At 71.3% G+C, this 112,049-nt stretch carries 102 protein-coding genes, 4 tRNA genes, 1 pseudogene and 1 riboswitch (1 of these 108 running past the window's edge); of the genes and pseudogenes, 48 read left to right on the top strand and 59 right to left on the bottom strand.

Annotated elements, in window-relative coordinates:
* The first annotated feature begins 12 nt into the window (after positions 1–12).
* Entirely contained in the window at positions 13–918 is a 906-nt protein-coding gene (locus ACFPZJ_RS03070) for a carbohydrate ABC transporter permease (protein ID WP_381016749.1), read from the top strand.
* A gap of 117 nt (positions 919–1,035) precedes the next feature.
* A complete protein-coding gene (locus ACFPZJ_RS03075) occupies positions 1,036–2,472 on the top strand; it encodes a GH1 family beta-glucosidase (RefSeq protein WP_381016752.1) in 1,437 nt (478 codons plus the stop codon).
* Positions 2,473–2,670: 198 nt separating this feature from the next.
* Here ACFPZJ_RS03075 and ACFPZJ_RS03080 read toward each other — a convergent pair whose 3' ends face one another.
* From ACFPZJ_RS03080 to ACFPZJ_RS03115, 8 genes are all read right to left on the bottom strand, one after another.
* Positions 2,671–4,686 carry a beta-galactosidase gene (locus ACFPZJ_RS03080; protein ID WP_381016755.1) on the bottom strand — a complete coding sequence of 672 codons (2,016 nt, stop codon included), beginning with the start codon at positions 4,684–4,686 and terminating at the stop codon, positions 2,671–2,673.
* The gene (locus tag ACFPZJ_RS03085; RefSeq protein ID WP_381017304.1) at positions 4,683–6,008 is read right to left on the bottom strand and encodes a glycoside hydrolase family 36 protein; all 1,326 of its coding nucleotides are present in this window, start codon (positions 6,006–6,008) and stop codon (positions 4,683–4,685) included. Before ACFPZJ_RS03085 ends, ACFPZJ_RS03080 begins: the two co-directional genes overlap by 4 nt.
* 25 nt (positions 6,009–6,033) lie before the next feature.
* Entirely contained in the window at positions 6,034–6,927 is an 894-nt protein-coding gene (locus ACFPZJ_RS03090) for a carbohydrate ABC transporter permease (protein WP_381016758.1), read from the bottom strand.
* On the bottom strand, positions 6,924–7,901 hold the full coding sequence (locus tag ACFPZJ_RS03095) for a carbohydrate ABC transporter permease (RefSeq protein ID WP_381016761.1): 978 nt from the start codon (positions 7,899–7,901) through the stop codon (positions 6,924–6,926). Before ACFPZJ_RS03095 ends, ACFPZJ_RS03090 begins: the two co-directional genes overlap by 4 nt.
* Positions 7,898–9,211, bottom strand: a complete 1,314-nt coding sequence (locus ACFPZJ_RS03100; protein ID WP_381016764.1) for an ABC transporter substrate-binding protein — start codon at positions 9,209–9,211, stop codon at positions 7,898–7,900. The genes ACFPZJ_RS03095 and ACFPZJ_RS03100 overlap by 4 nt, the downstream gene beginning before the upstream one ends.
* A gap of 199 nt (positions 9,212–9,410) precedes the next feature.
* A complete protein-coding gene (locus ACFPZJ_RS03105) occupies positions 9,411–10,871 on the bottom strand; it encodes a glycoside hydrolase family 18 protein (RefSeq protein WP_381016767.1) in 1,461 nt (486 codons plus the stop codon).
* A 116-nt stretch (positions 10,872–10,987) separates the two neighbouring features.
* The gene (locus ACFPZJ_RS03110; RefSeq protein ID WP_381016770.1) at positions 10,988–12,388 is read right to left on the bottom strand and encodes a sensor histidine kinase; all 1,401 of its coding nucleotides are present in this window, start codon (positions 12,386–12,388) and stop codon (positions 10,988–10,990) included.
* Positions 12,385–13,092 (bottom strand): response regulator transcription factor, encoded by a 708-nt coding sequence (locus tag ACFPZJ_RS03115; RefSeq protein ID WP_381016773.1) that lies wholly within the window; start codon positions 13,090–13,092, stop codon positions 12,385–12,387. Before ACFPZJ_RS03115 ends, ACFPZJ_RS03110 begins: the two co-directional genes overlap by 4 nt.
* 98 nt (positions 13,093–13,190) lie before the next feature.
* Here ACFPZJ_RS03115 and ACFPZJ_RS03120 point away from each other — a divergent pair, with 98 nt between their 5' ends.
* Entirely contained in the window at positions 13,191–13,718 is a 528-nt protein-coding gene (locus ACFPZJ_RS03120; RefSeq protein ID WP_381016776.1) for a hypothetical protein, read from the top strand.
* 52 nt (positions 13,719–13,770) lie between these two features.
* Here the strand turns inward: ACFPZJ_RS03120 and ACFPZJ_RS03125 are convergent, their stop codons facing one another.
* On the bottom strand, positions 13,771–14,640 hold the full coding sequence (locus ACFPZJ_RS03125; RefSeq protein WP_381016779.1) for a spermidine synthase: 870 nt from the start codon (positions 14,638–14,640) through the stop codon (positions 13,771–13,773).
* Positions 14,641–14,932: 292 nt separating this feature from the next.
* Entirely contained in the window at positions 14,933–15,373 is a 441-nt protein-coding gene (locus ACFPZJ_RS03130; protein ID WP_381017307.1) for a hypothetical protein, read from the bottom strand.
* Between the two features lie 282 nt (positions 15,374–15,655).
* Between ACFPZJ_RS03130 and ACFPZJ_RS03135 the strand changes: the two genes are divergently transcribed.
* The gene (locus ACFPZJ_RS03135; protein WP_381016781.1) at positions 15,656–17,131 is read left to right on the top strand and encodes a hypothetical protein; all 1,476 of its coding nucleotides are present in this window, start codon (positions 15,656–15,658) and stop codon (positions 17,129–17,131) included.
* Positions 17,132–17,399: 268 nt separating this feature from the next.
* Here ACFPZJ_RS03135 and ACFPZJ_RS03140 read toward each other — a convergent pair whose 3' ends face one another.
* Positions 17,400–17,993: a histidine phosphatase family protein gene (locus tag ACFPZJ_RS03140; protein ID WP_381016784.1), complete on the bottom strand. Its 594-nt coding sequence runs from the start codon at positions 17,991–17,993 to the stop codon at positions 17,400–17,402.
* 187 nt (positions 17,994–18,180) lie between these two features.
* Between ACFPZJ_RS03140 and ACFPZJ_RS03145 the strand changes: the two genes are divergently transcribed.
* The 8 genes from ACFPZJ_RS03145 to ACFPZJ_RS03180 all read left to right on the top strand — a co-directional run bounded on the left by ACFPZJ_RS03145 (position 18,181) and on the right by ACFPZJ_RS03180 (position 24,640).
* Complete coding sequence (locus ACFPZJ_RS03145) at positions 18,181–19,152, top strand: phosphatase PAP2 family protein (RefSeq protein ID WP_381016786.1); 972 nt, start codon at positions 18,181–18,183, stop codon at positions 19,150–19,152.
* Complete coding sequence (locus ACFPZJ_RS03150) at positions 19,103–20,227, top strand: hypothetical protein (RefSeq protein WP_381016789.1); 1,125 nt, start codon at positions 19,103–19,105, stop codon at positions 20,225–20,227. Before ACFPZJ_RS03145 ends, ACFPZJ_RS03150 begins: the two co-directional genes overlap by 50 nt.
* Entirely contained in the window at positions 20,218–21,810 is a 1,593-nt protein-coding gene (locus ACFPZJ_RS03155) for a hypothetical protein (protein ID WP_381016792.1), read from the top strand. Before ACFPZJ_RS03150 ends, ACFPZJ_RS03155 begins: the two co-directional genes overlap by 10 nt.
* Positions 21,807–23,195 carry an AAA domain-containing protein gene (locus ACFPZJ_RS03160; protein WP_381016795.1) on the top strand — a complete coding sequence of 463 codons (1,389 nt, stop codon included), beginning with the start codon at positions 21,807–21,809 and terminating at the stop codon, positions 23,193–23,195. The genes ACFPZJ_RS03155 and ACFPZJ_RS03160 overlap by 4 nt, the downstream gene beginning before the upstream one ends.
* Positions 23,192–23,344 carry a hypothetical protein gene (locus tag ACFPZJ_RS03165; RefSeq protein WP_381016798.1) on the top strand — a complete coding sequence of 51 codons (153 nt, stop codon included), beginning with the start codon at positions 23,192–23,194 and terminating at the stop codon, positions 23,342–23,344. The genes ACFPZJ_RS03160 and ACFPZJ_RS03165 overlap by 4 nt, the downstream gene beginning before the upstream one ends.
* 151 nt (positions 23,345–23,495) lie before the next feature.
* Positions 23,496–23,861, top strand: a complete 366-nt coding sequence (locus ACFPZJ_RS03170; RefSeq protein WP_381016801.1) for a hypothetical protein — start codon at positions 23,496–23,498, stop codon at positions 23,859–23,861.
* Between the two features lie 115 nt (positions 23,862–23,976).
* A complete protein-coding gene (locus ACFPZJ_RS03175) occupies positions 23,977–24,576 on the top strand; it encodes a bifunctional DNA primase/polymerase (RefSeq protein ID WP_381016804.1) in 600 nt (199 codons plus the stop codon).
* Positions 24,567–24,640 (top strand) — tRNA-Lys (locus tag ACFPZJ_RS03180). Before ACFPZJ_RS03175 ends, ACFPZJ_RS03180 begins: the two co-directional genes overlap by 10 nt.
* 126 nt (positions 24,641–24,766) lie before the next feature.
* Here ACFPZJ_RS03180 and ACFPZJ_RS03185 read toward each other — a convergent pair.
* Positions 24,767–25,981: a M6 family metalloprotease domain-containing protein gene (locus tag ACFPZJ_RS03185; RefSeq protein WP_381017309.1), complete on the bottom strand. Its 1,215-nt coding sequence runs from the start codon at positions 25,979–25,981 to the stop codon at positions 24,767–24,769.
* A 384-nt stretch (positions 25,982–26,365) separates the two neighbouring features.
* Between ACFPZJ_RS03185 and ACFPZJ_RS03190 the strand changes: the two genes are divergently transcribed.
* Entirely contained in the window at positions 26,366–28,216 is a 1,851-nt protein-coding gene (locus tag ACFPZJ_RS03190; protein WP_381016807.1) for a putative bifunctional diguanylate cyclase/phosphodiesterase, read from the top strand.
* A 1-nt stretch (position 28,217) separates the two neighbouring features.
* Here ACFPZJ_RS03190 and ACFPZJ_RS03195 read toward each other — a convergent pair whose 3' ends face one another.
* The 3 genes from ACFPZJ_RS03195 to ACFPZJ_RS03205 form a co-directional block, all read right to left on the bottom strand.
* Positions 28,218–29,321 carry an LLM class flavin-dependent oxidoreductase gene (locus ACFPZJ_RS03195; protein WP_381016810.1) on the bottom strand — a complete coding sequence of 368 codons (1,104 nt, stop codon included), beginning with the start codon at positions 29,319–29,321 and terminating at the stop codon, positions 28,218–28,220.
* A gap of 473 nt (positions 29,322–29,794) precedes the next feature.
* Complete coding sequence (locus ACFPZJ_RS03200; RefSeq protein ID WP_381016813.1) at positions 29,795–30,526, bottom strand: maleate cis-trans isomerase family protein; 732 nt, start codon at positions 30,524–30,526, stop codon at positions 29,795–29,797.
* On the bottom strand, positions 30,523–31,347 hold the full coding sequence (locus tag ACFPZJ_RS03205) for a maleate cis-trans isomerase family protein (RefSeq protein WP_381016815.1): 825 nt from the start codon (positions 31,345–31,347) through the stop codon (positions 30,523–30,525). The genes ACFPZJ_RS03200 and ACFPZJ_RS03205 overlap by 4 nt, the downstream gene beginning before the upstream one ends.
* A 172-nt stretch (positions 31,348–31,519) precedes the next feature.
* Here ACFPZJ_RS03205 and ACFPZJ_RS03210 point away from each other — a divergent pair, with 172 nt between their 5' ends.
* The gene (locus ACFPZJ_RS03210; RefSeq protein WP_381016818.1) at positions 31,520–32,467 is read left to right on the top strand and encodes a D-2-hydroxyacid dehydrogenase; all 948 of its coding nucleotides are present in this window, start codon (positions 31,520–31,522) and stop codon (positions 32,465–32,467) included.
* Positions 32,468–32,484: 17 nt separating this feature from the next.
* A complete protein-coding gene (locus ACFPZJ_RS03215; protein WP_381016821.1) occupies positions 32,485–33,888 on the top strand; it encodes an amidase in 1,404 nt (467 codons plus the stop codon).
* Here the strand turns inward: ACFPZJ_RS03215 and ACFPZJ_RS03220 are convergent.
* Positions 33,869–34,363 carry a DUF3830 family protein gene (locus ACFPZJ_RS03220; RefSeq protein WP_381016824.1) on the bottom strand — a complete coding sequence of 165 codons (495 nt, stop codon included), beginning with the start codon at positions 34,361–34,363 and terminating at the stop codon, positions 33,869–33,871. The two genes, ACFPZJ_RS03215 and ACFPZJ_RS03220, sit on opposite strands and share 20 nt — an antisense overlap.
* A gap of 56 nt (positions 34,364–34,419) precedes the next feature.
* Between ACFPZJ_RS03220 and ehuB the strand changes: the two genes are divergently transcribed.
* From ehuB to ACFPZJ_RS03250, 6 genes are all read left to right on the top strand, one after another.
* Positions 34,420–35,325 (top strand): ectoine/hydroxyectoine ABC transporter substrate-binding protein EhuB, encoded by a 906-nt coding sequence (ehuB, locus tag ACFPZJ_RS03225; RefSeq protein ID WP_381016826.1) that lies wholly within the window; start codon positions 34,420–34,422, stop codon positions 35,323–35,325.
* Positions 35,322–36,023, top strand: a complete 702-nt coding sequence (gene ehuC, locus ACFPZJ_RS03230; protein WP_381016828.1) for an ectoine/hydroxyectoine ABC transporter permease subunit EhuC — start codon at positions 35,322–35,324, stop codon at positions 36,021–36,023. The genes ehuB and ehuC overlap by 4 nt, the downstream gene beginning before the upstream one ends.
* Positions 36,020–36,670: an ectoine/hydroxyectoine ABC transporter permease subunit EhuD gene (ehuD, locus tag ACFPZJ_RS03235; protein ID WP_381016830.1), complete on the top strand. Its 651-nt coding sequence runs from the start codon at positions 36,020–36,022 to the stop codon at positions 36,668–36,670. Before ehuC ends, ehuD begins: the two co-directional genes overlap by 4 nt.
* Positions 36,660–37,445: an ectoine/hydroxyectoine ABC transporter ATP-binding protein EhuA gene (gene ehuA, locus ACFPZJ_RS03240; protein WP_381016832.1), complete on the top strand. Its 786-nt coding sequence runs from the start codon at positions 36,660–36,662 to the stop codon at positions 37,443–37,445. Before ehuD ends, ehuA begins: the two co-directional genes overlap by 11 nt.
* 200 nt (positions 37,446–37,645) lie before the next feature.
* The gene (locus ACFPZJ_RS03245; RefSeq protein WP_381016835.1) at positions 37,646–38,404 is read left to right on the top strand and encodes an IclR family transcriptional regulator; all 759 of its coding nucleotides are present in this window, start codon (positions 37,646–37,648) and stop codon (positions 38,402–38,404) included.
* 89 nt (positions 38,405–38,493) lie between these two features.
* Positions 38,494–38,567 (top strand) — tRNA-Lys (locus ACFPZJ_RS03250).
* 60 nt (positions 38,568–38,627) lie between these two features.
* Here the strand turns inward: ACFPZJ_RS03250 and ACFPZJ_RS03255 are convergent.
* The 4 genes from ACFPZJ_RS03255 to ACFPZJ_RS03270 form a co-directional block, all read right to left on the bottom strand.
* On the bottom strand, positions 38,628–39,092 hold the full coding sequence (locus ACFPZJ_RS03255; RefSeq protein ID WP_381016838.1) for a hypothetical protein: 465 nt from the start codon (positions 39,090–39,092) through the stop codon (positions 38,628–38,630).
* Between the two features lie 109 nt (positions 39,093–39,201).
* The gene (locus ACFPZJ_RS03260) at positions 39,202–39,807 is read right to left on the bottom strand and encodes a lytic polysaccharide monooxygenase auxiliary activity family 9 protein (RefSeq protein WP_381016840.1); all 606 of its coding nucleotides are present in this window, start codon (positions 39,805–39,807) and stop codon (positions 39,202–39,204) included.
* A gap of 102 nt (positions 39,808–39,909) precedes the next feature.
* The gene (locus tag ACFPZJ_RS03265; RefSeq protein WP_381016843.1) at positions 39,910–41,031 is read right to left on the bottom strand and encodes an SPFH domain-containing protein; all 1,122 of its coding nucleotides are present in this window, start codon (positions 41,029–41,031) and stop codon (positions 39,910–39,912) included.
* Between the two features lie 73 nt (positions 41,032–41,104).
* Complete coding sequence (locus ACFPZJ_RS03270) at positions 41,105–42,406, bottom strand: peptidoglycan-binding protein (protein ID WP_381016845.1); 1,302 nt, start codon at positions 42,404–42,406, stop codon at positions 41,105–41,107.
* Between the two features lie 185 nt (positions 42,407–42,591).
* On the opposite strand from ACFPZJ_RS03270, the gene ACFPZJ_RS03275 reads away from it, so the two are divergent.
* The 4 genes and pseudogenes from ACFPZJ_RS03275 to glxA all read left to right on the top strand — a co-directional run bounded on the left by ACFPZJ_RS03275 (position 42,592) and on the right by glxA (position 47,672).
* Positions 42,592–42,665, top strand: a tRNA-Lys gene (locus tag ACFPZJ_RS03275).
* A gap of 124 nt (positions 42,666–42,789) precedes the next feature.
* A pseudogene (locus tag ACFPZJ_RS03280) lies at positions 42,790–43,399 on the top strand (FadR/GntR family transcriptional regulator).
* A gap of 317 nt (positions 43,400–43,716) precedes the next feature.
* Positions 43,717–45,735, top strand: coding sequence for a glycosyltransferase family 2 protein (locus tag ACFPZJ_RS03285; protein ID WP_381016847.1), 2,019 nt, complete (start codon positions 43,717–43,719; stop codon positions 45,733–45,735).
* On the top strand, positions 45,732–47,672 hold the full coding sequence (glxA, locus tag ACFPZJ_RS03290; protein WP_381016850.1) for a radical copper oxidase GlxA: 1,941 nt from the start codon (positions 45,732–45,734) through the stop codon (positions 47,670–47,672). Before ACFPZJ_RS03285 ends, glxA begins: the two co-directional genes overlap by 4 nt.
* A gap of 122 nt (positions 47,673–47,794) precedes the next feature.
* Here the strand turns inward: glxA and ACFPZJ_RS03295 are convergent, their stop codons facing one another.
* From ACFPZJ_RS03295 to ACFPZJ_RS03320, 6 genes are all read right to left on the bottom strand, one after another.
* The gene (locus ACFPZJ_RS03295; protein ID WP_381016853.1) at positions 47,795–48,841 is read right to left on the bottom strand and encodes a glycoside hydrolase family 6 protein; all 1,047 of its coding nucleotides are present in this window, start codon (positions 48,839–48,841) and stop codon (positions 47,795–47,797) included.
* A gap of 129 nt (positions 48,842–48,970) precedes the next feature.
* Positions 48,971–49,639, bottom strand: coding sequence for a class F sortase (locus ACFPZJ_RS03300; RefSeq protein WP_381016856.1), 669 nt, complete (start codon positions 49,637–49,639; stop codon positions 48,971–48,973).
* 3 nt (positions 49,640–49,642) lie between these two features.
* Positions 49,643–50,164 (bottom strand): hypothetical protein, encoded by a 522-nt coding sequence (locus ACFPZJ_RS03305; RefSeq protein WP_381016858.1) that lies wholly within the window; start codon positions 50,162–50,164, stop codon positions 49,643–49,645.
* A gap of 120 nt (positions 50,165–50,284) precedes the next feature.
* Complete coding sequence (locus ACFPZJ_RS03310; RefSeq protein ID WP_381016861.1) at positions 50,285–51,064, bottom strand: HAD-IIA family hydrolase; 780 nt, start codon at positions 51,062–51,064, stop codon at positions 50,285–50,287.
* A 104-nt stretch (positions 51,065–51,168) separates the two neighbouring features.
* Positions 51,169–51,930, bottom strand: coding sequence for an LPXTG cell wall anchor domain-containing protein (locus ACFPZJ_RS03315; protein WP_381016863.1), 762 nt, complete (start codon positions 51,928–51,930; stop codon positions 51,169–51,171).
* A 475-nt stretch (positions 51,931–52,405) separates the two neighbouring features.
* Positions 52,406–53,539 carry an ROK family transcriptional regulator gene (locus ACFPZJ_RS03320; protein WP_381017311.1) on the bottom strand — a complete coding sequence of 378 codons (1,134 nt, stop codon included), beginning with the start codon at positions 53,537–53,539 and terminating at the stop codon, positions 52,406–52,408.
* Positions 53,540–53,633: 94 nt separating this feature from the next.
* Here ACFPZJ_RS03320 and ACFPZJ_RS03325 point away from each other — a divergent pair, with 94 nt between their 5' ends.
* The 3 genes from ACFPZJ_RS03325 (at position 53,634) to ACFPZJ_RS03335 (ending at position 56,167) form a co-directional block, all read left to right on the top strand.
* Positions 53,634–54,707 (top strand): Gfo/Idh/MocA family protein, encoded by a 1,074-nt coding sequence (locus ACFPZJ_RS03325; protein ID WP_381016866.1) that lies wholly within the window; start codon positions 53,634–53,636, stop codon positions 54,705–54,707.
* Entirely contained in the window at positions 54,704–55,213 is a 510-nt protein-coding gene (locus tag ACFPZJ_RS03330) for a heme-degrading domain-containing protein (protein ID WP_381016868.1), read from the top strand. The genes ACFPZJ_RS03325 and ACFPZJ_RS03330 overlap by 4 nt, the downstream gene beginning before the upstream one ends.
* Before the next feature lie 87 nt (positions 55,214–55,300).
* Complete coding sequence (locus tag ACFPZJ_RS03335; protein ID WP_381016870.1) at positions 55,301–56,167, top strand: LLM class F420-dependent oxidoreductase; 867 nt, start codon at positions 55,301–55,303, stop codon at positions 56,165–56,167.
* Between the two features lie 89 nt (positions 56,168–56,256).
* Here ACFPZJ_RS03335 and ACFPZJ_RS03340 read toward each other — a convergent pair whose 3' ends face one another.
* The 3 genes from ACFPZJ_RS03340 to ACFPZJ_RS03350 all read right to left on the bottom strand — a co-directional run bounded on the left by ACFPZJ_RS03340 (position 56,257) and on the right by ACFPZJ_RS03350 (position 58,407).
* Complete coding sequence (locus ACFPZJ_RS03340; RefSeq protein WP_381016873.1) at positions 56,257–57,114, bottom strand: fumarylacetoacetate hydrolase family protein; 858 nt, start codon at positions 57,112–57,114, stop codon at positions 56,257–56,259.
* 156 nt (positions 57,115–57,270) lie between these two features.
* A complete protein-coding gene (locus ACFPZJ_RS03345; RefSeq protein WP_381016875.1) occupies positions 57,271–57,984 on the bottom strand; it encodes a YidC/Oxa1 family membrane protein insertase in 714 nt (237 codons plus the stop codon).
* A gap of 111 nt (positions 57,985–58,095) precedes the next feature.
* The gene (locus ACFPZJ_RS03350) at positions 58,096–58,407 is read right to left on the bottom strand and encodes a DUF6412 domain-containing protein (RefSeq protein ID WP_381016878.1); all 312 of its coding nucleotides are present in this window, start codon (positions 58,405–58,407) and stop codon (positions 58,096–58,098) included.
* 249 nt (positions 58,408–58,656) lie between these two features.
* Between ACFPZJ_RS03350 and ACFPZJ_RS03355 the strand changes: the two genes are divergently transcribed.
* The 6 genes from ACFPZJ_RS03355 (at position 58,657) to ACFPZJ_RS03380 (ending at position 64,921) form a co-directional block, all read left to right on the top strand.
* Complete coding sequence (locus ACFPZJ_RS03355) at positions 58,657–60,132, top strand: glycoside hydrolase (protein WP_381016881.1); 1,476 nt, start codon at positions 58,657–58,659, stop codon at positions 60,130–60,132.
* Positions 60,133–60,187: 55 nt separating this feature from the next.
* A complete protein-coding gene (locus ACFPZJ_RS03360; protein WP_381016884.1) occupies positions 60,188–61,204 on the top strand; it encodes an SEC-C metal-binding domain-containing protein in 1,017 nt (338 codons plus the stop codon).
* 61 nt (positions 61,205–61,265) lie between these two features.
* Positions 61,266–61,466, top strand: coding sequence for a DUF5988 family protein (locus tag ACFPZJ_RS03365; RefSeq protein ID WP_381016887.1), 201 nt, complete (start codon positions 61,266–61,268; stop codon positions 61,464–61,466).
* 718 nt (positions 61,467–62,184) lie between these two features.
* On the top strand, positions 62,185–62,586 hold the full coding sequence (locus ACFPZJ_RS03370; RefSeq protein WP_381017314.1) for a very short patch repair endonuclease: 402 nt from the start codon (positions 62,185–62,187) through the stop codon (positions 62,584–62,586).
* Positions 62,583–63,578, top strand: coding sequence for a DNA cytosine methyltransferase (locus ACFPZJ_RS03375; protein ID WP_381016890.1), 996 nt, complete (start codon positions 62,583–62,585; stop codon positions 63,576–63,578). The genes ACFPZJ_RS03370 and ACFPZJ_RS03375 overlap by 4 nt, the downstream gene beginning before the upstream one ends.
* Before the next feature lie 11 nt (positions 63,579–63,589).
* Positions 63,590–64,921: a DNA cytosine methyltransferase gene (locus ACFPZJ_RS03380; RefSeq protein WP_381016892.1), complete on the top strand. Its 1,332-nt coding sequence runs from the start codon at positions 63,590–63,592 to the stop codon at positions 64,919–64,921.
* Positions 64,922–64,938: 17 nt separating this feature from the next.
* On the opposite strand, the gene ACFPZJ_RS03385 is transcribed toward ACFPZJ_RS03380, so the two are convergent.
* From ACFPZJ_RS03385 to ACFPZJ_RS03395, 3 genes are read right to left on the bottom strand one after another with little or no spacing between them, the layout of a single operon-like run.
* Positions 64,939–65,817: a DUF6339 family protein gene (locus ACFPZJ_RS03385; RefSeq protein ID WP_381016894.1), complete on the bottom strand. Its 879-nt coding sequence runs from the start codon at positions 65,815–65,817 to the stop codon at positions 64,939–64,941.
* Positions 65,814–66,809: a hypothetical protein gene (locus ACFPZJ_RS03390; RefSeq protein ID WP_381016896.1), complete on the bottom strand. Its 996-nt coding sequence runs from the start codon at positions 66,807–66,809 to the stop codon at positions 65,814–65,816. Before ACFPZJ_RS03390 ends, ACFPZJ_RS03385 begins: the two co-directional genes overlap by 4 nt.
* A 3-nt stretch (positions 66,810–66,812) precedes the next feature.
* A complete protein-coding gene (locus tag ACFPZJ_RS03395) occupies positions 66,813–68,963 on the bottom strand; it encodes a helix-turn-helix domain-containing protein (RefSeq protein WP_381016899.1) in 2,151 nt (716 codons plus the stop codon).
* 527 nt (positions 68,964–69,490) lie between these two features.
* Here ACFPZJ_RS03395 and ACFPZJ_RS03400 point away from each other — a divergent pair.
* From ACFPZJ_RS03400 to drmB, 5 genes are all read left to right on the top strand, one after another.
* Entirely contained in the window at positions 69,491–69,679 is a 189-nt protein-coding gene (locus tag ACFPZJ_RS03400; RefSeq protein WP_381016902.1) for a hypothetical protein, read from the top strand.
* A 192-nt stretch (positions 69,680–69,871) separates the two neighbouring features.
* Positions 69,872–74,635 (top strand): DEAD/DEAH box helicase, encoded by a 4,764-nt coding sequence (locus ACFPZJ_RS03405; protein WP_381016905.1) that lies wholly within the window; start codon positions 69,872–69,874, stop codon positions 74,633–74,635.
* Positions 74,632–76,536, top strand: coding sequence for a UvrD-helicase domain-containing protein (locus ACFPZJ_RS03410; protein ID WP_381016908.1), 1,905 nt, complete (start codon positions 74,632–74,634; stop codon positions 76,534–76,536). Before ACFPZJ_RS03405 ends, ACFPZJ_RS03410 begins: the two co-directional genes overlap by 4 nt.
* On the top strand, positions 76,533–79,769 hold the full coding sequence (locus ACFPZJ_RS03415) for a helicase-related protein (protein WP_381016911.1): 3,237 nt from the start codon (positions 76,533–76,535) through the stop codon (positions 79,767–79,769). Before ACFPZJ_RS03410 ends, ACFPZJ_RS03415 begins: the two co-directional genes overlap by 4 nt.
* A complete protein-coding gene (gene drmB, locus ACFPZJ_RS03420; RefSeq protein ID WP_381016914.1) occupies positions 79,766–81,631 on the top strand; it encodes a DrmB family protein in 1,866 nt (621 codons plus the stop codon). The genes ACFPZJ_RS03415 and drmB overlap by 4 nt, the downstream gene beginning before the upstream one ends.
* A 384-nt stretch (positions 81,632–82,015) precedes the next feature.
* Here the strand turns inward: drmB and ACFPZJ_RS03425 are convergent, their stop codons facing one another.
* From ACFPZJ_RS03425 to ACFPZJ_RS03460, 8 genes are all read right to left on the bottom strand, one after another.
* The gene (locus ACFPZJ_RS03425; protein ID WP_381016916.1) at positions 82,016–82,390 is read right to left on the bottom strand and encodes a hypothetical protein; all 375 of its coding nucleotides are present in this window, start codon (positions 82,388–82,390) and stop codon (positions 82,016–82,018) included.
* A gap of 59 nt (positions 82,391–82,449) precedes the next feature.
* Positions 82,450–83,055, bottom strand: a complete 606-nt coding sequence (locus tag ACFPZJ_RS03430; RefSeq protein ID WP_381016918.1) for a hypothetical protein — start codon at positions 83,053–83,055, stop codon at positions 82,450–82,452.
* A 211-nt stretch (positions 83,056–83,266) separates the two neighbouring features.
* A complete protein-coding gene (locus ACFPZJ_RS03435) occupies positions 83,267–83,998 on the bottom strand; it encodes a cation efflux transmembrane domain-containing protein (RefSeq protein ID WP_381016921.1) in 732 nt (243 codons plus the stop codon).
* Positions 83,998–84,333, bottom strand: a complete 336-nt coding sequence (locus ACFPZJ_RS03440; protein ID WP_381016924.1) for an ArsR/SmtB family transcription factor — start codon at positions 84,331–84,333, stop codon at positions 83,998–84,000. The genes ACFPZJ_RS03435 and ACFPZJ_RS03440 overlap by 1 nt, the downstream gene beginning before the upstream one ends.
* A 133-nt stretch (positions 84,334–84,466) precedes the next feature.
* On the bottom strand, positions 84,467–84,841 hold the full coding sequence (locus ACFPZJ_RS03445; protein WP_381016927.1) for a VOC family protein: 375 nt from the start codon (positions 84,839–84,841) through the stop codon (positions 84,467–84,469).
* A complete protein-coding gene (locus ACFPZJ_RS03450; protein ID WP_381016930.1) occupies positions 84,838–85,692 on the bottom strand; it encodes an alpha/beta fold hydrolase in 855 nt (284 codons plus the stop codon). The genes ACFPZJ_RS03445 and ACFPZJ_RS03450 overlap by 4 nt, the downstream gene beginning before the upstream one ends.
* A 490-nt stretch (positions 85,693–86,182) precedes the next feature.
* Positions 86,183–86,758 (bottom strand): DUF2267 domain-containing protein, encoded by a 576-nt coding sequence (locus ACFPZJ_RS03455; protein ID WP_381016933.1) that lies wholly within the window; start codon positions 86,756–86,758, stop codon positions 86,183–86,185.
* 180 nt (positions 86,759–86,938) lie between these two features.
* On the bottom strand, positions 86,939–87,358 hold the full coding sequence (locus ACFPZJ_RS03460) for an Hsp20/alpha crystallin family protein (RefSeq protein WP_381016935.1): 420 nt from the start codon (positions 87,356–87,358) through the stop codon (positions 86,939–86,941).
* Positions 87,359–87,561: 203 nt separating this feature from the next.
* Between ACFPZJ_RS03460 and ACFPZJ_RS03465 the strand changes: the two genes are divergently transcribed.
* On the top strand, positions 87,562–87,864 hold the full coding sequence (locus ACFPZJ_RS03465) for a hypothetical protein (RefSeq protein ID WP_381016936.1): 303 nt from the start codon (positions 87,562–87,564) through the stop codon (positions 87,862–87,864).
* 295 nt (positions 87,865–88,159) lie between these two features.
* On the opposite strand, the gene ACFPZJ_RS03470 is transcribed toward ACFPZJ_RS03465, so the two are convergent.
* Entirely contained in the window at positions 88,160–88,525 is a 366-nt protein-coding gene (locus ACFPZJ_RS03470; RefSeq protein WP_381017316.1) for a VOC family protein, read from the bottom strand.
* 140 nt (positions 88,526–88,665) lie between these two features.
* On the opposite strand from ACFPZJ_RS03470, the gene ACFPZJ_RS03475 reads away from it, so the two are divergent.
* Positions 88,666–90,105 carry an alginate lyase family protein gene (locus tag ACFPZJ_RS03475; RefSeq protein ID WP_381017319.1) on the top strand — a complete coding sequence of 480 codons (1,440 nt, stop codon included), beginning with the start codon at positions 88,666–88,668 and terminating at the stop codon, positions 90,103–90,105.
* A 180-nt stretch (positions 90,106–90,285) separates the two neighbouring features.
* Here ACFPZJ_RS03475 and ACFPZJ_RS03480 read toward each other — a convergent pair whose 3' ends face one another.
* The gene (locus ACFPZJ_RS03480; RefSeq protein WP_381016938.1) at positions 90,286–91,800 is read right to left on the bottom strand and encodes an MFS transporter; all 1,515 of its coding nucleotides are present in this window, start codon (positions 91,798–91,800) and stop codon (positions 90,286–90,288) included.
* A 53-nt stretch (positions 91,801–91,853) separates the two neighbouring features.
* Positions 91,854–93,200, bottom strand: a complete 1,347-nt coding sequence (locus tag ACFPZJ_RS03485) for a DUF445 domain-containing protein (protein ID WP_381016941.1) — start codon at positions 93,198–93,200, stop codon at positions 91,854–91,856.
* A gap of 195 nt (positions 93,201–93,395) precedes the next feature.
* Between ACFPZJ_RS03485 and ACFPZJ_RS03490 the strand changes: the two genes are divergently transcribed.
* Positions 93,396–94,730: an SGNH/GDSL hydrolase family protein gene (locus ACFPZJ_RS03490; RefSeq protein WP_381016943.1), complete on the top strand. Its 1,335-nt coding sequence runs from the start codon at positions 93,396–93,398 to the stop codon at positions 94,728–94,730.
* A gap of 21 nt (positions 94,731–94,751) precedes the next feature.
* Here the strand turns inward: ACFPZJ_RS03490 and ACFPZJ_RS03495 are convergent, their stop codons facing one another.
* The 4 genes from ACFPZJ_RS03495 to ACFPZJ_RS03510 all read right to left on the bottom strand — a co-directional run bounded on the left by ACFPZJ_RS03495 (position 94,752) and on the right by ACFPZJ_RS03510 (position 98,428).
* Positions 94,752–95,546, bottom strand: coding sequence for a DUF1707 SHOCT-like domain-containing protein (locus ACFPZJ_RS03495; RefSeq protein WP_381016945.1), 795 nt, complete (start codon positions 95,544–95,546; stop codon positions 94,752–94,754).
* 33 nt (positions 95,547–95,579) lie between these two features.
* Positions 95,580–96,590: an ABC transporter ATP-binding protein gene (locus ACFPZJ_RS03500; protein ID WP_381016947.1), complete on the bottom strand. Its 1,011-nt coding sequence runs from the start codon at positions 96,588–96,590 to the stop codon at positions 95,580–95,582.
* A 13-nt stretch (positions 96,591–96,603) separates the two neighbouring features.
* Complete coding sequence (locus tag ACFPZJ_RS03505; protein ID WP_381016949.1) at positions 96,604–97,407, bottom strand: ABC transporter permease; 804 nt, start codon at positions 97,405–97,407, stop codon at positions 96,604–96,606.
* 214 nt (positions 97,408–97,621) lie between these two features.
* A complete protein-coding gene (locus ACFPZJ_RS03510) occupies positions 97,622–98,428 on the bottom strand; it encodes an ABC transporter permease (RefSeq protein ID WP_381016951.1) in 807 nt (268 codons plus the stop codon).
* A 213-nt stretch (positions 98,429–98,641) separates the two neighbouring features.
* Between ACFPZJ_RS03510 and ACFPZJ_RS03515 the strand changes: the two genes are divergently transcribed.
* Positions 98,642–101,050 carry a transglycosylase domain-containing protein gene (locus ACFPZJ_RS03515; RefSeq protein WP_381016954.1) on the top strand — a complete coding sequence of 803 codons (2,409 nt, stop codon included), beginning with the start codon at positions 98,642–98,644 and terminating at the stop codon, positions 101,048–101,050.
* Between the two features lie 31 nt (positions 101,051–101,081).
* Here the strand turns inward: ACFPZJ_RS03515 and ACFPZJ_RS03520 are convergent, their stop codons facing one another.
* The 3 genes from ACFPZJ_RS03520 to ACFPZJ_RS03530 all read right to left on the bottom strand — a co-directional run bounded on the left by ACFPZJ_RS03520 (position 101,082) and on the right by ACFPZJ_RS03530 (position 102,279).
* On the bottom strand, positions 101,082–101,402 hold the full coding sequence (locus ACFPZJ_RS03520; protein ID WP_381016957.1) for a DMT family transporter: 321 nt from the start codon (positions 101,400–101,402) through the stop codon (positions 101,082–101,084).
* Positions 101,403–101,433: 31 nt separating this feature from the next.
* A riboswitch (guanidine-III (ykkC-III) riboswitch) is annotated at positions 101,434–101,503 on the bottom strand.
* Positions 101,504–101,551: 48 nt separating this feature from the next.
* On the bottom strand, positions 101,552–101,854 hold the full coding sequence (locus tag ACFPZJ_RS03525) for a GroES family chaperonin (RefSeq protein WP_381017322.1): 303 nt from the start codon (positions 101,852–101,854) through the stop codon (positions 101,552–101,554).
* Between the two features lie 95 nt (positions 101,855–101,949).
* Positions 101,950–102,279, bottom strand: coding sequence for a DUF3618 domain-containing protein (locus ACFPZJ_RS03530; protein WP_381016960.1), 330 nt, complete (start codon positions 102,277–102,279; stop codon positions 101,950–101,952).
* A gap of 139 nt (positions 102,280–102,418) precedes the next feature.
* Between ACFPZJ_RS03530 and bcp the strand changes: the two genes are divergently transcribed.
* Complete coding sequence (gene bcp / locus ACFPZJ_RS03535; RefSeq protein WP_381016962.1) at positions 102,419–102,886, top strand: thioredoxin-dependent thiol peroxidase; 468 nt, start codon at positions 102,419–102,421, stop codon at positions 102,884–102,886.
* A 39-nt stretch (positions 102,887–102,925) separates the two neighbouring features.
* Positions 102,926–103,012 (top strand) — tRNA-Leu (locus ACFPZJ_RS03540).
* A gap of 12 nt (positions 103,013–103,024) precedes the next feature.
* On the opposite strand, the gene rdgB is transcribed toward ACFPZJ_RS03540, so the two are convergent.
* The 4 genes from rdgB to ACFPZJ_RS03560 all read right to left on the bottom strand — a co-directional run bounded on the left by rdgB (position 103,025) and on the right by ACFPZJ_RS03560 (position 105,288).
* On the bottom strand, positions 103,025–103,627 hold the full coding sequence (rdgB, locus tag ACFPZJ_RS03545) for an RdgB/HAM1 family non-canonical purine NTP pyrophosphatase (protein WP_381016964.1): 603 nt from the start codon (positions 103,625–103,627) through the stop codon (positions 103,025–103,027).
* 34 nt (positions 103,628–103,661) lie between these two features.
* Entirely contained in the window at positions 103,662–104,060 is a 399-nt protein-coding gene (locus tag ACFPZJ_RS03550) for a hypothetical protein (RefSeq protein ID WP_381016966.1), read from the bottom strand.
* Positions 104,061–104,221: 161 nt separating this feature from the next.
* On the bottom strand, positions 104,222–104,959 hold the full coding sequence (gene rph / locus ACFPZJ_RS03555) for a ribonuclease PH (protein WP_381016969.1): 738 nt from the start codon (positions 104,957–104,959) through the stop codon (positions 104,222–104,224).
* 95 nt (positions 104,960–105,054) lie between these two features.
* Positions 105,055–105,288 carry a PTS sugar transporter subunit IIB gene (locus tag ACFPZJ_RS03560; protein WP_365825347.1) on the bottom strand — a complete coding sequence of 78 codons (234 nt, stop codon included), beginning with the start codon at positions 105,286–105,288 and terminating at the stop codon, positions 105,055–105,057.
* A 160-nt stretch (positions 105,289–105,448) separates the two neighbouring features.
* Between ACFPZJ_RS03560 and ACFPZJ_RS03565 the strand changes: the two genes are divergently transcribed.
* Positions 105,449–106,735, top strand: coding sequence for a PTS transporter subunit EIIC (locus ACFPZJ_RS03565; protein WP_381016971.1), 1,287 nt, complete (start codon positions 105,449–105,451; stop codon positions 106,733–106,735).
* A 340-nt stretch (positions 106,736–107,075) separates the two neighbouring features.
* On the top strand, positions 107,076–108,341 hold the full coding sequence (locus ACFPZJ_RS03570; RefSeq protein WP_381016973.1) for a PTS transporter subunit EIIC: 1,266 nt from the start codon (positions 107,076–107,078) through the stop codon (positions 108,339–108,341).
* Positions 108,342–108,413: 72 nt separating this feature from the next.
* Here the strand turns inward: ACFPZJ_RS03570 and ACFPZJ_RS03575 are convergent, their stop codons facing one another.
* Positions 108,414–109,166, bottom strand: a complete 753-nt coding sequence (locus ACFPZJ_RS03575; RefSeq protein ID WP_381016976.1) for an MBL fold metallo-hydrolase — start codon at positions 109,164–109,166, stop codon at positions 108,414–108,416.
* A gap of 214 nt (positions 109,167–109,380) precedes the next feature.
* Between ACFPZJ_RS03575 and ACFPZJ_RS03580 the strand changes: the two genes are divergently transcribed.
* Positions 109,381–109,833, top strand: coding sequence for a type II toxin-antitoxin system PemK/MazF family toxin (locus tag ACFPZJ_RS03580; RefSeq protein WP_381016979.1), 453 nt, complete (start codon positions 109,381–109,383; stop codon positions 109,831–109,833).
* A gap of 546 nt (positions 109,834–110,379) precedes the next feature.
* Here ACFPZJ_RS03580 and ACFPZJ_RS03585 read toward each other — a convergent pair.
* The 4 genes from ACFPZJ_RS03585 to ACFPZJ_RS03600 all read right to left on the bottom strand — a co-directional run.
* On the bottom strand, positions 110,380–111,330 hold the full coding sequence (locus tag ACFPZJ_RS03585) for a PLP-dependent cysteine synthase family protein (protein ID WP_381016982.1): 951 nt from the start codon (positions 111,328–111,330) through the stop codon (positions 110,380–110,382).
* A gap of 17 nt (positions 111,331–111,347) precedes the next feature.
* Positions 111,348–111,626 carry a MoaD/ThiS family protein gene (locus tag ACFPZJ_RS03590; RefSeq protein WP_381016984.1) on the bottom strand — a complete coding sequence of 93 codons (279 nt, stop codon included), beginning with the start codon at positions 111,624–111,626 and terminating at the stop codon, positions 111,348–111,350.
* A 130-nt stretch (positions 111,627–111,756) separates the two neighbouring features.
* A complete protein-coding gene (locus tag ACFPZJ_RS03595; RefSeq protein ID WP_312025360.1) occupies positions 111,757–111,852 on the bottom strand; it encodes a putative leader peptide in 96 nt (31 codons plus the stop codon).
* Between the two features lie 109 nt (positions 111,853–111,961).
* Positions 111,962–112,049, bottom strand: the 3' end of a protein-coding gene (locus tag ACFPZJ_RS03600; RefSeq protein ID WP_381016987.1) for a M67 family metallopeptidase. It continues 335 nt past the right edge of the window; 88 of the gene's 423 nt are visible here — the last part of the coding sequence; its start codon lies off the right edge, out of view; its stop codon occupies positions 111,962–111,964.

Consider the following 112,049-nt stretch of genomic DNA (forward strand, 5'->3'; position numbering starts at 1 on the left):
GGAGTACCGGCCGTGACGACGACTGTGACGCCGCCCGACACGACGCCCGCCAAGGAGCAGACGCGCTCGCGTCTGCCCAAGTCCGCCCGGGCGGGCGGGACACTGCACGCCGGCCCGATCGCGTACGTGATCCTGGCCCTGTTCACCATCGGCTCGCTGTTCCCGCTGGTGTGGACGGCGATCGCCGCCTCCCGGGACAACCAGCGGCTGGCGGAGACCCCGCCGCCGTTTTGGTTCGGCTCCAACCTCTTCAAGAACCTCGAGATCGCCTGGCGGGACGCCAACCTCGGTGAGGCGTTCCTGAACACCACGATCGTGGCGGGGGTGTCGGCGGCGACCATCGTGTTCCTGTCGACGATCGCCGGGTTCGCCTTCGCCAAGCTGCGGTTCAAGGGCCGCAACGCCATGATGCTGATCGTGATCGGCACGATGATGGTGCCGCCGCAGCTCAGCGTCATCCCGCTGTACATGATGGTCGCCAAACTGGACTGGACCGACCAGCTCCAGGCGGTGATCTTCCCGTCGCTGGTCAGCGCGTTCGGTGTGTTCTTCATGCGGCAGTACCTGATCCAGGCGCTGCCGGACGAGATCATCGAGGCGGCCCGGGTGGACGGCGCGAGCAGCTGGCGCGTGATCTGGCACGTGGTGTTCCCGGCCGCGCGGCCCGCCATGGCCGTGCTGGGCATGCTGATGTTCGTGCAGGCCTGGAACGACTTCCTGTGGCCGTTCCTGGTGCTGACCCAGACCGGCAACCCGACCGTGCAGGTCGCGATCGCGGGCCTGGGCCGCGGCTACACCCCCGACCAGTCGCTGATCATGGCGGGTGCCTTCCTGGGTACGGTGCCGTTGCTGCTGGTCTTCGCGATCTTCGGCAAGCAGATCGTGGGTGGCATCATGCAGGGCGCGGTCAAGGGCTGACACCCGGCGCGTCCCGTACGTCTTCGGGGGCCGGGTCACCGCCGCCTCGGCCCCTTGTCCTCCGTTTCCCTCCCCCTTCATCCGTCGGTCTCCACGACCACCAATGGGAGCGCTTCCATGCCTGACTCCGAGAAGCCGGTGACCCCGGTGACCTTTCCTTCCGCCTTCCTCTGGGGCGCCGCGACCTCCGCGTACCAGATCGAGGGGGCGGTGCGGGAGGACGGGCGCACCCCGTCGATCTGGGACACCTTCAGCCATACCCCGGGCAAGACGGTCGACGGCGACCACGGTGACATCGCTGTCGACCACTACCACCGCTACCGCGAGGACGTGGCGCTGATGGCGGAGCTGGGCCTGGACGCCTACCGCTTCTCCATCTCCTGGCCCCGGGTGCAGCCGACCGGCCGCGGCCCGGCCGTCCAGCGCGGACTGGACTTCTACCGCCGCCTGGTGGACGAGCTGCTGGCGCACGGCATCAAGCCGGCCATCACCCTGTACCACTGGGACCTGCCGCAGGAGCTGGAGGACGCGGGCGGCTGGCCGGAGCGCGACACGGCGTACCACTTCGCCGAGTACGCGCAGATCGTCGGCGAGGCGCTCGGCGACCGCGTCGAGCAGTGGATGACGCTCAACGAGCCGTGGTGCAGCGCCTTCCTGGGCTACGCCTCCGGTGTGCACGCGCCCGGCCGCACGGACCCGGCGGCCTCGCTGCGTGCCGCGCACCACCTCAATCTGGGGCACGGCCTGGCCGCGTCGGCCCTGCGGTCGGTGATGCCGGCCCGCAACTCGGTCGCCCTCGCCCTCAACTCCGCGGTGGTGCGGCCCCTCACGCAGAGTCCCGAGGACCTGGCCGCGGCCCGGAAGATCGACGACCTGGCCAACGGCGTCTTTCACGGCCCGATCCTGCACGGCGCCTACCCGCAGTCGCTGTTCGAGACGACGAAGTCGGTCACGGACTGGTCGTTCGTCGTGGACGGCGACCTGGCGCAGATCAACCAGCCGCTGGACGCGCTGGGCCTCAACTACTACACGCCCACGCTGGTGTCGGCGGCGGACCCGGCCGCGAAGGGGCCGCGGGCGGACGGGCACGGGGCGAGCGAGCACTCGCCGTGGCCGGGCGTGGACGACGTCGCCTTCCACCAGAGCCCCGGTGAGCGCACCGAGATGGGCTGGACGGTCGACCCGTCGGGCCTGCACGAGCTGATCATGCGCTACACCGAGGAGGCCCCGGGCCTGCCTCTCTACATCACGGAGAACGGCGCGGCCTACGACGACAAGCCCGAGTCCGACGGCAGGGTCCACGACCCCGAGCGCATCGCCTACCTGCACGGCCACCTGTCGGCGGTCCGCCGCGCCATCGCCGACGGCGCGGACGTCCGGGGCTACTTCCTGTGGTCGCTGCTGGACAACTTCGAGTGGGCGTACGGCTATGCCAAGCGGTTCGGCGCGGTGTACGTCGACTACGTGACGCTGGAGCGGACACCGAAGTCGAGCGCCCACTGGTACGCGCGGGCGGCGCGGACGGGCACGCTGCCGGAGGCGGAGGCGGTCTGACCGCCGGCTGAGCCACCGCTGGGACGGCTGCGGGGCGCGGCACCGGACAGGTGCCGCGCCCCGCACTCGTCGGCGACACCGCCGCTGCGGCGCACCGGCACCCGGGTGCGGCGGACCCCTGCCCGCGGGCGGGCCGGAGGCGATCGCCGCGCGGGCGCGGGGGCGCCGGGTCGGGCCGTACCGAGTGGTCCTCCGCGATCAGCGAGGGTGCCGTACGACGGCGACCTCGCCGGGCGGCAGGGTGAGCACGCCGTCCTCGATCCGCTCGCCCGTGAGGAGTTCGGTGGCGCCGGACGGGACCCTGAGCTCGGCGCCCCGGCCTCCGTGGTCGATGAGGAAGAGGTAGTCCGCGTCCTGGCCCCGGCGCCGTGCGGTCTCGACGCCCTCGGGGATCCCGTCCAGGACCGGCTCCACCCCCGCCTCCGTGCGGATGCGGTCCAGCAGCGCGGCCAGGGTGACCGCATCCGGCTGGGTGGCCAGGTACCAGGCGGTGCCCGCACCCCACCCGTGCCTCGTGACGGCCGGGACACCGGTCAGCGGGCCGTCCGCGTACGCGGCGATCACCTCGGCGCCTTCGAACCGCAGTCGTTCGGACCACAGCGTCGCGCTCGCGCCCGCCGGGACCTCACCGGTCAGGCCCAGCGTCTCCCCCGGCAGCAGCGGGAACAGCTCGTCCGTCCGCACACCCAGCGCCGCACGGAAGGCACCGGGGTAACCCCCCAGCCGCACATGGCAGTTCTCGTCGACCATCCCGCTGTGGAAGCCGACCACCAGGGTGCCGCCGCGCTCCGCGAAACCGGTCAGGTTGGCGGCGCCCGCGTCGTCGACCAGATACAGGGCGGGCGCCAGGACCAGGCGGTAGGCGGACAGGTCCGCGTCGGGGCGTACGAAGTCCACGGCCACGCCCGACCGCCACAGCGGCTCGTACCAGGACCGGACCGTGTCCAGGTAGCGGACCTCCTCGCTCGGCTGGGAGGGGAGTTCCAGGGCCCAGCGGGCGTTCCAGTCCCAGACGACGGCCACCTCGGCCGTGCCCGCGCTGCCGCGCACCTGCGACAGTGCCTTCAGGTCGGCGCCCAGCCGGACCACGTCCCGCCAGATCTGGCTGTCCGTCCCGGCGTGCGGCAGCATCGCCGAGTGCCACTGCTCCGCGCCCGCCCTGGCCGCGCGCCACTGGAAGTACGCGATGCCGTCCGCGCCGCGCGCCACATGGGCCAGGGCGTTGCGCCGCAACTCACCCGGCCGCTTCGCCCGGTTGACCGGTTGCCAGTTCACCGCGCCCGTCGAGTGCTCCATCAGCAGCCAGGGGCCGCCCGCGAGCGAGCGGACGAGGTCTGCGCTCAACGCGAGGTCGATCTCCGACTCGGGGTCGGTGGAGCGCAGGTAGTGGTCGTTGGAGACGATGTCCAGCTCCGGGGCCCAGCGCCAGTAGTCGAGGGCGTCGAAGTTGTGCATCACCATGAAGTTGGTGGTGGCGGGGGTGAGCGGGGCGGCCTCCCGGAGCACGTCCCGTTCCGCCGTGTACAGGGCCAGCAGTGCGTCGGAGCAGAAGCGGCGCCAGTCGAGCCGGTGGGTCGGGTTGGGGACCGCGCCCGTCGCGCGCGGCGGGAGGATCTCGTCCCAGTCGTGGTACCGCTGGCTCCAGAACGTCGTGCCCCAGGCCTCGTTGAGCGCGTCCAGGGTCGTGTACCTGTCGCGCAGCCACGCGCGGAACGCCTCGGCGCTCGTGTCGCAGTGGCACTCCGCGTTGTGGCAGCCGTACTCGTTGTGGACGTGCCACATCACGACCGCCGGGTGGTCGGCGTAGCGCCGGGCCAGTTCCCGTGCGATCCGCAGCGCCGCCTCGCGGTAGGCGGGGCTCGACGGGCAGAACGTCTGGCGGCTGCCGTAGGACAGGGTGCGGCCGTCACGGTCGACGGGCAGGGCCTCGGGGTGCGCGCGGAAGAACCACGCCGGCGGGGCCGCCGTCGGGGTCGCCAGGTCCGCCGCGATGCCGTTGGCGTGGAGCAGGTCCAGGATCCGGTCCATGCGGGAGAAGTCGTACACGCCCTCGGACGGTTCCAGCAGCGCCCAGGAGAAGATGCCGACGCTCACCAGGGTCACCCCGGCCTCGCGCATCAGGCGGACGTCCTCGGCCCAGACCTCCTCGGGCCACTGCTCGGGGTTGTAGTCGCCGCCGTAGGCGATGCCGGGGAGGGACAGGGAGCGCTTCACCGAGTGGCCCCTTCCAGCAGGCGGCGGGTGGTCGTCACGCCCCACTCGTCCAGGGACAGCAGGCGGTCGCTGGAGGCCACCAGGCCGCCGGTGGCCTCCACGTGCGCCGCCCACTGCTCGCGGGTCTCCACCGCCGGGCGCGCCATGAGGCAGTCGGGGTCGTTGGTCCAGAGGCGGCCGTGCTGCCACTGGCGGGCGGCACCGGTGAACTCGGCGGGCGCCTGTCCGGGCTGGCTGTAGTCGTCGGCCTCGGGGCGGCGGTGCGGGGCGGTGTCCGGACTGACGCGCATGGCGTCGAACAGGCCGAGGGAGGGCAGGATCGGGGCGCCGCAGCCCAGCAGGTAGGACTCGGGGCCGATCGCCTCGCGGATCAGCTCGATGCCGGCGCGGTACGCCTGGACGGCGTCGGCGGACGCGTGCCGTACGCCGTCCAGGGCACCCGCGTAGAGGAAGTCGACCTTGAAGTAGTCGTAGCCCTCGGCGCGCAGGGTGGTGAAGACCTCGGTGAGGTAGGCCGCCGCGTCCGGGTGGGTGGTGTCCAGGACGCGCAGGTCGTGGCCCCAGTTGCGGCCGGCGTGCGCGAAGCCGCCGCCCGCGTCCCGGACCAGCCAGTCCGGGTGCTCGGCGGCCAGGTCGCTCGCCGGGTCCACCAGGAAGGGGGCCGTCCAGATGCCCGCCCGGCGGCCCCGGGCGCGGATGGCGTCCGCGATCCCGGCGCGGGAGCGGAAGCGGCCGGAGAGGGTGAGCCAGTCGCCGAGGGCCTTCTGGTAGCCGTCGTCGATCTGGACCACGTCGACGGGCAGGTCGAGGGTGTCCATCGCGCGGAGGTTCTCGTGGATGTCGTCCTCGGTGACGGCGGTGAAGTACTCGTACCAGGAGCACCAGGCGGTCGGGGCGGGGCGGGGGGCCTCCAGGCCGAGGCTGTCGGCCCAGTCGGCGAGGGCTCCCTGGATGCCGCCGGGGCCGAGGTAGGAGTAGAGGTCCACCTTGCCGTCGGCGCTGATCTCCGCACGGCCGTCGCGCACCTGGAGCCGGATGGAGGGTACGGACGACAGCGGATCGAGCGCCGCGCAGACCACGACGGGTCCGTCCTCGCCCTTGGGTGCCAGGGCCAGCAGGCCCTCCCCCTGGAAGACCCCGTCCGGCACGCTCACGCCCGGCCGGTAGCAGACGGTCGCCCAGTTGTCGTCGGTGGGGCGGTAGGGCGTCGCGTCCAGGGCGTAGGTGCCGCTGGGGCTCCAGGACTGCCAGCCCTCCTCGTGGACGCGGGCGGTACGGACGTCCACGGGCACGGTGGCGACGGGAGTGAAGGGGTGGTGCACGGGGGTCTCTTTCACGAACGGGGTGTCAGCCCTTGTTGGCGCCCAGCGTGAGGCCGCTGACGAACTGCCGCTGGAGCAGGAAGTACACGATGAGTGTCGGGATCGCGGTGAGCAGGGCGCCGGCGGCGACCAGGTTGGGGTCGGTGAAGTACTGGCCGGAGAGGTTGTTCAGCGCCGAGGTGATCGGCATGTTCTCGCCGGTGGAGATCAGCACGATGGCCCAGAAGAAGTCGTTGTAGATCCAGATGGACAGCAGCGTGGCCAGCGCGGCCATCGCCGGCTTGCACAGCGGCAGTGTGATCTGCCAGTACAGCCGCCACACGGAGGCGCCGTCGACGAGGGCGGCCTCGGTCAGCTCGTGCGGCAGGGAGCGCATGTAGTTGCTCAGCACGAACGCGCAGAAGCCGGACTGGAACGCCACGTGGATCAGCACCAGCCCGAGCGCGGAGTCGTACAGCTTGCCGCTCGTCGTGATGCCCGGCAGGTCGACGAGCAGGTAGAGCCGGTAGAGCGGGGTGATGATGACCTGCTGCGGCAGCAGGTTGCCCGCCGTGAAGACCAGCAGCAGGAACAGGTTGAGCCGGAAGTCGAAGCGGCTGACGTAGAAGGCGACCATCGACGACAGCAGCAGCGTCAGCAGCACGGCGGGCACCGCGATCAGCAGCGTGTTGCCGAAGTAGTGCAGCATGTCCGACTGCTGGAAGGCGTTGACGAAGTTGTCGAGGCTGAGCTTGTCGGGCCAGGAGACGTAGCCCCTGGTGCTGGTCTCGCTGTACGGGCGCAGGGCCGCGAAGACCGCCCACAGCAGCGGGGCGAGCCAGGCCAGGGCCGTGCCGGCGAGGAAGACGTGCAGCAGGATCCGGGCGGGGCGCAGGGGGGTGCGCTGCTTCAGCGGCGCCGCGACGGTGGGGGTGCTCACGCTTGCCGCTCCTTCCGGAAGGTGGCGATCAGGTACGGGACGATCACCGCGAGGGAGATCACCAGCAGGACGACGGCGATCGCGGAGCCGTATCCGATGCGGCTGGACTCGCCGATGATGTTGTTGGTGACCAGGATGGAGAGCAGCTCGGTGCCCTCGGCGCCCTTGTTGAAGACGAAGACCAGGTCGAAGGCGCGCAGGGCCTCGATGATGGTGACGACCAGGACGACGGTGTTGGTCGGGCGCAGGGTGGGGAAGATGACGTTCTTGAACGTCTGCCACTCGTTGGCGCCGTCCAGCGCGGAGGCCTCGCGCAACGACGGGTCGACGCTCTTCAGGCCGGCCAGGTAGAGGATCATCATGTAGCCGGTGTGGCGCCAGGACGCGGCGATCAGCACGGCCCAGAGGTTGAGGTCCGGGTCGCCGATCCAGTCGATGTAGTGGCCGGGCTTGTTGGCGCCGACGAGGCTGTTGATCAGACCCGTGTCAGGGTTGTAGATCAGCTGCCAGACGAAGCCGATGACGGCGAGCGACATGACGACCGGCAGGAAGAACGCGGTCTGGTAGACGCGGCTGAAGCGGATCCTCTTGTCGAGTTGCACGGCCAGGAACAGGCCGAGCGGGGTGGGGATCAGGATCAGGACGACGAACCAGATGACGTTGTGCTCGACGGCGGGCCAGAACTGCGGGTTGTTGGTGAACAGTTCCCGGAAGTTCTGCAGGCCGACCCACTGGATGGCGTCGAAGCCGATGCCGTCCCAGGTGGTGAAGGCGAGCGCGATCGAGGCCAGGGCCGTGAGCCAGACGAGGGCCACGTGCAGGACCGTGGGCACGCCCGCCATCAGGCCGAGCGTGATCCGGTCGCGGCGGGTGAGCAGGCGCTGGTGACCCTGTGCCCTGCGGGTGCGGGGGACGTTGCCCGGAGGCGGCACGGGGGCCGCCTCCGGCGTCTCGGTGGTGGTGTCGGTGCTCATGCGGAGGCGAAGATCGTCTTCTTCTGGCGCTCGATGGAGGACAGCAGGCTGTCGACGCCCTTGGGGTTGCGGATGAAGTTCTGCAGCGCGGGCTGCATCACCGTGGAGGTGAAGTCGGGCCGGCTGTCGCGGTCCATGAACTGCGTCAGGTTCTTGGCGCCGGAGATCATCTCGTACGCCTTCTTCTGCAGCGGGGTGTACGAGGAGGTGTCGGCCTTGGTGGAGGCGGCCACCACGCTGGAGTCGGCCTTGAGGTAGATCTGCTCGGCCTCGGGCGTGCCCAGGTACTCCAGGAGCTTGACGGCGCCCGCGTGGTTCTTGGGGGCCTTGCTCAGCATGAAGCCGTCGGTCGGAGCCTCGACGGTGTCCTGGCCGTACTGCGGGTCGATCTCCGGGAAGGCGAAGAAGTCGAGGTCGTCCAGGTCGGCCTTGTTGGTGAACTGCTGGCCGACGAAGGTGCCCAGCAGGTACATGCCGGCCTTCTTCGACACGAGCGTCTGCGCCGCGTCCTGCCACGTGCGGCCGACCGCGCCGTCCTGGTGGTAGGGCAGGATCTCGGCCCACAGGTCGAACACCTTGCGGACCTTGGGGTCGGTCCAGGAGGCCTTGCCCGCCATCAGCTCGACATGGAAGTCGTAGCCGTTGGTACGGAAGTTGATCTGGTCGAAGGTGCCCAGCGCGGGCCAGGCGTCCTTGTCGCCGAAGGCGATCGGGACCAGTCCGTCCTTCTTCATCCGCTTGCACAGGGCGACGAGCTCGTCCCAGGTGGTGGGGACCTGGTAGCCGTGCTGGGCGAAGACGCTCTTGCGGTAGAACAGCGCCCACGGGTACGTGTACAGCGGCACGAAGTAGTACTTGCCGTCCTCGCCCTTGCTGAGCGCCTTCATCGCGTCGGGGAAGTTGCCGCCGATCTTCTGCCAGACGTCGTCGATGGGGGTGGCGAGCTTCTTCGCGGCGAAGAACTGCATGCGGTAGCCGGCGAACCAGGTGAACACGTCGTCGGGCGTGCCCTGCAGGTAGGAGTTGATCTGCTCCTGGAACGTGTTGTGGTCCTTGGTGTTGACGTCGACCTTGATGCCGGACTGCTTGGTGAAGGCCGCGTAGATGTCCGCGAACGCCTTCTTCGGAACCGCGTCCGAGGCGTTGGAGCCGAGCGAGACGGTCTTCGGGTCGGCGGCCGTACCGCTGCCGCCGCAGGCGCTCAGCAGGGGTATGCCGGCGCCGAGGAGGGCGGCACCGCCAACACCGCGCAGCAGGGTGCGGCGGCTGGGGGCGGAGAGGGAGGGACCGGAGGGGAGAGGGTGGTGCATGGCGGCTCCTGACGCAGAGTTTCGGCCACAGGTCGCGCGAAATCCGATCGCAATCAACCAGAAACCAACTTGACCGAACACGGTGGCGTAATAACAGCCCCATGTCGTGTCATGCGTCAAGAGCCGCCGAACCGCTGTGTCGAAATTTGTCGAAACGTAATCGACACCCCTGCGGCGCCTGGGCTCGCCTCCGCCCGGGCTACCGGTAGGCGGCGAACGCCTTGGTGAAGGCGAACTTCTCCTGCAGGACCGAGCTGCACGTCGCGTCGGCCGCGGGCTTCTCGCCGCCGGGACACTGCCGGTCACGGGTGGCGGACCACATCGACAGCCAGCCCAGGCCCCTGGCCTTGGCGAAGCTCACCAGCTGGGTGGCGTCGTCGACCTTGAAGATCTCGGTCGTGACGTCGTTGACGCCGATCATCGGCGTGACGGCGACCGTCTTCCAGGCCGCGCTGTCGGAGAGCCCGAGGACGCTCTTGATCTGCGCCTGGGTGGCGGTCGCGGCCTGCTCGGCGTAGGTGCCCATGTCGCCGCTGTAGGCGGGGCCGTAGTCCATCGCCATGATGTTGACGGCGCTGATCTTCACACCGTTCTTCTTCGCGTCCGCGAGCAGGTTCACGCCGTCCTGGGTCAGGCCCTCGGGCATGACCGGGAGGGTGAAGGAGACGTCCAGGCCGGGGTGCTCGCGCTGGAGCTCGGCGATCGCCCGGGCGCGGCGGGTGTTGGCCGCCGTGTTCGGCAGCGCGCCGCCCTCGACGTCGAAGTCGACCTTGGTGAGGTCGTAGGCGTCCACGACCTTGCCGTACGCCGCCGCCAGCGTGTCCGCGGAGGAGCACGTCGTACCCAGCTCGGAGCCGGCCGCGCCGCCGAAGGAGACCCGGACGTCACCGCCCTTGGCGCGCAGGGCGCCGATCTGGGACGCCACGGCGTCGCTCGCCAGGTCGGTCACGCCGCCCCACTTGGGCGTGCAGCCGCCGCCGTCCGTGACGAAGGCCAGGTTGTAGTGCTTCACGCCCGTGGCCTCGGCGCTCGCGACCAGGTCGAAGGCGGGGTACAGGGAGGTGTCGACGTACGGGGCGAACCCGGCGGTGGCGGGGGTGCCGGTGCCCGGGCTCTCCGAGGGCTTCGGGGTGGTCGTGGCGGTGGGGGCGGGGCTCTGCGGGGGCTTCCGGGTGGGGGTCGCGGTCGGGGTCGGGGTGCCGGTGGGGCGGCCGGAGGGTTCGGGGGTCGCGCCGCCGTCCGCCGAGCACGTGGCGCCGTCGATGCGGCAGCCGGTCGGGGCGCCGCTGCCGTTGACCACGAAGCCGACCGTGACGGACTCTCCGGGGGCCAGCCCGTCCTTGTCCCACTTCGGCGGCTTCACGGTGACGCGCTGCCCGCTGACCTCGGCCTCGCCGTTCCAGAGGGAGCCGAGCTTCGCGCCGGACGGCAGCTCGAACCGCAGCGTCCAGTCGGCCTTCGCCTGCCCGCTGTCGTTGGTGACGACGTACTGCGCGGTGTACCCCGTCGACCAGTCACTGGTCTTCGTGTACGCCGCGCCGATCCCGGCCGCCTGGGCGGTGCCGGTGACCACGAGCGCGCCACCGCCGGCCACGGCCGTGGCGACGACGGCGCCGATCACCTTGTTTCTCCCGCTCACCGTGCGCCGGTGCGTGCTCATCGCGTGCCTGCCTTCGCTCTTCGTGTTGCTCGGGGGTGGGATGCGGCAGCACGCTAGCGATCCCGAAGCGGACAAATCGCTTGATCCGGGCGGGCGTTGGCGATCTTAGGGTGCGCTTAAGGAAGGGATCGGGACCGATTAAAGGTGGGCACCAGCGCGGGGCGCCGGCGGCGCCGTACGGCTCCCCGGTGGCCCCTGGTGACCGGTTTCCTGCCGTCCAGCTGGATCCAGACCCGCACCTCGGTCCCTCCGAGCACCGACGAGCCGATCCGTACGTCCCCGCCGGTCGACTCCGCGAGCCTGCGCACGATGTCCAGGCCGAGCCCGGTCGACCCGTCGCTGCCGGAGCCCCGCCCGCGCGCCATCGCCGCGTCGGGGTCGGATATGCCGGGGCCCGCGTCGGACACCAGCACGATCACCGCGTCCTCGCCGTTGTGCACGTCGACGGCGAAGGCGGTGCCCTCGGGGGTGTGGCGGAAGACGTTGCCGAGCAGCGCGTCCAGCGCGGCGGCCAGGTCGGCACGGGCCACCGGGACCCGCACCGGCCGGTCGGCCCCGGCCACCCGCCACTTGCGGCCCTCGTCCTCCGCGAGCGCCGACCAGAACGCCATCCGCTCCCGCACCACCTCCGCCGCGTCGCACCCGGCGCCGGGCCCGGGCGCGGCCGTCTGCGGTTTGGCCTCCCGGGCGGTGCGGATGATGGTGTCGACCTCCCGCTCCAGTTGCTCGACCGCGGCCCGGGTCTGCTCGGCGGCCGGCCCGTCGCCGAGCGACGCCGTGTTCAGCCGCAGCACGGTCAGCGGTGTGCGCAGCCGGTGCGACAGGTCGGCCGCCAGCTCCCGCTCGTTGGCGAGGAGTTGGACGACCTGGTCGGCCATCGAGTTGAACGCCGTCGCCGCCAGCCGCAGTTCGGTCGGGCCCTCCTCGGGCACGCGGGCCCCCAGCCTGCCCTCCCCCAGCTCGTGCGCGCCCTGCACCAGGCGCCGCGCGGGCCGCACCATCCGTACGCCGAGCCGGTCGGCGACCGCGACCGAGCCGACCACGAGCGCGGCGCCGACCCCGCCGAGCACCGCCCAGGCCGTGCCGACGCCGTTGGTGACCTCCGACTCGGGGACGTAGACCTCGACGACGGCGATGCCGGAGCTCAGCGCGACCGGCTGGAGCAGTGCGGAGCCGCCGGAGACCGTGCTGGTGGAGGCCCGTCCCAGGGCCCGCACGGCCGCGATGTCCTCGTCGGCGGCGCGCTGCCGCCCGAGTTCGAGGGCCGGCTCGCCGTCGCCCCCCGGTATGTGGACGGCCATGTCGGCGTCGGAACCGGCGGAGGCGACGACGCGTTCGAGCTGGTCGCGGTCGGTGGTGATGGACAGGGCCGGGGCGAGGGCCGCAGCCTGGCGCTCGGCGTTGGAGAAGGCGCGGTCGCGGGCCATCTCCCGGATGACGAGCCCGAGCGGCACCGCGAAGGCGACGACGACCATGGTGGTCACCGCCAGCGACACCTTCACCAGGGCCCACCTCATCGCGACGGCCCCGCGTCGGCCGGAGGCTCCAGCTTCACACCGACACCGCGCAGGGTGTGCAGATAGCGCGGGTTGGCGGCCGTCTCCCCCAGTTTGCGGCGCAGCCAGGACAGATGGACGTCGATGGTCTGGTCGTCGCCGTACGACTGCTGCCACACCTCCGCCAGCAGCTCCTTGCGGGGCACGACGACCCCGGGCCGGCGCGCCAGGAAGGCGAGCAGGTCGAACTCGCGGCGGGTCAGGTCGAGCCGGACGCCGTCCAGCTCGGCCTGGCGGCGCAGCGGGTCCACGGTGAGGCCGCCGACGCGGATGGCGCTCGACGACTGCGTGCCGGCGGCTGCGGACCGGGCGCGGCGCAGCACCGCCGCCATCCGCGCGGACAGGTGCTCGACCGAGAACGGCTTGGTGAGATAGTCGTCCGCCCCGGCGTTCAGCAGGCGGACGATCTCCGCCTCGTCGTCCCGCGCCGTGGCGACGATCACCGGCACGTCCGTGATGCCGCTCAGCATCTTCAGCGCCTCGGACCCGTCGAGATCGGGCAGTCCGAGGTCCAGGATCACCACGTCGAAGCGGAGATGGGCGACCTCGCGCAGCGCCTCCAGTGCCGTCCCGACGCTGCGTACGGTGTGCGAGGCGTCGGTCAGGTGCCGGATGAGCGCCGAGCGTACGAACTGGTCGTCCTCGACCACGAGCACACTTGCCATGCGCGGCACCGTACGCCATCTCGAACAGCCGGGTGCGGGCCTGTGGACAACTCCGCCTGTGGACAACTCGCGGGAGGCGTACGGCAGTATGGCCCGCGATGCGCAGAGGACTCGTACCGGTACTGGCCTGGCTGCTCGCCACGGGCGCGGCGGTCACACTGTCGTGGTGGGGTGTCCACACGGTGATGGCGGGCACCGCCTACGACCCGCCGCGCGCCCTGCCCATCACGGCCGCCGGCGACGCGGCCACGCCCAAGCCCGAGCCGACGGCGTCGTCGACCTGGCGGGCGCCCCGGGCGAAGAGCCCGTCGCCGAAGCCGCCCCCGCCCCGCGAACCGAGCGGCCCGGCGCCCTCGACGGCCCCCGCCGGCCCCGAGAGCCCCGCATCCTCGTCACCGGCCTCCGGCCAGGTCAGGAGCTACGACACCGACGGCGGGCGGGTCGTCTTCGACCTCGGTGAGACCTCCGCGTCGCTGGTGTCGGCGACCCCCGCGGCCGGCTGGTCGATGCAGATGTGGAAGACGCAGACGTGGATCCGGGTGGAGTTCGCCTCGGGCGCGGACCGGGTGTCGGTGTTCTGCACCTGGCACGACGGCCCGCCGCGCGTGGACATCGGGACGTACTGAACCGCCGGGCGGGAACCGCCGAGCCGCCGGGGGCCTGCCCCGGATCACCCGGTCACCGGAACACGGAGGGGGGCGGCGCGGGGGACGCCACCGCCGCGACGTCCGTCACCGGTACGGCCCCGCCGGTGAAGTCGGTGAGCGCCCTGCCGTGCTCCACCCGCCCGGGGTGCGGGTCGGAGGCGGCGCGGCGGGTCAGCTCGGCGACCGGCAGCGGCTGGTCGGAGGCGACGAGCACGGCGTTGCCGAAGCGTTTGCCGCGCAGCACCGTCGGATCGGCGACCAGCGCCAGCTCGCCGAAACGGGCGGCGGCGGTGGCGATCTGGCCGCGCAGGTGCGCGAGCGGCGGCCCGTCGGCGAGGTTGGCGGCGTAGACACCGCCCGGTCCCAGCACCCGGCGGACCTCGTCGAGGAACTCGGTGGAGGTCAGATGGGCGGGCGTGCGGGCCCCGCTGAACACGTCGCCGATGACGAGGTCGGCCCACCCGTCGGGCATCCTGGCGAGTCCGGCGCGGGCGTCCGCGGACCGTATGCGGATCCGGGCGTTCGGGTCCAACGGCAGTGCGCGCCTGACCAGTTGGACGAGGGCCGCGTCCCGCTCGACCACCTGCTGCGTGGAGCGGGGCCGGGTGGCGGCGACGTACCGGGCGAGCGTGAGCGCGCCGCCGCCGAGGTGGACGGCGCGCAGGGGCCTGCCCGCGGGGGCGGCCAGGTCGATGACGTGTCCGAGCCGCCGCTGGTACTCGAAGGACAGATACGCCGGGTCGTCGAGGTCGACGTGCGACTGCGGCGCCCCGTCGATCAGCAGTGTCCAGGCCCGCGCTCGCTCCCGGTCGGGGATCAGCTCGGCGAGCCCGCCGTCGACGCGCTCGACGACGGCTTCGACGGCGGCCGACCTGCGCCGGGCGTTCCTGGACTTTCCCATTGGGCCATTATCCGGGGTGTTGTCCGGGTGACCGTCCGGGACGTCGGCAGGGGCGATGTCCAGGGCGTTGCCAGGTCCGGCGTCGCCGCCGAGGGCGCTGTCCGGGTCACTGCCGGGGCCCTCGTCACAGCCGAGGCCCTCGTCACGGTCGGGCCGTCGTCATGGGCAGGTTCGGCGTCGAATCCCGGGGCCGCTGTCCGGGGCACAGCCGGGGCCGTCGTCACGGCCGGGGCCCTCGGTCGGGGCCGTTGCCGGGGGCGCACGCGCGTGCGTGCCTGCCGCGCAGTCGACGTCAGCTGCAGCCGTCCGCCGCCCTGATGGTGCGCGCCGCCTCCCCCAGTGCGGCCCGCAGCACCACCGGATCCGTCGCCGGCTCCGCCTCCCCGGGCGGCAGCAACCAGTGGGACCCCTCCACCGGCGGATCCGGCACCGGACTCAGCCCGGGCTCATGGGTCTGCGTACAGGTGCTCCCCGGCACGTCCCACGCCGCGGCCGTCCCCGGCGGCACCAGGAACCCGAGCGTGTCGCCCCCGCCGTCGTGCAGCACGGGCCCGACCGCGTCCCCGGCCCCCCGCCGCAGAATGTCCACCGCCTCCAACCCCTGCCGCGCCGGTACCGTCACGACGTCGCACCCCGCCGTCGTGAGCGGTGGCAGGTGTCCGGCCGTGGGTCTGCCCGGCGGCGTACGAGGATCGCTGCTCTGGCTGGTCGTCACCATCCCGGCCTCCACCACGAGAACCCCTGAACGGACGAGCGGGTCGGGAGTCGGGGCCTCCCGGTCCAGGGGGTTCAACGCGCGAGGCCGTCAACGGCTACGGCGGAAGTCCGCCGCAAAGGATGGCAGTTCATGGCAGATCAGGTATGAGATATCCCGTTTGTAGCCAAACCCCGCGTGGCGGATCCGTCACAGCCGGTACGTTCTTGCCCGCCGGAAACAGGGTCTGTCCCACGGGGTGGGCCTCGAACCGATCCCGCGTCCGGCATGGTTCGACGGTTCGCACGAGAGGACCCGGCCATGGCGTCGTCAACGGTGACCTCCTCCCAGCCCCCGCGGCCACCGCGGCCGAACCTCGCCTTCCGGCGACTGCGCGGACAGCGCTCGCCGGCCGAGTTCGCCGCGGCGGTACGGCGGGCCGCCCGCGAGATCGGCGAGCGGGTCAGCTGCGACGCGCGCTACATCGGCCGCGTCGAGGCGGGTGAGATCCGTTGCCCCAACTACGCCTACGAACGGGTGTTCCTGCACATGTTCCCCGGTCGCACACTCGGCGATCTGGGCTTCGCGCCCCGCTCCGCCGTACGGGGGCGCCAGGCGCATGCCGCCGAGGACCCGCCCCGCGCGCACACCATGAACCCGGCGAACGCCACGAGTGAGACAAGCGGTGCCTATGAGCCGTATGAGACGCAGGACCCGCACGACCCGCATGACCCGCACGACCCGTACGACCCGTACGACAACAACGAGGAGAGCGACGTGCTGCGTCGCGCATTCATGACCGGCGGAGGCGCCACGGTGGCCGCCGCCTCCCTGGGCCCCTTGGGGCTCGCCCTCGACGCCGCGGCGGCGGGACGCCCCGTGCGCCGCGCGGGGGCGAGCGACGCGGGCGCCCTCGAAGAAGCCGTCCGCCGCATCCGGCTGCTCGACGACCGGCACGGCGCCGACGGCCTCTACCGGCGCGCGGCCGCCCCGCTGCGTGCCGCGTACGCGCTGCTCGACGCCGGGACGACACGGCAGACCACGGCGGACCGGCTGTACTCGGGCGCCGGTGAACTGGCCATCTCCGTGGGCTGGCTGGCGCACGACTCGGGGCGCTTCGACGACGCGCGCTCCCACTACGCGGAGGCGCTGGCGACCGCGCGCATGAACGGGGACGCGGGCCTGGAAGCGCACGCCTTCTGCAACACGGCGTTCCTCGCGCGCGACGCCGGCCGGCCCCGCGAGGCGGTACGGGCGGCGCAGGCCGCGCAGCGTGTCGCGCGCCCGCTCGGCTCGGCCCGCCTCATGTCCCTGCTGGCGCTGCGGGAGGCGGGGGGCTGGGCGGGCCTCGCGGACCGGGTGGGCTGCGAGCAGGCCCTGGCCCGGGCGCAGGCCCTGTACGAACGCGGCCCCTCGGACGCCGACCCCGAGTGGATGAGCTTCTACGGCGAGGCCGAACTGGAGGGCCTGGAAGCGCAGTGCTGGTCCGCCCTGGGCGACTGGCCGCGGGCGGCGCGGCACGCGCGCCGGGCGGCGGAGCTGCAGGATCCGCACTTCACACGGAACATCGCGCTGTACACGGCGGAGCTGGCGGACGACCTGGCACGGGGCGGGCGACCGGACGAGGCGGCGACGGCGGGGATGCGCGTACTGGACCTGCTGGAGGAGGTCCAGTCGTCCCGGATCCACACGATGCTGGCGGCAACGGCCCGCGTGCTGCTGCCGCACCGGCGGGCTTCCGGGGTGTCGGCGTTCCTGGACCGGCATGCCTCGCTGCCGCGGACGGCGTCGGCCTAGCCGCGGACAGCCGTGCGGCTGGGCGGCACGGGTGGCCAGGGTTCCCGGGTGGCACGGCTGGGCGTCGGCACGGGTGATCAGCCCGCACGGGTGGCACGGCTGGGCGTCGGCACGGGTGGCCAGGTCCACAAGTGGCATGGGCGCACGGGTGCACAGGTGCACGGTGGCACGGGTGACCACGGTCCACCTGTGGCACGGGGCGGGTGGCACAGGTGGGCGTCGGCCGCACAGCACCCGCCTACGCGACCCAGCATCCGCGTCGCGACGCCTACGCCAGGTGCCCCAGATCGTTCCAGCTCTCGATCGCCGGCTCCCCGTAGGCCCATCCCAGCACCGACAGCGACGTCGGGTTCAGCCGGATCCGCGCGGCGAAGTCGATCGGCTGGCCGAGCCACCGCGCCCCTATCGACCGCAGGATGTGCCCGTGGGCGAAGACCAGCACGTCACGGTCCTCCGAGCGCGCCCAGGACACCACCTCGTCGGCGCGGGCCGTCACCTCGGCGAGCGTCTCGCCCTCGGGTACGCCGTCACGCCAGATGAGCCAGCCGGGCCGCAGGGCCTGTATCTCGTGCGGGGTCAGGCCCTCGTACGCGCCGTAGTCCCACTCCATCAGGACGTCCCACGCACGCGCGCGTGCCCCGAAACCGGCGAGTTCGCAGGTCTCACGCGCGCGTGCCAGCGGGCTGGTGCGCACCTCGACGCCGGGCAGGCCGTCGTACGGCGCCCGGTTCAGACGCTCGCCGAGCAGCTTGGCGCCCCGCCGGCCCTCCTCCAGGAGCGGCACATCGGTCCTGCCGGTGTGCTTGCCGGACAGTGACCACTCCGTCTGTCCGTGCCGGGCCAGCAGGATGCGCGGTGCCATGAGAGACCTCTTCGGGGAAAACGCAGGCGGAACCTCCCCATCATCGCGCACGCCGGTCACGGGCAACCCGGCGGGCGATCTCAGCGTCTATGAGGGCCGGAGGCGCCCCCCGCGCGGGCGCAGGCGTACGCCGTAAAGTGACACGACCGGCCGACGGGGCGCCGTGGATGAGGGGGAGGGCGATCGGATGCCGCACACCGAGAGACCGGGCACCGAGGCGGCCCCGGCGACCCGGCTGCGCTGGTGGACCGAACTGCCGCTGATACTGCTGGTGTACGCGTGCTACTCGGCGGGGCGGCTCCTGGTCAGGGGCGACGTCACCGACGCCGTCGACCACGGCCTGGCGATCCTGCGCGTCGAGAAGATGCTGTACCTCAACGCCGAGCATCCGCTGAATCGTCTTTTCACCCGCGAGCCCTGGCTCGGCATACCGGCCGACTTCTGGTACGCCTCGCTGCACTACCTCGTCACGCCCGCGATCCTCGTCTGGCTGTTCCGTTCCCGCACCCGGCACTACCGCGCCGCCCGCACCTGGCTGATGACGTCCACCTTCATCGGCCTGATCGGCTTCAGCCTGCTGCCGACCTGCCCGCCCCGGCTGCTGGACGCGAGCCACGGCTTCGTCGACACCATGGCGCACTACAGCGCGTACGGCTGGTGGGGCGGCGAGGCCAGCGCGCCACGCGGTCTGGGCGGCATGACGAACCAGTACGCGGCCATGCCGAGCCTGCACGTGGGCTGGGCGCTGTGGTGCGGAGTGATGCTGTGGCGCCACGGCGGGACCCGTGCGGCGAAGGTGGCGGGCGTGGGCTACCCGCTGGTGACGACGATCGTGGTGATGGGCACCGCGAACCACTACTTCCTCGACGCGGCCGCGGGCGTCGCGGTGATGGCAGCCGGGCTGCTGCTCGCGCCGGTCGTGACGCGGTCGGTGGGCCGGGTCAGGGCGCGGTTCGCGCCGCGTGCCGCGCCGGTCGCGGCGGTAACTACGGTCGCGGCGGACTCTTCCGTCGCGGGTTCCCCGATTGTCAGTGGCGGATGCCAGACTTCCGCGGGTGAGCGAATTCCACGGCAGCGCGAGTCACGGTTCGGACCGGGAGCCGAGCCGGGTGCCTCTCCCACGGACGCGGGAGAAGGCGCTCCGGCAGCGGCTCGCTGAGCTGCGCGGTCCGGACGTTGCGGCCAAGACGCTGGACGCGCGCGCCCTGGCCGCCCTCGCCGCCAACCCGGGCTGCGCGCGGCGCGCGATCCTCGACGGCGCCGGGGTGAACAAGGCGGCGCTGGCCGGCGCGCTGGGCGCGCCGTCGGCCTTCGGGCAGTCCCAGTTCGCGCTCACGCGCGGCAACGCGTTCGAGGCGAAGGTGAAGGCGGACGGCGGCGCGGAACTGCTGCGACTGGTGCACGAGAAGCTCGACCGGTCCGCCGAACCGCCCGTCGGCGCGCACGTGCCCGACCTGACCGCGACCGGCCCGCAGGGGCGTACGGCCCGTACGGCGCTGGAACTGCGCGAGGCCACCGCGACGCCCGGCGCCTGGACCCTGCTGGACCACCCGATGCTCGCCCTCGACGTGGCCGGCTCCCCCGCCTTCCTGGAGCCGGACGCGGTGGTGGTGCACCCGGACGGCAGCTGGACGGTCGTCGAGATCAAGTCCTTCCCGATGCTGGACGGCGCCGCGGACCCGGCGAAGGTCGGCGCGGCGGCCCGTCAGGCGGCGGTGTACGTGCTGGCGCTGGAGGAGGTCGCGGCCCGTCTGGACCCGGCCCCGCGCGTGCGGCAGCGGGTCCTGCTCGTGTGCCCGAAGGACTTCTCCAACGTGCCCACCGCGTCCGCCGTCGACATCCGCAAGCAGCGCGCGGTGACCGCCCGTCAACTAACCCGGCTCACCCGCGTGCAGGACATCGCCGACGCGCTCCCCGAGGGAACCTGCTTCTCCCCAAAGCTGCCTGCCGAACAGCTCACGGCCGCCGTCGAGTCGGTCCCGGCGACCTACGCGCCCGAGTGTCTGTCCGCCTGCGAGCTGGCCTTCCACTGCCGCGCCCGCTCCCGCGAGAGCGGCGCGGTGACCTCGCTCGGCCGCCCCGTCCGGGCCGAACTGGGCGGCTTGACAACGGTCGACGACGTGCTGGCGGCCGCCCACGGGGAGGCCGGGGACCCGGCGGACCCGGCGGTGGCGGCGCTACGGAGGGCGGCGGAACTGCGCGCGCAGGCCCTGGAGGGAGCGGCATGTCGCTGATCACCACCCTCGCCCGTCTCGAAGCCGTCCGCACCGGCCGCGCCCAGCCCGCCGCCACCGTGCGGCACCGGCACCTGTCCGACCGGCCCCTGGTCTTCGTGCCGCTCACCACCGCCGGTGAGGCGGGCGCCCCGCTCGGCGCACTGGTGGGCACCGACCGGGACGCGCCGCGTCTGCTGGCCGTCCCGCAGCCCCGCGACCGCGACCTGCGCTTCGCCTTCCTGGCCGAACTGGCCGACCTCGTCCTGCCGTACGTCGACGCGTACGCCGACGCCGTCGAGGCCGCCGAGCGCACCGAGACCGACCCGGAGACCGGCAAGCGGGTCAAGGTCGAGGTCGACCTGTGCGCGGACGCCCCGCAACTGATCGTGCCGAGCCGCGCGGGCCTGGACTTCGTCCGGCTGCTGGGCCGCTCCATGCGGTTCCGGCGCACGGCCGAGCAGGACCCGCAGGCGCCGTACCCCGCGCCGCCGAGGGTGCCGCTGCTCGGGCGGTGGCTGACGCACTTCGGGGAGCGGGCCCGGGTGCCCGGCTCGTCGCTGCTGCTGGCCATGACGGACGTCCTGGCCCGGCACTGGGCGACCGGGCAGTCCACGCTGGAGGACCAGCACCTGGGCGCGCTGCTCGCCTGGATCGACCCGCCGGAGGGGATGTCGGGCGCGGAGGCCGCGTTGCAGGCGGAGCTGGAGCGGGACGCCCAGGGGCAGCTGACCTGTCCGCCCGCCGGTCCCGCCACCGACCCGGCCTTCGACAACAAGCTGCTCGCCCCGGCCATCGAGCGCTACGACCGCGCCCGCACCGCGCTGGCCGCCGCCGAGGACGGCCTGCAGGCCGATGACCGGCTCGCCGCCCTGACCGCCGCCGAGCGGGAGATCCGTGCCCTGGTCGAGAGCCGGACACGGCCCACCTGGGACGCGGTGTGGCGGGGGCTGGACCTGCTGCGGGAACTGCCCGAGGGGGCGCACGTCGAGGAGCGGTGGACCCGCGACCGCTGGTCGTTCACCGGCCACCGCGACCGCGTCCTGGCCGGGGAACCGCCGCAGCCGCGCCGCGACGACGCGGTGACCGCGGCCAACAAACTCGCCACACGCGAGCGCGAACAGGCCCGCCTGGAGGCGCAGGAGGCCCTCGACGACCCGCTGGTGATGGCCGCGCGGCGGCTGGCCGGTGAGGCGTTCGCGGGCGAGGTGACCGACGTGGTCATGACGTACAGCGAGGGCAGGCGGCCCAGCCCGCGCCCACTGGTCACGGTCCGCACCGACGACCGGCCGCACCTCGCCGAGCGGACCAAGGTGTACCGGTCGCTGGGCGGGAAGCCGCAGGCCGCGGAGTTCGTGTCGTACGAGGACGACGGCGCGGTGATCGTGCTGCGGATCCTGGACAAGATGGGCCGGGGCAAGGAGCCCGAGGCCGGGTCGGTGCCGGAGAAGGGCGACCGGGTCTGCTTCACGCTGTTCGAGCACGAGCCGCGCGGCGGCGCGAAGCTGCCCGACCCGGAGGAGACGCCGTGGACGCATGGCGGCCCGCCCGGTGAAACGACGCCGGAGGCCGCCGACCCGGTCACCGAGGAGGACGTGCTGTGACGGCCGAACCGACGACCCGGACACCGGCCGAGGCGCCGGTCGAGCCGACGACCGGGGCCGCCTTCGACCCCGGTGCCGCGGCCGCCCGCGCCACGGAGGCGATCCTGCGCGACACGCTGCACGGTGCCGCACGCGGGGTCGTCGTCGACTCCCCGCCCGGTGCCGGCAAGTCCACCCTGGTGGTCCGTGCCGCGCTGGACCTGGCCGACGCCGGGCGCCCGCTGATGGTCGTCGCGCAGACCAACGCCCAGGTCGACGACCTCGTCCTGAGGCTCGCCGAGAAGAACCCCGAGCTGCCGGTCGGGCGCCTGCACAGCAGCGAGGCCGATCCGTACGACAAGGCGCTCGACGACCTGCCGCAGGTACGGAAGTCGGCCAAGGCCGCCGAGCTGACGGGTCTGCCCGTGGTGGTCTCGACGGCCGCGAAGTGGGCGCACGTCAAGGTCGACGAGCCGTGGCGGCACGCGATCGTCGACGAGGCGTACCAGATGCGCTCGGATGCGCTGCTGGCGGTGGCCGGGCTGTTCGAGCGGGCGCTGTTCGTGGGCGATCCGGGGCAGCTCGACCCGTTCGCGATCGTGGGCAGCGAGCAGTGGGCGGGCCTGTCGTACGACCCGTCCGCCTCGGCGGTGACGACCCTGCTGGCCCACAACCCGGAGCTGCCGCAGCACCGCCTGCCGGTGTCCTGGCGGCTCCCCGCCTCGGCGGCGCCGCTGGTGTCGGACGCGTTCTACCCCTACACCCCGTTCCGCAGCGGCACCGGGCACCACGACCGCCGTCTCTCCTTCGCCGTACCGTCGGACGGCTCGGCCCCGGACCGGGTGCTCGACGAGGCCGCCGAGTCCGGCTGGGGCCTGCTGGAGCTGCCCGCGCGGCACACCCCGCGCACGGACCCCGAGGCGGTGCGGGCGGTGGCGACCGTCGTACGACGGCTGCTGGACCGGGGCGGTGCGGCGGTCTCGGAGCGCGCCACCGACCCCTTTCCCCTGACCGCCGACCGGATCGCGGTCGGCACGGCGCACCGGGACCAGGCGGCGGCGGTCCGGTCGGTGCTGGCCGAGCTGGGCGTGACGGACGTCACCGTCGACACGGCCAACCGCCTCCAGGGCCGCGAGTACGACGTGACGGTCGTCCTGCACCCCCTGTCCGGCCGCCCCGACGCCACGGCATTCCACCTGGAGACCGGCCGCCTGTGCGTCCTCGCCTCCCGCCACCGGCACGCGTGCGTGGTGGTGTGCCGCGCGGGCGTGAGCGAACTCCTCGACGACTACCCGTCGACGGAACCGGTCCAACTGGGCACGCTGGTGAAGTTCCCGGACGGCTGGGAGGCCAACCACGCGGTCCTGGCACACCTGGCCGAACACCGGGTGACGTGGCAACCATGACCGGCACATCCGCGCCCGACCCGCCCCCGCGCCGGACGGAGTCCGGTACGCCGCCGGAGGCGGCCGACGAATACAGCCCGGACGGCTGGGAGGCCAACCACGCGGTCCTGGCACACCTGGCCGAACACCGGGTGACGTGGCAACCATGACCGGCACATCCGCGCCCGACCCCTACCCGGCCCGGCCCGGACTGCACGGCCGTTCTGGCAGCCCGAACCCGACGCCCTCTTGCGTCGGCGCGAGACAATGGACGGTGGCCCGCTCCACAGGGTCATCCGCGACCTACGAGGAGGAGAAGACATGGCGGAGCACACGCCGCGTCGTGACGAACCGCGGCTACGCCCCGCGCCCCTGCTCTTCGAGCCCGCGGAGGCGGCCTCCGACCCCGAGCACTTCTTCGACCTGGAGTCGATCGACGACCCGCGGGCACTGCTGGACAGGGCGACGGAACTGACGCAGGCGTTCCGCGCCGCGGCGGACCGGGCCGTGGAGTTCCAGGCGATGGCGGCCGCGCAGCTCGCGGATCCCCGGCGGTTCGACCGGCTGACGCCCGCGGACATCGCGGAACGGGCCGAATGGACCGAGGACTACGCGAAGAAGATGGTCGAGTTCGGCCGGGACCTGATGCGGGGCGGCGAAGGCCGGGGACACGTCGACCCGGTGTGATCCGACTGCACCCGGCATATGCCAGGCGGGCAGGTTACCCCGTCCCGGTGCTTCGTGTCCCGATTTCCGGCAACCCAGCGGAATCGAGCACTCACTGCCGGTAGACCTGGGGGGCATGAGCAGCACTCGGAACTCAGCGGCCGTCACCTCGGACGGCGCCGCCTGGCTGGCTTCGGCAGGAACGTATCCCCGCAGCACCCTCGCCCTCTGGGAGGAGCACCCGGAGGCACCGGTCGTGCTGCCCTGCGGCTCCGCCTTCGACGTGGTGAGCGCGCCCTCGATGTTCGGGCGGCGGATGCTGGACCGGCTGTGGGGCGAGGGCCCGGGCTCCGGCCCGGTCGCGGAGTTCCGCGGCCGGATGCTGCTGTTCGCGTCGCCCGGCACGGCCCAGCGGCTGCCGTCGCTGCTGGAGTGGGAGGAGTGGAGCGCCCAGGGCAGGGACGAGCGGGAGGGCGGCCGCAGGGGGCCGATCCCGCCGCTGCTGTGCCACGGCACCGGCGACGCTGTGACCGTTCCCGCCCCGTGCGGCACCCTCTCCCCGGGCCGGTCCGGCTCCCGCTGGCTCGTCGCCCCGGACACACGTCAGCCCTGGTTGCCGGGCCCGGAGGTGCTGCTGTGGGCGGCCGTACGGGCGGCCCGCGCGGCCGTGCGGATATCGATTTTTCCTCCCGCCGACCAGGGTGCTAAGGTCTACGACGTCAGCAGGCGCCGCTAGCTCAGTTGGTTAGAGCAGCTGACTCTTAATCAGCGGGTCCGGGGTTCGAGTCCCTGGCGGCGCACGACAGCGAAAGGCCCCTCGCGAAAGCGAGGGGCCTTTCGCTGTTCCCGACGGGCGCCCGTCCCCGGCGAGCGCCGGCACCAACGGCCGCCTGTCTCCGGTGGCCACCTGTCCACGGCAGCGCCCCCTACAGCACCGTGATCTCCACGGTCCACGCCCCCGACGCCGTCCGCCCCTGCACCTCCACCCGCACACCCTCCCCGGGCACGGTGAAACTCTCGCCGAGGGCGACCGGGGCGTCCGCGAGGGGCGGGTAGACCGAGTCCTCCCAGCATGCCTCGGTGCCCGGGTGGGCATCGATCACGTCGATCGGCCCACCTCCGGACTGGGCCCCGCTGCGCACCCGGTACACGAGGACTCCCTGACGGCACGTGGTCGCGTCGTTGCCCACCGGCCCGCGCGCCTCGAAGGCGAGCACGCTGTCGGCGCCGGTACGGACGACCGCCAGCTTGGTGCCCCGCCCGAGCCCGAAGACCGGCGTCCCGGCGGCGCCCGTCACCGGCACACCCGGCCCGGCCCCCAGCGGCTCCAGCGTCAGCCGCGCCGACCCGCTCCGTACGCACGTCACCTGCCGCGGCTCCAGCCAGCCCAGCTTCCACTTGTGCCAGCCGAACAGATCCGGCGCCAGCCCGAACTGGCTGCCCATCAGGTCCCAGTCGCCGACGTGGGTGTCCCAGTCGCCCTTGCCGTCGGCGGGCCGGCGGTACAGGTCCGGCAGGTCGAAGACGTGGCCGGTCTCGTGTGCCAGGACCAGCCGGTCCGGCGGATGCCGCTCGAACACCGTGACGACGCGCCGGATGTCAGTGCCGTCGGCCCGCAGCGGGACCTCCAGGTTGACGACCTTCGTCGCGTCGGAGTCCACCCCGGGCGCGTCCGGGTCGGCGACGAAGTAGACGACGTCGAACCGCGAGAAGTCGACGTGCCCGTCGGCCGCGGCGAGCGCGTCGCGCAGGTAGGCGGCCCGCTGCTCGGGCTTCCAGTCGCGCTGTATGGCGTACGCCGTGGACGGCCGCGGCATCCGGATCCACCGCCGCAGCGGGTGCGGGCGCAGGCTGAACCTGCCGTACGAGGCGCGTTCGAAGAAGCGGCTCGTGGCAGGGAAGTGGTCGGCCGTCAGCTGCTGCGGGGTCGTCAGGGGGTGCGAGTCGGGGAAGGACAGGAAGACCATGACGGCGTCCAGGCCGCGCGCCGGGCGCGGATAGGCGGCGTTCCAGGTGTCCAGGCCCTCGGAGTGGTGGGCGTCGGTGCGGGTCAGGGCGCAGGGCTCCGGCGAGCGGGGCCCGGCGTCCGAGGGGCCGGTCATCAGGGAGGTCGCGGCGAGCGCCGACAGGGTGGTGCACACCGCCGTGGTACCGCGCAGTCGGGGCCGCGCCCTCAGCGGACCGGGAAGCTGACGCGGCACAGAGACCTCCGGATGCGGTTCACGGAACACCGCATCCAGACTGTGTCTGTTTGTCGTACTGCGTCCTGTTTGTCTGCACCAGTCGGGTGACAGTGCCGAGTTCGCGGGCGGAAGGACACCCCCGGATTACTCACGGAACGTCACAACTGGTCGGAGGCTTGAAGAAGGCGTCCAGGTGTGCGCAGAAACGATCTGCCAGGGCGATGGTTCGGCCCCGGAGAACGGCAACCCGCTGGAAGGGCCTCGGGCCAGCCTCTATGATCGGCACACTTTCCTGAGACTTTCCTGCACGGACAGAGATCGAGTGCACTGCGGGAGCGAGCGGTGAGCGGAACGTCCGAAGGGCCGGCGCCCGCGGCACAACCCGACCGGCCGGTCGTCACAGAGAGTGAGATCGACACGTCTGCCCGTACGAAGCTCCCGTACCGGTCCGTCTTCACGGCCGCTCCGCTCGCCATGGCCGTCGTCGACCGCGAGGGTCTGGTCGTCAGCGCCAACGACGCGCTCGCCACGCTGCTGGGCACCGCCCCGGACGAGCTGACCGGTGCCGTCGCCGCCGACCTGGTGGACCTGACCTCCGACGCGCGTACCTGGCACGCCTACCGCGAGGTGCTGGGCGGCCGGCAGGCCAGGCTGTGCTGCACCCGCCGCCTCAAACACCCCGAGGATCGCACGGTGTGGGTGCAGGTGACGGTCGCTCCGCTGCCCGTCGAGGACGCGCGGGACCGGGGCGTGCTGCTGTCCGTCGTCGACGTCAGCGCCCGCCGTGAACTGCAGGCGCGGCTGCGGCACTTGCAGATGCACGACCCGGTGACCCGGCTGCCCAACCGCACCCTGTTCTTCGAACGCCTGTCGGCCGCGCTGGAGGCGGAGTCGTACGAGCGGAGCGGCACGGGCCGGATCGGACTGTGCTATCTCGATCTCGACGGGTTCAAGGCCGTCAACGACACCCTCGGCCATCGCGTCGGCGACCGGCTGCTGACCGCCGTCGCCGAACGCCTCACCCGCTGCGCCGACGAGGCGGGTCACGCCCGCACCAGCACACCGCTGGTGGCCCGGCTCGGCGGGGACGAGTTCGCGCTGCTGGTCGAGGACTCCACCGGCACCGAACAACTGGCCGACCTCGCCGAGTCGGCGCTGCGGGCGATCCAGCAGCCCTTCGACATCTCCGGCCGGCGGCTGTCGGTGTCGGCGTCGATCGGGGTCGTCGAACGCCACGCGGCCGGCACCACCCCGACCGCCCTGATGCAGGCGGCGGACACCACGCTGTACTGGGCGAAGGCCGACGGCAAGGCGCGCTGGACGCTGTTCGACCCGGAGCGCAACGCGCACCGCATGACCCGCCAGGCGCTCGCCTCCACGCTCCGGCCGGCCATCGAGCGCGGCGAGTTCACGCTCGAGTACCAGCCGCTGGTGGGCATGGAGGACAACCGTGTGCACGGTGTCGAAGCGCTGGTCCGCTGGAATCACCCTCAGTTCGGCGTACTGACGCCGAATCGGTTCATCGGACTGGCGGAAGAGGACGGTTCGATCGTTCCGCTGGGCCGCTGGGTGCTGCGCACGGCCTGCCGCCAGACCCGCCGCTGGCAGCTGGACCACCCGGAGGAGCCACCGATCTTCGTGAGCGTGAACGTGGCGGTCCGCCAGGTGTGGGACTCGGACCTGGTCGCGGACGTGGCGGAGACCCTGGACGAGACGGGCCTGGCTCCGCACCTGCTGCAACTGGAGCTGACCGAGTCGGCCGTGATGGGCTCGGCGGGCCGCCCGCTCCAGGCGCTGCAGGCACTGAGCGACATGGGTGTGCGCATCGCCATCGACGACTTCGGCACGGGCTACTCCAACCTCGCGTACCTGAGCCGTCTGCCGGTGTCGGTGCTGAAGCTGGACGGCACCTTCGTACGGGGCTTCCAGTACGACCACGACGACGACAGCGTCGCCGCCTCCCGCCCCAACCCGGCCGACGAGGTCGTCGTGGAGGCGATGATCCAGCTCGCCCACCGGCTGGGGCTGACCGTCACCGCGGAGTGCGTGGAGACCTCGGCGCAGGCGACCCGGCTGCGGCGGATCGGCTGCGACACCGGGCAGGGGTGGCTGTACTCGCGCCCGGTGCCCCCGGACCGTATCTCCGGGTTGCTGGGGGCGCCCGGGGCCCAGGCGGGCTGCGGCAAGCCGTAGGTCAGGCCGGGTCCGGCAAGCCGTAGGCGTCGGCGAGGAGTTCGTAGGAGCGCAGGCGTACGTCGCCGCTGTGGGCGTTGGCCGTGAGCATCAGCTCGTCGGCGCCCGTGCGCTTGTGGAGGTCGTCGAGGCCGGAGCGGACCTCGTCCGGGGTGCCGTGGATGACGTTGGCCGTCCAGGAGGCGACGAAGTCCCGCTCCATCGGGCTCCACGGGTACGCCTCCGCCTCCTCGGGCGTCGGGATGAGGCCGGGGCGGCCGGTGCGCAGCCTGAGCATGCCGAGCGCGGCGGCGAGCACCTGGCGGGCCTCCTTGTCGTCGTCGGCGGCGAGGGCCGAGACGCCGATGAGGGCGTACGGCTCGTCCAGTACGGCGGACGGCCTGAACGACTCCCGGTACAGGTCCAGCGCCGGGAGGGTGTTCTGCGCCGAGAAGTGGTGGGCGAAGGCGAAGGGCAGTCCGAGCAGGCCGGCGAGGCGGGCGCTGAAGCCGGAGGAGCCGAGCAGCCAGACGGGCGGGCGGTGCGGGGACTGCACGCCGCCGGGTGACGTGCTCTGCACGGGGCCGGGGACGGCGTGGACACGGCGGTACGGGTGGCCGTCCGGGAAGTCGTCGTCGAGGAAGCGGGTCAGCTCGGCGAGCTGCTGCGGGAACTCGTCGGCGCCTTCGTCGAGCCGGTCGGTACGGCGGAGCGCGGCGGCGGTGGCGCCGTCCGTGCCCGGGGCCCGGCCGAGGCCGAGGTCGATCCGCCCTGGGGCCATCGCCTCCAGCGTCCCGAACTGCTCGGCGATCACGAGCGGGGCGTGGTTGGGCAGCATCACACCGCCCGAGCCGAGGCGGATGCGGTCGGTGTGCGCGGCGAGGTGAGCGAGGATCACGGCGGGGGACGAGGAGGCCACGCCCGGCATGGAGTGATGCTCGGCGACCCAGTACCGGTGAAACCCGCGGGCCTCGGCCAGCCGGGCCAGAGCGACGCTGGTGCGCAGGGCGTCGGTGGCGGTGCGGCCGGAGCCGACGGTGACCAGGTCCAGGACGGCGAGCGGGGTGGGGGCGGTGCCCCGCGCTTCTCCTCGGATCTCGTCGGCCCGGATCTCGTCTGCCGCCACGGTGATGCCTCCCGCTGTGAGCCATGTGGTGTCGTTCCGGCGTCAACGGGAGACAGTCCCCGCTTATTCCTCGGCGTTCTTCACCGGCGCGGGACGACGTGTCGTCACCAACCCCCCACGGAGCACCATCTTCCGTCCCCGGCAAGGCAGTCGACCGCTGGCCGCACCGCCTTCGGGGTATCCGCACAGGCATCTGTGGCCCCGGTCGTCCTGTCCCCTGGTCGTCCTCGCCGTCATGTGTGCGGCCTCGTGGTGCTCACGGCCCTCACCGCGGGGCTGCGGCAGACGCCCGGCACGGCCGTGTGTCGCCGGGGCCATCCTGATCCGGCGCGCCCTGTAAGGCGACCGCCGCCACCAGCGGGCGGCGCGGCATGCGCCGGGCGCTCACCGCCGACGTTCCCGGGCCGCGTCGGCGGTGAGCGCCTCGCAAGGGCGTCTGAAGCGGGCGCCCATGACCGCGGTGGTCCGCCGCCTCACACCTGCACGATCGGCTCCTTCGTGAACAGCGCCCCGAGCTCCGGCGCGTTCACCCGCCGGTCCGCCAGACGCAGCGCCTCCCAGACCGTGACCTGGTTGGCGGTCAAAACCGGCTTGCCGAGCTCCTTCTCCAGGTGCGTGATGTGGGCGGCCGTGTGCAGGGCCGTGTCGGGCAGCAGGACCGCCTCCGCGTCCGGGCGGTCGGCGGCACGGGCCAGCGCGAGGACCTCCGCCTCGCCCCACGTGCCGACCTCGGCCGCCGTGATGATCCCCGAGCTGCGGACGCCGGTCACCTCGATGCCGCCGGAGCGGAGGAAGTCCACGAAGAGGGCGGCCACGTCCTCCGGATAGGTCGCCCCGACCGCGACCCGGCGTACGCCCAGCTCCCGTACGGCGTGCAGGAAGGCGAACGACGTGGAGGACGCCGGCATGCCCGCCGTCTGCGCCAGGGTGCGCACCTGTTCCTGCGCACCGTCCCAGCCGTGCACGAAGCTGCCGCTGGTACAGGCCCACACCACCGCCTCGGCGCCCGCGTGCCGCAGTTCCTGCACACCGGCCGCCAGCCGCTGCGCGGAACCCATCTCGCGCAGCGCGTCCACCCGGTGCGCGTCCTCGCCGATGTCCGTGTGCACCAGCTCGATCCGGATGTCGCTGCCCAGAAGCTGCTCGATGCGCGGATAGTCGTCCTCGGCGGAGTGGCCCGGGTAGAGGAATCCGAGTGCGGTCATGTCCAGCCTTCCTGCTGCTCTTCTTCCGGCAGTACGGGACCGGCGTCGGGCAGTCCCGGCAGTACGGGACCGGGGCGCGCCGCCGGATCGATCAGCGCCTGGTACGGTCCCACCGCTCGGGTACCCAATCGGCGCAGCGCCGCCCACATGGTGACCTGGTTGGCCGAGATCACCGGTATGCGCAGTTCGGCCTCCAGCTGCGGGATGACGTCGTAGGTCGGCAGGTTGGTGCACGACAGGAACAGCGCCTGCGCCGGCCCGGGCCCGTCCCGTACCGCGCGGCGGGCCATCTCCACCACCTCGCGGTACCGGACGTTCCAGATGTGCCTGGTCAGGCCCATGTAGGCGCGTCCGGTGACGGTGACGCCGGCCTGCGCCACATAGCGTTCCAGCGCCCGCGTCACGGACACCGTGTACGGCGTCACCAGCGCCACCCGCCGCACGCCGAGCTCCGTCAGCGCCTCCAGCAGCGCGCCCGAGGTGGTGACCGACGGCACCGCGCCTGCCCGGGTCATCGCCTCGCACATCGCGCGTTCGCCGGCGATGCCGCCGACGAAGCTGCCCGAGGTGCAGGCGTAGGCGACGACCTCGGGCGCGATGGCGATCAGGGTGCGCACGGCGTCACCGAGCGTCTCGTGCTCGCTGACCAGGCGGGCCAAATCCAGGCTGACCTCGACCGGCACGTACGGCGTCCGCGTGACGTGCAGGGACACCTCGTCCGGCACCCAGCGCCACAGCTCGCGGTCCAACGCGAAGTCGAAGGGGGCGACGACACCGACACCGCGCTGCGGGCTCGGTCCGCCGAGAAAGGAGACGTCCATGGCAGGCACCGCCTCACACAGAGGAAGGGCAGAGCAACGGACCGTACACACGCCCGTGTTGACGACGGTAGGTTCGGGTGCGAGCGTGGTCAATCCGCACGGGGTTCGCGCACGTCAGACGCCCCGGTCCCGGCCCGGGAAGCCCGGAGAACGGCTGGAGGAACGGCTGCCCATGACCACCCCCACCCTGCTCGTCCTGGACGCCGAGCCCCTTCCCCGCCTCGGCCGCCTCACCGGCCGCGTGCGGGTGGAGCACGCGGACGAGTCCTCCCTGGCCGAGCGGCTCCCGCACGCCGACGTGCTGCTGGTGTGGGACTTCACCTCGCACGCGGTGCGCGAGGCCTGGCCGGGGGACGGGCCGCGGCCGCGGTGGGTGCACACCGCCAGCGCCGGCGTGGACCACCTGATGTGTCCGGAACTCGCCGCCTGCGACACGGTGGTCACGAACGCGCGCGGCGTCTTCGACCAGCCGATCGCCGAGTACGTCGCCGCCCTGGTGCTGGCCATGGCGAAGGATCTGCCCCGCACGCTGGAGCTGCAACGGGAGCAGACCTGGCGGCACCGGGAGTCGCAGAAGGTCGCCGGGAGCCGCGCCTGTGTCGTCGGTTCCGGCCCGATCGGGCGGGCGATCGCCACGACCCTCGAAGCGCTCGGGATCACCACCGCGCTCGTCGGCCGGACGCCCCGCACCGGCGTCCACGGCCCGGACGACCTGGACCGGCTGATCTCCCGCGCCGACTGGGTGATCGCGGCGGCGCCGCTGACGGAGCGGACGCACGGCATGTTCGACGCGCGCCGCTTCGGCGTGATGCAGCCCTCGGCCCGGTTCATCAACGTGGGGCGGGGCCAGCTGGTCGTCGAGGACGCGCTCGCCGAGGCGCTGGCCAGGCGCTGGATCGCGGGCGCGGCGCTCGACGTGTTCGAGACCGAGCCCCTGCCGCCCGGCAGTCCGCTGTGGCGGGCCCCGGGCCTGATCGTCTCCCCGCACATGAGCGGCGACACGGCCGGCTGGCGGGACGAGCTCGCCGCCCAGTTCGTGGAGTTGTACGAGCGGTGGGAGGCGGGCAGACCGCTGGTGAACGTGGTCGACAAGCAGCGCGGCTACGTACCCGGACACTGACGTCCCTGGGAGGGCGGATGACCGAGCTCACCGAACTGACCGCCGTACGGCTCGTCGAGGGCTACCGAAAGGGCGAGTTCAGTCCCGTGGAGGTGACGCGGGCCGCGCTGGAGCGGGCCGAGGCCGTCCAGCCGGAGGTGAACGCCTTCGTCCGGCTGACCGCCGAGGACGCGCTGGAACGGGCCCGCGCCTCACGGGAGCGGTGGCGGCGCGGTGCGCCGTGCGGGCTGCTGGACGGAGTGCCGGTCACGGTGAAGGACATCCTGCTGCTGCGCGGCGCGCCGACCCTGCGCGGTTCGCGGACCGTCTCCGCGCAGGGCCGCTGGGACGAGGACGCGCCCTCCGTCGCCCGGCTGCGCGAGCACGGCGCGGTCTTCCTGGGCAAGACGACGACCCCCGAGTTCGGCTGGAAGGGCGTGACGGACTCGCCGCTCACGGGTGTGACCCGCCATCCGCGCGATCCGGCGCGCACCGCGGGCGGGTCGAGCGGGGGCGCGGCGGCGGCCGTCGCCCTGGGCGCGGGACCGCTGGCGCTCGGCACGGACGGCGGCGGCAGCGTCCGGATCCCGGCGTCCTTCTGCGGGATCTTCGCGCTGAAGCCGACGTACGGCCGGGTGCCCCTGTACCCGGCGAGCGCCTTCGGCACGTTGGCGCACGTCGGGCCGATGACCCGGGACGCGGCGGACGCGGCGCTGCTGATGGACGTGATCGGGCACCCGGACTCGCGTGACTGGTCGGCGCTCGGCCCGGCGCCCGGTTCCTTCACCGAGGGCCTTTCCGGCGGCGTCCACGGACTGCGGGTGGCGTACTCGCCGTCGCTGGGCGGGCAGGTCGCGGTACGCCCGGCGGTCGCTCAGGCGGTACGGCGGGCGGTGGAGCGGCTGGCGGAGCTGGGCGCGTACGTCGAGGAGACCGACCCCGACCTGACCGAGCCGGTGGACGCCTTCCACACGCTGTGGTTCAGCGGGGCGGCTCGCGTGACCCAGCACCTGGGGCCGCGCCGGCGGGAGCTGCTCGACCCGGGGCTGCGGGAGATCTGCGCGATCGGGGCGCGTTACTCGGCGCTGGAGTACCTCGCGGCGGTGGACGTGCGCATGGACCTGGGCCGCCGCATGGGCCGCTTCCACGACGCCTACGACCTGCTGGTCACGCCGACCCTGCCGATCACGGCGTTCGAGGCGGGCACGGAGGTGCCGAAGGGCTCGGGGCACCGGCGCTGGACGGGCTGGACGCCGTTCACCTACCCGTTCAACATGACGCAGCAGCCCGCGGCGACCGTGCCCGTCGGGGCGGACGGGGACGGCCTGCCGATCGGGATGCAGCTGGTGTCGGCCCGGCACCGCGACGATCTGGTGCTGCGCGTGGCGCACGCGCTGTACGAGGCGGGGATCGCGACGCCGGTCACGTCCTCCGGAAGCTGAGCGTCTCCCCCGCGGCCCCCGACCGCCACAGGTCGTTGCAGGCCTCGGCCATCTCGTCGAGGCCTGCGACGACCTGCCCCCAGACGATGCCGGGCACCCAGCCGACGTCGGCGTTCAGCAGCAGGTTGTTGCGCTCGTAGAACAGGGCCAGGTCCACCACCGTCGTTCCGGGGCGGACCTCGCGGTCGTAGCCGTAGGCCTTCGTCCCCAACTCCGCGCCGGCGAAGGAGAAGTAGCACAGGTCGCCCGGAATGGGGGTAACTGTCGGGTTTTCCAGGGGTGGTTCGGCTTCCGAGAATGGCGGAAAAAGGGCGTAGATCTCGTTGCGCGCGTACTTGGCGTGGTACACGTCGCCCGACAACGGCAGGGCGTCCCACACGGCGGCGCAGGTCAGCGGCGCGCGGTCGTCCAGCAGTTTGGCCGTGCAGCGTACGCCGCGCCGGTCCAGTGATACCTCGATGAAGCGATCCGTCATGGGTTCCCACGTGCCCAGGGCGCATACATCGCATGCTCTCGGGTAGCCGCGCGCCCATGGCTCCACCACTCAGAAACAGCCAGAACCCATCCGGAACCACACGCCGGTCGCTGCTCGCGGGGGTCGCGGCGCTCGGCGCGCTGGGGGCTGCCGGCTGCTCTCGCGTGGCCACCGCGTCCGGCACCGAGGGCGGTGACCTGCTCGAGCGGCTGCGGGCCGCGGGCGTCGTACGGCTCGGCATCGCCGGGGAGATCCCGTTCGGCTACATCGACAAGAACGGCGAACTGACCGGCGAGGCCCCTGAACTCGCCAAGGTCATCTTCAAGCGGCTGGGAGTGGACCGGGTGCAGCCCGTGCCGACCGAGTTCGGCTCGCTCATACCCGGGCTCAACTCCCAGCAGTTCGACGTCGTCGCCGCCGGGATGTACGTCAACCCCGAGCGCTGCCAGCAGGTCATCTTCTCTGACCCCGACTACCAGATGCTCGACGCATTCATCGTGCGAAAGGGGAACCCGAAAGGGTTGCACGACTACAAGGACGTCGTCGAGAAGAAGGCGAAGTTCGCCACCGGCACCGGGTACGCCGAGATCCAGTACGCGGTCGAGGCCGGGTACAAGGAGAGCGACATCCTGATCGTGCCGGACCAGGTGGCCGGGCTGAACGCCGTCGAGGCGGGCCGTGTCGACGTCTTCGCGGGGACGGCGCTGACCACCCGTGAGGTGGTGAAGAAGTCCTCCAAGGCGGAGGTGACCCGGCCCTTCAAGCCGATCGTCGGCGGCAAACCGCACGTCGACGGCGGCGCGTTCGCCTTCCGGCCGACCGAGACGAAGCTACGGGACGCCTTCAACGCCGAGCTGCACAAGCTCAAGAGGAGCGGGGAGCTGTTCCGCATCCTCAGGCCGTTCGGTTTCACCAAGGCCGAGATGACGGATCTGACCGCGAAGGAGCTGTGCGGCGGATGACCTCGGGACTCTGGGAACTGGTGCTCAAGGGCGTCTGGGTCACCGTCCAGCTGCTCGTCCTCAGTGCGCTGCTGGCCGCGGCGGTCTCCTTCGTCGTCGGCATCGCGCGCACCCACCGGCTGTGGATCGTCCGCTTCCTCGCGGGCTTCTACACGGAGGTGTTCCGCGGCACCTCGGCCCTGGTGATGATCTTCTGGGTGTTCTTCGTGCTGCCGCTCGCCTTCGGCTGGCAGCTGGTGCCCCTGTGGGCGGGCACGCTGGCGCTCGGGCTGACCTACGGCGCGTACGGCTCGGAGATCGTGCGCGGTGCGCTCGGCGCGGTCGACCCGGCGCAGCAGGAGGGCGGCATCGCGCTCAGCTTCACGCCCTGGCAGCGCATGCGGCTGATCCTGCTGCCGCAGGCCGTGCCGGAAATGATCCCGCCGTTCTCCAACCTGCTGGTGGAGCTGCTCAAGGGCACCGCCCTGGTGTCGGTCATGGGCATGGGCGACCTGGCGTTCAGCGGCAACCTGGTGCGTCTGGCGCTGCAGGAGAGCGCGGAGATCTACACGTACGTGCTGCTGATCTACTTCGTGATCGCCTTCCTGCTGACCCGCGGCATGCGCGGACTGGAGAAGAAGCTGAAGGCGGGCGTCGGCAGGGCGCCGAAGAAGACGGTGGCCTCCGTGCGCGTGCCTGAGGGGAGCGGTGTCGGATGAACTGGGAATGGAGCGCGGTCTCCGACTTCATGCCGCACTTCTGGGACGGCCTGCTGGTCACCGTGCAGGCACTGGTGCTCGGCTCGCTGATCTCGTTCGTGCTGGGGCTGGTGTGGGCGCTGCTGATGCGGGTGCCGTCCAAGTGGGTGTGCTGGCCGGTCGGCGCGGTCACGGAGTTCGTCCGCAACACCCCGCTGCTGGTGCAGCTGTTCTTCCTCTTCTACGTGCTGCCCGAGTGGGGCGTGACCGCCTCGGCGCTGACCACCGGCATCTTCGCGATCGGGCTGCACTACTCGACGTACACGATGCAGGTCTACCGGGCCGGCATCGACGCCGTACCGGCCGGCCAGTGGGAGGCGGCGACGGCGCTGAACCTGCCGCTGCGCCGGACGTGGACGGCGGTGATCCTGCCGCAGGCGGTGCGCCGGGTGGTGCCCGCGCTCGGCAACTACGTCATCGCGATGCTCAAGGACACGCCGATGCTGATGGCGATCACGGTGCTGGAGATGCTCGGCGAGGCGCGGCTGTTCTCCCAGGAGACCTTCCGCTTCACCGAGCCCGTGACCGTGATCGGCGTGGCCTTCATCGTCATTTCCTACCTGGCCTCCCTGCTGCTGCGAGCCCTGGAGCGACGCCTTGTCCATTGACACCTACGCCAACCCTGAGAAGCACCCCACCGGGTCGACGAGCGAACTGGTCCGGCTGGAGCAGGTGACCAAGCGGTTCGGGGACGTGACCGTGCTCGACCACCTGGACTTCTCCGTGGACGCCGGCAAGCACGTCACCCTGATCGGGCCGTCCGGGTCGGGCAAGACCACGATCCTGCGCCTGCTGATGACGCTGACCAAGCCCGACGAGGGCACGATCACCGTCGACGGGGAGCGGCTGTTCCCGGCGCCCGAGAAGCAGGTCCGCGAGGTCCGCAAGAAGATCGGGATGGTGTTCCAGCAGTTCAACCTGTTCCCGAACATGACGGTGCTGAAGAACATCACCGAGGCGCCGGTCACGGTCCTCGGCATGTCCAAGGACGCCGCCGAGGAGCGGGCCCGGGAGCTGCTGGAGCTGGTGGGGCTGAGCGAACACCTCGACAAGCACCCCGGGCAGCTGTCCGGCGGGCAGCAGCAGCGTGTGGCGATCGCCCGGGCCCTGGCCATGCGGCCGCAGGTGCTGCTGCTGGACGAGGTGACCTCCGCGCTCGACCCGGAGCTGGTCGCGGGCGTCCTCGACGTGCTCCGTGACATCGCCCGCTCCACCGACATCACGATGCTCTGTGTGACCCACGAGATGAACTTCGCCCGGGACATCTCCGACCAGGTGCTGATGTTCGACTCCGGACGGATCATCGAGGCGGGCCCCCCGGAGAAGATCTTCAGCGAGCCGGAGCACGACCGGACACGGGAATTCCTCAGCGCGGTCCTGTGACCACGGACCGTGCGCGGGCCCGTGTTCGGGGGCCGGGGAGCGGGTGATGACTGTGGCATGTGCCAGAGTGCTGGTGGCCCAGTTGGGAGGGCCCGGGATTCTTGTCAACACCCGCTCCCCTCACAGCCCTTGCCGGTTATCGTGGAAGAGGTTCACCGACCGGAGTACGGCCCTAAGAGCAAGCGCAGGGGGAGACCACCGTGGCGCTGAAGCACGAGCCGACCGCGCCGTACCACTCGGCCCAGGACGCCCTGCGCGTGCTGGAGACCGTGGCGCGGCACACCACCGGAGTCACCGACACCGAACTGGCGCGCCACACCGGCCTCGGCCCGGAGCGACTGACCGCGCTGCTGCGCATGCTGCGCCGCGAGGGCTACGTCGAACAGGTCACCGACGGGGCGTACGTCACGGGGGACGCCCTGGCCCGCCTCGGTTCGGCCCACCACCGCGAGGAGGCCCTGCGCGAGCAGCTCCAGCGCACCCTGGACCGGCTGCGCGACTCGGTGGGCGCGGCCGTCTACCTCAGCCGGTACGTCGAGGGCGAGGTGAAGGTCACGCAGTACGCCGACAGCCCGGCGACCCCCAAGGTCAACGAGTGGGTCGACTTCCGCTACTCGGCCCACGCCACCGCGGTCGGCAAGAGCCTGCTCACCCAGCTCGACCACAACGGCCGCCGCGACCACCTCTCCCGCCACAAGATGGCCCGGCTCACCTCGCGCACCATCACCAGCGACAGGCTGCTGCTCTCCCGGCTGGAGGCGCAGCCGCCCACCGTGCCCGTCCTGGACCTCCAGGAGTACGCGGTCGGCACGGTCTGCGCGGCCGTCCCGATCACGGCCGGCTCCACCGTGGGCTGCCTGGCCCTGTCGCTGCCCGTGGAGCACGCGCACCGGCTGCGCCAGGCCGCGGAGACGCTGAACCGGAGCGCCGCGCCGGTCCTGCTCTCCCTCGCCCTGTAGGACGTGGTCAAAAGCACCCCCGGGGACCGGGTACTATTTTCTTCGTCGCCGACCGCGAGCCAGTGATGCGAGCGGTCGACGGGAGTCATGCGCCGCTAGCTCAGTTGGTTAGAGCAGCTGACTCTTAATCAGCGGGTCCGGGGTTCGAGTCCCTGGCGGCGCACTGTTGAGGGGCCTTTCGTGGGAGCGGGAGGCCCCTCAGACGTTTCCCGGGCACGTCCGGTCAGAAACCGGCGGCCTGCGAGGAGGCGAAGACCTCGGTGGACGCGACGACGAAGCCGACACAGAACACGACCACCACCCCGAGGAACGCCAGGATGCCGACGGTGGCCGCCGCGTGCTTCACCCGGCTCGGGGCGTGGGCCGTGGCCACGACATCCCGGCCGTCGCTGTAGTACACGGTCACGTAGTCGCCCTCGACGACCGTCGCCGGACCGTCCTCCTCCTCGAACCGGATCACCCGGCCGTCAGGGGTGAGGAACTCGTAGACGTGGTGCAGGGTGGTGCGCACCGACGTGTCATGACCGCCGCCGTGGGTGGTCGTGAAGGCCCGCAGGCAGCGCCCCTCCGCCGTCAGCCCGCTGTTCCAGGCGCCGCGCACCTGCAGCCAGCGGCGCACCACGCGGTACGCCATGAAGATCGCCACGGCCATGATCAGGCCCGGTGCGGCATAGAAGACGACGTCCATCGCCCCTCCCCCGAGGTCGGTCCGCCGGCCCGATCGGCCGGCGTGGGAGGAACCTACCCACGCCGGCCGCGGCGGTGACTCAAGAGAACCTCAGAGAACCCCGGGGGCCTCAGAAGGTGACGTCCGAGCAGGCGTAGAACGCGTTGCCCGTGTCGGCGATCGTCCACACCGCGAGGATGACGTGGTGCCCGCTCAGCCCGGACGGCAGCCTGCCGCTGTGGGAGAGCGTGGCCGGCGGGCGCTGGCCGTTGTACGGCACCGTCAGGAACGGGGTGAGGTTGAGGTCGGAGCGGGCCAGGTTGTGGTTCTGGTTCCAGCCCGGCTTGGTGACGTAGTACTTGAAGTCCGTCGTGGCGTGCATCGCCGTGAACTGCCAGCGGAAGGTGTACGACTGTCCGCCGGTCACCTTCGTGGTCGGCCAGGCGCCGCCCGAGGGCGTGCGCGGGCTGTCGAGCTGGGCGAACCGCGTGTTGTTGCCGGAGCAGATCTGCCCGTCGGCCGGCCCGGAGGCGGGGAAGCCCTTGGGGCCCTCGACGCTCTGCGGCTCCCACTGGATGGCGCCGCAGTTGGTCACCGTGCCGTTCTGGCAGAGCTTCTGCCTGCTGATGGGGAGGTCGGTGTAGCCGTGGCCGCTCGCGCCTCCGGCGGACAGGACGAGTGCCCCTGCCGTGGTGAGCCCGAGCGCGGCGGCGTACCACTTGGTCTTTTTGCGCATGCTGCCGCTCCTGGAGAACGTGGGGGAAGTTCAGTGAGCCGTGCAGAGTAGGTCTAGACCAAGTGTCAGATTATTGCGGCAGGGTGAACATGTCCATACCAATCACGCGCCCTGCTCGCCCCGGCCCGCGCAGAACGCCACCGTCAAGTCCTTGACCAGCGCCTTGCGTTCGTAGTCGTCGAGTTCGACCAGCCCCCGCGTGGTCAGCCGCGTCACCGTGTCCTCCACCGAGTCCACGACGTAGCTGAGCACGCTCGCCCGGTGCTGCGCGTCGAGTGCCGCGATACGGCGGCGGTGCATGGCGGCGGCGACCTCCGGGGCGTACTCAACGCGCACCGGGTGCACCGCGAACACCTCCAGCCCCACCTGCGCCGCCTCCGCCGCCACCAGCCGGGTCAGCGCCTCTCCCGCCGCGTCCACGGACCCCGGCGTCCCGCCCGGCATCTCCACCGGCACCCGGAGCAGCGCCGCCTCGACGCACTCGCGCAGATACGTCTCGTGGTCCTCGACCCCGAGCGTGGCCCGCGCGGTGTCCCGCACCCGCCACACCACCAGGACGACCACCCGCAGCGCGACCCCGCTCGCGTCGGTCGCCGGCATCGGCTCACTGCGCCAGTGCCGCAGCCGCACGTCGACCCGGCGGCGCAGCAGCAGCGGGTTGACCCACAGCAGACCGGTGCGCCGCACGGTCCCCCGGTAACCGCCGAACAGGCCGAGCACCCAGGCCCGCCCGGTCCGCCCCCGGGCCAGCCCGCCGAACCCGAACAGTCCGAGCGTCCCGGCCGCCGCGTACGCCGCCCACTGCGCGGGACCGAGCCCGGTCCCCGCGGACGCCGGCAGCCCCAGCGCCTCCACCGCGAGCGGCGGCAGCACGCCCGCCCACCAGGACGCGGCCACACACCCCGCCGCCCCGCACGCCCCGGCCAGCACCCCCGCCCCGCCGGGCAGCACCCGGGCCGGCCGCTCCACCAGGTCGGGATCGACCCGCGGCCCGGGACGCGGGCGCGCCGGGGCCGGGCGGCGCAGGCGGGGCTGCTCCCCGGTGCCCTGCCGACGGCCCACCACGGCGGGCTTCAGCGGCACCGGCGACGGGTCGGGCTCGTCGCGGAACAGCAGGTGGACGGGGATCTCGGTGGTCGCCTCGTTCTGGATGAGCCGGGCCGACCGGCCGGAACCGTCGGCCGTCCCCTCGGATTCGGGCGTCTGTGACGTGGTCGTGCTCATGGGTGCCTCCAGCCTCCGCGCCAGATGCGTGAGAGAAGTCGCTTGCCGGCCGGTCAGCGGCGCCTGCGGACGCTCACGAGAACAGCCGCCGCCAGGTCTCCGGCCCCGGATAGCCGTCCGCCGCGCCGCCGCGCCAGCCCTGGGCACGCTGGAACGCCTCGACGTTGCGCCGGTCCGCCTCCCCCCAGCGCGGCCCCGGCCCGGACGTGTAGTGGGTGCCGAACCCCTTCTTCACCAGCTGCCTCCCCAGCTGGGTGACGTACGCGTTGTTCGCGCCGGGCCGGAACATCGCGCGGCCGGGGAACCCGGGCACCCCGTGCGCGGAGGCCGCCCCGGCCGTGACGTCCCTGCCCTGGCCCGTCACCAGCAGCTCCCAGGTCAGCGGCCCGGGCAGCCCGTCCGCCGCCGTGCCCGTCCAGCCCTGGGCCCGCTGGAAGGCCCGGGTCGCCCGCCGGTCCGCGTCGGTCCAGCGCGGGCCCGGCCCCGAGCCGTAGAACCGCCCGGCTCCGCGCGCGACGAGCATGCGGCCGAGCTGGGTGACGTACCTGTTGTGCGCGCCGGGGCCGAAATACGCCGCTCCCGGGTAGGGCGCCGGAGCCGGTGCGGGCGGCTGGGCCGTGTGCGACTGCGCGCCCGCCGTACGCGCGGTGACGCCCTTGTAGCGGTAGGGGACGTAGCCCGCGGAGTGGTTCCAGTAGGCGTACGGGGTGGCCATCCGGCGGGTGTGCGGGCGGGTCTGCTCGTAGGCGACGTAGTAGGTGTGCGTGAAGTCCGTCCAGCCGCCGAAAATGACGACGTGCGAGCCGTTGTGGGGGTCGGTCCGATTGTGGAACAGCAGAATGTCTCCGGGCTGGAGTTCCTCCTTGGTAATGCGGTCCGCGTACTGGTGGAGGCTGCCCGTCCATTCGTTTCCGGTCAGGTTCCACGCCATGGATACATAACCCGAGCAGTCCTGCCGATAACCGTCGGACCAGTACGCGTACAGGTTGTACGGCACCTTCGCGGCGACCCATGCCTTCGCTCGGTTGATGATCTCCGCGCGGGTCGTCGTGGGCACCTTCACGGTCCCGGACGGCTTGGCCGGCCGCCCCCCGGGACCGTGCAGCGGGGCCGCCCCGCCCTGGGGTGTCTCAGGCTCCTCACCTGCGGGAAAGGCCGGTCGGTAGGGTGCGTGCGCGGCCGCCGGGGCGGGTGCTGCGTGGCCCGCGCCCAGCGCGGCGGAGGCCGCGGCCGCCACGACGAGGGCCCGGCGGGCGGCCGGGTGCCCGGTGGTGCGACCGGCCGGGGAGTACGGCAGGACGCGCCGCCAGTGGAGACAGCCGGGGCAGTCGCAGTCGCTCGCGGGATCGAATTCCTCGAATACCGGAGCCGCCATGCGATTCCCCTCACACTTCCGGTGGAATAGTCCGTCCCTGTCCACGACGGTCAGTTTCTCAACTGACTTCGGGGCGCGCATGTTGACGGTCCGAATGATGTACGGGGCCTGCCCGGCCCGCTCCGGGCCCCGGGCCGGCGGTCGGGAGCACCCCGGGAGCTCATGTAGAGTTACGACGTCAGCGGGCGCCGCTAGCTCAGTTGGTTAGAGCAGCTGACTCTTAATCAGCGGGTCCGGGGTTCGAGTCCCTGGCGGCGCACAGACCACAAGGCCCTTCGCCACCGGCGGGGGGCCTTGCGCGTGCCCGGGCGAGGGCCCGGGACCGGGTCTCCCGTATGGCCGGAACCAGAACCCTCCCCGGTGTGGCCGGATACCCTCTCGCCATGGCAGCGCGTGACCTCCGGGAGCAGATCAAAAAGCTCATCGTCGACCGGCGACTGCCCTCCGGAGCCCCGCTGCCGACCGAGCCCGAGCTGATGGAGCACCTCGGCCCCGATGACCGAGGGCGTGGCGTTCCGCACGGTCGCCGGGCACTACCGGGGCGAGGCCTGCCCGCTCCAGCCGCCGGAACTGCGGGCGGCCGGGGAGAGCGGACTCGTCTCGCGGCTCGCGGGCCGGATCCGAGGCCGGCCCCGTTGAACTGGACGCGCTCGTGGCACGTAGGAAAGAGCGGGCCGCGCGGGGAGGTGCCGGCCTCGCCGAGACCGACCGGGCGTTTCACGCCACCCTCTGCCGGGGCTGGACGACGTGCTGCCGAGCGAGGTCCTGGAGGCGCCCCGGGGCGCGTTCCACCGGGTCCGCACGGACCTCATGGGCGTACCGCGGGACCGGAGGATCACCTGCCGGCGGCACCGGGAGATCCTCGACGAGGTAAGGTCCGGCGACGCGATGCGGGCGAAGGAGGCCATACGGGAGCACTTCGGGAACATGCGGGCGCGCCTGTCCACACCGGCTCCACAGGGCCCTCACAGGCGCCACAATGAGCGCGTATGACCGGTAAACACCGCGTTTCGCATCTTGCGATCATGACGAACACCGTAGAACCCTGGTTTTTCAACAATCCGCATATTCGCGGTAGTTGGGGGGCAAGGAGCCGGTTGCCCGTGTTGCGGGGTGAGGGGCCCCGTTCATCGCGGGATGCCGAGGGGGGCATCATGCAACCGGAAGGTCGCGGTGCCGTGTCTATAAGGTGTGGATGACGTGGTGACCGCAACCCACCACTGATACGCCTGTGAAGGTCGAGGGGGACCTGGAGCAGGCGGTAGGAAGCGACCAGACACGCGGTGGACCCGCGTGTGGGGGGATGACTCATGACGTCGACGCCGACGGGCGCCCGGCAGGACCACGACCCGTCCCAGACCACCCAGTTGAGGGTGCCTGCTCACCGGAACTGGAACACGGGCGCGTTCCGCCGGATCAAGAAAACGCTGCCGAGATACGACTACGAGCACTACAGCCGGCTCGCGGGTCCCCTCACCCAGCCCGATCCGAACAAGCCGTACCGGGTGCGGTACCGCTCGCTGATCTCACAGGAGCCGCACCGCATCCGGATCGCGTTGATGCTGGCCGCGGCCCCGGTGCTGTCGCTGGTGCTGCTGGTCTGGCTGCTGCAGCCCTCGCACTGGACCGAGCGCGACTACCCGGCCTTCGACTGGCTGCCGGCGCTCGACGTGGTGATGCTCGTCTCGATCGGCCTGATCGAGTTCTTCCGCTGCATGAACGTGCTGTCCAACGCGCACGCCACGCTGGTCGCCCGCGACCCCATCCCGGTGGTGCCCGAGACCGGCACGAGGGTGGCCTTCCTCACCTCCTTCGTGCCCGGCAAGGAGCCGCTGGAGATGGTGACGAAGACCCTGGAGGCGGCCGTCAAGATCCGCCACCGGGGCCTGATGCACGTCTGGCTGCTGGACGAGGGCGACGACCCCGAGGTGAAGGCGGTCTGCGAGCGCCTGGGCGTGCACCACTTCTCCCGCAAGGGCGTCGCCAAGTGGAACCAGCCCACGGGCCCGCACCGCGCCAAGACCAAGCACGGCAACTACAACGCCTGGCTGGAGGCGCACGGCGACGACTACGACTTCTTCGCCTCGGTCGACACCGACCACGTGCCGCTGCCCAACTACCTGGAGCGGATGCTCGGGTTCTTCCGCGACCCGGACGTCGGCTTCGTCATCGGCCCGCAGGTGTACGGCAACTACGACAACTTCGTCACCAAGGCCGCGGAGTCCCAGCAGTTCCTCTTCCACGCGCTGATCCAGCGCGCCGGCAACAAGTACGGCGCGCCGATGTTCGTGGGCACCTCCAACGCCGTGCGCATCAAGGCGCTGAAGCAGATCGGCGGCCTGTACGACTCGATCACCGAGGACATGGCCACCGGCTTCGAGATCCACCGCCACACGAACCCGGCCACGGGCCGCAAGTGGCGTTCCGTCTACACGCCGGACGTGCTCGCCGTCGGTGAGGGCCCCAGCGCCTGGACGGACTTCTTCACCCAGCAGATGCGCTGGTCGCGAGGGACGTACGAGACGATCCTCAAGCAGTACTGGAAGGGCTGGTACTCGCTGCCGCCGAGCAAGCTCTTCAACTACACCATGATGATCATCTTCTACCCGATGTCGGCCCTCAACTGGATCCTGGCGGCGCTGAGCTGTGCGCTGTTCCTGGGCCTGGGCGCCTCGGGTGTGAACATCGACCCGGCGGTGTGGCTGATGCTCTACGGCAACGCCTCCGCCCTGCAGATCGGCCTGTACGTCTGGAACCGCCGCCACAACGTCTCGCCGCACGAGCCGGAGGGCTCCGGCGGTGTGGCCGGCATGGTGATGTCCGCGCTGTCGGCGCCGCTGTACGCCAAGGCGCTGATCGACTCCGTGCTGCGCCGCAAGAGCAAGTTCGTAGTCACCCCGAAGGGCGATTCGGCCAGCCCCGACCGCTGGTTCGGCACCTTCCGGTACCACTGGTACTTCATCCTGATCTTCGGCGGGTCGATCGCCGCCGGCTACGTCTTCGGGCACTCCCACCCGGCGATGGTCATCTGGGCCTCGTTCGCCATGCTGATCACCGCGTTCCCGATCTTCGCCTGGCGCCATGAGCTGCGGCAGGCGAAGAAGAAGCCCGGCGCCCACGCCGCGGGAGCGCAGCCCGCGGAGCAGCCGCGGGAGGCCGCGGCGCCCCACCGGGCGCAGCCACTGCCCCTGCCTCACCAGCAGCAGCACGCGCCGCACAGCCCGCAGCAGAAGCCCAGTTGGGCCGCCTCCTCCCACGGAGGCAGCGAAGGGGGCAACGACCAGACCATGCAGATCGCCCTTGGTGGACTTGGGGGACGTAAGGAATGAACGACCGTGCAGGCCGCCGCCGCGCCCGTCGACTCGCGATAGGCACGGCGGTGGTACTCGCGCTGGCCGGGATGAACGGGCCGTGGCTGTACCGCTTCGGGACCGAGAAATACCACCAGTACAAGATCAACCAGCCGGAGTACAAGGCCGCGAACGGCAAGTGGGAGATCATCGAGTTCCCCGAGGAGTACCGGCAGAACACGATCCACGCGGCGCTGCTGCGCACCGGCAAGGTGCTGCTCGTCGCGGGGTCGGGCAACAACCAGGACAACTTCGACGCGAAGCGGTACGACACCCGTGTCTGGGACCCGGTCAAGGGCACCATCAAGAAGGTGCCCACGCCGAGCGACCTGTTCTGCACGGGCCACACCCAGCTCGCCAACGGCAACCTGCTGATCGCGGGCGGCACCAAGCGGTACGAGAAGCTCAAGGGTGACGTGAAGAAGGCCGGTGGCCTGATGATCGTCCACAACGAGAACCCGGACAAGCCGATCACGCTGCCCGCCGGCACGAAGTTCACCGGCAAGGAGAACGGCAAGACCTTCGTCTCGAAGGACCCGGTCCTCGTCCCGCGCGCCAAGAAGAAGTTCGACCCGCGGACCGGCGCGTTCCTGGGCAACGACCCCGGCCTCGGCCGTATCTACGTCGAGGCCGCCAAGGAGGGTGCCAGGTACGAGACCGGCACCCAGGACAACTACCGCGTGGGCGGCCTGACGGGCGCCGACGCCCGCAACACCTACGGCATCGCGCAGAAGCTCGCCCTGGACAAGAAGGACTTCCAGGGCATCCGGGACGCCTACGAGTTCGACCCGGTCGCCGAGAAGTACATCAAGGTCGACCCGATGAACGAGGCCCGCTGGTACCCGACGCTCACCATGCTGAGCGACGGGCGGATCCTCAGCGTCTCCGGCCTCGACGACATCGGGCAGCTGGTCCCGGGCAAGAACGAGATCTTCGACCCCAAGACCAAGAAGTGGACGTACACGGAGAAGGTCCGCCAGTTCCCGACGTACCCGGCGCTGTTCCTGATGCAGAACGGCAGGATCTTCTACTCGGGTTCGAACGCGGGCTACGGACCGGACGACGTCGGCCGCGAGCCGGGCGTCTGGGACGTGGACACCAACAAGTTCACCAAGGTCCCGGGGCTCAGCGACGCGAAGCTGATGGAGACGTCCAACACGGTGCTGCTGCCGCCGGCGCAGGACGAGAAGTACATGGTGATCGGCGGCGGCGGGGTCGGCGAGTCCAAGCTGTCCAGCAAGAAGACGCGGATCGTCGACCTGAAGGCCGACAGTCCGAGGTTCGTGGACGGTCCGTCGCTGGAGAAGGGCACGCGCTACCCGCAGGCCTCGATCCTGCCCGACGACAGCGTGCTGGTCTCCGGCGGCTCGGAGGACTACCGGGGCCGCGGCGACTCCAACATCCTTCAGGCCCGGCTGTACGACACGGAGAGGAACACCTTCGAGCGGGTCGCCGACCCGCTGGTGGGCCGCAACTACCACTCGGGCTCGATCCTGCTGCCCGACGGGCGCGTGATGTTCTTCGGCTCGGACTCGCTGTTCGCCGACAAGGCCAACACCAAGCCGGGCAAGTTCGAGCAGCGCATCGAGATCTACACGCCGCCGTACCTGTACCAGGACAGTGCGCGGCCGGCGCTGTCGGGCGGTCCGCAGACCATCGCCCGTGGGGCGACGGGGACGTTCACCTCGGCGCAGGCCTCGTCGGTGAAGAAGGTCCGGCTGATCCGGCCGAGCGCGTCCACGCACGTGACGGACGTCGACCAGCGGTCGATCGCGCTGGACTTCACGGCGGACGGGGACAAGCTGACGGTGTCCGTGCCGAAGAACCGGAATCTGGTGCAGCCCGGCTGGTACATGCTGTTCGCGACGGATGGACAGGGTGTGCCCAGCAAGGCGCAGTGGGTGAAGGTGCCTTAGCGCTCCCGCGGGGACCGGTCCTCGGGTGCCTCAGCGCTCCCGCGGGGTCGGTCCTCGGGGGCGGGGCGCCGCGGCCGGCCGCGCCCACGCGGCGGGCCGCGCATGGACGCGGCCCCGCGCCCTCAGGAGTGTGAGGCCTTGGCCAGTTGCAGGGCGTAGGACTCCCACCACTGCCCGGCCTTGGGGCCTCCCTTGCACTCGCCGTCCGACTCCCCTGGGCGCTTCACCCACAGATAGGCGTCGACCAGCGGGTCCGCCGTCCTGACCGTCGGTGTCTCGCCCAGGGCTCGGCCGGGCGGGTTGCACCAGCGCTCGTTCGGGTCGCCCTCCGTGTACGGCCCGTTGCCGTTGCGGCTGGTGTCGATGACGAAGTGCTTGCCGCCGACCTTCGCGGACAGCTCCTTGCCGTACGCGAGGGAGTCCTCGGTGCTGTAGAAGTTGGAGACGTTGACCGAGAAGCCGTCGGCCTGGTCGATGCCCGCCCACTTCAGCGGCTCGAAGATCTGGTCGGGCTTGCCCCAGCCGGCGTTGCCCGCGTCCAGGTACACCTTCGTGTTCTTCAGGGACTTGAGCTTGGTGATGGCGCCCTTGAGGAGGTCGTACCGCTCCTCGTGGAACTGCTCGGGCGTGCAGCTGTCCACCAGGTGCAGCACGGCGTCCGGTTCCAGGACGACGGTCGCGGAGCGGTCGCCGATGCCCTTGGCCACGCCGTCGACGAAGGCGCGGTAGGCGTCGCCGTCGGCGGCGCCGCCCTGCGAGTACTGGCCGCAGTCGCGGTGCGGGATGTTGTAGAGGACCAGCAGGGCCGTGCGGTCGGCCTGTTCGGCCGCCTCGGTGAAGCCGCGTGCCTGTGCCTCGGGGTCCTCGGGGCTGATCCACTCGGCGACCGGCTGCTCGGCGATCTTGCGGATCTGCTGGGCCTCCGGCTTCTTGCCGGCCTTCTCCAGCGCCGCGACCTGCCGGGCCGCCGTGCTGTCCGGGTTGACCCAGAACGGGGCGACGTCCTTGGGCCGCTGGGTGATCCCGGCGCCCGCTCCGGGGCTTTCCCCACTGCTCGGATCGTCCGTGCCGTCGGAGTCCGAACATCCCGTGACCAGTAGTGCCGCCCCCAGCACCACCGCGGACGCCCGCCTCACGGCGAACGCACCGACCCCCCTGCTGCCGTACATCCAACTCCCCCTCGGTGCAGCTTTCCAAGGCTCAATCCTGACATACGTCCCGCGACGCACGCAGGCTGGCGTGTGCCGCCCGACCTGTGTGCGTCGCAGAACCGGAGCTGCGGCTTCCGAGGGGGGTGACTAGGCGCGGGTTCCCGTCAGGTATGCCGAGACGACCACGTTCGCCGTGTAGCTCTTGGTGGTCCGGTCGAAGGTGCCGCCGCAGGTGATCAGCCGCAGCTCCGCCCGCCCCGACCGGCGTGGCCCGTAGGCCTGGTGGGCGTCGAAGCGGTCGCGGGTGAGGACCTGGACGTCGTCGACGGTGAACTCGGCGACCTTGGCGTCGTCGCGGAAGACCCGGATCTTCTGCCCGGGCCGCATGGCGCTGATCTTGTAGAAGACGGCGGGCCGGGTCTCGGTGTCCACGTGTCCCACCATCAGCGCGGTGCCTGCCGCGCCCGGTTTCACTCCGCCCGCGTACCAGCCGACGACGCCGGGCTGGTCGAAGGGCGGCGGATCGAGCGCGCCGGCGGCGTCCAGGCCCCGGGCCACGACCGGAGCCTGGATGCCGAGGCCGGGGATGTCGAGGCGCTGCGGCAGCGCGTCCCCCAGCGGGCGGTGCGCGGGCGGCAGTTCGACGTCCGGCGGCCGTCCGACCGCCGCCATGTCGCCGGTGGTCGGCTCGGCCATGCCCGAGGGCACGTCGGTCATCTCACGCCCCCACAGCCACAGGCCGAGCAGCAGCACCGCCCAGGCCATGCCGGTCACCAGGCGTCCGGTGCCGGTCGAGCGTTCCTCGTGGTCGGACATCGGTCAGCTCGTCCCACGACTGCGGCGGGCCCGCGCGACGGCCACCGCGGCGGCTCCCGCCAGGACCAGGCCGGTCACCGCGTGCCCCGTGCCGGGGCCGGTCCCGCTCGCGTCCTCGGCGGCGGCGTGGGCGGTGCCGCCGCCGCCCGCCTCGACGGGGGCGACGGGTGAGGCCGGGGCGGACGGTTTGTGCGCGGGGTGGGCGACGGTGAGGGTGCCGGTGCGGTCGGAACTGCCGCAGGTGACCTTCACGGCGTACGCCCCCGCGGTGAGCGTGGAGCGGACGCGGCTCTCGCCGACGAGGACGCCGTCGGTGGCGGTGAGCGTCACGTCCGTGACGAACGCCGCCGAGACGGCGACGGCCGTCTGTTCGGCGCAGTCGGAGACCCGGAGCCGGACGTCGGTGCCGGGGGTGGGAACCGCTGGGGTCACCGAGATCCCTCCTTCGTCCGCCGCGTATGCCGCCGGTGTGAGGGCGACGGCGGCCAGGACGCCCGTGCAGAGAGTGACTCGCAGTGAACGCATCGTGCACCTCCAGTTACCTGGAGCGTCCCCCGCGGCACCCGGGCCCGCATCCTCGATGGGGCCCGGGCTGCTCCGAACGGGTGGTGACGGGTTTGAGCGCCGGCCTCGGCGCCGCCGTCGTCAGACGCGGTCGACGAGGTCCGCGATGGAGTCCACGACCTGCGACGGCCGGTAGGGGAAGTTCTCCACCTGGTCGGGCGCGGTCAGGCCGGTGAGCACCAGGAACGTCTGCATGCCCGCCTCGATGCCGGCCAGTACGTCGGTGTCCATGCGGTCGCCGATCATCGCGCTGGTCTCGGAGTGGGCGCCGATGGCGTTCAGCCCGGTCCGCATCATCAGCGGGTTCGGCTTGCCGGCGAAGTACGGCTGCTTGCCGGTCGCCTTGGTGATGAGCGCGGCCACCGCGCCGGTCGCCGGGAGCGGGCCCTCGGTGGAGGGGCCGGTCTCGTCGGGGTTGGTGCAGATGAAACGGGCGCCGCCGTTGATGAGCCGGACCGCCTTCGTCATGGCCTCGAAGGAGTACGTCCGTGTCTCGCCGAGGACGACGTAGTCCGGCTCGTGGTCGGTGAGGATGTAGCCGATGTCGTGCAGCGCGGTGGTCAGTCCCGCCTCACCGATGACGTACGCCGAGCCGCCCGGCCGCTGGTCGTCCAGGAACTTGGCGGTGGCCAGCGCCGAGGTCCAGATGTTGTCGATCGGCACGTCCAGGCCCATGCGGCGCAGCCGGGCGTGCAGGTCGCGCGGGGTGTACATCGAGTTGTTGGTGAGGACCAGGAAAGGCTTGTCGGAGTCGCGCAGCTTCTTGAGGAAGGCGTCGGCGCCGGGGATCGGGACGCCCTCGTGGATGAGCACACCGTCCATGTCGGTGAGCCACGACTCGATGGGCTTGCGGTCTGCCATGTGCGGGATCTCCTGCCGTACGCGGTCCAGCGTGCGCTCCAGCCTAAACGTGGCCGGATCTTGAGGGAATGGCCCGTTTCCGGCGTCCCGCCAGGCGGACTGCCTCAGCGCCGCCGCCGTGCCAGCAGGACCGCGCCGCCGGCGGCGAGCAGCAGGGCGCCGGCCGTCGCGAGCGCCGGGCCGCTGACCCCGGTCCGGGCCAGCTCGTCGGCGAGGGGCAGCCGGGTGGCGGGCGGCGTCGCGGACGGGGCGTCCGCCTCGGGAACGGTGGCGCTGCTGGACCTGCCGGCCGCGGGCCCGGGTTCGCCCTCGATGCGGAACCGGTACGCGTTCGACTCGCCCACCCACGCGCCGTCGTCGTCGTGCCGTTGGACGACGGCGGCCTGGGCGGTGACGTCGTTGGGTACGGCGTCGGAGGTGACGGCGAGCCGTACCTTCACGGTCAGGGTGCGGCGGGGGCCGACGCTGAACCCGGGAAAACCTCCCCGCTCATCGGCGAGGACTCCGACGAGCTCGTCCCGGTCGGTCCTCTCGAACCGGACGGCGTGGGGCCGGTTCCCCTCGAAGAACTCCAGCCGGGGCTGCGACGGCCGCAGCGCCCGTTCGGTGTCGACGAGCACGACGACCGGGTGGATGCGGGTGCAGGGCCGGCCGGTGGTGTTGGTGAGCTCGATGTACCAGACACCGAAACCGCCACCGGCCGTGTAGGAGGCGGGTCCGCCGTGGAGCCGGGTGGTGAGGGGGAAGGCGCGCTGGTCGGCGGCGACACAGGCGGGTGGCCGTGGAGCGGCGTGCGCGTCGCTCGCGGCGGGGAGAAGGGCGGCTGCCGCCGCCAGGCAGAGGGAAGCGGGCGTGCAGAGTCGCATGAACAGGTGACACTGCCGGACAGGGGCGGGAGAGCGGTGACGCCGCTCCGAAACCTCGGCCCCGTTCCGCCCGATCGGCGGACAGGCCCTGCTGTCCGGGCGGCGCGCAGGGTTGTCGGACGCGGGCGAGAAGGCCGGGCAGACGACCCCCACGGACCAGACGGCCGGGCAGACGGCGGCCCGGGCGAGACGGCCGGACGGACGGCCCACGAGCCAGACGGCCGGGCGAAACGCGCGGGCGAGACGGCCGGGCAGACGGCGGCCCGGGCGAGACGGCCGGACGGACGGCCGCACGAGCCAGACGGCCGGGCGGACGGCGTCCGGTCTCGACCGGGGCACGAGGCCGACGTGCTGGTGGCGGGGGCCGTCGGACCGGGCCCGGGCGTCCTGCACGCACGCCGTTCCCTGACGGACGGGCGCACGGTGCTCGACGGTCACCCGGCCAGGGTCCGTGGACGCCGCCGCGTCCCCCGCCTCAGCCGTCGCCGCGCCCGAAGACCGGCCCCAGCACCAGCTGAGCCGCCCCCGCCGCGACCGCACGTCCCCCGCCGGGGGCGAGCCGCACCGGCACGGCCTCCTCCCCGGTGCGCCCCGCCCGGGCCTCCAGCACCGCCCCGACCCCGCGTACGAACACCTCGGGCGCCGTGGCCACCGTACGGCCGCCCAGCAGGACGACGTCGATGTCGAGCAGGCCCACCAGGTTCGCCGCCCCGGCCCCGAGGATCCGCGCCGCCTCCGCGACGTCCCCCCGGGCGACGGCTCCCAGGCACAGCGCCTCGACGCAGCCGCGGTCCCCGCACGTGCACGGCGGGCCGTCCAGCTGGATGACCTGGTGCCCGAACTCGCCCGCCCCGGTCCTGGCCCCCCGGTGCAGGCTTCCGCCGATCACCAGGCCGGCCCCCAGTCCCGTACCGAGATGCAGGTAGGCGAAGGAGCCGCCCTCGCCGGCGGCGGCGAGTCCCAGCGCCGCCGCGTTGGTGTCCTTGTCGACCACCGTCGGCACGGCGAGCCGCTCCGCCAGCGCCTCCCGCAGCGGAAAGCCGTCCCACTCGGGGAAGCCGGTCACCCGGTGCAGCACGCCCCGGGCGTGGTCGAGGGGGCCGGGCAGCGCGACCCCGACGCCGAGCAGGGAGCCGGCGCGGGCGAGGGGGGCGGCCCGGCCGACCGGCCCGGCGGGCAGCCGCAGCCCTTCCGTCACCAGGTCCTCCACGGTTCCCGCCACCGCCGCCAGCACGGCCTCGGCACCGGCCCCCAGATCCAGCGCCGTCCGCCGCTCCGCCACCACGGTGCCCCGGAGATCCACCAGCACGGCCCGCAGCTCGTCCCGCTCCAGCTGCACCCCGACCGCGTGCCCCGCCTCCGGCACCAGCCGCAGCACCGTGCGCGGCTTGCCCCCGGTGGAGGCACGGCGCCCCGCCTCCGTCGCGAGGCCGTCCGCCCGCAGCCGGGCCGTGATCTTGCTGACCGCCTGCGGGGTCAGGCCGGTGCGCTCGGCGAGTTCGAGCCGGCTGATGCCGTCGGCTCCCGCCGTCCGCAGCAGGTCGAGCACCAGCGCGGTGTTGTGGCTGCGCAGGGCCAGCAGGTTCGCTCCGCCCGCCGTCCCCCGCATGCCGCCCACCACGCCCCCACGCTCCCTCGCCCTGTTCACGCCCCCATTGTCCCCGCCGCTTGCACTTTGGCAACAGCGTTGCGAAAGTGGAGCCATGACTGGCACCCCTCTCCGCGTGGGTCTCGTCGGCTACGGCCTGGCCGGCTCCGTCTTCCACGCCCCGCTGATCGCCACCACCGAGGGCCTCGCCCTGGACACGGTGGTCACCTCGAACGCCGAGCGGCAGCGGCAGGCCCGCGCCGAGCACCCGGACGTACGGATCGCCGCGACCCCCGACGAACTGTTCGACCGTGCCGCCGAGCTCGACCTGATCGTCGTCGCGTCCCCGAACAGGACGCACGTCCCCCTCGCGGCCACCGCGCTCAAGGCCGGCCTGCCCGTCGTGGTCGACAAGCCGATCGCCGGCACCGCCGCCGAGGCACGCGAGCTGGCGACGCTGGCCGAGGAGCGCGGCCTGCTGCTGTCCGTGTTCCAGAACCGCCGCTGGGACAACGACTTCCTCACCCTGCGCAAGCTGCTCGCGGAGGGCGAGCTGGGCGACGTGTGGCGCTTCGAGTCCCGCTTCGAGCGGTGGCGTCCGCAGCCGAAGGGCGGCTGGCGGGAGTCCGGCGACCCGGCAGAGATCGGAGGTCTGCTCTACGACCTCGGCAGCCATGTCGTCGACCAGGCGCTGGTCCTCTTCGGCCCGGTGAACACCGTGTACGCCGAGTCGGACATCCGCCGGGCGGGCGCGGAGACGGACGACGACACGTTCATCGCCCTCACCCACGCGAACGGCGTCCGCTCGCACCTGTACGTCTCCGCGACGACCGCCCAACTCGGCCCCCGCTTCCGGGTGCTGGGCTCCCGGGCGGGCTACGTCAAGTACGGCCTCGACCCGCAGGAGGCGGCCCTGCGGGATGGCCGGCGCCCGGGCGCCGGCGGTGACTGGGGCACGGAGCCCGAGGCGCTGTGGGGCCGCGTCGGCTCCGGGGAGTCCCCGGTGACCGGCGGCGGCCGTGCCGAACCGACCCTGCCGGGCGACTACCCCGCCTACTATGCGGCGGTGGCGAAAGCCCTGCTGGAGGGCGGTCCCAACCCGGTGACCGCGCTGGAGGCGGCGGCCGCCCTGGACGTACTCGAGGCGGCCCGACGTTCGGCCCACGACGGAGTGGCGGTGACGCTGTGACGCACAACCCGGAACTCACCCCCAAGTTCCACCCGGAACTCACCCCGGCCCTGGAGGAGCTGGAGGCCCAGGAACGGCGCCTGGCCTTCCGCCAGTTCACCCACGACGACGCCTGGGCGCTCGGCTCGCTCCTCGTCGAACTGGCCCGGGAGCGGCAGGCCCCGGTCGCCATCGACATCCACCGCGCCGGCCAGCAGCTCTTCCACGCGGCGCTGCCCGGCTCCACCCCCGACAACGACGCCTGGATCGCCCGCAAGCGCCGGGTCGTGGAGCGCTACGGCAGCTCCTCGTACCTGGTGGGCGCCCGCTTCCGCGCCAAGGGCACGACGTTCGAGGAGTCCTCGCGCCTGGACCCCGACACGTACGCGGCGCACGGCGGCTCGTTCCCGCTCACCGTCGAGGGCGTCGGGGTGATCGGCGCGGTCACGGTGTCCGGGCTGCCGCAGCTGCAGGACCACCGGTTCGTGGTGGAGGCGCTGGAGGAGTTCCTGGGCAAGGAGCGGTAGCGCCACCCGGGATTACCGAGCGGCTCCCTCCGGTTGGCACTGCCGTACGTGATCACGCACGGCACCCGACCGGAGGGATCCGCCCCCATGACCACCGCCCTGCAGGAGACGATCGGCCGGTACGGCGTCTGGAGCGTCGGCCTGCGCTCGGAGGACCCGGCCCGGCGCGGCGAACGCGCCGAGGCCGCGGCCGAGCTGGAGGACCTCGGGTACGGCGCCGTGTGGCTGGGCGGCAACAGCGCCGCCCGCAACGCCGCCCCGCTGATCGAGGCGACGTCGAGGCTCACCGTCGGCACCAGCATCCAGTCCATCTGGGAGCACGACGCGGACGCCGCCGCCGCGAGCTTCAAGGAGCTGGAGGCGGCCCACCCCGGCCGTTTCGTCCTCGGCCTGGGCGTCAGCCACGCCAAGCGCGTGGAACAGTACCGCCGCCCCTACTCGGCGCTGGTCGACCACCTCGACAGCCTGGACGCCGCCGGGATGCCCGCTCAGCGCCGCCTCCTGGCCTCCCTCGGCCCGAGGTCGCTGCGGCTGACCCGCGACCGGGCGGCGGGCGCGATCCCGTACCTGGTCACCCCCGAGCACACCGCGCACGCCCGCGAGATCCTGGGCGAGGCCCCGCTGCTCGCCCCCGAGCTGGGGGTCGTCCTGGAGCCGGACCCGGCCCGCGCCCGGGCCCTGGCCCGCGACTTCCTCGCGATGTACCTCCCCCTGGCGAACTACACCAACAACTTCCTGCGGCACGGCTTCACCGAGGACGACCTGGCCGACGGCGGCAGCGACCGCCTGGTCGACGCGCTGTTCGCGTGGGGGGACGAGGACCGGATCCGCGCGCGGATCGACGCGTTCTTCACGGCGGGCGCGGACCACGTGGCGCTCCAGGTCGTGGACGACGGGCCGCGCGACGGCCTGCCGCGGGCGGCCTGGCGCCGACTCGCGGAGCTGCTGGCCTGAAACGGGAGCGCGGGGAACTGCGCGACCGGCCGCGGACGGCCCGCACCCGTCCAGCCGTCCGCGGTTCCCCGGCCGTCCCGGCGGAGCGCCTACGCGTCCTTGAACTCCTGGCGCTGCCGCCCCAGTCCCTCGATCTCCAGCTCCACCACGTCCCCGGCCCGCAGGAACGGCTTCGGGTCCGGCTGTCCGAGCGCGACCCCCGCCGGCGTCCCCGTGTTGATGACGTCCCCGGGGTACAGCGTCATGAACCGGCTGACGTACCGCACGACCTCCCCCACCGGGAAGATCTGCTCCGCCGTCGTCCCGTCCTGCTTCAGCTGCCCGTTGACCCACAGCCGCAGCGACAGGTTCTGCGGGTCGGGCACCTCGTCCGCCGTCACCAGCCACGGCCCCAGCGGGTTGAACGTCTCGCAGTTCTTCCCCTTGTCCCAGGTACCGCCCCGCTCGATCTGGAACTCCCGCTCCGACACGTCGTGCGCGACCGCGTACCCGGCGACATGCGCGAGCCCCTCGTCCGCCGACTCCAGGTAGCGGGCCGTACGTCCGATGACCACCGCGAGTTCCACCTCCCAGTCGGTCTTGGCGGCCCCGCGCGGCACGAGCACCGTGTCGTTCGGCCCGACGACCGTGTCCGGCGCCTTCATGAAGACGACGGGCTCGGCGGGCGGCTCGGCTCCGGTCTCCCGGGCGTGGTCGTGGTAGTTCAGCCCGATGCAGACGATCTTGCCGATACGGGCCAGGGGCGGCCCGACGCGCAGCCCGGTGGCGTCCAGGACGGGCAGCTCACCGGCGTCGGCGGCGGCCCGGACCCGGCCGAGGGCCGCGTCGTCGGAGAGCAGCGCCCCGTCGATGTCCGGCACGATGCCCGACAGGTCCCGCAGGGTCCCCTCGGCGTCGAGCAGCGCGGGCCGTTCCGCTCCGGCCGTACCGACGCGCAGCAACTTCATGATCACAGTCTCCCTAGATCGCGGGCGCCCGCCGATCCCTGGTGCCCGGGTGCGGCGGGCGGCACAGCCATCGGAGGACTGGTCGATCGTCCAAGGTCGGCGTCCACGCCGCAATACCCCGTTCACGGACTGGACCGCGGCCCCCGCGCAGGCCGGCTACCGGTACAGCACGGCCCGCTCCACGGCACTCCACGTCGTACTGGTCACCACGTACAGCGCGGCGGCCAGCGGCACCACGGCCACGGTGACGAGCGTGAAGAAGGACATGAACGGCACGACCTTGTTCACCGCGCCGAGCCCGGGAAGCTGCTCGCCGTCCCCGACGGGCACTGCCGGGTTCGCGGCCGTCATCCGCTTCGTCCGGCGGTAGCTGAAGGCGGCGACGGCCGCGACGAGGACGAACACCCCGGCGTACACGAGTCCCGCACCGCCGAGGAGACCGCCCTGCGCCAGCGCGTCGGCCCACCGCCCGCCGAGCGGGGCGGCGAACAGTTCGTGGGCGAGCAGTTCGTTGGCCCGCCCGCCGATCGTCTCGCTGGAGAACAGGTGGTAGAGCAGGAAGAACGCGGGCAGCTGGCACAGGCTGGGCAGACAGCCGGACAGCGGCGACACCTTCTCCTCGGCGTGCAGGTCGAGCACGGCCTTCTGGAGCTTCTCGGGGTTCCTGGCGTGCTTCTTCCGCAACTCGGCGAGCTTGGGCTGGAGTTCGGCCCGGGCCCGCTGCCCGCGCGCGGCGGCCCGGGACAGGGGGTGGAGGAGGAGTCGTACGAGCGCGGTGAACAGGACGATCGCGGCGGCGGCCGCGGACGCGCCGAACAGCGGCTGGAGCAGGTCGGCGAGCCGCTCGACCAGGGATGCGAAGACGGACATGGGTGAGCCCTCCGGGGTCTCGTCGTGCCGGGAGTCCGGACAACCGGACAGGGGGAGACGGCGGCATGACGACCCGCGCGGGGCCACGGTCTGTCGAGAGGTGTGCGGGCCCTACGCGGCGGTCGCCGGGAGGGCGCGTCCGGGCGCCCGGGGCCGGGTGCGCCCCCGGGCGTCGGGATCGCGTTGCGGCAGGAAGGCCGTACGCCGGTCCCGGTCGCGGATGGCCGTACGGACCCGGGTGGGCGGCACGGCGGGCGTGCAGCGCGCGGCGACGAGCGCGCACAGGGCGAGCGCGGAGCCGGCCGCGGCGGTCGCGGCGAGCGCGACGGTCGCGGAGAGGCTGCCCGTGTCGAGCAGCGCGAACGGGAGGACGAGGAGCAGCAGCGCGAGAGCGGGACGCGCTCTCGTCCAGTCGCCCGGCATGGCGGCCCCTCCTCTCGAACGCGTGTGTGCCCTGCTGTCGGTTATACAGGATCGGCCCGCGCCCGCCACTCCGTACAGCCCTTCTCATAACCCTTGGAGAAATTGCGGAGAAAGCGCTGTCGCACCTCTCGACAAGCTCGACCGCCACACCCGATGCTTCGTGATGACACGCGGGGGGTGATGGCCGGAAAACGCCCAACTCGGCTTGTTCGGGCTGCTGTTGGGCTTTGACATCGAGAGGCAGACACCATGATCGGACGCAGGACCCTGCTCGCGGCCGCGGGCGGCACCGTCCTCGGCGGCGCCCTGGCGACCGGCACCGCGCACGCGGACGCCACGATCGCCGTCAACCCCTCGACGACGTACGGCGCCTGGGAGGGCTGGGGCACGTCCCTGGCCTGGTGGGCCAACGTCTTCGGCGCCCGGGACGACTTCGCCGACCTGTTCTTCACCACCAAGTCGGTGACGTACGACGGCAGATCCCTGCCCGGCCTGGGCTTCACCATCGCCCGCTACAACCTCGGCGCGTGCAGCTGGAACACCGTCGACGGCGCGAGCATGGTCGCCTCCCCCAACATCCCCCGCTTCAAGCAGATCGAGGGCTACTGGCAGGACTGGCGCAACGAGGACCCGGCGTCGTCCGCCTGGAAGTGGACGGCGGACGCGACCCAGCGCGCCATGCTGGTCAAGGCGACGCAGCGCGGCGCCGTGAGCGAGCTGTTCGCGAACTCGCCCATGTGGTGGATGTGCCTCAACCACAACCCCTCGGGCGCCTCGAACGGCGGCAACAACCTCCAGTCCTGGAACTACCGCCAGCACGCCTCCCACCTGGCGGCGGTGGCCCTGTACGCACGGAACAACTGGGGCGTGAACTTCGCGACGGTCGACCCCTTCAACGAGCCGAGCTCCACCTGGTGGACGGCCACGGGCACTCAGGAGGGCTGCCACATGGACGCCTCGGTCCAGGCGGCCGTACTCCCGTACATGCGCAGTGAGCTGGACAGGCGCGGCCTGACCGGCGTGCGCATCTCGGCGTCGGACGAGACGAGCTACGACCTGGCGCGCACCACCTGGAACTCTTTCGGCTCGTCGACGAAGTCCCTGGTCAACCAGGTCAACGTGCACGGCTACCAGGGCTCCGGCGGCCGCCGCGACCTGCTCTACACGGACGTGGTGACGACGTCCCGCAAGGTGCTGTGGAACTCCGAGACGGGCGACGGCGACGGCACGGGCCGCACCATGGCGAGCAACCTCCTGCTCGACTTCCGCTGGCTGCACCCCACGGCCTGGTGCTACTGGCAGGTGATGGACCCGACCGCCGGCTGGGGAATGATCAAGTACGACGGAAGCACGCTCCAGGCCGGCGCCGTCGAACGCAAGCACTACGTGATGGCCCAGTTCAGCCGCCACATCCGCCCCGGCATGACGATCCTCGACACGGGCGTCGACTACGCGGTGGCGGCCCTGGACAGGACGTCGAGGCGTCTGGTGATCGTGGCCCTGAACCGCTCCACGTCCGCCCAGACCCTCACCTTCGACCTGTCCCGCTTCTCCACGGTCACGGGCGGCTCCGGCGGCCTGGTCCCCCGCTGGACGACGATGACGTCGGGTTCGGGCGACGCGTACGTGGCCCGCTCGGACACGTTCCTGAGCGGCAAGTCGCTGCGCTCCACCTTCGCGGCCGGCGCGCTCCAGACGTTCCAGGTGGACGGCGTGTCGATCTGAACCACGGCTCGGACCGGGGCACCCCTGTGTCAGGCGGGGGCAGTACGGTGTGGCCATGCGCCCCGACACGCCTGCCGAAAACGTCGACCACACCGCCGAAGCGGCACGCCTGGAGCGGACCGCCGGCCTGTACCCCGAGGACGCCGAGGCCCTGCTGCTGCGGGCCGCGGCCCATCTGGAACTGTCCGGCGACCGCCCCGCGGCGACCGCGCTCTACGACCGCCTCCTCACCTCGTCCGACGCCCTGGACAACCCCCACCTGGTACGGGCGCTCAAGGCCTCCAACCTCTGGGAGTACGGCCACGAGGCGGAGGCCCGAGCGATCATCGAGGGCATCCGCACGGCGGCCCCCCGGGACCCCGCCCCCTGGGTCATCGTCGCGGAGTCCCTGGAGTCCCACGACGAGCTGGAGCAGGCGCACGACACGTTCACGGAGGCGGTCCGTCTCCTCCTGGCGGACGTCTCGGAACCCCCCTACGCGACGCACCCCCTCCTCTTCGGCCGCCACCGGGTCCGCCGCATGCTGGGCGTGCCCCACGACGAGTGGGACGCCCTGGCGGACTCGGTCCACTCCCTCCCGGTCTCCCTGGACGAACTCCACGACCCCAAGCGCGTCTGGTCCCTCGGCTCGGAGAACCCGGCGGAACTGGAGGCGGAAATCCTTCGCCTGCGGGCGGAACTGGGCGCGTACCGTGCGGCCCTCTCCCGCCCCTTCCCCGTGGCGATGCTCCACTGGCCGGCGGAGGAACTGCCGGAACTGGTGGAGGCGTATCCGTCCCTGGCGGCGGAGTACCCGTCGTACGAGGAGCACCTGGCGGCCATAGAGTCCGCGCTGCGGGAACTGGCGGCTTCGGGAACGCCGAACCTGGGCATCGTGACCGGCACGGTCCCGTCCTACGAGGCGTTCGCCGCCTCGGAGGGCTCGTCCCCGGGCGACGCGGCACTCCTGCCCCAGTACGCGACGACCCTGGCGGCGCGGGGACGGGCGGTCGCCTGGCCGCCGCAGCGGGGCTCGGCTTGCTGGTGCGGTTCGGGCCGGGCGTACGAGGCCTGCCACGGGGACGCGGCCTGACGGTCCGGGCCCGCCGAACCTCTCGAGATGCGCCGGTCACCTCCATGACAAAACTGGACCTATGACCACGAAAGCACGACTGGACGGCGGCCCGGACGACCTGGCGGGCAAGATCGTCCCGATCACCCCACCCGGCCAAGAACTCAAGATTCCCCACCGGGGCGGCTACGAGCACTACAAGGTCACGACGCGCCATGAGGAGACGGAGGAGGGGCGGGTGACCGTTTATCGGTGGTGGGAGAGGACTGAGGTGGCGGAATGACCGAGGCAACATGCCGGCCCGCAGCCAGAGCACACGGAACGGAGACGCGCCGCTTTCCGTCCCAGACACAGCTGACGTCGGCTCCAGGTGCGGGAGACCACGTGTGCCAGCCCTGACTCAGCTCTGCGCTGGTGACCGCGGCCTGCATCCGCCTTCGACACCTGGTCGGGCGCATCGCCCAACGCCGACGCCGAGCCCTGACCCGTCTCGGTGTCCAGGGCATCCGCACGAAAGACGAGGTGCCGGTGGCGCCCGCCGGGAGGGGCAAGAAGCGTTGCGGCCCCGCCACAAGCCACCGACGGCCTGCCCCATAAGAACCTGATCACGGTGTTGTGTGACCTCCGTTGGTTCGCTCCGGAGCAGTTCTGATCGCGCCTGCAGTCTCTTGCCGGGCGCCGGGCGGAAAATGGGCAGGACCGGCGACTGGTTCGCGATCGCACGGATCCAGACCTGCATCGAGGTGCGCTCGTGCGCTGTCCCGTGGTGGAATCGCAACCTCGGATTCCGTCCGACGACTCGGTTGATCCGTGTGACCTCGTCATGGGCTTCGCCTTCGTCGCCCGCCGTCGTCGGCTCAGAGCGACCGGCCCAGGTGCGCTTCCGCGCGCTCGACTCGGCCTGGGCGGAAGCGGCGATAATCGACCGTGATGACATGCGTTCGTGAGGCTCGACAACAGTGAACAGCGTGACGCCTTCCTCTCCCGGCGTGTCCGCCCGCATGAGCAGGCAGGCGAGCAAGGACACGAGTGTCGAGCTGGCCGTGCGACGACTGCTCCACGCGGCCGGGCTGCGTTATCGCGTGGAGTACCCCGTGCCGGGCATGCCTCGGCGGCGCATCGACGTGGCGTTCCCCCGGGCCAAGGTCGCGGTCCTCATCGACGGCTGCTTCTGGCACGGCTGCCCTCAGCACGCCACCCAGCCGAAGGCCAACGCGGACTGGTGGCGCCGCAAGCTGGACCGGAACATGGCCCGCGACCGGGAGACGACGGAGCATCTGCTCGAAGCCGGGTGGACGGTGCTGCGGTTCTGGGAGCACGAAGCTCCCGCGGAAGTGGCCGTACGGGTGGCGGCTGCCGTGGAGCAGCGTCGAACAGAACGAACCAGGGGGAGAAAAGAGTGAGCGGACTGAGCTTCGTGGATGTGTGTGCAGGGGCGGGTGGACTTGCCCTCGGGCTGGAGCAGGCGGGGTTCGAGCCGCGTCTGTTGCTGGACGACGACGAGCTCGCTGTCGCCACTCTGCGGACCAACAGGCCGCAGTGGAACGTGCTTCACACCGACCTGCTGGAGTTCGACCCGGCGGAGCACCCCGTGAGCTACGACGTGGACCTCCTCGCGGCAGGCCTGCCGCGGGTCAAGTCGAGTGCGACCGTCAGTCGGGCGGACTCGCGTGTGGAGGAGCGACTGCTGGAGGCCACGGTCTACCTCGTCCACGCGATCCGGCCTCGGGCGGTGCTCATCGAGAACGTTCCCGGGCTCGCTCACGCGGACGAGTATCAGCGGTTCCGTGATTTCGCCTGTGCCGAACTGACGCACTTGGGTTACGAGTTCAGTTGGTTCGTCGTCAACGCCGTCGACTTCGGCGTACCGCAGAACCGCAAGCAGGGCGTGCTGGTGGCCGTCGAACGAGAGCGGGCCGAGGCGTTCCGGCCTCCGGCAGCCACGGTGCGGGAGCCGAGGACGGTCGGTGACACCTTGGGCGCGAGCATGGCGTCGCGCGGTTGGCCGGACGCCGCCCGTTGGGCCGCCCAGGCCGATCAGCCGGCTCCGACACTGGTCGGTGGCTCGAAGAACAGAGGCGGCGCCGACCTGGGACCGACCGGGGCCAAGCGGAAGTGGGCCACCATGGGCGTCGACGCGCACACCGTGGGCAACGAGATTCCCGGCCCGGACTTCGTGTGGGATCCCGAACTCGGCAGGGGTGGCATGGTGAAAATCACAGTCGAGCAGGCGGCGTTGCTGCAGGGCTTCCCCGAGTCATGGGAGATCGTCGGACTCAAGACCGCACGGTACCGTCAGATAGGACACGCGACTCCGCCACCGGTCGGAGAGGCGTTGGGGCGGGCGGTGGCCGAAGCGCTGGAGGGGGCCTGGGCAGTGTCCGCTGCCGGCTAGACTTCCGCCACATGACCAGCACGCCGCGCCATCAGCCCATCCTCGACAAGCCTTTTGTCCTGGATCTGTTCGCAGGGCCCGGCGGGCTGGACGTGGCCGCACACGTGCTCGGTGTGCCGAGCCTCGGCATCGAATGGGACAGGAGCGCCTGTCTGACGCGTTACGCGGCCGGTCTGGACACCCTCCACGCCGACGTGAGCACGGTCCGCAGGGAGGCCTTCGAGTCGCTGCCCCCGGAGATCAACGTGCTCGCCGGGGGCCCTCCGTGCCAGACGTACTCGGTCGCCGGAAGCGGTGTCGGCCGCAAGGCCCTGGACGAGGTCAAGGGCTACATCGAACGGCTCATGGCGGGGAACTCCGACGAGAAGATCGACGAGAAGCTGAAGGAGCTCAGCGATCCGCGCACGGCGTTGGTCCTCGAACCCCTTCGGTACGCGATCCAGGCGACCAGAAGCCCGAACCGCGGCAACCGGCCGTACGACGTCATCGTCCTGGAGCAGGTCCCCGCAGTGGAGGCGCTCTGGAGGCATTACGCCCTGGTGCTGGAGAACATCGGCCTGCCCGACGGCACCAAGTACAAGGTCGAGGTCGGCGTCCTCGACACCGAGACGTACGGAGTTCCGCAGACGCGGTCGCGAGCCGTGCTGATCGCTCGCCGTGAGGGGCTCGGTGAGCCCTTCCTTCCCGAGCCGACCCACCGCGCCTACGAGGCGAAGGATTGGAACCGCAGGAACGGCCAGGACGCCTTCCTCGCGCATCAGCCGGCCCTCGACGATGAGATCGCTCCCGAACCGGTGACGCGCCGAGGGAAGGCCGAGGGGCCGCGGCCCTGGGTGTCGATGCGCATGGCTCTGCCCGGGCGCGAGAAACCGTTCCTGGTGCGCTCGAACTACGGCAGCTCCGGACACCCCGGGCGCCGCGGCGTACGGACCGACCAGCAGCCCGCCGCCACCGTCACCGGCCGCATCTCGCGGTTCGTCGTCTTCGAGCACCTGGACGAGAACATCGTCTACGAGGGCCCGCGGTTCAGCATGAACGAGGCGGGGATGCTTCAGAGTTTCCCGCCGGAGTACCCATGGTCGGGCACGGCGCAGGCACAACAGGTGGGCAATGCCGTGCCGCCCCTCTTCGGTGCGCACCTGCTGAGCGCCGCGCTGGGCCTTCCCGCTCCGGCCCCGGAGGCTCTGCGGAAGCCGTGGGTGCCGGCCACGGAGGAGCAGCGGGCCAAACTGCGCAGCCACGGCTGCGGGTCGGCGGACGACTGCACCGCCCGCTGCCCGCGCCCCGAGGACCAGACACCGCCGCGCTCCACCCCGCGCAAGAAGAAGGCATCGGCAGAGTAACCACGGCGGTCGCCGGATCAGACCTCGCTCTTCCTGCCCCTGACCGGCGCGGTCTCGAACAGCTCGGTGAAGTGGTCGACGAGCGCGGCCACGGACTCCTCCGGGACACGGTCCTCGTCGGGTCCGTCCGGGAGAACATGGCGCGACACCGGGGGCGCGGTCTCCGCCTCCGCGATCCAGTTCCGGTAAGGGGTCGGGTCCCTGGGCTCGTCCGGTGCGAGGACGTCGTAGACCAAGGTGGCCCCGGCCGCGTTGACAGCAACGCTCAGGCCGTTGATCTCTCGCCCTGTGGTGATCTTGCCGCTCTTCACAAGGCGGACGAGGGCCTGGGCGGTGGGACGGTGGTCGATCAGGTCCCTGCGCAGAACGGTGTGGATCAGGTCCTGGTTGCCACATGCCACCTCGACGGGCTCGTAGTCCGGCCCGTTGCGGAACAGCTCGGCCGCCCACCACAGACGGGAGAAGCACTGACGGTCCGTGGGCCCCTGGAAGCGCTCCGCGGGGATACGCCGCTCCGGCCGTGCCGCCGTCGGCTCCGACAGGTGCCGCCAGGCCACGTAGTCGGGAGCCACCGCCAGCGCGAGGTGTGCCCACAGGCGCTTGTCCGCCGCCTCCCGCCGCGTGAGGCGCAACGTGGCATGGAGCCTCGGCGCGAGCCACGCGTCCGCGCGGGTGCGGTCGTCGCGGAACTCGAACATGGCGTCTTCCACCAGGCTGCGGATCGGCTCGACCGCCCATCTGGCATCGTCCTCGGGGAGCGGTTCGACGACCTTGGCGAGGTCGATGCCGGCGTGGACCTGTTCGGCCTTCAGCAGTTGCTCGGTGAGGAACCTGTCGGCTGCCGATGCGGGAAGCAGGGCCAAGCGCTCCGGTACGTGGTCGGGCTGTGTGATCATTTCTCGCGCTCCCGGTTCGCTTGTTCGAGACTGCGGATGGCATAGCCCAGCGCCCTGGACGCCTCGGCGCGTCGGATCGCCGCGTAGTGGATACGCGTCTGGAGCTCGGCCCAGCCCGAGTCGCCGGTGCGCCGGCGATGCACCTGTCGGAGAGCCTCCTCGACATGCACGCCGGGGATGACGTCCGGGAGCATCTCCCGCAGCACCTCGCCCTGCCAGTCGGTGGGGAAGACCGGGCTGCCACCGGGCTCCACCTCCAGGTCACCGATGGCCCCGTGGAACACGGCGGTCCACACGTCCGTGGCCATCTGGGCGACCAGGAGGTCGCCGACCTTGCTCTCCACGCCGGAGCCGCTGCTGTCCAACAGCCCTACGATCCCCTCGACGTCGGTGTTCACGAAGACGGTGGGCACCCTGGCCGAGGTGTCGACGATCCAGGGCGCGTCGGCGTAGGCCCGCAACCATTCCCTGGAGCTCCTGGTGAACGAGGACTTGCGGACCTCAAGTTGGAGACCGCTGACCGGCTCGTCGGAGACCGTGTCGACGATCCAGCTCCGGTCTGTCTCGGCGATCGACCGTCCCGCCACTCCGTCGACGGTGCCGACGGCGTACACGGCAAGGGAGGCGCGCCCCATGTGGTCGTCGCGGAGCAACTCCAAAGAGCCCGACCAGTCACGGCTGTCCTCCGCGTCACGCGCGAGGTCCGTCGAGGTACGGACGTTGGTCTCGCCGTCCGTCAGCACGGCGAGTACGCGCACGTCGGACCAGGCCGCGTCCGGCGCGTCGGCCCCCGGGGGCAGGGTCGCCGAGAGGCCGATGGTGGCGCTGACCCAGTCGTCGTGCCCCGCAATGCCCAGCGCGACGGCCTGTTGCTGCGTCGAGTACGCGCTGGTCTCCAGCTGGTCCCGCGTACCGTCCGCGAGTTTGAGGGAGACGGAAGTCACCCGGAGGGTGATCGGGCGGTTGAGGCGCTTGTAAGGGTAGATCTTCACGCGTCACTCCCCCTTGCCGGCACGCAGTTCGAGCACCAAGCGGGTCAGCACGGTCCTGACCGGGTGGCTGGTGACGTCGGTGGCTCCTCGGAACGTCGCACGGCGGACGCCATGGGCGAAGCGGAGGGTGCCGTCCTCCACCTCGCAGCCCTCGACGGCCTCGAGTTCCGCCCAGTCGAGTTTCGGCCGGCCGCCGGAGCGCACGTCCAACAGGGCGACGGGCACCATGGGGACGATCTCGTCTCCGCGCGGGATGCTGATCTCGGCGGTGATCCGCCACTCCCCCGCCTCGCCGATCTTCGCGTCAAGCCCGTTCAACACCGGGATCACGGGGCCCGTGGGCACCTTGGCCTTGGGCCGGTTCTTGACGGTCAGCGCCTTGCGCAGGGCTTCGCCGCCTTCGCGGTTGCTGCGCTTGGGGCGTGCGACGAGTTCCCTGATCGCGTTGTTGACCTCCTTGGTCAGTCCCTCGATCCGCCGGTACGCGGAGGGCGACCAGCGCAGGGTCAATTCCTCCGTCTGGCTCCAGCGGTCGTGCTCGGGGGGTTCCGCCGCACGCAGGAACTCCTCGGCCTCCTTGGCGAAGGGGGCCGTTTGTCCGGCGGCCTCGCCTGCCAGGAGAACCGCCTGGAACGGGTTGGTCCCGATCGGCAGTCTGGGGACCGTGGCCTTCTTCACGGTCATGCGGTTGCCGCGCAGCGAATGCACCTGATTGATCGGCCTGTCGTTGTCGCCGGCCGCCTCGGTGACCAGCAGCACCGCCTGGTGGGTCCCGAGCGTGCCGCCGGCAGCACCACCCGACAACGGCAGCTTCAACGGGACGTTCCGAGCGGCAACCTGCCCGGACTCGGTGAGCCGATCCACCGTGGTGCCCTCGTAGTAGGCCCGCAGGGCACGGGTCCTGGCGGGCTGTTCGACGGAGGGGTCCACCTTCGTCTCCTCCACCACCACCTCTCCGTCGTTGCGCAGAGCGCGGACCGAGACCTCCAGAAGCGGGAGTCGGCCGCCGCCACCGGTCATGGCGGCCCAGAAGTCACGGCCCAGCGCCTGGACAAGCCGTTTGTGCATCCTGCGGATGTCGCGCGTGTCCTCGTCCTTCTCCTCCTCGACGATCTCGTCGTCGAGGTCGGACGTGCTCGCCTCCAGACTGGCCACGTCGTGCGCGCCGACGATGAGGAAGGACGTACCGGGTTCGTCGTTGTCGCGGCTCAGGTACAGGCGGGCCACGGTCTCCTCGTCCGCCCACCACGAGCGGGCCACTTCGGCGCCCGGCGAGTCGGGATCGGGGCGCCCGAACCAGGCGGGGCCCGCGTACGTGCGACCGTCGACTTCCCGCCACGGCAGTTCGAGACGGCCGATCATCCGTCGCTCGGTGCGTCCCTCATGGGGAACAGAGAGAGTGGAGTTGATGAGCACGAGCCCGAGCGCGCTGGTCGCCCACAACGTGGCCTTGCCCAGGCCGTACGAACCGCCAGCCGAGCGCCCGGACTTGAGGCTCTCCAGCTGACGCCTGACCACGGCGGCGAACTTGCCGTCCGCGTAGTCGTCGCCGGTGAGGCCGGAGGCGTTGTAGTCGTCGACACGCAGCAGGACCAGACGACCCTTCTCGTACATGTCGCGCACACCGGCGTCCACGACCCGCCCGACCTTCTGGTTGCCGGCGAGTTCCGAGACGGCCGAGTAGTGCGGGAAGAGATCGTTCCAAAGGATCGCGTCACGGAAGGCGTCAAGGTGTTCCCCGGTCAACTCGTGCAGGGTGTACCGCACTCGGACGGGGCGGCCGTTCTCCGTCAAGCGCTCGTCGAGGCTGTTCTGACAGGTCTCGCGCGCGAGCACCTGTACGTCCGCGTCGAAGGCGAAGGCGGCGGCATTGCCCAGTTCACGGCCGCCGTCGGGGTAGCCGGGACGGTGGTACCACGTCACCGGGAGACCGGCCTGAGTGTCGGTGGTGCGCGTGTGCACCGTGCCGAGATCCGTGCCGAGCGCCTTCGCGATGTCCGCCATCACGGTGGGGCGGGGGGTCGACCTCCCAGTGATCCACGCGGAGACGGCGGCTCGGGTCAGCCCGAGTTCCTCGGCCAGTTCGGCCTGCGTCTTCCCCGCGAGCTTGAGCTGCCGAGCCAGCCACGGCCCGAACTCCTCCCCTGTCTCCACGCGCCACCTGCTCTTCCTCTGAGTCGTCCCGGTGACGCTAATTTGACACCATCGATCTTGTCAACCAATGGTTAACGGAACCACTTCGACGGGTCGCTGACACTGACGCCCGAATTTCCCCACATTTGCCCCTTTCGTCGACACACCTTCCCCCCACAGGAAGCGGAACGGCCAACTCCCCTAATTGGCCGACGACTTGACGGTTGCGCCATCGCCTCGGCGCCACTACCGTGATTATCGATGGGGCATCCATCCCGCTCGCACAATCTGCATCCGGAGCGTCGGGCGGCCGGGGGAAAAGTGCGCCCGAAATCATTCCGGCGCAAGAGGGGACAGCTATATCACGCCCGCCCGCCAGCCACACAAAAAGCATTTCCCCAAACCGCTGGCAACCCGAGGTCTCCGCCCAGTAGCGTGATCGAGGGAAAGAACAATCCCACGACTTGCACAATTCCTTCTTCACGGGGGCGTGTCCCATTGCACCCCTGTACGAACAACAGCGAACGATGCGACAGGGGGGCTCAGAATTGGACGACAACGATAGCGGTACCTTGCTGCTCTCGGACCGGGAGCGCAACGCCTTGTGGTTCGACATCCATTCGGCGGCGAGCAAGGCCGAGGCGGCCGATGTTCTTCACCGGCACGATGTGTCCGAGGACGACTTCGGCAAGGAGTTCCCGGACTTGGCCAAGGTGGTCCAGCTGCTGCCGGACTAGGACACCGCGGGTCGACACCGGACGTCCGCCGACCTGAAAGCCGCCTCCACACCCGCGTCTTCGACTCGTACCGAGGACGCTCTCGACCGACCCGGAACACGCCCGACCGCCACGGGCCGGCTTCGCGCAAGCTGCTGCCGGCCCGTCCGTCGCCCACCTTTCGTCCGTCTCCACACTCGGGAGCCCAGAGCAGTGCCGTCCTCTTCCTCCGCAGTCGTCGAAACCGTTCTCGAACAGTCCGCCCGTGTCCTACAGACCTATGCCGTGGACCCCGGTCTCGTGGCCGAGCACGCCAATGGCGAACGCCGCATCACGCAGGGCGGATACGGCGACCGACAGCTATTTGAACTCGTCCAGAATGCGGCCGACGAAATCGCGGACGACCCCGGAGGGCGAATTCACGTCGTCCTGACGGACACCCATCTGTACTGCGCGAACGAGGGCAACCCGGTGACCCCGGAAGGCGCGGAGACCATCCTTCGAATGAGCATGTCGAAAAAGCGCGGCGGTCAGATCGGGCGTTTCGGGGTCGGCGTGAAATCCGTTCTCGTGGTGACCGACACCCCGGAATTCTTCAGCAGTAGCGGCAGCTTCGGATTCAACCGGGCCTGGTCCTACCAGAAGATCAAATCTGTGCCCGGTGTGACGGCGCGCTACGGCCCGGAATTCGACGCCCCCGTCCTGCGGATGGCCCGCCCGCTCGACATGCAGGCGGAACGCGCCGTCGACCCGGTGCTGGACGAGCTGCTGACGTGGGCGACCACCGTCGTTCGTCTGCCTCTGTTGCCGAAGGCCGACGAGCGGCTCGGCCGAGACATGCACGGCGGGCGGGGCAAGGACCACGGCGAACCCCGCGACGAGTTCCCGGTCGGCTTCCAGCTCTTCTCCCCGCATGTCGCGAAGGTCGTGCTGGAAGACCGCCGGCCCCGCCCCGTGGCCCGTCGGGTCCTGACCACCCACCGGTCGGGTGACCTGCACACTGTGGTCGAGGAGCGCACGGGCAGGACGCCCTCCACTGAGCGGTGGCGCGTCTTCACCGTCACGCACGAGCCCGGGCCGGCGGCTCGCGCCGACGCCGGGGAGCTGCACGACCGCATCACGCTCGACCTGTCCTGGGGTGTCCCCGCCCTGGAGAAGGACCACGAGAGCGGCTTGTACGTGAGCCCGCGCTCGCGAGGTCGCGGCAAGTTCTGGTCCTTCTTCCCGACCAAGTACGAGATGTCGTTGAGCGGCGTCCTCAACGGCGCCTGGAAGACCAACGAGGACCGCCAGAACCTGCTCGATTCCTCGCCCTTCAACCAGGAGATGATCCGCAGGTCGGCGCAGTTGGTCGTCGATTCGCTTCCCGCTCTGGCCCCCTCCGAGGACCCGGCCGCCTACCTGCCTCTGCTTCCTGGCCGAGTCAAGGAGGCCATCAGCTGGGCCGACGAGTTCCTGACACGGGAGATCTGGACCCGCGCCGCGCGCTGTCCCTCGCTGCCGGACCAGGACGGTGTCCTGCGCGTACCCAGGGCACTCCGCGTCCACCCACGGCTCGACAAGGACCCCAGAAAGCTGACCGGTTGGCTGCGGATGTGGCACGAGTGCCCCGGACGTCCGTCGAACTGGCTGCACCCGAGTGCCGAGGCCGACTCCCTGCGCTCCGGAAAGGTCGAGCACATCCTCGGAGCGGCCGGACACGGGCGTGCCGAGGTCCGTGAATGGCTGGAGGCCCTGGTCGAGAACGGCACGCCGGAGGCGTCGGCGGTGGCCGTCCGCATCGTGGCGGACCTGATCGAGCAGAAGTCTCCGCATGCTGCGGAGTCCCGCAAGGCCCGGATCGTGCTCACCGAGGAGCACGGTCTCGTCGCGCCGGTGCACGGCAAGGTGTTCCGCAGGGCCGAGGACCAGGACGGACTGCGCGAGTCCACGGTGTACGTGGTCACCGAGCTGGCCCAGGACCCGTCGCTGGCCCATGCCCTCAACGTCCTGGGCATCCGGGAGGCCGATGCGGAGGGCCGGTTCATCAGCGTCCTCGACCAGGGCTTCGACCACTACACCGACTCGGACTGGCTGCGGTTCTGGGAACTGTTCCGCCGCGCCGGGGTCCGGCGACTGACCCACAAGGTGCTGGAGCGGGTGCCCGCCCCGCGCTCGACCCTCCGCGTCCGGACCGCCGACAAGCGGTTCCGGCCGATCGGGGACTGCATGCTGCCCGGCGTCGTGGTCGACACGGACCGGGACCCCGCCATGGCCGTCGACATGCACTTCCACGCCGACGACACGCACTTCTTCTCCTTGGTCGGCCTGAAGGACCGACCGACAGGAGGAGTGCAGCCTGAGGCGGGCGAGGAGTGGTTCGAGGAGTACCGGGCGGCCGTCCATGCCTCCTACCTGCGCACCCTGGACAGCAGCGCACCCCGGCCTTCGCTGACCCGGATGAAGGTCGAGGGTGCCGCGATCGGCGGCCAGCTCCACCTCTTCCGTCATCTCTCGCCGGAATCCCGCGCCCGTTACCTGAAGGCGCTGCCCGACGACGCCGTGGTCGCCAACTGGACGCGGCAGTTCGGCGCCCAGACCAGCACCCGTCAAGCGGTGGTGTCGCCGATCCGGTGGATGTTGCGGAAGTACGGCAGGGTCGCCACCTCCCAAGGGCTCAAGCCGCTGGCCGAGGCGGTCGGCCCCGAACTCGCCGCCTACCGCGACGTACTGCCCGTCGCCGACATCTCCGCCGAGAAGGCCCGCCGGCTGCGACTTCCCAGCACGATCGAGGAGGTTCCGTCCGACCGCTGGGAGGCGCTCCTCGACGAGGTGTCCCGCAGTGAGGACGATGTGTTCGTCGGCACCACGTACGTGATGCTGACCCGCTTCGGAGCGGACTTCCCCGGTGACTCCTTGACCCGCTGCCGGATCGGCGACATATGGGGCACCCGCCCTGACGGTGAGATCACCCTGGCCGTCGGCGAAATCGAGTACCGGGCCCTGCGCGCCGAGCAGCTCCCGGCTCTGCTCGTGCAGACGACCGCGGACGCCGAGCTGATGGTGGAGAAGTGGGGCATGCTCCGCTACTCCGACGTGATCAGCCGGGAGACCCGCGAGGTACCCGAGGGCGATCCCGTGCCGCTGGTCGAGCTGTTCCCCGCCCTGCGGCAACGTCTGAACAGCGGCACCCGGAACTGCATGGTGCAGCGGTGCACCGAGCTGGAGGAGGTCACCCGCACCCCCAAGGGCACGCACGCCTCCCCCCTGGACGCCGTACGCCAGGACAGCACCGTCAAGGTCCGCGTGCCCCTGGAACCCGAGCCGATGCTGCGGCTGATCGACCGGGAACTGGGCCTCGGTCTCGGCGCGGCCGGCTGCCGTGCGGTGCTGGAGCACCAGGAGCGCATGGCCCGCGACGGCGAGCTGAAGGCGGCACGGAAGGCCGTGCGCGAGGCGGAGGACGTCGTGACCAAGATCGAGTTGCTGATCGGTGCGGACGCCCTCAGAGCAGGCCTCCCGGAGGGGTTGATGGAGGCCGAACTCCAGGCGACCGGCGGTGTGGAGCCGTCCCCTCGTCGCATCGCCCAGATGGCGTTCAACGCACACGGCGACGGCGTGCTCAAGGAGCACGCCCGTGACATCCAGGCCCGCTTTCCCGACGCTCCGGTGTCGTACGGAGGTTCGTCGGCCGCCATCGCGTTCGTCTCGGACCTGAAGCTGCCGATCACGTTCGCCGGTTCGCGGGCCCCGTCACCGCCCCCGTTCGAGACCGTGGAGGGCCCGCGGGACTTCCCGAGCCTCCACGACTACCAGGAGGACCTGGTCCGCAACATCTCCACCATGCTCGACCGGCTGGCCCCGCAGCGCGGCATGCTGTCGCTGCCCACCGGCGCGGGCAAGACGCGGGTCACCGCGGAGGCCGTCATCCGCTGGGTGAAGCGGGTCGGCGACCTCAGGGGTCCGCTGCTGTGGATCGCGCAGACCGAGGAACTGTGCGAACAGGCCGTGCAGAGCTGGAAGTTCGTCTGGAACAAGGTCGGCGCGGAACGCCCTCTCACCATCAGCCGCTTGTGGAGCAGCAACGAGGTCGGGAACGTCGTCGACCATCCCCACCTGGTGATAGCCACCGACGCCAAGCTGGAGAGGTGCTTGAGCACGGACCAGTACGCGTGGCTTCGCGAGGCCGCGCTGGTGATCGTGGACGAGGCGCACACCGCCATCTCCAAGCGCTACACCGAGGTCCTGAGCCTGCTGGGCCTCACCCAGTACGAGACCCGCAGGCATCTGCTCGGCCTGACCGCGACCCCGTTCCGCAACACCAATGAGGACGAGACCCGCCGGTTGATCAACCGCTTCGGCAGGCGACTCGACGAAGGGGTCTTCCCGTCCGGCGACCCGTACCACGACCTGCAGACGTGGGGCATGCTCGCCCAGGTCGAGCACCGGACACTGGAAGGCGGCCGGATCGAGCTGAGTCGGGACGAGAAGACGCACGCGGAGCGCATGGCGATGCTGTCCCGGGCCGCTGAGCAGCGGCTCGCCGACGACCACGCGCGCAGCCGACGCATCGTCGACTCGGTGGCCGAACTGCCCGAGGACTGGCCGATGTTGCTCTTCGCGACGTCCGTGGACCACGCCAAGTATCTGGCAGCCATGCTCAACGACCAGGGTGTGCCCTCCGCCGCCGTGGACTCGACGACCAGTGCGCAGGACCGTCGCACCCGCATCGAGAATTTCCGAAACGGCCGCATTCGCGTCCTCACGAATTACGGTGTTCTCACCCAGGGGTTCGACGCCCCGTCGACCCGTGTCGTGGTCGTCGCGCGGCCGGTCTTCAGCAGGAACGTCTACCAGCAGATGATCGGTCGTGGTCTGCGCGGCCCGAAGAACGGCGGCAAGGACACCTGCCTGATCCTCAACGTCAGTGACAACATCGCCAACTTCGACACGCAGCTCGCGTTCACCCAGTTCGAGCACCTCTGGAGCCGCAAGTGACCGACGTCTACCTCGACAGCCCCCCGCTCACGGCCGAGCAGCGGGCTGTGGTCGAGCAGCCCTGGGACGCGCGCGTCCTGGTCACCGCGGGCGCCGGGGCGGGCAAGACCCACACCCTGGTGCGCCGGCTGGACGCGCTGTGCGGTCACGAGGACCCGGACGAGGCGCTGGAGGCATCGGAGATCCTGGTGCTCACCTTCTCGCGGGCCGCCGCCCGTGAGTTGCGCGAACGCATCGCGCGGCACGGGGAGCGGGCCCACCGGGTGCGCGCCCAGACCTTTGACGCATGGGCGTACGGGGTGCTGCTGCAGGCGTATCCGGATCGGGAGTGGGGTGGTGCCTCCTTCGACGAGCGGATCCGCGCCGCGACCGAGGCAGTCGAGAAGGGAGCACTGGAGGCAGGCGACTCGGTGCCTCCCACCCATGTGGTGATCGACGAGGTGCAGGACCTGTTGGGCGACCGACGGGAACTGGTGGAGGCGTTGCTCGACCGCTACCAGGACAGCTGCGGTTTCACCGTGGTGGGCGACGCCGCCCAGTCCGTCTACGGCTTCCAGATCGAGGCTCGGGAAGAACGGGACGCCGAGACCGGCCGGTTCTTCGAGTGGCTGCGGTGTTCGTTCCCCGACGATCTGGTCGAGCTGCACCTCACGGAGAACTTCCGGGCCGTCACCACGGAGGCGCGGCTCGCACTGAGGTACGGTCCCCGGCTCCAGCAGGTGCGGGACCCTGACGAGGCAGCCACGCTCTACGAGGAACTGCGCGAGCTGCTCCTCGACCCGGCGAACGCGCACGGCGACCTCACCGAGGCCTACACCCTGCAGGGTCTGCGGGACCTCGACGACACCTGTGCGATCCTCACCCGCGACAACCGGCAGGCGTTGGTGGTCTCGCGACTGCTCCACGAGAACGGCGTCGAGCACCGACTGCGCCGTCCCCTGGAGGAGCGGCCGGTGCCCCACTGGGTTGCGGAGCTTCTGCGCCGTACCGAGGCCACCGGTCTCACCGAGGACCGGTTCCGTTCCCTGCTCGCGGAGATACCACTGGCCCACGAGCCGAACGCGGCGGCCCTGTGGACGGTGCTGCGGCGCGCCACGCGCTCGCCCGGCCGCACCGCGCTCGACCTGAGCCGGCTGCGTCGCCTGGTCGGCGACGGCCGGTTCCCCGACGAGGCTGCCGACCCGGAGACCGCCCGGATCGTCGTCTCCACCGTCCACCGGGCCAAGGGCCTGGAGTTCGACCGGGTGATCGTGCTGACGCCACCGGCCGTCCCCGAGCTGCACAAGCAGTACAAGGAGGAACTGGACCTCCCCGCCGAGGCCCGAGCGCTGTACGTGGCGATGACGCGCGCCCGACAGGACCTCTATTACATGAGTCCCCCCGAGCTGCCCCTGTTCCGGAGAGCCGGCGGCCGCAAGAACGGCCGACGGTACATCGGCGGATGGCGGTCGTACGACAGGTACGGGATCGTCGCGGAGACCGGTGACATCTGCCGGGACGACCCGCCCGGCCACGCGTCGGATGCCGTGGCGACCCAGGCGTATCTCCTTGAGCAGGTCCGCCCCGGGCACGAGGTGGTGCTGCGCAAGCGCCACGACCTGCCGATGGGTGAGATCCAGAGCCCGCCGTACGCCCTGATCCACGACGGACGGGAGATAGGCGAGGCTTCGGAGCGATTCCGGGAGGAGCTGTTCCAGGTGCAGAAGGTCAACCGGACGTGGGACCCGTGGTGGCCCGACGAGATCCACGGCCTGCGGATCGACACCCTGGAGACCGTGGCGGGCGGACTCGCCGCCGGCGCCAACGCCGGCCTCGGCGACCGAGGGGTGTGGATCGTTCCCCGGATCACCGGCATCGGCATGTTTCGCCGCACTGAGGAGAACGAGGAGCAGGGCGCATGACGTACGAGGCAGGTCGGCACTCCGAGCACTACCGGGTGCGGGACGAGGAACTCCTCGTGGGACTCCGTCGTGAACTCTTCGGCCCCGCCGAGGACGCGGCGCCGGAGGACCGGGCCGAAGTCCTCGCTCAGGACGCGCCGATCGACCGCTATCTGACCGGTGTTCTGTACCCGCGTGCCTCGAAGGAGCGGAAGGGCGAGGACGCCGCCGAACAGGACGGCCTGGACGCCGCTCCGGTGTCCACTCGTGGGGACGCTGAGGAGGCCGGCGGCACCGAGGACCTCGGAGTCTCAGGGGACAGGCGGCCCTCTTCCATGGGGCTGACGTTCGCAGTGGCCTCCGAGACAAGCACAATCGTGGTCTCCACGCGGGCCGCCGTCTACGAGCCCACCGACGCAGAGGGCAATCCGATCCCGGCACGCCGCGCCGAGGCCCGGACCACCGCCGAACAGCGGGAACGGTGGCACCGCAGGGAGCTCGACCTCCCCGACGTCCCGATCGACGTGACCACCCCTGTCGGCGACATGCGGGTGGATCTCGACGACAGGGCTCAACTGCGTGTCGTCGTCCGGCGTCCCGATCCCGGCACCGGGACGGTCACGATCACGGTGACGCTGGTCAACAAGCAGAAGGTCGGCGAATGGGACCTTCAGGACGCCTTCGCCCTGTTCCAGTGCGGCCTGAAGGTCCGGGCCGCCGACGGCTCCAGCGCGATCGTCGAACGCCCCGCACCGACCGCCGCGCACGACCCCGAGATCGCCACCAGTCGGCTGTTGCACCGCCACGCGCCGACCTTCGCCGTCGGACACGGCTGCGCCGCCGCGTGGGACTGGGTGCCCTCGCCCATAGGGGTGACCGAAGCTCGCGACGCCGCAGTCTGCGAGGTGCGCACCGAGTTCGTGCCCAGCGTGGAGGTGCTGCTGACCGACTCCAACCCGGAGATCGACAGCTCGTCCCTGTCCATGCTGGGGCTGGCCGAGAAGCCCGACGCCGAGGTGCTGGCGGCATTGGAGGCTCTCGCCACGGGCTACGAGGACTGGATCGACCGGAAGTCGGCCGAGGCGGACGCTTTGGTGGGCGGCCCGCACGAGGACCCGGCGCGGGACCGGGTGAAGGCCTGTCGCGAGGCGCTCGGCCGGATCCGTGAGGGCATCGGGCTGCTGCGGGACAAGCCCGAACTGATGCGGGCGTTCCGGCTCGCCAACCGCGCCATGGCCGACCAGCGCGCGCGCAGCGCATGGGTGAAGGGCGGACGCGTCGGCAGCCCCGATCCGGCAGCCGGCCGCTGGCGGCCCTTCCAGATCGCCTTCCTGCTGCTCTGCATGGCCGGCATCGACGACCCGAAGCACGACGACCGGAAGATCTCCGACCTCCTGTGGTTCCCCACCGGTGGCGGCAAGACGGAGGCGTATCTCGGGCTGATCGCCCTGACGTCCTTCCTGCGCCGCATCCGCAAGGGGCCGAACGGCGGCGGTGTCACCGTCCTCATGCGCTACACGCTCCGGCTGCTCACCCTGCAGCAGTTCGAGCGTGCGGCGATCCTGCTCTGTGCCATGGAGCAGATGCGGCGTCGCACGCCCGAGCTGGGCGACGAGGAGTTCTCCGTCGGCATGTGGGTGGGCCGCTCGGCCACGCCCAACACGCTGGCCGAGGCCGACGCCAGGCTCGCCGAGCTGCGCGCCGACCTCGACAAGCGGCTCGCCACCGAGAACCCCGTGCAGTTGCACGCCTGCCCCTGGTGCGGGACCCACCTCGACGCGCGGAACTACGAGGTCGACGAGGTCGCCCAGCGGATGTACATCCGCTGTCCCGGCGGGGACTGCGCCTTCGCCGACGGACTGCCCGTCCACCTGATCGACCAGGCGGTGTACGACGCGCGCCCGACGCTCGTGATCGCCACCGTCGACAAGTTCGCCTCGATGCCGTGGCGCCCGGCGACCTCCGCGCTGTTCAACCGCGACGACCCGGACGACGGTACCCCTCCCCCCGAGCTGATCGTCCAGGACGAACTCCACCTGATCTCCGGCCCCTTGGGAACGCTCACCGGCCTGTACGAGACAGCCGTGGACGCGCTGGCCGACCACCCCAAGGTGATCGCCTCGACGGCGACCATCCGGCGTGCGGCCGACCAGGGTCGCCACCTCTTCGACCGTGACGTGCGACAGTTCCCGCCCGCCGGCCTGGACGCGCGCGACTCGTGGTTCGCCGTGGAGACCCCGCGCGAGGAGAAGGCCAGCCGCCGCTACGTCGGTCTTCTGGCCCCCGGCACGAGCCAGGCCACGCTGCTCATCCGTACGTACGCCACGCTGCTCCACCGGGCCCTGCACGCCGACACCGACGACAAGGTGCGCGACGCGTACTGGAGCCTCGCCGGTTACTTCAACAGTCTGCGGTTGCTCTCCGCGGCCGAACTCCAGGTTCACGACGACGTCGTGGCCTACTTGGAGATACTCGCCGAGCGCGAGGACGTCGCGGTGCGCCAGATCGCCAACTACTCGGAACTGACCAGCCGTATCGACGCCAGCGAAATTCCCACGCGACTCAAGGGCATCGAGAAGCGGCTCCCCGACGAGGACACCGTGGACGTTCTGCTCGCCACCAACATGATCGCGGTGGGCGTGGACGTGGACCGGCTCGGTCTGATGGCCGTGATGGGCCAACCGCAGACGACCGCCGAGTACATCCAGGCGACGAGCCGTGTCGGGCGCACCCATCCGGGCCTGGTCGCGGTCATGCTCAACTCCGCCCGCGCGCGGGACCGTTCTCACTACGAGAACTTCCAGCACTACCACTCGGCTCTCTACCGCGAGGTCGAGTCCACGTCCGTGACCCCGTTCTCCGCCCGCGCCCGTGAACGGGGCCTGCACGCGGTGATCGTCGCCCTCGCCCGCGTCCTGATCCCGGAGGCCCGCCCGAACGAGGGCGCCGGCAAGATCGAGGACTACGAAAGCGTCCTTCGCGGGCGCATCAAGGACATGTTGCTGAATCGCGTCCGCGCGGTGGACGAGAAGGAACTCCGCGCCGTCGACGACGGCTTCGAGGAGTTCGTCGAGTGGTGGCTCGACATGGCCGACATTCACAACCGGCTGCTCTTCGAACCTCAGAGGGGCAGCCGTGCGCCCGCGCTCCTGAAGCCCTACGACGACGAGTCCGGCGTCGAGGCGTGGTCCACGCTGTGGAGCCTGCGCGACGTCGACGCCGAGTCCGCCCTGTTTCTGGAGGGAACCCGATGACCCCGCCGCCCGCGCGCCGCCGCCGGACCGGAGCGAACGGCTCCACGCCCGCCCTCGGCCTGTTGCGACGCGGCGCGGTCCGTCGCGCCCAGGCGATCACCACGTACGGCGTCGGCTCGCTCGTCGCCGTCGACCACGAGTCCTTCATCGTCTCGGGCCTGGACGAGGCCGACCGGAGCTGGAGCGACCAGGAGGCACCCCGCATCCACGAGCGGCGTCTCGAACGACTCCTCGACGTCGACCACTTCCGGTTGCCGCCATCCTCCGACGACGCCAGCAAGGACGGTCTGCGGGTCCGCCGCTTCCCCTTGATGCATTCCTGCCCCGAATGCAACGAGCTGCAGAGGCATCGAGACTTCTCCCCACCACCCGGTCGGAGCGTCTGCGGCACGTGCGAGGTGGACCTCGTTCCCTCCCGCTTCGTCGTCGCCTGCGAAGCAGGACACCTCGACGAGTTCCCCTACTGGCAGTGGGTGCACCGCTCGACCGACCGTGGATCGGGAGTGTCCGGGGGTTGTGGGGGCAAGCTCAGGATGCGCACCTCCGGGCGTACCTCCTCGCTCCGCTCGATCCTCATCTCCTGCACCTGCGGGAAGGTGTCCGAGGTCTCGATGGAGGGTTCCTTCCGCAGGAGCGCGCTGAAGGATCTCGGGCTCACGTGCCGGGGCACCCGCCCCTGGCTCGGCGCTTCCGTCCCGGCCGGAGGGTGCGGGCGCCCGCTGCGCACGCTCCAGCGTGGTTCCTCTTCGGTGTGGCAGCCGGTGTTGAAGTCGGCCCTCTCCATCCCGCCGTGGAGCAGCGGCCGCGCGGATCCGCTCGCCGGTCATTGGGAGAAGCTCAGGAAGTACGACGACCGCGCGCGCATCGCGGCCTACCTCGACGCCGTCTTCGACGAGCCGTGGCCTCTCTCGCTCGACGAGGTGATGACCCTGCTCGACGCGGAACGCGAGGAGGAAGCCGAGGGCGAAGCAGCTCCCTCCTTCGACCATCGCTACCGCGCCCTGCGCAACAAGGAGTACGAACGTCTGCGCGCCGGCAATGTCGAGAGCGATCACCCCCGTGACGAGGAATTCGTCTGCGAGTCGCCGCTCGGTGACCAGAGCGTGCTCGGTCCGCTGGGTGTCACCGGCCCGATGCTGGTCAAGAAGCTTCGTGAGGTGCGTGCTCTCAAGGCGTTCACCCGGCTCGTCGATGCCGAGTCGACGACCGACCTGAAGGAGATGGCGCTCTCCGAGAAGCCCCTGCGCTGGCTGCCGGCCATGGAGGTCCGTGGCGAGGGCGTCTTCCTGCGCCTCGACGAGGAGCGACTGGGCCTCTGGGAGAAGGCGCCCGCGGTGGCGGCCCGGGCCGAGCGCATGCGGACGGCCCACCAGCGGGTGCTGGAGCAGCGCGCCGACGACCCGAGCCGTGCCGTGCCGTCCCCGGCATCACCGCGCATGGTGCTGTTGCACACCTTGGCCCACGTCCTCATCAACGAGTGGAGCCTGGAAGCCGGTTATCCCGCCGCCTCCCTGCGCGAGCGGCTGTACACCACTGACGACATGGCGGGCGTGCTCGTGTACACGGCGACCAGCGACTCGGCGGGCAGCCTCGGTGGACTCGTGGCGCAGGGCGAGCCGGAACGCCTCGACCCGGCGATCCGTTCGGCCGTCCGCCGGGCCGAGTGGTGTTCCTCCGACCCCCTGTGCGTCGAGTCCGAGGCGTCCGGCACCACCGGGACCAACCTCGCGGCCTGCCACGCCTGCGTGATGCTCCCGGAGACGAGCTGCGAGCACAACAACATCCTGCTCGACCGCGCGCTGCTCGTCGGTACCCCGGACGACCCTGACCTGGGCTTCTTCGCGAACGTACTGGGCCACTGACAGCCGGACGGGTGTGTGACCCCGAGACGGATCGAAGGCGCGTCGATGCCTCACCGCGAGGCGGGGCGTGGCACGGCAGCTTACGCCCCGCCTCTGCCGTGATGCCTTGCTTCGAACAGGTCGCATCCTCATCACGGCCCTCTTCACGCCGTGCCCGACCAAACATCGCGCTGCGCCTCAAAAGGCATGAGCACGATCCAGGACGTCATCCGCGTCACGGCCGTGGGCTCGGAGCCAGTTCAGCATTCGCCCAGAAACGGATGGGGACCACCAGGTTTCCGCCCGCCATACGGCCCAGTGAGCAGCCGAACGGCCCGTCGGACGTATGAAGCAGGCGTCCGACGGGCCGTTCCTCCGGGTGCGCCGCGGGTCAGGGGCCGGTTCTCACCCGGCCGCCGACATCACCGCGCCGAGCAGGGCAGGGGCGAGGACCAGGCCGGAGGCTCGTGCCATCGTCTGGTGGCCGTGCTTCGCGGTGAGCCTGCGTACCGCGAAGGCCGCGACCAGGGCGAGCGGGAAGACGACCGGGGCCGCCTCGTCGACGCCGATGGTGTGGCCCGCGAGGCGTCCGGCGGCGGTCATCGCCGCCGCGCCGACGAGGAGGGCGAGCAGGACCGAACCCGCTCCGAACCAGCGGCCTTCCACACTCTCGATGACCTGCGCGAACCGTGCGCCGGAGAGCTTCATCCGTACGGAGCTCACCAGGGCCGCGCCGAGGACGGCGAAGCCCGCGGCGAGAAAGGTCCACTGAAGAGTCATCGCAACCGTGTGCATCGTTGCGCCTCCCTTTTCTTCTGTTTCCTCAAACTCCGCGTGGCTCACCAGCAGTTCTTGATGACCTGGTCCACGCCCAGGATCTCCGCCGCGATGGCGCCGACGCCGGTGCCGGACTCCTCGAAGACCTCCATGATCGCCTTCTTGAAGCTCTTCTTGCCGCGCTTCTTCTTGTCCTGGATCTTCTTGACGACCTTCTTGATGCCGCCGAGCTTGTCGATGGCCTTCTTGACCTTGTAGATCTTTCCAATGGCCAGCAGGTTCGAGCCGACGGCCAGCAGGATGCCGCGGGCGCAGCCGCCGGCGTCGAACTTCATCGGCTGGATGCGGCCCTCACCCGCCGTGTCGCCGAGGCGCTGCTTCCGCCACTGCTCGGTGGCCTCCTGGCCCTGTGCGAGGACCTCTTCCGGGATCTCGCTGATGGTCTGGAGGGCCTGCTCCAGACCGGCGAAGGCGGTCTCCTCGTCCAGGGTGTCCAGCGCGTCGAGGCCGGTCTCCACCTCGGCGACCGCGGTGGTCCGCGGCACCGTCGAGGTGGCCCGCTCGGCGGCCGTGGCGCTCGCCAGCGGTGCCGCCACGCCGAGAGCGACGGCCGCCGCCGTGAGCGCGGCGATCTCACGCAGTCTCCTGGACGACGTGGACGCAGTCATGTCTTCCCCCTGATTTGGTTGTTGAGCTGTTCAGCACAGTGATCGCTCATGCGTGTCATGCGTACCGCGCTGTGGTGTTGGGCTTCGGTCGCTGGTCAGGCGGCCGGAGTGATCCGCGCGGCGTAATGATCATGTGGCGAACGTGCTTGCTGGGCAACGGCTTTGAGGAAGACCTGAGCAAAAGGACGCTTGACCAGCGAGTTGAGGTGCTTTACGCGCAGCAGGCGCAGCCGTGGCCGCAACTGCCGCAGGCGGCGGCGTCCGGGGTCGCCTGCGACCCGACGGTGGTAGGGAGGGGAGTCGCCTGAGGTGCGCAGCAGCCGCTGCCCTGCCATGCGTCCCGGCCCTCCTTGACCGCTACGGCGGCGATGACCAGGGCGGCGATCGGGTCGGCCCAGGCCCAGCCGAGGGTGGCGTTGAGCAGCAGGCCCGCCAGGAGGACGGCGGAGAGGTACGTGCACAGCAGGGTCTGTTGGGAGTCCGCGACCGCCGAGGCGGAGCCCAGTTGGCGGCCTGCCTTGCGCTGGGCGGCGGACAGGAAGGGCATCACGGCCAGGGAGAGAGCGGCCAGCACGATTCCGGTGAGGGAACGGTCGGCCTCCCCCGCCCCTGCCAGCGCTCGGACGGCGTCCGCGGTGACGTACGCGGCGAGCGCGAAGAAGGAGAGGGCGATCAGCCTCAGCGTGGTGCGTTCCCGGGCCTGGCGTACGGCGTGGTCGCGGGCGGAGAACTGCCAGGCGACCGCGGCGGCCGAGGAGACCTCGATGACCGAGTCCAGGCCGAAGCCGACCAGGGCGGTGGAGGAGGCCCGGGTGCCGGCGGTGAGGGCCACGGCCGCTTCGATGACGTTGTAGGAGATGGTCGCCGCCACCAGCAGCCGTATGCGGCGGGTGAGCGCGTCCCGGCGGGCCGGGGACAGGCCTATGGCGATGTCGGCGGCCATCAGCAGCAGTCCTTGTCGTCGGCGTCCGCGCAGGTGGGGTCGGTCGCCACCGCCACCACGGCCGTACGCAGGTCGTCCAGGGCGTGGCCCAGGCGCTCGTCGGCGAGCTCGTAGCGCACGCGGCGGCCGACGGGCACGGCCACCACCAGGCCGCAGTCGCGCAGGCAGGCCAGGTGGTTGGACAGGCGGGTGCGCGAGATCTCCAGCCGCTCGGCGAGGTCGGCGGGGTGGGCCGGGCGTTCCCGCAGGGCAAGCAGGATGCGGCAGCGGATCGGGTCGGCCAGTGCCCGGCCGAACCGGGTCAGGGCCTCCAGGTCGGTGGCGAGGCTCAGCATGCCTCAACGATACACAGAATCCTGAATTCAGGAGATCGTGAATCAATTCGGAGTTCATGAACCCCAGATCGTCAGGGTGCCGCTCGCCGCGTCGCCATCCGCCTCCGGCAGGCGACGAACCGCGTCAGCCCGGTCAGCCCAGCTCCCCCCGTTCGACGCAGAACTCGTTGCCCTCGGGGTCCGCCATCACGACCCAGCCCCTGCCGTCGGGGCGGGTGTGGTCGGCCAGTTGGCGGCCGCCCAGGCGCAGGGCGCGTGCGACCTCCTCGGCCCTGGTGCGGCCCGTCGGCTTGAGGTCGAAGTGGATGCGGTTCTTGGCCGTCTTGCCCTCCTCCACTCGTACGAAGAGCAGACCGGGGCCTCCGGACGGGTCCTCCAGCAGCACCTCCGGGTCTCCCGGCTCGTCCTCGTCGGAGACCGGAAGGCCCAGTAACGCGCTCCAGAACCGGGCGAGTTCGTACGGTTCGCCCGTGCAGTCGAAGGTGATGTGGCGGATGGCGGGGTTCAACGGCCGGCTCCTTGGTGTGTGGGCGTCTCGTCCTGGTGGGTGAGCGTCCCGTCGTCCGCCAGGAAGGTCCTGATCACCTCGTAGAGGCGGTCCGGCTGGTCCAGGTGGACGTCGTGGCCCGCGTCCGGGACGACCTCCCGACGGGCGTGGGGGCGCAGGGTGAGCATCTGTTCCGGTTCGCCGGGGCGCATGGTGCCGTTCTCGCCCTGGAGGAGGAGGGTGGGGCAGGTGATCCGCGACCACTGCGTCCAGTAGGCGGTCGTGGCCAGTTCCGCCACCGAGGCGATCATCACGTCCCGGTCGCATCGCGGGTACCAGCCGTCCGGGCCTTCCTCCAGGGCCCTCGTCCACGCCTCGTGGCCCAGGAACTCCCGCGCCTGCTCCAGGGACTGGAAGGGGGTCGGCCAGCTGTCCAGCCAGCCCGCAATGCGGTCGGGCAGGTCGGGGCTCGGGCCTGCCGGGCCCGCCTCGACGAGGACCAGGGACTTCACCAGCCGGGGGTGGGCGGCGGCCAGCAGCATCGCCGTATGGCCGCCCAGGGACTGGCCGACGAGGGTCACGGGGGCCAGGAACAGTGTCTCGATGAGGGCGACGGCGTCCCGGACGTGGGCGTCGCGGCTCGTGGCGGCCGGGACGCGGGTGCTCTCGCCGTGGCCACGGGCGTCGTACGTCACCACCCGGCGGCCCTCGGCCGTCAGACGGGAGGCCAGCACGTCCCACTCGCCCTGGTGGCCCGCCAGGCCGTGCAGGAGGAGGAGCGAGTGGGTGGGCTCCGGCGTGGGGCGACGGTCGTGGTACGCGATGCGGGTGCCGTCCGGGGTGGTGAGGACGGTCGGGTGGGATGCGTTCAACTGGCCGTTCCTGTTGGGGGTTCGGTACGCAGCCAGACTCCCCCTTCGCGGCGACGGTCGCCAGCGAATTCCGGACCGGAGCCGGCCGCCCTCCATCAGCGAACCGCCGGCTGTCATCGGCCACCGCCAGCACCGGCCCGGCGAGGGCCACCGCCAACCACCGGCCGGTGACGGTTACCGCCAATCACCGACCGGCGGCGGCCGCCGTCATCGAGCTGCGGAGCGACGACGGCCACCGCCGAACGCCGATCTACGTAGGTCACCACCACTGAACCGCCGAACGACCACGGCCACCGCCAACCACCGACCGACGCCGGCCACCACCACTGAACCGCCGAACGACCACGGCCACCGCCAACCACCGACCGACGCCGGCCACCACCAGTGAGCTGCCGAACGGCGACGGGCACCGCCGGTGAACCGCCCACCAGCGACGCCCGTCGGCAGGGAATCCCCGGTCAGCGGCGGCCGTTCATCCCCGGCGTGCCGTCTACTCCACCGGGCTCAGGTCGGCCCGTCCGAACAGCAGGGCGTAGCCGGAAGGCAGTTGGGCCAGGATGCGGGTCACCAGGTCGTCGCCGATCAGCTTGGGCAGGACGCTGAGGACCGAGCTGACGTCCCAGCGGGCCGTGGCGGGTGTGGCCCCCTCGATACGGGCCGCGACGGAGTCGACGAACTCCGCCGCGGTCAGCTGACGGGTGGCCGGGATCTGGGAGGCGACCACCTTGGCCGCCTGCTCGGGCAGGGCCTGGGCCAGGTCGACCCGTTCGTCGCCGATGACGTGGCCGCCGAGGGCGGAGAGGACGATGCGGGTGACGCGTTCCGCCTCCGAGCGGGTCGGGTACTGGCCCGCCTCCCGCACCGCGTCGATCAACTCGCCCCAGCGGGCGGAGTCGTCGTCGCGGGTGGGCCGGCCCTGAGCCGGGGCGGGGATCACGGCCCTCGGGCTCGGGGACGTCTCCGCGGTCCTCGGCCTCAGGGGCGTCTCCGTCCTCGGCCTCGGGGACGTCTCCGTGGTCGCGGTCGCCGGCGTCGTCGTCACGCTGGGCACCGTCGTCACGCTCATGTGCGGGGTCCTCCTCCGATCCTCCGGTCCTCCGCCGCGCCGGGGGCGGGTGGTCTCCGGAGGCGTGGCCCGGCCGGGCGGGCGAGCGGTCTCCGGAGCCGTCGCCCCTGGGGGCGGGTCGGGCATGGGTGACCGCGTCCCGCGGGCGGGTGCCCGCGGGACGCTTCTCCTGGAATGCGGTCAGCTGTTGAGCTGCTTGCGGCTGTCGCCGCCGGTGATCTGGATACGGCGCGGCTTGGCCTGCTCGGCCACCGGGATGCGCAGCGTCAGGACGCCGGCCTCGTACGCGGCCTCGATGCGCTCCGTGTCGAGGGTGTCACCCAGGAACAGCTGGCGGGTGAAGGTGCCGGTGGGGCGCTCGGCGACCACCAGCTCCGACCCCTCGGGGGCGGGGGACTTGCGTTCGGCGCGCACGCTCAGGACGTTGCGCTCGACGTCCAGCTCGATCGACTCGGGGTCGATGCCGGGAAGGTCGAAATGTACGACGAACTCGTCCCCGGACCGGTAGGCGTCCATCGCCATCGCGGACGGGCGGGTGGAGCCGAAGACCTGCTGCGCGAGTCGGTCGAGATCGCGGAACGGGTCCGTGCGCATGAGCATCACAGTTCACTCCTCTCCTCAGGCGCTCTCCATGCGATGCCCTACGTTTCTCTTCTTATATAGCTCGGGGGAGGAAACTTGACAAGCCTCGACTCAGGTTCACCCGGGGCGGGTTCGCCGTCGGCCCCTTCACTGTGCCCCCGGGCCCGGGAGTTAGCCTCAGTGGCACCCGGCAATCGGGGCACCAGTGGCAGGAGGCAGGCATGGCGAAGGTTCCCAGTGCGGTGGTGGCCGCGAGTGGTCTCGTCGGCGGGTACGGCGTGGCGCGCTGGACGCGGACGCGGCAGCTCGGCGGGGCCGTTCTCGCCGTGGCCGGCGCCGCCGCCGCGCAGCAGTGGCGGCGGCAGGCCGGCGGGAAGGCGGCCGGGGCGCTGACGGCCGCGTACGTCGCCGCCTTCGCCGGGTCCCATCCGCTGGCCAGGAAGGTGGGCGCCTGGCCCGCCGTGTTCGGGGTGGCGGGAGCCGTGGCCCTGGCGTCGTGGGCGGTCGCGGACCGGCGGGGCTGATCTCGGCCCGTGAGCGGGGCGCAGGCCCTCGCGCCCCCCCGCTCGGGCCCGCGTCCGGCGGCGCCGCGCACACAGAAGACCCCGGCCCTGAGACATCAGGGCCGGGGTCTTCGCCGAGCGCCGGGCAGGCCTTGCACCTGCATCTCCCCGCAGGAAGCGGGGCGTCTTTCCTTGGACCACCAACGCACCACCAGGTACCGGGAGTTACGGCGACCGGGCGTAGATCCACTATACCCCGTCCGGGGCAGTCGCCCGACCACGGTGCCGCAACCGCTCGCTCCGGCGCCCGGACCGGTCATCCTCCGGCGCGGTGCGACAGCACGTTCACCACCCGCCCGTTCGGGTCGCGCACGAAGAACCGCCGTACGCCCCACTCCTCGTCCCGCAGCTCCCGTACGATCTCCGCGCCCGACGCGACGACCTGGGCGTACACCGCGTCGACGTCCGCCACCTCCACGCTCATCTCGGGTACGGCAGCCGCGGTCCGCTCCCCCGTGAAGAAGCTGATCTGGGCGGTCGGGTTGGACGGGGACGCCAGGGTCACCGCCCAGCCCAGGTCCATCACCTCCGCCAGGCCGAGCAGGCCGTAGAAGGCCCGGCTCTCCCGCATCGCCTCCTCGGACTCGACCTGGATGTCGGGCACGATCCTGCGGACGGTCATCGCGTACGGCTCCTCACCGGTGTCCGGCTTTCTGTTATCACCCACCGTCCCAGCTCGTCTCCTCACCGTCCCCGACCGCAGCACGCGACTCACCACGTTGAGGTACGAAGCACGTGACACGACAGATCAGCCGCCGCGGCATGCTCAAGGCCACGGGCGTGGCAGCCACCGGTGTGGCGGCGGTGGCCGCCGGGCCCGGTACGGCGCCCGCCGTCGCCGCGAGCGCCCCCTACGCCCACCCCGGGCTGCTGCACACCCGCGCCGACCTGGAGCGCATGGCGGCCAAGGTGAAGGCGGGCGCCGAGCCGTACACGGCCGGCTTCGCCGAGCTGACCGCCAACCGGCACGCGCAGAGCGGCTGGAGGGCCAACCCGCAGGCCATCGTGTACCGGGGCTCCGGCTCGCCCGAGAACTACCGGATCCTCTACAACGACGTCCACGCCGCCTACCAGAACGCCCTGCGCTCCCACGTCAGCGGCGACAGCGCACACGCCGACACCGCCGTGGCGATCCTCAACGCCTGGTCGGCGAAGCTGACCCGGCTGGAGGGCAGCGCCGACCGGTTCCTGGCCGCCGGACTGTACGGCTACCAGTTCGCCAACGCGGCGGAACTCGTACGTGATCACCAGGACTTCGCGCTGGAGCGGTTCCAGGCGATGCTGCTCGACGTCTTCGCTCCGCTGAGCGAGAGCTTCCTGGCGAACCACAACAACGCCGTCGTCACCAACTACTGGCCCAACTGGGACCTCACCGCCCTGGCCTGCGTCCTCGCCATCGGCATCTTCTGCGACGACCGCGCCAAGGTCGACCGCGCCGTGGAGTACTTCAAGCACGGCGAGGGCATGGGCTCGGTCCGGCACGCCATCCCCGTCGTGCACGACGACGGGCTCGCCGAGTGGGTGGAGGCCGGGCGCGATCAGGGGCACGCGCTGCTCGGGGTCGGCCTCATGGGCACGGTGTGCGAGATGGCCTGGAACCAGGGCATCGACCTGTACGGCTACGGCGACAACCGTTTCCTCAAGGGGGCGCAGTACGTGGCCAAGTGGAGCCTGGGCGGGGATGTGCCGTACACCGCGAACACGCGGAAGAAGGGCGCGGTGGGCGGCTGGTCGGGAACCGAGACGGCCACGGACGCCGCCGCGGTCGATCCGGCCATGACGCGGCCGATCTGGGCGATGATCGCCAACCACTACACCAAGCGGCGGGGATTGTCGGCGACGTACCTGACGCGGGCGGCCGCGAAGGCGGCTCCGGAGGGCGGGGGCGGGGACTACGGGCCCAACAGCGGGGGGTACGACCAACTGGGGTTCGGGACGTTGGCGTTCACGCGGGACAGGGCGGTGGACGGCGGGTCTGAGGGGCCGCGCGCGCAGACCGTCCCTCCGTCCGCCTCGGCCCCGGCTTCCGCTTCCGCTTCGGGTTCGCCTTCCGTGTCGGCTTCGGGTGGTGGCGGGCGGGATCTGGCCGCCACCGGGGGTGGTGAGGTGGTGGGGTGGACCGCCGCCGCGGGGATCGGCGCCGTCGCCGGTGGACTGCTGTTGCTGCGCCGGCGGGGGCGGGTGGGCGGTACCGGGCAGTAAGCGCCGGGTGCCTCGGGAGGTGCTGCCGGTCGCCGCTGAGGGCGGGCGGGGGCGGGTGGGCGCGCGACCGGCGCTGTGGGGTGCCGCCGGCCCGTACCGCCCACCCGTACCGCCAGCCCATGCCGCCCACCCGTACCGCCCACCCGTACCGCCGCAGGCCGCACGCGTGCCAGCGGCTCGCTACGCCGTAGCGGATCGAGAGCCGGCCGTCTGGCCCGTGGTCCGGTCCTTCGTCGCTGTCGCCGCCGCCGTCAGCGGGCGGGCGATGTCCTCCAGCGAGCGGCGTTCCGCGCGGACCGCCAGTACCGACGCCACCAGGCCCGCCACGCACATCAGGGCCGCGCCGATCTGGAAGGCCAGGACCGTGTCGCCGACCCGGCCCGTGCCGGTGAGGTCGGCGAAGAGCAGCGGGCCGCTGATGCCGCCGGCCGCGGTGCCGAGGGCGTAGAAGAAGGCGATGGACATCGCGCGCGTCTCCATGGGGAAGACCTCGGAGACGGTCAGGTACGCGCTGCTGGCGCCCGCGGAGGCGAAGAACAGCACGGCGCACCAGCACGCCGTCAGGGTGGCGGCGGTCAGCACGCCGCGGCCGAAGAGCCAGGCCGTGCCGAACAGGAGCACACCCGACAGGAGGTAGGTGCCCGAGATCATCACCCGGCGGCCGACCGTGTCGAAGAGTTTGCCGAGCAGCAGCGGGCCCATGAAGTTGCCGAGGGCGATGACGGCGAAGTAGTAGCCGGTGCTGCCGGTCGGGACGTCGAAGAAGGTCGTCAGGATCGCGCCGAAGCCGAAGGTGATGGCGTTGTACAGGAACGCCTGGCCGATGAAGAGGGCGAAGCCCAGCGTGGCCCGCCTGCGGTACTTCGAGAAGACGGTGCGGGCGATCTCCAGGAAGGTGACGCTGCGGCGCTGGTGGATGGTGAGCTCGCCCTCGGGGCGCGCGAGCGGCTCGCCCCGCTCGGCCTCCACCTGGCGTTCGATGGAGGACACGATGCGTTCGGCCTCGTCGTCCCGGCCGTGGATGAGCAGCCAGCGCGGGCTTTCGGGGACGTGCCGGCGGACCAGCAGGATCACCAGGGCGAGGACGGCGCCGAGCGCGAAGGTCAGGCGCCAGCCGACGTCCTTGGGCAGGATCGCCGTGTCGAGCGCGACGATCGACAGCAGGGAGCCGCCGACCGCGCCCAGCCAGAAGCTGCCGTTGATCATCAGGTCGACGCGGCCCCGGTACTCCGCGGGGATCAGCTCGTCGATCGCGGAGTTGATGGCCGCGTACTCTCCGCCGATGCCGAAGCCGGTCAGGAAGCGGAAGAGGAAGAACCACCAGGTGTCGAAGGAGATGGCCGTCAGGGCCGTCGCGCCGAGGTAGACGGCCAGGGTGATCATGAAGAGCTTTTTGCGCCCCCACTTGTCGGTCAGGCGGCCCCAGAACAGGGCTCCGGAGCAGGCCCCGGCGACGTACAGGGCGGCGGCGAGGCCGGTGACCTCGCCGGAGGTGATGGGCAGTCCGCTGCCGGGCTCCGAGAGCCGGCCGGCGATGTTGCCGACGACCGTGACCTCCAGGCCGTCGAGGATCCACACGGTGCCGAGGCCGATCACGATCGTCCAGTGCCAGCGTGTCCACGGCAGACGATCGAGACGGGCGGGTATGTCGGTGGTGACGGTACGGCCGGTCTCGGCCGGGGCAGCACTGGCCATGGGCTCCCTCCTCCTCGGGCGGAATTCCCGTCGGGTGCCCTGAAGGGGCCGCGTCAAGCCCCGAGCGCGTGCGCCACCGTGTAGATCAGCAGGCCGGCCAGCGAGCCCACCACCGTGCCGTTGATGCGGATGAACTGCAGGTCGCGGCCGATGTTCGCCTCGATCTTCTTCGTGGTGTGCTCGGCGTCCCAGCTCGCCACCGTGTCCGTGATCAGGGAGGTGATCTCCTTGCGGTAGGTGGTGACGACGTACACCGCCGCGCCCTCCACCCACCGGTCGACCTTGCCCTGCACCTTGGGGTCGGTGGCCATCCGGGCGCCGAGGGACAGCAGGGAGGCCCGTACGCGCAGGCGCAGTTCGCTGCGCTCGTCCTCGGCGGCTGACACGATCATGGAGCGTACGGCCGTCCAGGCGGAGGCGATCAGGTCCTGGACCTCGCCGCGGCCCAGGACCTCGCCCTTGAGCCGTTCGACACGGGCGCGGGTGTCCGTGTCGGACTGCAGGTCGGAGGCGAAGTCGGTGAGGAAGCGGTCCAGGGCGCCGCGCGCGGGGTGGGTGGGCATGTCACGCATCTCGGTGGCGAAACGCAGCAGCTCCTTGTAGACCCGTTCCCCGACCTTCCGGTCGACGAAGCGCGGGGTCCAGCCGGGGGCGCCGCCCTCCACGGCGTCCATGACCTCGTCGCGGTGCAGGACCAGCCAGTCGTGCGCCCGGGAGACGATCAGGTCGACGACCCGTTTATGGCCGCCGTCGGCGACGACCTTCTCCAGCATCTTGCCCATGCCGGGCGCGATCTCCTGGGCGTTGGCACGGCGTGTGATGGCCTCGCCGACCACGGCCTGGACGTCCGAGTCGCGCAGCACCGTCAGGGCGCCTCTGAGGGCCGTGGAGAGCTCCGCCGTGACCCGGTCGGCGTGCTCGGGCACCGCCAGCCACGCGCCGAGCCTGCTGCCTATGCCGACGGCGCGCAGCCGCAGCCGTACGACGTCCTCGGAGAGGAAGTTCTCGCCGACGAACTCGCCGAGGGAGACGCCGAGCTGGTCCTTCTTGGTGGGGATGATCGCCGTGTGCGGGATGGGGATGCCCAGGGGGTGGCGGAACAGGGCGGTGACGGCGAACCAGTCGGCGAGCGCGCCGACCATGCCGGCTTCGGCCGCGGCCGCGACATAGCCCGCCCAGGCGCCGGCGCCCGAGTTCTGCGCCCATTTGGCGAGGACGTAGATCAGGGCCACCAGCAGCAGCAGTCCGGTGGCGGTGAGTTTCATGCGGCGCACGCCGCGCTGCTTCTCCTCGTCCGCCGGGCTGAAGGTCGTCATCGCACGGTTCGGTACGGCGCCGGGGCGGGCATGCTGCTCCCCGGGCCCACCGACGCCCGTTTCTCCCGCTTTGATCCGTTCCATCCGCTCCACCCGTTCGGTGATCCCGCACACATTGTCCCTTCCTGACCGACTCCCGGAACGAAACAGGAGTTCCCGGCGTCTGTCCGGACGGGGGAATGCGGCGGGGTCCTGTCAGCCTCCCCCCTCCCCATGACGCATCATGGGCTCATCAGATCGGAGCCTCGGGCTCCCATCTCCCGAGGAGAACAACACAGCATGACCCGGGGTCGTGATTACGCCCTGCTCGCCGCGATCGTCGCAGCGATCGTGGCCCTTTCCGCCGCCATATATGTCGGAGTGGCGACCGACGACGGTACGAGGGACCGCAGCACGTCGGCCAGTGGCCCTCGCCCTCACAACTCGGCCGCACCCGCCTCCACCGGCACCTGGGTCGGCACCTGGTCCACCTCCCCCGCCGGAGCGGAACCCGGCACCGAGATCACCGGCATGGCGGGCCGCTCGGTGCGCAACGTGGTGCACACCAGCGTCGGCGGTACGAGTGCCCGTATCACGCTGTCCAATCTCTACGGCCAGTCCCCGCTGACCGTCACGCACGCCTCGATCGCCGTGGCCGTGGGCGACGGCACCGCGGCAGCGCTCGCGGAGACCATGCGGCGGCTCACCTTCAACGGCAACCCCACGGTCGTCGTCCCGGCCGGCGGGCAGGTGATGAGCGACGCCGTCCGCGTCACCGTGCCGCACGACAGCGACATCCTGGTCACCACCTACTCCCCCACGCCGTCCGGTCCGGTCACGTACCACCCGCACGCGCGCCAGGTCTCCTTCATCGCCCAAGGCGACCGCACGGAGGACGTGACGGCCGCCGCGTACACGGAACGGACGCCGTACTGGCGGTATCTGACGGCGCTGGACGTGCTGAGCAACGAGTCGGAGGGCACCGTCGTCGTCCTCGGCGACTCGCTCACCGACGGCATCACCTCCACGACGGGCGCCAACCGCCGCTGGCCCGACATCCTGTCGGACCGGCTGCGCGAGGCGGTCGAGGCGGGCCGGGACGTGCCCCGCTACAGCGTCGTCAACCAGGGCATCAGCGGCAACCGGGTGCTCACCGACGGACTGGGCCGCCCCGCCGACAACCCCAGCGGGCTGAACCGCTTCCAGCGCGACGTGCTCGACCGGACCAACGTCAAGGTCGTCGTCATCGACCTCGGCGTCAACGACATCCTGCGCAACCCCGACCTCGCCGACCCGCACCGGATCCTCGACGGCCTGCGCGCCCTCGTCGACCAGGCCCACGCCCGCGGTCTGAAGGTCGTCGGCGCGACGCTGATGCCGTTCGGCGGCCACCGCGGCTACACCGAGGCCCGCGAGTCCGTACGGCAGACCATCAACGCCGAGATCCGCGCGGGGCGGGTCTTCGACGCGGTGGCCGACTTCGACAGGGCGCTGCGCGACCCGTACGACCCGCGCCGGCTGCGGGCCGACTACGACTCGGGCGACCACCTGCACCCGAGCGACAAGGGGTACGCGCGGATGGCGCAGGAGTTCGCGCTGGACGACCTGAAGGGAGCCGCGCCGGCGCGGCTGTGAGACACGCCGTGCGGACCCGGCCTACGCGGTGTCGCCGCGCCGCCGCTCGCGGTGCGGGTCGTGCCGGCCGTGCAGGTCGCCCAGCAGGTCGTGGCGGGAGCCGTCCAGCTCCCGCCGCCCGGCCTCGCGCTCCAGCTTCTCGCGGCGCCGCTCCTCCTTGAGGCGCTGCCGCTCCTCCTTCAGCCGCTGCCGCTGCGCCCACGTCTCCTTGCGCTCGACACCGACACCGCCCCAGAAGGCGAAGCCGGTCACGACGACCCGCGGGGCACCGGGGTCGCCCGGCACGCCCTCCTCGCGGTGGTCGAAGCCGCCCATGATCCCGACGCCCCGCACGACGACCTCGACCCCGGGCGGCACGATGACCTCCATCCCGCCCATGATCGCGATGCAGTTGATCTCGACCTCGCGGTCCGCGAAGTCCGCCTCCCGCAGATCGATCTCCCCGCCGCCCCAGAAGGCGAAGCAGGTGAACTTCCTCGGCACCGTCCAGCGCCCCTTGCGCTGGAAGCCGGACATCACGGCGACGGCCCCCGTCGAGGACCCCTCGCCGCCCACGATCCGCCCCGCCCAACCCTCGGTCGGCGCGGGCTCCTTGTGCAGCGACACCGGCGGCACGGCCACGCCGTTCCCGGCCGGCAGGTCCCGGGTGATCGGCGCCAGCTCCCCGTACGTCCGTGCCTGGTACGTCGCGTCCAGCCGCTCCTCGAACTCCGCCATGTCGAGGCGGCCCTCGGCGAGGGCGTCCCGCAGGATCTCGGCGACCCGTTCACGGTCGGCGTCGGAGGCGCGGAGGTCCGGAACTGCGTCGTCGGTCATACACAGCAGCCTACGAGCTACCCCGGCGCACGGCTACGAGACGGCCTTCCCCGCCTGTTCGACGTACATCTTCGCGATCACCGCCTCGATGTCCGGCTCCCGCACCGACAGATCCACCAGCGGGTACTCCGCCGCGATCCGCGCCACCAGCAAAGCCGCCGACTCCGACGCCGGGAACGCCAGCCACTGCCGCGGCCCCTCCACCCGAACCACCCGCGCGGGCGCCGGCGCCTCGATCGGGGGCAGCTCCCGCTCCAGGTCCACCACCAGGGTCCGCTCGCTCTGCCCCACCTCGTGCAGCCCGGTGAGCGGGCCGTCGTACATCAGGCGCCCGTGGTCGATGACCATCACCCGGGAGCACAACTGCTCGATGTCCTGCAGGTCGTGGGTGGTCAGCAGCACCGTCGTGCCGCGCTCGGCGTTCAACTCCCGCAGGGACTCCCGCACCTTGGCCTTGGAGACGACGTCCAGGCCGATGGTCGGCTCGTCGAGGTAGAGCACCTCCGGGTCGTGCAGCAGGGCCGCCACGATGTCGCCGCGCATCCGCTGGCCCAGCGAGAGCTGCCTCACGGGCACGTCCAGCAGGTCGCCCAGCTCCAGGGGTTCGACGAGCCGGCCGAGGTTCGCGCGGTAACGGGCGTCCGGGATGCGGTACATGCGGTGCATGAGCCGGTAGGAGTCGATCAGCGGCAGGTCCCACCACAGCGTCGTCCGCTGCCCGAACACCACGCCGATGCGGTGCGCGAGCCGTGTCCGCTCGCGGGACGGGTCGATGCCGGCGACCCGCAGCCGGCCGCCGCTCGGCGTCAGGATCCCGGTCAGCATCTTGATCGTGGTCGACTTGCCGGCGCCGTTCGGCCCGATGTAGCCGACCATCTCGCCGCGGGCCACGCGGAAGGAGATCGCGTCGACGGCCCGCACCTGCCGCCGCTCCCGCTTCAGGAAACCGGTCTTCTTCCGCACGTCGAAGACCTTCTCGACACGGTCGAGTTCGATGAAGTCCTCGTCGACGAGATCCTCGTCGACGACGTCCTGGTCCACCACCCGCACCCGCTCCCTAACTCCCCGTACTCCGATACGACCGAAGGCCCGCCCGCCAGGCCAGCCCCGCCAGGGCGCAGCAGCCCGCCGCGACCAGCGGTGGCGCGAAGGCCGCCCACTCCGGCAGGGGCAGCGGGTACGGCCGCCCCAGCACATAGCTCGCCGGCACCCAGTTGACGAAGGCCAGCGGCAGTACGAACGTCACGCCGCGCACCAGGTCCCGCGCGAACACCGTCGGCGGGTACTGCAGCAGCGTCGTACCGCCGTAGGTGAACGCGTTCTGCACCTCGGCGGCGTCCTGCGCCAGGAACTGGAACGCCGCGCCCGCCACGAACACGGCACAGAAGAGCGCCCCGCCGCTGAGCATCGTCACCGGCATGAGCAGCAGCTTCAGCGGGGTCCAGGCGATGTCCAGCGATGTGAGCGCGTAGCCGAGCACCAGCGACCCCTGCGTGATCCGGCCCAGGCGGCGCAGCGCGAAACGGTCGGCGGCCATCTGCGCCAGCACCGGCGCGGGACGCACCAGCAGCGTGTCCAGCGTGCCGTCGCGCACCCGGCGCCCCAGCCGCTCGATGGACCCGATCAGCAGGTCGGCGAGCCCGAAGGCGACGCTGGACAGTCCGTACAGGAAGGCGATCTCGGGCAGGGACCAGCCACCGAGCTCCTCGACCCGGGAGAACATCAGCAGGATCGCCGCGAAGTCGAGCCCGGTCACCGCGAAGTTCGTGACCAGGGTCAGAGCGAAGGAGACACGGTAGGCCATCGTGGACCGCACCCACATGGCAGCGATCATCAAGTAGGCCCGCAGCCCTTCCACCACACGAGTGCTCCGCCCGGCAGAACGAACCTCGGGGACACGCCTTCCGCCCCGGACGGGATCGGCCTCCCGCCCCGTCACGCGGCCGGCCTCCGTCACGCACCCGCCCTCCGTCGCCCGGTCCGCCTCCCGCAGGTGTGCGCCGTCCGGCGCGCCGGCCGTCCGCGGGCCCCGGCCGGGCCCCCCGCCCAGGGCCCCGTCCCGCCCCTGCCCCGGCTCACCCACCCTGGACCACCACCCGGCGGGTCGCCGCCGACTGGAGCAGGCGGCCCGCCGTCAGGAGGGCCGCCGCCCACGCGGCCTGGAAGGCGTAGGTGCTCAAGGGGGCGGTCTCGCCCAGGAAGACGTCGGCGGGGGCCTGGAGGACGCAGGACCAGGGCAGGGCCCGTACGATCTCGCCGAACGCGCCCGGGAAGACGTTCAGCGGGAGCAGCATCCCCGAGCAGAACCACCCGACGAGCCACGACATCTGCACCACCCCTGTGCCGTCGATCAGCCAGAACGCCGACAGCGCCACCAGGAACCGGATGGCGAAGCCGACCCCCCAGGCCAGCACCATCGCCACCAGGAACGCCAGCCACGTCACCACGTCCCGGGGCAGCGCCAGGTCGAAGAACAGCGCCCCGAAGAGGAACGGCGCCACCCCGCGCCCGAAGAGCTCGAACAGCGCCCGGCCCCCGTCGGTCGCCATCCACCACAGCTGCAGGTCCGCGGGCCGGTACAGGTCGGTCGCGACATCACCCGTACGGATGCGCTCCATCAGTTCGTCCTCGAACCCGCCCCCGCTGATGCCGAGCGTCTTGAACAGCGCCTGCCCGATCCACACATAGGTGACCGCCTGTGCCTGGTCGTAGCCGCCCAGGTGCGGTCTTTCGCCCCACAGCGCGAGGTAGGTGTAGACGAGGATCAGACCGAAGACGGTGTTGGTGAACACCCCGGCGACCGTGGCCGCCCGGTACGTCGCGTACCGTCGGAAGCCCCCCGCCGCGACGGCCGTGTACAACCGTCCCGAGCCCACACCCACAGCCCTCCCTCGTCCGTCGGCGTCCGCCGGCGGTCCCGCCCGGCACCGAAGCGCAGGAGCCTAGTCCGCGGCCGGCAGGGCCTGCCACGGTTTTTCCGGGGTGTGCCGGTTGCCGGGAACGGAACGGGCGATGCGAGAGTCTTCATCGGGGGGCGCAGAAGGCCTACGAGGCGTACGGGAACGTACGAAGCGAAACAGGAGTCCGTGCACGAGATGAGCGACGAGCCGCAGCCGCAGCCGCAGCAGCCGAACGAGGGCTGGGCACCGGGAGAGCCACAGGCGGCTGACGACCCGGGGGGCCCGAGAGACGGCAGGCGCGGGCGCACCGGCTGGCGCCGGCTGATCCCGACCTGGCGCATGGTGCTGGGCACCACGATCGTCGTCGTCCTGCTGCTGGTCGGCGGATTCTTCCTCGGCTACTCGCTGGTGAAGATCCCGCCGGCGAACGCGCTCGCCACCAAGCAGGCCAACGTGTACCTGTACGCGGACGGCTCCGTGATCGCCCGCGACGGCGAGGTCAACCGGGAGAACGTCACCCTCGCCCAGATCTCCAAGGACGCCCAGCACGCGATCCTGGCCGCCGAGGACCGTGACTTCTACACCGAGTCCGCCGTCGACCCCAAGGCGATGCTGCGCGCCGCCTGGAACACCGCGACCGGCAAGGGCAAGCAGTCCGGCTCCACCATCACCCAGCAGTACGTCAAGAACTACTACCTGCGCCAGGAACAGACCGTCACCCGCAAGGTGAAGGAGTTCTTCATCGCGATCAAGCTGGACCGCGAGAAGAGCAAGGACGAGATCCTGGAGGGCTACCTCAACACCAGCTACTTCGGCCGCAACGCCTACGGCATCCAGGCCGCCGCCCAGGCCTACTACGGCATGGACGCCGCCGACCTCGACCCGGCCCGCGCCGCCTACCTGGCCGCGCTGGTCAACGCGCCCAGCGAATACGACGTCGTCGTCCACCCGGAGAACCGGAAGGCCGTCGAGGCGCGCTGGAACTACGTCCTGGACGGCATGGTCACGAAGGGCTGGCTGAGCGAGTCAGAGCGCGCCGGGATGAAGTTCCCGATGCCGAAGGAGTCCGCCATCTCCAACGGCATGTCCGGTCAGCGCGGCTACATCGTCCGCATCGTCGAGGACTACCTCGTCCAGAACGAGATCGTCGACAAGGACTCGCTGGACGCGGGCGGCTACCGCATCACGACCACCCTGCAGAAGAGCAAGCAGGACGCCTTCGTCGAGGCCGTCAACGACAAGCTGATGGACAGGCTCGACAAGAAGAACCGCAAGGTGGACACGTACGTCCGCGCGGGCGGCGCCGCCGTCGACCCCAAGACCGGCAAGGTCGTCGCAATGTACAACGGCATCGACTACGTCAAGCAGTACACCCCCAACGCCACCCGCAGGGACTTCCAGGTCGGCTCCACCTTCAAGCCGTTCGTGTTCACCTCGGCCGTCGAGAACCACGCGCAGACGCAGGACGGCCGCATGATCACCCCGAACACGGTCTACGACGGCACCAACAAGCGCCCGGTGCAGGGCTGGTCCGGCGGCTCCTACGCCCCGGAGAACGAGGACCAGGTCTCCTACGGCGACATCACCGTCCGGGAGGCCACGGACAAGTCCGTGAACTCGGTGTACGCGCAGATGGCCGTGGACGTCGGCTCCGACAAGGTCATGTGGACCGCTGTCGACCTCGGCCTGCCCTCCAGCACGCCCGAGCTGACCCCGTCCCCGTCCATCGCCCTCGGTGTGGCCACCGCCAGCGTCCTGGACATGGCGGAGGCGTACGCCACGCTCGCCAACCACGGAAAGCACGGCACGTACACCATCGTCGAGAAGGTCACCCGCGAGGGCACGCCGGTCGAACTGCCCGAGCGGCGCACCAAGCAGGCCGTCAGCCGTGAGGCCGCCGACACCACCACGTCCGTGCTGCAGAGCGTCGTCCAGAACGGCACCGCCACCGCCGCGCAGGCCGCCGGCCGCCCGGCGGCGGGCAAGACCGGCACCGCCGAGGAGGACAAGGCGGCCTGGTTCGCCGGTTACACGCCCGACCTGGCCACGGTCGTCGCCGTGATGGGCCAGGACCCGGTCACGGCCGCCCAGAAGCCGCTGTACGGCGCGATGGGCCTGGAGCGCGTCAACGGCGGCGGGGCGCCCGCCGAGATCTGGGCCCAGTTCACCCGGGACGCCCTCAAGGGCAAGCCGGTCACCGACTTCGACCTGGAACTCCAGACCGGCGCCGGGGAGGACCAGGGCATCACCGAGGCCCCGGCCGACCCGACCACCGGCGGCCAGACCGACGGCGGCACCACGACCGGCGGGCAGGAGACCGGCAGCCAGACGCCGGGACAGACCCCGAGCACGCCCGACCGGACGCCGGGCCAGAGCGACGGCGGCACCACCGACGGCGGCACGACGGGCGGCACCCCCACGACCAGCGGCGGCACCACCGACGGAGGCACGGCCGACGGCGGGACCACCGCGGGCGGGGGCAGCACCGGTGACACGACGGGCGGCGGCGACACCACCGACGGCGGCACCACGGACGGCGCCGGAGGCGGATCGCCCGGCGGCACGACGGGCGGGACCGTCCCGCAGACGACCCGCAGAGAGTGACACGGCGCCGCTCCCGCCGTGAGCTGCTCCCTCAGTGACCGGAGGTCGCCTTCAGCCCCACCACGGCGACCAGCAGCAGACACACGAAGAAGACCCGGGCGGCGGTCGCCGGCTCCCCCAGCACCACCATGCCGAGCACCGCCGCCCCGGCCGCCCCGATCCCGACCCACACGCCGTACGCGGTACCGATGGGCAGGGTCCGGGTGGCGTAGGACAGCAGCAGCATGCTGGCGACGATCCCGGCGCCGGTGAGCAGGCTGGGAAGCGGGCGGGTGAAGCCGTCGGTGTACTTCATGCCGACGGACCAGCCGACCTCCAGCAGACCGGCGACGACCAGCAGAAACCAGGCCATGACGGCACCTCCGTGCAGCGAGCGGAACGGTGGTGCGTCGTCTTTGCCTTGAACCCGGTACGGCGCGTCTCGTCGGGCTCCCTCGAACCTAGCAAAACACCACGGCAAGGGGCCGGTGACCATGGTCACCGGCCCCTTGCGCCGCCGATCTACAGGTACAGACCCGTCGAGTCCTCGGACCCCTCGAACCGGTCCGCGGCGACGGCGTGCAGGTCGCGCTCGCGCATCAGCGCGTAGGCGATCCCCCGCACCTCGACCTCGGCCCGGTCCTCCGGGTCGAACAGGACCCGGTCACCGGGCTCCACGGTCCGTACGTTCTGCCCCACCGCGACGACCTCGGCCCAGGCCAGCCGACGGCCGACCGCCGCCGTGGCGGGGATCAGGATGCCGCCGCCGGAACGCCGCTCGCCCTCGCTGGTGTCCTGCCGGACGAGGACGCGGTCGTGGAGCATCCGGATGGGCAGCTTGTCGGGATGGGTGCTGTCGTTTCTGTTGGCGCTCACGCCTTGAAACCTACCTGTCTTCGCCGCGCGCGTACGCGGGTGGGTCAGCCCTTGCGCCGCCGGGTGCTCAGGGTGAGCAGCCCGACGACCCCGACCACCAGGAGCGCCGCGGGCACGACGCGCTCCAGCCGGGGCGCGCCCTCCTCGTCGACGAACTGCGCCTTCACATCGCTCACCACGCGGTTGACCTCGACGTAGGCCCGCCCGAGGGTGTGGTCGATGTTGGAGACGACCTTGGCCTTCGCGTCCCCGACGATCGTCCTGGGATGCACCCGCACCCCGATCTCGTCGAGCGTCTCGGCCAGCAGCGCGCGGCGGCGCCTGATGTCCGCCTCGATCTGCGCCGGGGTTCTGGTGTCCGCCGTGTCCGCCACCGTGTCGCCTCCGAAGTCCGCTTCTGCCTGTTGTCGGACAGTCTGTCAGTTCATCGTCGCACCTCACTGTCAGGACCCCCGGTTACGCTCGATCCCGGCACCCGATCCACTCAGTGCGTACGTACGAGGAGACAGACCGATGACCGACCGCCTCCAGCCCGGGGACGTCGCCCCCGCCTTCACCCTGCCCGACGCCGACGGCAACGAGGTGTCCCTGGCCGACCACAAGGGCCGCAAGGTCATCGTCTACTTCTACCCGGCCGCCCTCACCCCCGGCTGCACCAAGCAGGCCTGCGACTTCACCGACAACCTGGACGTACTGGCGGGCGCCGGCTACGACGTGATCGGCATCTCCCCCGACAAGCCCGAGAAGCTCGCCACGTTCCGCGACAAGGAGTCCCTGCGGGTCACCCTCCTCGCCGACCCGGAGAAGGAGGTCCTGCAGGCCTACGGCGCGTACGGCGAGAAGAAGCTCTACGGCAAGACGATGGTCGGCGTGATCCGCTCCACGGTGGTCGTGGACGAGGACGGCAAGGTCGAGCGAGCCCTGTACAACGTGAAGGCGACCGGCCACGTGGCCAAGATCATCAAGGATCTGGGCATCTGAGGACACTGCCCGGCCAGTAGCATGGCCGGGCAGCGCCAGGCGGCCGTGGTGGAATTGGCAGTCACGCTGGGTTTAGGTCCCAGTGGGGTAACTCCCGTGAGGGTTCGAGTCCCTCCGGCCGCACCAGTGTTCCGTTCGTCAGCCGAGCAGGTCCCGTACCGCCGGGACGAGGGCTCGGAAGGCCTGGCCGCGGTGACTGATCGCGTTCTTCTCCTCCGGGGTCAGTTCCGCGCAGGTCCGGGTTTCGCCCTCGGGCTGGAGGATCGGGTCGTAGCCGAAGCCGTTCGTGCCGGCGGGCTGGTGGCGCAGGACGCCGCGCAGTCGGCCCTCGACCACCCGTTCCGTGCCGTCGGGCAGGGCGAGCGCCGCCGCGCAGGCGAAGTGGGCGCCCCGGTGTTCGTCGGCGATGTCCGACAGCTGGGCCAGCAGCAGTTCGAGGTTGGCCCGGTCGTCGCCGTGGCGGCCCGCCCAGCGGGCGGAGAAGATGCCGGGGGCGCCGCCGAGGACGTCGACGCACAGGCCCGAGTCGTCGGCGACGGCCGGGAGGCCGGTGGCCCGGGCGAGGGCGTGGGCCTTCAGCAGGGCGTTCTCGGCGAAGGTGACGCCCGTTTCCTTGACGTCGGGGACATCGGGGTAGGCGTCGGCGCCCACCAGCTCGTGGGGCAGGCCGGCGTCGGCGAGGATCGCCCTGAGTTCGGTGATCTTTCCGGCGTTGCGGGTGGCGAGGATCAAGCGGGTCATGGCCCCCAGTATCACCGGGGGCCGAGGCCGCGCGTTACGGCGTGCAGACCTTGGTCAGTTCGCGGGCCGCGTCGGTGACGGGGCTGACGTCGGGCGTCTCGTCACCGTTCTTGATCGCCGTACGGACGTTGTCGACGGCCTGGGTGAGGTCGTCGACCGCCTTGTTGACGTCGGCGTTGTCGGTCTTGTCGCCGAGCTTGTCGAGGCTCTTGTCGATCGAGTCGAGTGACTCGTCGAGCTGCGTGGGGTCGTTGGCCGCGTTGTCCACGGCCTGCTGGAGGTCCGTGACGCTGTCGGCGATGGTGTCGGCGGTCTGGACGCAGTCCAGCGCCTTGTCGACGGCGTCGCAGCCGGTGGTCAGTCCGGCGGTCAGCGCGACAGCCGCCAGGGTGGCGGCGACGGCTGCGGTGCGGCGTCGGCGGCTCGCGGCCATGGAACGGTCCCTCCCTAAGTGGGCGCGAAGGCCCGGGTCGCTGGCCGGGCGCACAGGGATGAGCCGTGCGCCCGTACTCCTTCAGACGCGCGGGCGCCCGGCGCGGTTGCCGTCACCGGCCACCTGTTTTGGGACGCCCTTTACCTTCGTCGTCGCCTTCGTCATCGTTCCTGGAGCGTGTCCAGGGCCTTGCGCTGGAGGGTGGCCAGCTCGGTGCAGCCGGCGACGGCCAGGTCGAGCAGCGCGTCGAGCTCCTCGCGGGCGAAGGGTTCGGCCTCGGCGGTGCCCTGGACCTCGACGAAGCGGCCGTCTCCGGTGCAGACGACGTTCATGTCGGTGTCGGCCTTGACGTCCTCCTCGTAGCAGAGGTCCAGCAGCGGGACTCCGCCGACGATGCCGACCGAGACGGCGCTGACCGTGCCGGTGAGGGGCTGGCGGCCGGGCTTGATCAGCTTCTTGCGCCGGCCCCAGCCGACCGCGTCGGCGAGTGCCACGTAGGCGCCGGTGATCGCGGCCGTGCGGGTGCCGCCGTCGGCCTGGAGGACGTCGCAGTCGAGCACGATGGTGTTCTCGCCGAGCGCCTTGTAGTCGATGACGGCGCGCAGGGAGCGGCCGATGAGGCGGCTGATCTCGTGGGTGCGGCCGCCGATCCTGCCCTTGACGGACTCGCGGTCGCCGCGGGTGTTGGTGGCGCGGGGCAGCATGGCGTACTCGGCGGTGACCCAGCCTTCGCCGCTGCCCTTGCGCCAGCGCGGGACGCCCTCGGTCACGGAGGCGGTGCAGAGGACCTTGGTGTCGCCGAAGGAGACGAGGACGGAGCCCTCGGCGTGCTTGCTCCAGCCGCGTTCGATGGTGACCGGGCGGAGCTGTCGGGGAGTGCGGCCGTCGATTCGAGACATGCGCTGAGCCTAGCCGCACATACGGAAGGGGCCCCTCCCCGGTGGTGACCAGAGCAGGGGCCCTCAGGGCGTGAAGCCGGGGCGATGCCCGGGCTTCACATCATGTCTTCGATCTCCGCGGCGATCGGGTCCGCGTCGGTGCCGATGACGACCTGGATCGCGCTGCCCATCTTGACGACGCCGTGGGCGCCCGCGGCCTTCAGGGCGGCCTCGTCGACCTTGCCGGGGTCCACGACCTCGGTGCGCAGGCGCGTGATGCAGCCCTCGACCTCTTCGATGTTGTCGATGCCGCCGAGCCCGGCAACGATCTTCTCAGCCTTGCTGGCCATGCTTGTTCTCCCTGATCCGAACCGCTTTGTCGCAGTAACCCACAGTTGGCCCATCTTCGCGAGCGGTCCTGTCGTACGTACCGAATCCTGGCGTCACGACCGCGGAACCGTCCGTCGACTGGTCTACACCACGAGGCCGTCTCTCGACAAAGGGGGCCGGATGAGCGCCGACAGCGAGGTCAGTTCCGTCCGGGCTCGCTGGAACACTCTGTTCCAGGGGCTCCAGAAGATGGGACGCAGCCTCCAGCTGCCGATCGCCGTCCTGCCGGCGGCGGGCATCCTCAACCGGCTCGGGCAGCCGGACGTGTTCGGCGAGGAGGGTCTGGGCTGGACGAACGTCTCCAAGGTGATGGCGGGCGCGGGTGGGGCGCTGCTGGACTCGGCCCTGGGGCTGCCGCTGCTGTTCTGCGTCGGGGTGGCCATCGGCATGGCGAAGAAGGCGGACGGCTCGACGGCGCTGGCCGCGCTGGCGGGGTTCCTCGTCTACCACAACGTGCTGCGCCAGTTCCCGGAGGACTGCCCGGCGGGGGCGAAGGTGGTGGTCACCGGGTGCCAGGCGGCCGACGGCACCGTTTCCGCCTTCACGTACCAGAATCCGGGTGTCTTCGGCGGGATCGTCATGGGTCTGCTGTCGGCCTTCTTCTGGGCGCGTTTCCACCGCACGAGGCTGGTGGACTGGCTCGGTTTCTTCAACGGCCGGCGGCTGGTGCCGATCATCATGGCGTTCGTGGCCATCGCCTTCGCGGCGCTGTGTCTGTGGGTGTGGCCGCCGGTCGGTGACGCCCTGGAAAGCTTCAGCCGCTGGCTGCGCGACGCGGGCGAGTGGGGCGCGGGGATCTTCGGGATCGCGAACCGGGCTTTGCTGGTGGTGGGTCTGCACCAGTTCCTGAACGTGCCGATGTGGTTCCAGTTCGGCAGTTACACCAAGCCCGACGGCACGGTCGTGCACGGTGACATCAACATGTTCCTGGCGGGCGACCCGCAGGCCGGGCAGTTCACCTCCGGCTTCTTCCCGATCATGATGTTCGCGCTGCCGGCCGCGGCCCTGGCGATCACGCACTGCGCCCGGCCCGAGCGCCGCAAGGAGGTCGGCGGCCTGATGCTGTCGGTGGCGCTGACCTCGTTCGTCACGGGCATCACGGAGCCGATCGAGTACTCGTTCCTGTTCGTCGCGCCCGCGCTGTACGCGGTGCACGCGCTGCTGACGGGGGTGTCGATGGCGGTGACGTGGGGGCTGGGGGTGCACGACGGGTTCAGTTTCTCGGCGGGCCTGATCGACTACGTCATCAACTGGAACCTGGCGACCAGACCGTGGCTGATCATCCCGATCGGGCTGTGCTTCGCGCTCGTGTACTACGTGGTGTTCCGCTTCGCGATCACGCGGTTCGACCTCAAGACTCCGGGGCGGGAGCCGGAGCAGGAGGTCGAGGACGTCACCAAGCTCTGACGGCGGAGGAGGCCGGGGGACGACGGCGGACGGGACCGGATCCGACGGTCGGAATCCGACGGACGGACTCCGACCGACCGAACCGGACCGAACGAATCCGACCGAACGGCTGTGACGGGCCGAATCCGGCGGACCGGATCCGGTGGCGGCAAAGGGCCGAAATCGACGGCGGACGGGACCGGGACCGACGGCGGAACGTAGCGGATCAGTAGCGGGAATCGCGGGTTCCTTATCCTGCCTTCACCGTGCTACAACAGGTCTACACCACTGAGTGGTTTAGACCAGACACCGCCGTCCCCTCCCTGTTTCCCCGGGCGGCGCATGCCCACTGGAGGAAGTTGTGACCACGGCCAGCGCCGCTCCCGCGGCCGACAAGAAGAAGGGCGCCGGGGCGATGGCTGTACTGCAGCGTATCGGCCGCAGCCTGATGCTCCCCGTGGCGGTGCTGCCCGCCGCCGCGCTCCTGGTCCGCCTCGGCAACACCGACATGCTCGGACGCGAGTCGTTCCCCGCGTTCCTCACGAAGATCGCGTCCTTCATGGCCGCCGGCGGCAACGCGATCCTCGACAACATGGCCCTGCTGTTCGCCGTGGGCATCGCGATCGGCTTCGCCAAGAAGTCGGACGGCTCGACGGCCCTGGCGGCCGTGGTCGGCTACCTCGTCTTCAAGAACGTGCTCGCCACGTTCACCGACAAGAACCTGCCGCAGGTGGCGAAGGCCGTCGACGGCAAGGTCGTCATGGTGGACGCCCCCGTGGACGCCAAGGTCCTCGGCGGTGTGGTGATGGGTCTCGTGGTCGCCCTGCTCTACCAGCGCTTCTACCGCACCAAGCTGCCGGACTGGGCGGGCTTCTTCGGCGGCCGCCGACTGGTCCCGATCCTGGCGGCCTTCGCGGGCCTGGTCATCGGCATCGTGTTCGGCTACATCTGGCCGGTCCTCGGCACGGGCCTGCACAACTTCGGCGAGTGGCTGGTCGGCTCGGGCGCCGCCGGCGCTGGCATCTTCGGTGTCGCCAACCGGGCGCTGATCCCGATCGGCATGCACCACCTGCTCAACTCCTTCCCCTGGTTCCAGGCCGGCGAGTACGAGGGCAAGAGCGGTGACATCGCCCGGTTCCTGGCCGGTGACCCGACGGCCGGGCAGTTCATGACCGGCTTCTTCCCGATCATGATGTTCGCGCTGCCGGCCGCCTGCCTGGCGATCGTGCACTGCGCCCGGCCCGAGCGCCGCAAGGTCGTCGGCGGCATGATGTTCTCCCTCGCGCTGACCTCGTTCGTCACCGGCGTCACCGAGCCGATCGAGTTCACGTTCATGTTCATCGCCCCGGTCCTGTACGCGATCCACGCGGTGCTCACCGGTGTGTCGATGGCGCTGACCTGGGCGCTCGGAATGAAGGACGGCTTCGGCTTCTCGGCCGGCGCGGTCGACTTCTTCCTGAACCTGGGCATCGCGACCAACCCGTGGGGCCTGGCGCTGGTGGGCCTGTGCTTCGCCGCGGTCTACTACGTGGTCTTCCGCTTCGCGATCACCAGGTTCAACCTGCCGACGCCGGGCCGGGAGTCCGACGAGGAACTGGCGGAACTGCAGAAGGCGGAGGCCAAGTAGGCCTCGCGCAGCGACAGACACGGCTGTGGGCCACGGGCGGCGCCGCCCGTGGCCCACAGCCGTGTCCAGGCTCTAGATCTCGTACGTCTGTCGCGGTGCCGCCAGCTCGACCGGGCCGTCGTAGACCGCGCGGGCGTCGGCGAGGTTGACCTGGGGGTCGGTCCACGGGGGGATGTGGGTGAGGACCAGGCGGCGTGCGTGGGCCCGGGCCGCCGTCTCACCCGCCTCACGGCCGTTGAGGTGCAGGTCGGGGATGTTCTCCTTGCCGTGTGTGAACGCCGCCTCGCACAGGAACAGGTCGGCGTCCCGGGCGAGTTCGTCCAGCGCCGGGCTGACGCCCGTGTCACCGGAGTACGTCAGGACCTTCCCGCGGTGCTCGATGCGGATGCCGTACGCCTCCACGGGGTGCGCCACGCGCTCGGTGTGCACGGTGAACGGGCCGATCTCGAAGGTGCCCGGCTTGACCGTGTGGAAGTCGAAGACCTCGCTCATGGAGGAGGCCGAGGGGGTGTCGGCGTAGGCGGTGGTCAGCCGGTGCTCGGTGCCCTCGGGTCCGAAGACGGGGAGCGGAGCGCAGCGGCCGCCGTCGTGCCGGTAGTAGCGCGCCACGAAGTACGCGCACATGTCGATGCAGTGATCAGCGTGCAGATGGCTGAGGAAGATCGCGTCGAGGTCGTAGAGACCGCAGTGGCGCTGCAGCTCGCCAAGGGCGCCGTTGCCCATGTCGAGGAGCAGCCGGAAGCCGTCGGCCTCGACGAGGTAGCTCGAGCAGGCCGATTCCGCGGACGGGAACGACCCCGAGCAGCCGACGACGGTGAGCTTCATGAAGCAGAAACCTCCGCTGGCGGGAAAAGTCTGTGAGGGGCGTCGGGGGTCGTGCGGTTCGTCGAGCGTAAGGCGCAAAACGTCCGGTCGCTCCTCCACCAGGGGCTGTTGTGGGCGAACTCACCTGTGGTGTCACCGGTTCGGCTGGACGTGGGGCGCGTGGGATGTTCGGGAGGGCGCGCGGGTGTGGATGTGCGCCGGTACCGTCAACGATATGGACACGTCCTGGTGGCTGGCACTCGCGGCGCTGATACTCCTCGCCCTCGTCGCCACGCTCGTCGACGGGTGGGGGCGGGGCCGGCGGTCACTCGAACGGCGCGCCCGGTTCTGGGGGCGGGGCACGACGGGGAACGGCCGACCGCAGCCGGCGGAGATCTGGTGGGCGGACGTGCCCTACGAGGACGACCAGGGCCGGGCGAAGGACCGGCCGTGTCTGGTGCTGGCGGTACGCGGGGAACGGGCGACCGTAGCGAAGATCACCACCAGGTTCCGGGAAGAGCGCGCCGGAGTGATCCCGCTGCCCCCCGGCGCGGTCGGCGACGCCCAGGGCCGTACGAGCTTCCTGGAAACGGACGAGCTGCGCGAGGTCCCCGTGTGGGGCTTCCGCCGGCGGGTCGGCGTGGTGGACCCGACCCTGTGGGACCGGGTGCGCTACCTGGCGGGGTGACGACCGACCCGGCGGGCCGCGCACGGCCGCCCGTCCTCGGGTTGGAAGACCCCGAGGGCGTGCCCGGCTGCCCCGAGCCGTCGGCCCGGAAACGCCGAGCCCCGTCATCCGCCCGAAGTGCCCGGCGACACCCGCCGCGTCCGCCCCGGTGAGAGCCGGCGCATCCGGCCGCGCGGCACCAGACCGCCCTCGACGAACCCCCGCCCCCGATCCCGTATCGAGCCCCCAGCGGAGACGAGCGCGGCTGGGCGTGCCCGTCACCACCGAGCGCACAGCGGGATCCCCGAGCCCGAGTCCCGTCCGCCCGAAGGACCCGACGGCGCCCGCCCCGTCCGCCGGCCCCGCGGGTCGGCCGGTACGGTCCAACCGCGCGGCACCCCACCACCCGCGACCAGCCCCCCGGGTCCGGCCCCGCGTCGAGCCCGCGCGCGCAGTGCGCGGCTGGGTGGGCCGGGCAGCGGCCTGACCGGCCGGTCAGCAGGCGCGCCCCGGAGAAAGGCCGAGGGACCGGAGCCCCGGCCCCGGTCCCTCGGTTCGCGGATGTGGTCAGGCCCAGAGTTGGCCCTGGAGCGCTTCGATGGCCTCTTCCGTGGTGGGAGCCGTGTAGACGCCCGTGGAGAGGTACTTCCAGCCGCCGTCGGCCACGATGAAGACGATGTCGGCCTGTTCGCCGGCCTTGAGCGCCTTCTTGCCGACGCCGATCGCCGCGTGCAGGGCCGCACCCGTGGAGACGCCCGCGAAGATGCCCTCCTGCTGGAGCAGCTCGCGGGTGCGGGTCACGGCGTCCGCCGAGCCGACCGAGTAACGCGTGGTGAGGACGGAGGCGTCGTAGAGCTCGGGGACGAAGCCCTCGTCGAGGTTGCGCAGGCCGTAGACGAGGTCGTCGTAGCGCGGTTCGGCGGCGACGATCTTGACGTCCGGCTTGTGTTCGCGGAGGTAGCGGCCGACGCCCATGAGGGTGCCGGTCGTGCCGAGCCCGGCGACGAAGTGGGTGATCGACGGGAGGTCCGCGAGGATCTCGGGGCCCGTCGTCGCATAGTGGGCGCCCGCGTTGTCCGGGTTGCCGTACTGGTACAGCATCACCCAGTCCGGGTGCTCGGCCGCGAGCTCCTTGGCGACGCGGACCGCCGTGTTGGAGCCGCCCGCGGCGGGGGAGGAGATGATCTCCGCGCCCCACATGCCGAGCAGGTCCCGGCGCTCCTGCGAGGTGTTCTCGGGCATCACGCACACCATGCGGTAGCCCTTGAGCTTGGCCGCCATGGCCAGCGAGATGCCCGTGTTGCCGCTCGTCGGCTCCAGGATCGTGCAGCCGGGCGTCAGGCGGCCGTCCTTCTCCGCCTGCTCGATCATGTGCAGGGCGGGACGGTCCTTGACCGAGCCCGTGGGGTTGCGGTCCTCCAGCTTCGCCCAGACACGGACGTCGGCGGACGGCGAGAGCCGCGGCAGGCGCACCAACGGGGTGTTGCCCACCGCGGCCAGGGGGGAGTCGTAACGCATCGGGGACCAGCAGCCCGTCAGGCCATGCCGCCGGCCACGGCCGGCAGGATCGTCACGTTGTCGCCGTCGGACAGCTTCGTGTTGATGCCGTCGAGAAAGCGCACGTCCTCGTCGTTGAGGTAGACGTTGACGAAGCGGCGCAGCTGGTCGCCGTCCACGATGCGGGCCTCGATGCCCGCGTGCCGGGTCTCGAGGTCGGCGAAGAGCTCGGCGAGGGTGTTCCCGGTGCCCTCCACCGCCTTCTGGCCGTCGGTGTACTGGCGGAGGATGGTCGGGATGCGGACCTCGATGGCCATGGCTCAGGGCTCCTGTCGGAAGGTTTCGTCGGGTCGGTGGGCGCGCGGCGGCGCGGACGTGCGGGGGTGCGGGGTCGTACGCAGGGTGAGCGGTCGCCGCGGCTCACGGCCGTACGGCGGCAGGGCGGCGTCAACAGATGGCGCTGGCAAGCCTGCACAGGTCGACGTGCAGCCGCGCCACGAGCAGCATGCCCGGCGTCTTCTCGCTCACGTCGTGGAGAACCATGAACTCATCGTATCGATTCCCGATCGGGGGCTCGGAGTGTGATATCGCATGCCGGACGATTTGCGACCGAATGATGAGACGCACCTGTTCAGGCGCCGACCAGCGGTCGTCAGTAGGCGTCGACGACCTTGACCTCCTCCTCCGTCACCTCGCCGTCCACGATGCGGAAGGAGCGGAACTGGAACTCTCCCGCTCCG

Source organism: Streptomyces bullii, assembly GCF_042657145.1.
Classification (GTDB): domain Bacteria; phylum Actinomycetota; class Actinomycetes; order Streptomycetales; family Streptomycetaceae; genus Streptomyces; species Streptomyces bullii.

Coding starts and splice junctions, on each gene's coding strand:
- ACFPZJ_RS03075 (WP_381016752.1), top strand. CDS start 1,036: ATGCCTGACTCCGAGAAGCCGGTGACCCCGGTGACCTTTCCTTCCGCC.
- ACFPZJ_RS03095 (WP_381016761.1), bottom strand. CDS start 7,901: ATGAGCACCGACACCACCACCGAGACGCCGGAGGCGGCCCCCGTGCCG.
- ACFPZJ_RS03100 (WP_381016764.1), bottom strand. CDS start 9,211: ATGCACCACCCTCTCCCCTCCGGTCCCTCCCTCTCCGCCCCCAGCCGC.
- ACFPZJ_RS03105 (WP_381016767.1), bottom strand. CDS start 10,871: ATGAGCACGCACCGGCGCACGGTGAGCGGGAGAAACAAGGTGATCGGC.
- ACFPZJ_RS03110 (WP_381016770.1), bottom strand. CDS start 12,388: ATGAGGTGGGCCCTGGTGAAGGTGTCGCTGGCGGTGACCACCATGGTC.
- ACFPZJ_RS03115 (WP_381016773.1), bottom strand. CDS start 13,092: ATGGCAAGTGTGCTCGTGGTCGAGGACGACCAGTTCGTACGCTCGGCG.
- ACFPZJ_RS03120 (WP_381016776.1), top strand. CDS start 13,191: ATGCGCAGAGGACTCGTACCGGTACTGGCCTGGCTGCTCGCCACGGGC.
- ACFPZJ_RS03125 (WP_381016779.1), bottom strand. CDS start 14,640: ATGGGAAAGTCCAGGAACGCCCGGCGCAGGTCGGCCGCCGTCGAAGCC.
- ACFPZJ_RS03135 (WP_381016781.1), top strand. CDS start 15,656: ATGGCGTCGTCAACGGTGACCTCCTCCCAGCCCCCGCGGCCACCGCGG.
- ACFPZJ_RS03140 (WP_381016784.1), bottom strand. CDS start 17,993: ATGGCACCGCGCATCCTGCTGGCCCGGCACGGACAGACGGAGTGGTCA.
- ACFPZJ_RS03145 (WP_381016786.1), top strand. CDS start 18,181: ATGCCGCACACCGAGAGACCGGGCACCGAGGCGGCCCCGGCGACCCGG.
- ACFPZJ_RS03155 (WP_381016792.1), top strand. CDS start 20,218: ATGTCGCTGATCACCACCCTCGCCCGTCTCGAAGCCGTCCGCACCGGC.
- ACFPZJ_RS03165 (WP_381016798.1), top strand. CDS start 23,192: ATGACCGGCACATCCGCGCCCGACCCGCCCCCGCGCCGGACGGAGTCC.
- ACFPZJ_RS03170 (WP_381016801.1), top strand. CDS start 23,496: ATGGCGGAGCACACGCCGCGTCGTGACGAACCGCGGCTACGCCCCGCG.
- ACFPZJ_RS03175 (WP_381016804.1), top strand. CDS start 23,977: ATGAGCAGCACTCGGAACTCAGCGGCCGTCACCTCGGACGGCGCCGCC.
- ACFPZJ_RS03200 (WP_381016813.1), bottom strand. CDS start 30,526: ATGACCGCACTCGGATTCCTCTACCCGGGCCACTCCGCCGAGGACGAC.
- ACFPZJ_RS03205 (WP_381016815.1), bottom strand. CDS start 31,347: ATGGACGTCTCCTTTCTCGGCGGACCGAGCCCGCAGCGCGGTGTCGGT.
- ACFPZJ_RS03210 (WP_381016818.1), top strand. CDS start 31,520: ATGACCACCCCCACCCTGCTCGTCCTGGACGCCGAGCCCCTTCCCCGC.
- ACFPZJ_RS03215 (WP_381016821.1), top strand. CDS start 32,485: ATGACCGAGCTCACCGAACTGACCGCCGTACGGCTCGTCGAGGGCTAC.
- ACFPZJ_RS03220 (WP_381016824.1), bottom strand. CDS start 34,363: ATGACGGATCGCTTCATCGAGGTATCACTGGACCGGCGCGGCGTACGC.
- ehuB (WP_381016826.1), top strand. CDS start 34,420: ATGGCTCCACCACTCAGAAACAGCCAGAACCCATCCGGAACCACACGC.
- ehuC (WP_381016828.1), top strand. CDS start 35,322: ATGACCTCGGGACTCTGGGAACTGGTGCTCAAGGGCGTCTGGGTCACC.
- ehuD (WP_381016830.1), top strand. CDS start 36,020: ATGAACTGGGAATGGAGCGCGGTCTCCGACTTCATGCCGCACTTCTGG.
- ACFPZJ_RS03255 (WP_381016838.1), bottom strand. CDS start 39,092: ATGGACGTCGTCTTCTATGCCGCACCGGGCCTGATCATGGCCGTGGCG.
- ACFPZJ_RS03260 (WP_381016840.1), bottom strand. CDS start 39,807: ATGCGCAAAAAGACCAAGTGGTACGCCGCCGCGCTCGGGCTCACCACG.
- ACFPZJ_RS03265 (WP_381016843.1), bottom strand. CDS start 41,031: ATGAGCACGACCACGTCACAGACGCCCGAATCCGAGGGGACGGCCGAC.
- ACFPZJ_RS03270 (WP_381016845.1), bottom strand. CDS start 42,406: ATGGCGGCTCCGGTATTCGAGGAATTCGATCCCGCGAGCGACTGCGAC.
- ACFPZJ_RS03285 (WP_381016847.1), top strand. CDS start 43,717: ATGACGTCGACGCCGACGGGCGCCCGGCAGGACCACGACCCGTCCCAG.
- glxA (WP_381016850.1), top strand. CDS start 45,732: ATGAACGACCGTGCAGGCCGCCGCCGCGCCCGTCGACTCGCGATAGGC.
- ACFPZJ_RS03295 (WP_381016853.1), bottom strand. CDS start 48,841: ATGTACGGCAGCAGGGGGGTCGGTGCGTTCGCCGTGAGGCGGGCGTCC.
- ACFPZJ_RS03300 (WP_381016856.1), bottom strand. CDS start 49,639: ATGTCCGACCACGAGGAACGCTCGACCGGCACCGGACGCCTGGTGACC.
- ACFPZJ_RS03305 (WP_381016858.1), bottom strand. CDS start 50,164: ATGCGTTCACTGCGAGTCACTCTCTGCACGGGCGTCCTGGCCGCCGTC.
- ACFPZJ_RS03310 (WP_381016861.1), bottom strand. CDS start 51,064: ATGGCAGACCGCAAGCCCATCGAGTCGTGGCTCACCGACATGGACGGT.
- ACFPZJ_RS03315 (WP_381016863.1), bottom strand. CDS start 51,930: ATGCGACTCTGCACGCCCGCTTCCCTCTGCCTGGCGGCGGCAGCCGCC.
- ACFPZJ_RS03320 (WP_381017311.1), bottom strand. CDS start 53,539: ATGCGGGGGACGGCGGGCGGAGCGAACCTGCTGGCCCTGCGCAGCCAC.
- ACFPZJ_RS03325 (WP_381016866.1), top strand. CDS start 53,634: ATGACTGGCACCCCTCTCCGCGTGGGTCTCGTCGGCTACGGCCTGGCC.
- ACFPZJ_RS03335 (WP_381016870.1), top strand. CDS start 55,301: ATGACCACCGCCCTGCAGGAGACGATCGGCCGGTACGGCGTCTGGAGC.
- ACFPZJ_RS03340 (WP_381016873.1), bottom strand. CDS start 57,114: ATGAAGTTGCTGCGCGTCGGTACGGCCGGAGCGGAACGGCCCGCGCTG.
- ACFPZJ_RS03345 (WP_381016875.1), bottom strand. CDS start 57,984: ATGTCCGTCTTCGCATCCCTGGTCGAGCGGCTCGCCGACCTGCTCCAG.
- ACFPZJ_RS03350 (WP_381016878.1), bottom strand. CDS start 58,407: ATGCCGGGCGACTGGACGAGAGCGCGTCCCGCTCTCGCGCTGCTGCTC.
- ACFPZJ_RS03355 (WP_381016881.1), top strand. CDS start 58,657: ATGATCGGACGCAGGACCCTGCTCGCGGCCGCGGGCGGCACCGTCCTC.
- ACFPZJ_RS03360 (WP_381016884.1), top strand. CDS start 60,188: ATGCGCCCCGACACGCCTGCCGAAAACGTCGACCACACCGCCGAAGCG.
- ACFPZJ_RS03365 (WP_381016887.1), top strand. CDS start 61,266: ATGACCACGAAAGCACGACTGGACGGCGGCCCGGACGACCTGGCGGGC.
- ACFPZJ_RS03370 (WP_381017314.1), top strand. CDS start 62,185: ATGAGCAGGCAGGCGAGCAAGGACACGAGTGTCGAGCTGGCCGTGCGA.
- ACFPZJ_RS03380 (WP_381016892.1), top strand. CDS start 63,590: ATGACCAGCACGCCGCGCCATCAGCCCATCCTCGACAAGCCTTTTGTC.
- ACFPZJ_RS03385 (WP_381016894.1), bottom strand. CDS start 65,817: ATGATCACACAGCCCGACCACGTACCGGAGCGCTTGGCCCTGCTTCCC.
- ACFPZJ_RS03415 (WP_381016911.1), top strand. CDS start 76,533: ATGACGTACGAGGCAGGTCGGCACTCCGAGCACTACCGGGTGCGGGAC.
- drmB (WP_381016914.1), top strand. CDS start 79,766: ATGACCCCGCCGCCCGCGCGCCGCCGCCGGACCGGAGCGAACGGCTCC.
- ACFPZJ_RS03425 (WP_381016916.1), bottom strand. CDS start 82,390: ATGACTCTTCAGTGGACCTTTCTCGCCGCGGGCTTCGCCGTCCTCGGC.
- ACFPZJ_RS03430 (WP_381016918.1), bottom strand. CDS start 83,055: ATGACTGCGTCCACGTCGTCCAGGAGACTGCGTGAGATCGCCGCGCTC.
- ACFPZJ_RS03435 (WP_381016921.1), bottom strand. CDS start 83,998: ATGGCCGCCGACATCGCCATAGGCCTGTCCCCGGCCCGCCGGGACGCG.
- ACFPZJ_RS03440 (WP_381016924.1), bottom strand. CDS start 84,333: ATGCTGAGCCTCGCCACCGACCTGGAGGCCCTGACCCGGTTCGGCCGG.
- ACFPZJ_RS03455 (WP_381016933.1), bottom strand. CDS start 86,758: ATGAGCGTGACGACGGTGCCCAGCGTGACGACGACGCCGGCGACCGCG.
- ACFPZJ_RS03460 (WP_381016935.1), bottom strand. CDS start 87,358: ATGCTCATGCGCACGGACCCGTTCCGCGATCTCGACCGACTCGCGCAG.
- ACFPZJ_RS03465 (WP_381016936.1), top strand. CDS start 87,562: ATGGCGAAGGTTCCCAGTGCGGTGGTGGCCGCGAGTGGTCTCGTCGGC.
- ACFPZJ_RS03470 (WP_381017316.1), bottom strand. CDS start 88,525: ATGACCGTCCGCAGGATCGTGCCCGACATCCAGGTCGAGTCCGAGGAG.
- ACFPZJ_RS03475 (WP_381017319.1), top strand. CDS start 88,666: ATGCTCAAGGCCACGGGCGTGGCAGCCACCGGTGTGGCGGCGGTGGCC.
- ACFPZJ_RS03480 (WP_381016938.1), bottom strand. CDS start 91,800: ATGGCCAGTGCTGCCCCGGCCGAGACCGGCCGTACCGTCACCACCGAC.
- ACFPZJ_RS03485 (WP_381016941.1), bottom strand. CDS start 93,200: ATGGAACGGATCAAAGCGGGAGAAACGGGCGTCGGTGGGCCCGGGGAG.
- ACFPZJ_RS03490 (WP_381016943.1), top strand. CDS start 93,396: ATGACCCGGGGTCGTGATTACGCCCTGCTCGCCGCGATCGTCGCAGCG.
- ACFPZJ_RS03495 (WP_381016945.1), bottom strand. CDS start 95,546: ATGACCGACGACGCAGTTCCGGACCTCCGCGCCTCCGACGCCGACCGT.
- ACFPZJ_RS03515 (WP_381016954.1), top strand. CDS start 98,642: ATGAGCGACGAGCCGCAGCCGCAGCCGCAGCAGCCGAACGAGGGCTGG.
- ACFPZJ_RS03520 (WP_381016957.1), bottom strand. CDS start 101,402: ATGGCCTGGTTTCTGCTGGTCGTCGCCGGTCTGCTGGAGGTCGGCTGG.
- ACFPZJ_RS03525 (WP_381017322.1), bottom strand. CDS start 101,854: ATGCTCCACGACCGCGTCCTCGTCCGGCAGGACACCAGCGAGGGCGAG.
- bcp (WP_381016962.1), top strand. CDS start 102,419: ATGACCGACCGCCTCCAGCCCGGGGACGTCGCCCCCGCCTTCACCCTG.
- rdgB (WP_381016964.1), bottom strand. CDS start 103,627: ATGACCCGCTTGATCCTCGCCACCCGCAACGCCGGAAAGATCACCGAA.
- ACFPZJ_RS03550 (WP_381016966.1), bottom strand. CDS start 104,060: ATGGCCGCGAGCCGCCGACGCCGCACCGCAGCCGTCGCCGCCACCCTG.
- rph (WP_381016969.1), bottom strand. CDS start 104,959: ATGTCTCGAATCGACGGCCGCACTCCCCGACAGCTCCGCCCGGTCACC.
- ACFPZJ_RS03560 (WP_365825347.1), bottom strand. CDS start 105,288: ATGGCCAGCAAGGCTGAGAAGATCGTTGCCGGGCTCGGCGGCATCGAC.
- ACFPZJ_RS03565 (WP_381016971.1), top strand. CDS start 105,449: ATGAGCGCCGACAGCGAGGTCAGTTCCGTCCGGGCTCGCTGGAACACT.
- ACFPZJ_RS03575 (WP_381016976.1), bottom strand. CDS start 109,166: ATGAAGCTCACCGTCGTCGGCTGCTCGGGGTCGTTCCCGTCCGCGGAA.
- ACFPZJ_RS03580 (WP_381016979.1), top strand. CDS start 109,381: ATGGACACGTCCTGGTGGCTGGCACTCGCGGCGCTGATACTCCTCGCC.
- ACFPZJ_RS03585 (WP_381016982.1), bottom strand. CDS start 111,330: ATGCGTTACGACTCCCCCCTGGCCGCGGTGGGCAACACCCCGTTGGTG.
- ACFPZJ_RS03590 (WP_381016984.1), bottom strand. CDS start 111,626: ATGGCCATCGAGGTCCGCATCCCGACCATCCTCCGCCAGTACACCGAC.
- ACFPZJ_RS03595 (WP_312025360.1), bottom strand. CDS start 111,852: ATGGTTCTCCACGACGTGAGCGAGAAGACGCCGGGCATGCTGCTCGTG.